The sequence below is a fragment of the Micromonospora sp. PTRAS2 genome, assembly GCF_054052245.1.
Map to the genome: position 1 here is coordinate 224,747 of NZ_JBSWBU010000007.1, position 115,343 is coordinate 340,089.

Consider the following 115,343-nt stretch of genomic DNA (forward strand, 5'->3'; position numbering starts at 1 on the left):
GCCGGTTCGGCCGCAGGTGCAGGTACATCGCGATCACCATGGGGATGAAGACCACGGAGTTGTAGAACAGGTGCAGCTCCACCCGCGGCAGCACGAGCTGCAGGATGCTGGTCGGCACCTTCTGGCCGAAGAACATGGTGCCGGACTGCACCTGCCACAGCAGCAGGAAGTGCTCGATGTGGTGCCAGAACTGGATGGCCAGCGCCACGGTCCACCAGGTGCGGGCGCGGCCGACGAAGCCCCGGCGCAGCGCGAAGAGAAAGACCAGCATCACGATGGCGTAGCCGTAGTGCAGCCACTCGGAGGAGACCAGCCACGGGTAGAACTGCCCGAGCACCCCCCGCGCCTTCGGCCGGGGCATCCCCAGGACCCAGATCTGGTACGCCTGGACCAGGTGCTCGGCCCAGTGCGCCAGCACGACGAAGAGGAAGACGTTGAGGGCGGCCCGGTGGTGGGCTCCGTTGAGCCGGCCGAGCAGCCCCGAGGACGGAGCAGCGGTGGAGAGGGGTTGGGACATCTTTTGCACCTTCCGTAATGACGCGGGAGAGTGGAAACGCGGGAGAATCGCCATACGGCCCGTGTGAAGCGAGACAGCGGCTGCCGCGAAGCTAACCGCCCGACCCGCGCCGCAGTTCCTCCAGATTGCCCAGGTGCTGTCGGAAACCCGTCCGTTCTCCGGGCGTCGGCTCAGGAGCCGATCCAGTTGGCGTGGAATCCGCTGGGCACCCGGCCGGGCAGGTGCACGACGGCCACCGGCTCCCCGGTGAAGTCGCCGGCGTCGAGCACCACCAGGTCGCTGCGGCCGGTGCGCCCGTCGTGGACGTACGTCAACAGCCAGCCGTCGTCCTCGGCCGAGAGCGGCCCGCGCGGGACGAACACGGCCTCCCCGGCCTCCCGGTGCGGCCCGAAGTCGTGCACCGCCACCTCCCGGCGCAGCAGGTCGTGGCGCAGCAGCGCCGAGCCGCCCAGCACCCCCGCGCCGGACTGCATGGCCACCGTGTAGGCGTACCGGTGCCGCATCGTCTTGCGGCGCTCGTCGATGCGGGGGAACTCCTGGGGGATGTCGTCGAGCTGCTCGGCGGCGACGGTGCCCCGGGTCAGGTCCAGCGTCCAGCGCCACAGCGTCGGCGCGGACTCCCCCGGGGCGTGCAGGTCGCGGTCGAAGACCCGGTCGTGGCGCACCACGTCGACCACGCAGGTGTCGTCGACCTCGTAGGCGTTGACGGGGTGGAAGACGTAGCAGGGGTCGACGTCGAACCAGCGCACGTCGGCGCCGCGCCCTTCGCGGGGCAGCAGCCCGAGCCGCGCCGCACGCCCGCGCTGCCACGCGTACGGAAAGCGGGAGCCCGCCCGGGCCAGCGTCGGCGAGAAGGTGACCGGGAGGTCGAACAGCACCGAGTGCCGATCGGTCAGCGCCAGCGAGTGCATCAGCGGCGGCCCGGCGACCTCGATGCGCTCGCTGCGGCGCACCCGCCCCTCGGGGGTCAGCACGAGGTGCTCGACGTAGGGCAGCTCGTGGTAGTAGGCCACGGCGAACAGCTCGCCGGTGACCGGGTCGCACTCGGCGTGGGCGGCGAAGCCGTGCGGCAGGGTGGCGTCGAAGTCGATGCGGGCCACGGAGCCCAGTTCGTCGTCCAGCTCGACCGGCAGCACGCCGGCCTCGCCGAGGGCGAGGGTGCGCCCGCCGTGCCGGATGACGTTGGCGTTGGCGTTGTCGGACAGCCCGTGCCGCGGGCCGGGAAGGGCGAGCTCGCCCAGGGCTCGGGTGGTGCGGTCGGTGCGGATCCACCGGTTGCGGTACCACAGCGCGCGGCCGGAGCGCAGGCGTACGCCGTGCACCATGCCGTCGCCGACGAGGGCGTGGCCGGGCCGGTCGCCGCCCACCGGGTTGGGCCCGATGCGCACGAAGCAGCCGTCCAGCTCGGCGGGCAGCCGCCCGGTGACCGTCAGGTCGAGCTCCGTCGCCTCGGTGGCGACGGGGCGCCGGTTGTCGTTGCGGTAGGGGGTCCTGGGGGCGAGGGCGACGACGCTCATTGCGGCCTCCACGAGCTGGGGCGATCTCTTTGCGTATCGCGGTTACGTAACAGCGTTACTTCATCGAAGGTACGCCGGGCGTGAGATCATGTCAACGTGAGTCCGCGCCGAATCGACCCGACCCTGGCGACCGCCCTGCTGGAGGCCGCGGCCCGGCTGCTGGCCGAGGAGGGCGCCGCCGGCCTCACCACGCGCCGCCTCGCCGCCGCCGTGGGCGCCTCGACCACGGCCGTCTACACGCACTTCGGCGGGATGGACAACCTGGTCCGGGCGATGGTGCACGAGGGCTTCGCCCGGTTGCACCGGCGGATGTCGACCGTGCGGGCCACCTCCGACGCGGTCGCCGATGTGATGGCCCTCGGGTACGCGTACCGGGCCAACTCCCTCGACCACCCGCAGCTCTACCAGGTCATGTTCGGCAGCGCCGCGCTCGGCGGGTTCGCCCTGTCCGAAGGCGACCGGCAGCACGGCAAGTACACGCTCCAGCCGCTGGTCGACGCGGTGGCCCGGGCCACCGAACAGGGCCGGTTCCGGGCCGGGGACCCGCTGCTGGTCGCGCAGAACATGTGGATCGCCCTGCACGGGCTGGTGAGCCTCGAACTCGGCGGCTACCTGATCGACCCGTACGACGCCGACGTCTGCTTCGAGGCGCAGCTGCGCTCGCTGATGGCCGGCGCGGGCGACGACTACGAGGCGACCGCCGCCTCGCTGGCCCGGGCTCGCCGGCGGCGCTCCCCCCGCGCCTGACAGCGCGCCGACGGCGCACGGCAACGGCGGAGAAGCGACGCGCATCCCCCGGTGTGATGCTCAGGACGGGTCCCGAGCACGTCCGCAATGGAAGCGCATCCACTCCTGTCCGCCCACGCCGGCAGGATCGCCCATCCCCCACGCACCGAAGGACGCCGATGATGCACGGAATCGATTATCTGGTGGTCGGATCCGGCTCCGCCGGAGCCGCGCTGGCCGCCCGGCTCAGTGAGGACCCCGCCCGCCGGGTGCTGCTGCTGGAGGCGGGCCCCGACTTCGCGACGGTGGCCGAGACGCCGACCGACCTGATCGACGGCAGCGCCATGTCGATGGACCGCCACGACTGGCACTTCAAGGCCGAGATCACCGACCGGCGGCGGATCATCTTCCCGCGCGGGAAGGTCACCGGCGGCTCCTCCGCCGTCGGCGCGACCATCGCGCTGCGCGGCACCCCGAACAACTTCGACGAGTGGGCCGAGCTGGGCAACCCCGCCTGGGCCTGGGACGAGGTGCTGCCGTTCTACAAGCGGCTCGAGGACGACCAGGACTTCGACAACGAGTACCACGGCAAGGGCGGCCCCATCCCGATCCACCGGTTCACGCCCGACGAGATGACCCCGGTGCAGCACGTGTTCCGCGACGCCTGCGTCAAGGCCGGCTTCCCCGAGGTCGAGGACCACAACCACCCGGAGGCCACCGGCGTCGGTCCCATTCCGTCCAACCGCCAGGGCAGCCACCGGTTCTCCACCGCGATGGGGTACCTGGCCGAGGCACGCGGCCGGGAGAACCTGGAGATCCGCTCCGGGGTCCAGGTCAACCGGGTGCTGTTCACCGGCAACCGGGCGCGCGGCGTCGAGGTCGCCAAGGCCGGCGGCGGCACGGAGGTGATCGAGGCCGGCACCGTCGTGCTGGCCGCCGGGGCGGTCAACTCGCCCGCCATCCTCATGCGCTCGGGCATCGGCCCGGCCGGTGACCTGCGGCGGCTGGGCATCGACGTGGTGCTGGACCGGCCCGGGGTGGGCGCGGACCTGATCGACCACCCGCGTACCGGCGCGTTCATGGTGCCGCAGGAGGGGAGCTTCAGCCCCGAGGACCCGTTCCTGCAGACGATCCTGCGGACCACCGCGCCGGGTTCGACGGAGTTCAACGACCTCCAGTACTACATGATCAACCACTTCGACCTGACGCTCTTCCCCGAGCTGCAGATGCTGGCCGCCGCGAAGACGATCTTCGGGGTGATGGTCGTGCACCAGCGGCCCGAGTCCCGGGGACGGCTCACCCTCACGTCGGCCGATCCCACCGCCCCGCCGGACGTCGTGCTCAACTTCCTCGACACCGAGCGCGACATCCAGACCCTCGTCGACGCCGTGCGCCAGTGCTGGCAGTTCATGCAGACCGCGGGCATCAACGACCAGGGGCAGCGGTTCGTGGTGCTCGGCGAGGACATGGTCGCCGACGACGAGCTGATGCGCCACTACGTCAGGCTCAGCCTCGACAGCGGCTACCACCCCGTCGGCACCGCCCGGATGGGCGCGGCCGGCGACGAGGGCGCGGTGGTCGACGAGCGGCTGCGGGTGCACGGCACCGAGGCCCTCTACGTCTGCGACGCCTCCGTCATGCCGTCGATCGTCAACTGCAACACCAACCTCACCTCCATCATGATCGGTGAGCGGCTCGCCGACTGGCTCCGGCAGTCCTGACCGGTCCCCACCGACACGGGCGCCCCGCGGTGCGAAACCCCGCGGGGCGCCCGTGTCACTGTGGGGCCTACGGTCTCGGGGCCTGGGGTCTCGCGGCCTGAGGCGTTCCAGGAGCGGGCACGGTGGCCGGCGGCGCGACGCGGCGCGTGCCGCCTCCGGCACACTCGCGTGCCGACTAGGGAGCTGAGTCAGCTACGACATCACGTCGGATCACGCCGGCCAGCGCGGTGCCCCGGGGGCCGGGCCGGTGCTGCTCGGCTCGCCGACAGGCACTGCGCTGGCCGGTGATGTCGTAGCTGACTCAGCTGCGTAGGCGCCGGCGGGACCAACCTCTACCGACCGCTGTGGGCGGGACCCCGCGCGCCTTCAGGCCGGCACCGCCGGCAGGCCGGCACCCCAGCCGCCTGAGACAGGCAGCGCCCCGACAGCCGCCGCCCGACGCGACGCGGGCCGCCCGCCGGATGGCGGACGGCCCGAGGCGCGACCACGCGGTGTACGGAGCGCCCAGGGGGGTGTGGGACCGACGCTCCGTACACCGCGGTCGACAGGCGCGCTGGGGGCGCCTAGACCGTGTTCTCGCTGACCTTTCGCGGCACCGGCACCGGCGCGGGCTGCTGCGCCTCGGCCGTGGGCACCGGCTCCTGTCGCTCGGCGGCGGACGACGACGGGCCGGCCGGGACGCCCCGGTCCCGCAGGCCGATCCAGATCAGCGCCACGGACACCAGGATCACCACGATCTGCACCTGCATGGCGAAGTGGACGCCGTCCAGCACGTCCGTGCGGGCGGCCACGAGCGCCCCGAAGATCGGGATGCCGATGGTGACCGCGATCTGCTGGGCCAGGGTGGCCAGGCCGGTCGCCAGGCCCTGCTGCGAGTCGTCCAGGCCGGAGGTGGCGGTCACCGTGTAGGCGACGACGGCCGTGACGTGCCCGAAGTACATCAGGAACAGCGACGGCACGATCAGGGCCAGGCTCGGCGTGGTCGACGTGCCGGTCAGCAGCAGCGGGACGGTGGTCAGGCCCTGCGCCAGCAGGCCGACGGCGAGGACGTTGCGGTAGCCGTACCTGCCGATCATGCGGCCGGCGATGACACCGGCGACGACGGCCACCAGGCCCGGCCCGCCGAACACCAGACCGGTGGTGAACGGGGCCATCTTGAGCACGTCCTGCATGTAGAGGGTGAGGCCGAAGTTGACGCCGCTGGCCATCACGAAGGCGACGATGCCGCCGTAGTTGCCCCACTTGATGTTCGGCCGGTTGAGCAGGGTCAGCGACACCAGGGGCGCCTTGGCCTTCAGCTCGACGAACCAGAAGGCCGCGATGAGCACCGCGCCGATGACGAGGCCGATCCAGCTCTGCATGCTCACGCCGTAGACCAGGGCGAGCAGGCCCGCGGTGACCGTGACGGCGCCCGGCACGTCGAGCTTGATGCCGGCGGGACGGACGCTCTCCTTGATCACCAGCGGGGTCAGCACCATGATGGCGACCGCCACCGGCACGTTGATCCAGAACGCCCAGCGCCAGTCCAGGGCGCTGACCAGGCTGCCGCCGACCAGGGCGCCGACGGTGAAGCCACCGGAGAGCAGCGCGCCGTTGAGGCCGAGCACCCGGGCGCGGGCCCGCTCGTCGGAGACGGTGGTGATCAGCAGCGCCATCGCGGCCGGGATGGCGATCGCGTTGGCGAAGCCCTGCAGCACGCGGGCGCTGAGCAGCATCGTCGCGTTGGTCGCGAAGCCGCCGAGCAGCGAGGCCACGGTGAGCAGCGCGATGCCGGTCAGGAACAGCCGCCGCCGGCCGAACAGGTCGGCGACCCGGCCGAACAGGAGCGTGAAGCCGGCGGCGGGCAGCGCGTACGCGCTGGCCACCCACGGCAGGTCGGCCAGCGAGAGGCCGACGCCCTCCCCCATGCGGGGCAGCGCCACGTTGAGGATCGAGAAGTCGACCGACAGCATGAACTGCGCGCCGAGCAGGACGAATAGGGCAAGTTTCTGCGCGGAGCTGAGCTGCTCCGACGTGCTCTGGTTCTCCGCCATGACCACGAACCCTAGGTAGCCGCGGCCCTGCTACCCATCTCCCTGCCATGCGTACCACTGGCAGTGGCACCCTCGGCACCCGCCGTGCCGGTCCCGTTCCACGCTACCCGCACGGCGCTCTCTTCGAGCTTGCTCTATTTCCCGCCCGCCGTCGAGAGGCACCGGCTGCCCGGGGACCGCGACCCCGGGCAGCCGGCGGGCGATCAGTCGACGAGCACTCCGCATCCGACGGTGGTGATCGAGCCGGTGAGGCCGCTGGACAGGTCCGAGGCGAGGTACACGGCGGTGCCGGCCACGTCGGCCAGGGTCACCGCCCGGCCCAGCAGCGGGTTCGGCATGCCCGGCTTGGCGGCGAGCATGTCCTCCAGCGTCGCCCCGTTGGCCTCGGCCGCGCGCCGCCACGTCTCGCGGACGTACGAGCCGTGCTGCACGCTCTCCGGGATCGCGTCGGGCCGCAGGCAGACCACCCGCACCCCGAACGGGCCCACCTCGCCGGCCAGTTCGCGGGCCAGCGACTCGATGCCGGCGCAGGCCACGCCGAAGCCGCCCGAGGGCATGGGCGCCCGCGCGGCGGACGTCGACAGCACCACGATGGCGCCGCTGCGCTGCTCCACCATCCGCCGCGCCGCCGCCGCAGTGGTGAGGAACTGGGTGCGCACGAAGGTGTTCATCGGCAGCAGGAAGTCGTCCAGGGACAGCTCGCGCAGCGGGACGCCCTGCACGTGGTCCAGGCCGACGGCGTTGAACGACACGTCGATGCTCCCGGCCCGCTCGGCGACCAGCTCCGCGTGGGCGTCGACCGCCTCCGGGTCGAGTGCGTCGACCTGGTGGGCGTACGCCCGGCCGCCGTCGGCGGCGATCTCCTTGGCGAGCATCTCGACCCGGTCCAGGTGGTGGCCGGCCAGGTACACGGTGGCGCCCTCCCGGGCGTAGGCGCGCGACACCGCGCTGCCCAGCGCGCCCGCGGCGCCGTAGACGATCGCCGTCCTGTTCTCCAGCAGCATGTCTGATCCCCTCGTCGTGGGCGGGTCCGGCGGCGCCGGACCGGGTTCGTCAGACCGACGGGCGACCCTCGGGGAAATATACATTTGCTGCCGATTTATTTGGCTTGATCCGCAGAGGTGCCGGTCACCTCCGCCAGGCGGTCCCGCAGGTAGCGGCGCTCGACGTCGTTGCCGGCGAGCCCGAGCGCCCGCCGGTACGCCCCGGCCGCGTCGTCCCGCCGGTCCAGCCGGCGCAGCAGATCGGCGCGGACGGCCGGGACGAGGTGGTGACCGGCCAGCTCGCCGGAGCGCTCCACCTGCTCCAGCAGCTCCAGCCCGCGCAGCGGGCCGTGCGCCATCGCGACCGCCACCGCCCGGTTGAGCAGCACCACGGCCGAGGGCGTCAGCTCGGCCAGCTCGGCGTAGAGCCCGGCGATCTGGGCCCAGTCGGTGCGCGCGGCGTCGGGGGCGCTCGCGTGGCAGGCCGCGATCGCCGCCTGCACCTGGTAGGGGCCCGGCCGCCCGTGGCGCAGCGCCCGCTCCAGCAGGTCCATCCCCTCGGCGATGCGGCCCCGGTCCCACCGTCGGCGGTCCTGCCGCTCCAGCGGCACCAGGTCGCCGTGCGCGTCCGTGCGGGCGTCGCGCCGGGCGTCGTGCAACAGCATCAGCGCGAGCAGCCCGAGGGTCTCCGGGTCGTCGGGCAGCAGCCGGGCCAGCAGGCGGGCCAGCCGCACGGCCTCCGCGCACAGCCCGCGCCGCAGCAGGTCCGCGCCGGCCGTGGCGGCGTACCCCTCGGTGAACAGCAGGTACAGCACCGCGCGCACCGCCGCGGCCCGGCCGGGCAGCTCGGCGGCCGGCGGCAACTCGCCGCGCAGGCCGGCCTCGCGGACGCCACGCCGGGCCCGCACCAGCCGCTGCGCGAGGGTGCCCGGCGTGACCAGGAGGGCGCGGGCGATCTCGGCCGGGCCGAACCCCACGACGGTACGCAGGGTCAGCGCGACCTGCGACGTCAGCGACAGCGCGGGATGGCAGCAGGTGAAGATCAGCCGGAGCTGGGCGTCGCGGATCACCGGCGGCACCGGCGGGGCGTCGTCGTACGCCGACAGGGTGACCGCGGCCTCGCGCAGCCGGGCGGCGGCCATGCTCTCGTGCCGCAGCCGGTCGACGGCCCGGTTGCGCGCCACGGTCGTCAGCCAGGCCCCGGGCCGGCGTGGCACGCCCTCGCCGCGCCAGCGCTGCACCGCGGCGGCGAACGCGTCCTGCACGCAGTCCTCGGCCAGGGCCCGGTCCCCGGTGAGGGCGACCAGTGTGCCGACGAGCTGGCGGTATTCCCGGCGGAACGCCGCGGCCACGGCGGCGTCGACCGTGAAGGTCACCGGCTCCAGACCGGCCTCACCTCGATGACGCCCAGCTCGGCGAACGGGTGCAGGGCGGCCAGCTCCGTCGCCTCGTCGAGGTCGGCGCAGCGCAGCAGGACGAACCCGCCCACCTGCTCCCGGGCCTCGACGAACGGCCCGTCGGAGACCAGCGTGGCACCGGCCCGGGAGCGCACCGTGCGGCCGGCGCGGCCGGGGCGCAGGCGCTGCCCGCCCGCGAACGCCCCGCGCCGGCGCACCTCGTCGAGCCAGGCCCGGTGCCGGGGGTGGTCGTCGATCTCCGCGGGGCTCAGCTCGCCGGCCTCGTCGTGATAGATCACCAGTGCGTACTCCACCCTCGCCCTCCCAGGTCCGCGCATTACAACGAGGCAGCACGCAGGAAGAAGCGGGGGGTGTTCGGCTCGGCCAGTCTTGGTGCAATCCATGCCCGCCGAGGAGGCATCCCATGCGTCAATCACAGGTCACCGTCAACGGTGTCGACATCGCATACCGTGAGTTCGGCGAGGGCCCCCTGGCCCTGCTGGTGCACGGTTTCCCGTTCACCCCCAACTCGTTCCGGCACCTGGTGCCGGTGCTGGTCGACGCCGGCTACCGGGTGGTGACGCCGTGGACCCGCGGCTTCGCCCCCAGCTCCGTCCCGCCGCCGGGCCGCGAGCACATCCGCGACATGGTGGCCGACGTCAACGCGCTGCACGAGGTGCTCGGCGGCGACGAGCGGGCGGTGCTGATCGGGCACGACTTCGGGGCCGCCGTCGCGTGGGCCGCCGTGGTGCAGGCGCCGGAGCGCTGGTCGCGGCTGGTCGCCTGTGACGTGCCGCCGTTCCAGTTCTTCGGCGAGTACCTGCTCGACCCCCGGGGCATCAACGTCCAGGCCCACTTCTGGTTCTTCCAGATGGCCGCCGCCGACGAGCTGGTCGCCGCCAACGACCTGGCCTTCCTGGAGTTCATGCTGCACAAGTACTCCCGCGACGGCTACGACGTCACGCAGGACCTGGCCGACATCCGGGCCGCCCTGGGCAAGCCGGAGAACCTGCACGCCGCCCTGGGCATGTACCGGACCAACTTCCCGCCGGCGACGTTCGGCACCCCCGAGTGGGGGGCCGAGCAGGGGGCGCTGTGGGGCGCCCTGCCGACGCAGCCGACGCTGAACATCTTCGGCGTGCAGGACGTCGCCTTCGCGATGAACGAGGAGAAGCTGGCCCGGATCGTCGAGGCCCTGCCGAAGGGGTCGGCCGGCGCGCTGGTCCCCGACTCGCGGCACGTCCCGCTGACCGAGCAGCCGGAGATCACCAACGCCCACATCCTGCGCTTCCTGACCGAGACGGCCTGACCGTCCGATCAGGACACTAGTCCGGCTCCGGCCGGGTCCGGCGGAGTCCGCCCGCCCGGCCGGAAACCGTTGGTACTCCTACGGTGGGTACCACTGACAGTGTCATGCTCGTCGGTCATACTGAGTCGCATGAATCCGCTGGGCGAGTTCCTCCGATCTCGACGCGGCGTCATCCGCCCGCAGGACGCCGGCCTGACCCGCTACGGCGAGCGCCGACGGGTCTCCGGGCTGCGCCGCGAGGAGCTGGCCCAGCTCGCCGGGGTCAGCGTCTCCTACTACACCCGGCTGGAGCAGGGCCAGGCGCACAACGTGTCCGACGAGGTGCTCGACGCGGTCGCCCGGGCGCTGCAGCTCGACGGCGACGAGCGGGCCCACCTGTTCGTGCTGGCCCGCCCCGGCCGGGCGACGACCGGCCGGGCCGCCCGGTCCCACACCACGCCGCCGGCCCTGCACCAGATGCTCGCGATGATGCCCGACGTGCCGGCGATGGTGCTCGGTGCCGCGACCGACGTGCACGCCTGGAACCCGCTGGGCCACGCGCTGCTCGCCTGGCACCTCGACGAGGCGCCCAACATGAGCAGGTCGGTCTTCCTCGACCCGCGCATGCGCGAGCTGTACGCCGACTGGCCGGGCAAGGCCCGCTCGGTGGTGGCCTACCTGCGGATGGCCGTGGGGCGCTACCGGGGCGACCGCCGGGTCGTCGGGCTGGTCGAGGAGCTGCTGTCGCGCAGCCCCGAGTTCGCCGGCATGTGGGCCGAGCACCCGGTGAGCACCTGCGAGACGATGACCTACGACATGGCCCACCCGGTCGTCGGGGCGCTGACGGTCAACCAGCACACGCTGCGGCTGGAGGACACCCCCGACCTGATGCTGGTCACCTTCACGGTCGAGGCCGGCTCGCCGTCGGCGGCGGCGCTGCGGATGCTCGGCGGCATCCCCCGCCGCGCCCCCGCCCCGGCGCCCCCGCCCCGGCACAGCGTCACCGTCCCCTGAGTCGTCCGCGCACCCGGTGCCGCCCGCACCCGCGGGAATCCACCCCCGCGGTGCCGCCCGCGCACACGGCGGCGGCCGGCTCCCCGGGGACGGCCTGCGCCGCCCGGCCGGGAACCGGCCGCCCCGACGGGTGGAGCGCCGCCGCGCCCCACCACACCGGCGTCACTGCGTCCCGGCCTCCGCCGGCTGCGCGGGCGCGCCGTCCTGGCGCACCCGGAACTTGTTGACCCCGGTCCACCAGTTCTCGCCCGGGTTGACGGCCTCGTCGGAGTCGTAGCGGTCGTGGTGACGCCACCAGTCCCACGGGTGGGCCAGCCCCTCCTCCTGCCGCCCCAGCGGGGTGACGTCGAGGTAGTTGTAGGTGTTGATGAAGACCTCGCCGCCCCGGTCGAACACCGAGCTGGCGTGGTAGATCTTCTCGCCGTCGCGGATGAACGAGCTGACCGCCGGCAGCTCGCCCTTCTCCATCGAGACGTTGAAGTCGTAGTTGAAGTCGCTGCCGAACGACGAGACCCACGGGATGTGGCTCCAGCCCATCCGGGCCTTGAACTGCTCGATCTTCTCGATCGGCGCGCGGGCGATCATCACGAACGAGGTGTCCCGCGCGTGCATGTGCGACAGGTTGCCGACGTTGTCGGCCTGCATCGAGCAGCCGACGCAGCCCTCCTTCGCCTCCGGGGCGAACATGAAGTGCCGCACGATGAGCTGGCGGCGGCCCTGGAACAGGTCGAGCAGCGTCACCCGGCCCGACGGCGAGTCGAACACGTACTCCTTCTCCACCGGCACCACGGGCATGGCCCGACGGGCGGCGCTGAGCTGGTCGCGGGCGCGGGTCAGCGCCTTCTCCTCCTCCAGGAGCTGCTCCCTGGCGGTGGTCCATTCCTCACGCGAGACGATCTGCGGAAAAGCCATCGTTCCTCCCTCAACGGTCGCCGCCGGGCCGGGGGAAGGCCGGGCGACACCTGCGAGCCTGGCACGGGCCCCGCATGCCGACTTCTCCCCTCGTGCCCTTCCGCGTCCGGTCGTCCTGTATGGACGCCGGGCAATCCGGAAGAGGTTGCGGCACGCGGAGTGTGACAGCGTCGAGGGCGCATGGCCGACACGACCCCGGTCGATCCGGTCGCCCCGTTGAGGAGGACACGTGTCCACGACCACCGAAGCACCCACCCGCGAGGAGCTGGTCCGGCGGGCGGCGGGTCTCGTCCCGCTGATCCGCAAGCACGCGGCGTGGCAGGAGGAGAATCGTCGGCTGCACGACGAGACGGTAGCCGCGATCGAGGAGGCGGGGCTGTTCAAGCTCCGCACGCCCCGCCGCTACGGCGGGTACGAGGTGGACACCCGCACACTCGTGGCGGTCGCCACCGAGCTGGGCCGGGGCGACGCCAGCACCGCATGGGTCACCTCGGTGCTGTGGATCCCCACCTGGCTCGCCGGCCTGTTCCCCGACGAGGCCCAGGACGAGGTGTTCGCCGTCCCCCACGCCCGGGTGTGCGGCACCAACAGCGTCGGCGGCACGGCCGTGCCCACCGACGGGGGATTCGTCGTCAACGGCAGCTGGCACTTCATCAGCGGGGCCCACCACGCGCAGTGGCAGGAGATCGCGGTGGTCGTGGTGCGCCCGGACGCGGAGCCGGAGCCGATCATGGCGCTGGTGCCGATCGGCAGCCTGGAGATCGTGGACGACTGGTACACCACCGGCCTGACCGCCACCGGCAGCGTCACCACCGTGGCCCGGGACCTGTTCGTCCCGAGCAGCCACATCATCCCGATGAGCGCGGCGATGATCCCGCAGGGCCTGTCGCAGGGCAACGCCGACTCCCCCGTCTGGCGCACCCCGGCGGCGCTGAACGCGGCGGCGTCGGGCGTGGGCGCGGCCGTAGGCGTGGCCAAGTCCGCCCGCGACGAGTTCTTCGACCGGCTGCCCGGTCGGAAGATCACCTACACGGAGTACGAGAACCAGAGCGAGGCCCCGGTCACCCACCTGAAGGTCGGCACCGCGCTCATGAAGATCGAGCAGGCCGAGTTCCACGCGTACCACGCCGCCGACCTGGTCGACACCAAGGCGGCCACCGGCGCCGAGTGGACCCTCGAGGAACGGGCCCGGGTGCGCGCCGACCACGGCTGGGCGACCCGGCTGGCCAAGGAGGCGGTGGACATCTTCGCCTCCGCCAGCGGCGGCACCTCCATCTACCGGGACGTGCCGATCCAGCGGATCGTCCGGGACGTCAACGCGATGAGCCTGCACGGGCTGATCAACCCCGACACCAACACCGAGCTGTACGGGCGGGTCGTCTGCGGCCTGGGCCCGAACACCCTGTTCGTCTGAGCCGTCCCGCGCGGCTCCCCCAGCCTCGCCGCGCTCTGTCCTGAGCCTTCCCCACACGTGGCGGGCCGCCCGGCGCACCCCCTCGCCGGGCGGCCCGTCGCACCATCAGCGCACCACCGTGACGCGGGCCCGCGGCGGCGTCAGCCCAGCGCGGCGACCCGGGGGCGCAGCCCGTCGATCAGCTCCGGCGGGGCGGCGAGGACCCGGCTGCCGCTCACCTCGACGGCCGCGCCGGCCTCGACGGCGATCACCAGACCGGCCGCCCAGTCCCACCGGAAGGTGCGGTCCTCGACGTACGCGTCGCAGCGGCCCGCCGCGATCCAGGCCAGGGCCAGCGCGGTGGAGCCGAGCATCCGCACCCCGCGCACGTCGCCGGCCAGGTCGGCGACCACGGCCGCCTGCACCCTGCGGTGGGCCACGTCGTAGGCGTACCCGACGGCGAGGATGACCTCGTCGAGCGCGGTGCTGGCGGGCCGGGCCAGCGGGACGTCGTCGCGGAACGCGCCCCGGCCCCGGACGGCGTGGAACAGCTCGTCGTGCACCGGGTCGAGGACCACCCCGACGACCGGCCGCCAGCCGTCCGGCGTCTCCTCCTCGCAGGCCACGCTCACGCACCAGAACGGCATGCCGGCGATGTAGTTGACGGTGCCGTCGAGGGGGTCCAGCACCCAGCGCAGCCCGGAGCTGCCGGTGTGGCCGCTGCCTTCCTCGGCGAGGATGCCGTCGTCGGGCCGGCGGGCGCGCAGCAGCTGGACGATGTGCGCCTCGCTGGCCCGGTCCGCCTCGCTCACCAGGTCGGTGGAGGCCGTCTTGTGGTCGACCCGCCCGTGGTCGCCGAAGCGCCGCAGCAGCTCCCGGCCGCCGAGCCGCGCCGCCTCCTCGGCGACCCGCCGGCAGTCGTCCAGCTCGGCACCGCTGACCATCGTGTTCTCCTCGTGTCGGCCGCAGGGACGGTCGCGATCGTCGCACCGGAAGCGGTCCCGGCACCAGCTCACGCGGATGGCCGACCGCCGCGCCGTCCCTTGGCCGCGTGGGGCACACTGGGGTCGGCGCTCGGGACATCGACGCCCGCCGACCTGCCCCGACACCGCCACGGGGAGGCAGTTCGCCATGGGCACGTTGGGCGCGTCAAGCACGGCAGACCGGCTGTTGGCCCGGATCCGGGACGGGATCGTCGGTGAGGGCGAGGTGCTGGACGGCCCCTACGGGCCGCGCCGGATCACGTACGCCGACTACACCGCCTCGGGGCGGGCCCTGGACTTCGTGGAGGACGCCGTCCGGGACTGGGTGCTGCCCCGCTACGCCAACACCCACACCGAGAGCTCCGCCACCGGCCTGGCGACGGGACAGTTGCGCGAGGACGCCCGGTGGATCGTCCACGACGCCGTCGGCGGCACCGACGAGCACGTCGTCGTCTTCTGCGGTTCGGGGGCCACGGCGGCGGTCGACAAGCTGATCGGGATGCTCGAACTGCGGCTGCCGCACGGGCCGACCCACCGCCACGGCCTGCTCGACCGCGTCCCGCCCGGGCAGCGTCCGGTGGTGTTCGTGGGCCCCTACGAGCACCACTCCAACGAGCTGCCGTGGCGCGAGACGTACGCCGAGGTGGTCGTCATCGGCGCGGACGCCGACGGGCACATCGACCGGGCGGAGCTCGCCGCGCAACTGGCCCGGTACGCGGACCGGCCGCTGCGCATCGGCAGCTTCTCCGCCGCCTCCAACGTCACCGGCATCCTCTCCGACACCGACGCGATCGCCGCGCTGCTGCACGCCCACGGCGCCCTGTCGTGCTGGGACTACGCCGCCGCCGGCCCGTACGTGCCGATCCGGATGGGCGAGTCGGCGCCGGGGGCCGCCGACGGCAAGGACGCGGTCTTCCTGTCGCCGCACAAGTTCGTCGGCGGCCCACAGACGCCCGGCGTCCTGGTGGTGCGCCGGGACCTGGCCCGCAACCGGGTGCCGACGACCCCGGGCGGCGGAACGGTGGCGTTCGTCGACCCGGTCGGGCACCGGTACCTCGACGACCCGGTCGCCCGCGAGGAGGGCGGCACGCCGGCGATCGTCGAGTCGATCCGGGCGGGGCTGGTGTTCGCCCTCAAGCAGGCCGTCGGCACCGAGGTCATCCGGGCCCGCGAGGAGCGGCTGTGGGCGCGGGCGCTGCGCCGCTGGTCGGCGAACCCGGGGATCGAGGTCCTGGGCGGCACCCGGGCCCGGCGACTGCCCATCGTGTCGGTGCAGATCCGCCACGGCGACCGTCACCTGCACCACAACTTCGTCGTCGCGCTGCTCAACGACCTGTTCGGCATCCAGGCGCGCGGGGGCTGCTCCTGCGCGGGGCCCTACGGGCACCGCCTGCTGGCGATCGACGAGGAGCGCTCCCGCGCGTTCCGGGAGGAGATCGCCCTCGGCTGCGAGGGGATCAAGCCCGGCTGGGCGCGGATCACCTTCAATTACTTCATCTCCGACGTGGTCGCCGACTATCTCGTCGACGCGGTCGACCTGATCGCCCGGCACGGGCACCGGCTGCTGACCGACTACCGGTTCGACGTCGGCAGCGGCCTGTGGCGGCACCGCCGCGGCCCGGAGCGGCCGCTGCGCCTGGCCGACCTGGGCCCCCTGCTGACCGGCGGCCCGATGGCCGTCGGCCGGCGGGAACGGGTCGGCGAGGAGGCCCTGGCCGGACACCTGCGCGAGGCGCGGCGGATCCTCGCCGGCCGCGACGACCGCCTCGACGAGGGCCCGACCGGCCTGCCGTCGGGCGTCGAGGCGCTGCGCTGGTTCCACCTTCCGCCGGCCTGCACTGCGCCCCCGGACGCGCCGTCGTCGCCCTGACCGGGCGGCTGGCCCGGGGGTCGCGCCCGTTGCCCCTCGCGGCGCGGCCGCCCCGCCCGGTCGGCCACACGCGCCGGCCCCGCCACACCGTGGGGCGCGGACGGGGCCGACGGTCCGGAGTCAGTTGATGGTCACCGAGTAGGTGCTGGTGGTGACCTGGCCGTTGCCGGTGAAGATCTCCGGCCCCGCCTGGACGCTGGTCAGGTACTTGGAGCTGCTCATCCAGCCCCGGGCGACCAGGTCGTTGGTGAAGTCGCGGATGTTCAGGTTCGCGTTGGTGGTGTTGCTGGTCCGCACGTACGAGTAGACGTTCCAGGTGCCGACGTAGCCGCGCCAGATCTCCCAGGTCGTGCCGGCGATGGTGACCGTGCCTTGGCGGCTGCCGGCGGGGGACGCGTTGGAGCGGTAGAGCCAGATCATCAGCTCGTCCGAGGGCTGGTCGGCGGAGCCCGGGTTGGCCATCGGGTGCAGCCAGCAGTCGTAGGCGACGTTCTGGTTGACGGTGCCGTTCTGCGTGACGGTGAACTGCCAGCTGGTGTTGACGTTGCGGTTGGCGGACAGCTGCACGGGCAGCCCGGTGTTCTGCCGCCGCCAGCCCCAGTGCCAGCCGAGGATCGCTGCCGCGAACGACTTGACGGTGCCGGCCTGGCCGCTCCAGTTGTAGCTGGTGCCCCACGAGATGCGGTCACCGGAGCCGCCGCTGGTCCAGATGCACTGACTGCCCGAGCCGGTGCCGGCGCCCCACTGGTTGTTGGGGATCCAGTACTTGCCGATGTCGATCACGTCGGTGCTGTTGCACAGCCGGCCCGACGGCGGGTAGTCGCCGATCGGCGGCGGCGTGGTGGGCGGCGCAGTGGTGGTGGGCGGCGGGGTCGTCGGGGTCGTCGGGCCGTTGCAGGTCACCCCGTTGACCGCGAAGTTGGTGGGCACCGGATTCGCGCCGCTCCACGAGCCGGTGAAGCCGAACCCGACGGTGCCGTTGGTGGCGACCGCGCCGTTGTACGCGACGTTCGTCGCGGTCACCTGTGCGCCGCTCTGGGTCACGGTGGCGTTCCACGCCTGGGTCGCCTGCTGGCCCGCGGCGTAGGTCCAGGTGAGCCGCCAGGAGGTCAGCGGGTCACCGAGGTTGGTGACGGTGACGTCGGCGTTGAAGCCGCCCGACCACTGCGACGACACCGCGTAGCGTACGGCGCACCCGGCCGCCGCCGCCTGCGCCACGGCCACCCCGGCGGCCGCGACGGTGACGGTCGCGGCCGTGCTGACGGCCAGCAGGGCCAGCCGCTTTCGATTCCCCATGACTTCTCTCCTTCGATCCGGCCACCCGGTGCCCCTCTCCGCTTCCGCCTCACCTCCGCCACGCCCGCCCGCCCGCCGATCTTGCACTTGCGGCCCCGACAAATAGCGCCGAACGCCCATGCGAGGGGCCCAAACTGCAAGATCGGCGAGCGTGGAGATGGGTGGAGATGGGTGGAGCGGGGTGGCGGCGGGCGGGGTGGGGAGGGGCAAGCGGGGTGGGTGATGTTAGCGTTCACAGTCGCTGGCGGGCCGGTGGTTTCCCGTGGACCTGGCTGCTGACGGACGCGGCGACCCGGATGGCGAATTGCCCGGAACCGCCAGATGGATGCGGCGTCCGGCCCGGACGACCCCACCGTTCATCGACGCACGTCGATACGACGTTACGGCAGTCGGCAGCCACCCGTCAACGCCGCCGACCCGCGTCCTGGCGCACCCCGACCCCGCGCCCGCGCCCGCATCACCACCCTGGTCAGGGCAACGAGCGCGAGAACGGCCGCGCCGGACCCGACCGGGATCGGGTCCGGCGCGGCAGCGGCGTCACACCCGGCTCGGGGCCGCCGAGAAGTCGCCGGTGGCGGTGCCCGCGCGCACGCGCCGGGAGACGACGACACCGAAGACGGCGGCGGTGAAGAACATGACGAAGCCGTACGTCACCGACGGCATCGCCATCGTCGAGTTGTCGAGCAGCGTCGGGCTCATCCCGATGGTGATGGCCAGGCTGGCGTTGTGCAGGCCGATCTCGAAGGCCGAGGCGATCGACTCCCGCTCGCCGACGCGCAGCAGCCGGGGGCCGAAGTAGCCGAGACCCATGCTGATCAGGTTGAACGCCACCACGGCGAGGATGATCTCGCCGAGGATGTCGAACACCTCCGAGCCGAGGCCGGCGATCACACTGGAGATCATCAGGATCAGCACCACCACCGACAGGACCTTGACGGCGCGCTCCAACCGCAGGGCGGCGTCGGTGAACCTCGCGCGGATCGCCATGCCGATCGCGATCGGGATCAGCACCAGGGCGAACACCTGGATCACCTTGTCGAACTGGAGGCCGATCGAGCTGTCCGAGCCGACGAAGCCCGCGACCGACAGGTTCACGATGATCGGCAGGGTGAACAGCGCGAGCACCGAGTTGACGGCGGTCAGCGAGATGTTGAGCGCCAGGTCGCCCTTGAACAGGTGGCTGTAGAGGCTGGCCGTGCTGCCGCCCGGCGAGGCGGCGAGCAGCATCATGCCGACCGCCAGCTCGGGTCGCAGGTCGAACGCGACGACCAGGCCCAGGCAGATCGCCGGCAGGATCAGCATCTGGGAGACCAGGCAGACGACCATCGCCTTGGGGTATCGCACCACGCGACGGAAGTCGTCGAGGGTCAGCGTGAGGCCGAGCCCGAGCATGACGATGCCGACAGCGATGGGAAAAAGTATGAGCACGGTGTCGTTACTCATGATGACTCCGCCTTCCGGGAGTAAGAGATCCATGAGTTTCACACCGCCGGCCACCGCCCCGGTTCTCGAATGTTGCCCTATGCGCAGCCCTTGTCGGCGTCAGTTGCACAGTGACGCAAGACGTCCTCGGTCAGGCCGAAGGTGGGGGCCGGGTAAGGGGCGCGGGGCGAGGAGCCAGGAGCCCGGATCAGGCTCGGTCAGCCCCCGACAGGTAATGCTGGAGCCGGGCGTGGCGGAACTGGTAGACGGCTCCGACCTGACGCAGCACACCCCGATCTCGCGCGTCCGACAGGAAGGCGAACGTGCGCCACGGCAGGCGGCCCCGCAGGGGCAGCCAGAGCCGTATCAGGACCAACCATTGCCCCCACGCGCTCGTGAGTGCCCACATGAGCCCGGTCGCGAGCCCGACCACGACGCCATACACCGGCCCGGAGATGAACGACGCGAACACGGACACCGCGCAGCCCAGTTGGAGGAGGGTCAGAATCGTGTGCCTCCGATCACCGGACAGGGCACTCGCGGGGCTGACCTCCGTGTCGATGTCGATCCAGCTGTGCGATGCGGCCGTGACCGCCATCGACAACCCGAGGGCCAATCCGAATGCGATCACGAAGGAGGACCCGATCGGGGGCCCGATCAGCCAGGCGAGAATGCTGCCGGCCGTCAGCCCAGCCATGAGCCCGAGCCCGAGCATGCTCACCAGGTGCGGGAGGCGATGGCGGAAGTCGAAACGCGTGCGGGCGGGATCGGGCCCCTCCGCGGGCACGCAGGTGACGTTGGCCAGCACCTGCGCCACGAAGCCCCCCATCAGTGGCCCCACGAAGGAAACCGGCTCGAGATGAAGCGCCCGCGACAACCCGAATCCGCCGAACGTCGCTGCGGGATAGAACGCGACGAGGAACGCCCAGAAGCGGTGCACCTTGGGTATGCCGTTCCGTAGGCGCCACCAGGCGATGTCGCGGCTGTCGGACTGGTCGAGGTGCGAGGCGAGGTGGGCCAACCAACGGTGGGCGCGCTCGGGCGGCCAGTGGCGCCCGTTCTTGTCAGCGTGGTCGTACACGGCGGGCAGGTAGGCGGCGACGAGGTGTCGTTCGATGGTCTCGCAGTCGGGAAACCGGGCCGTGTCCAGCAGCTCAAGCGGATCGTGCTCGGGCGTGTCCCCGTAGACGGTGCGGGCCAGGGAGAGCATGAGCGGCGTGGACAACGCCTGCCGTACCGCGCTGTTGGCCGGGTGCGCCGGCTGCAAACGGAGCCTGTCCAGGACCGGATCCCACACTCCGCAGTGGCCACCGTCGCGGAGGACCTCCCGACGAGTGGAGCGGGATAGGTAATCCTCGATGTCGGGCAGATCGAGTGCGGCCAGTTCGATGCCGGCCGCCCCACTGAGAACACGTCCCCTGCCGATGGCAGCGGTGTATTCGGTGGGCCTGCTGGTGAGGACCAGAGGCATTCTCGGGACGTCGTTGAGCCGCTTCAGCGCCCGGTTGCGCAGACCCCTGGGGATCTCGTCGAATCCGTCGAGGATCGGCAGGATCAGGTGGGCCTTGAGCAGTTCGGCGGCCAGGTTCGGGAGCCCGGACCGCGCTGGGGCCAACCCTGGATAGTCGCGTGCCAGCTTCGCGGTCAACCAACCGGCCAGGTCCGTGGTGGTCGGGTCCCAGGCGGCGACGCTGACGATGACCGGCACCCGTTCCCCGGGCTGGCGCACCTGCAGCAGATCCAGCGCCAACCGGGCCGCCAGGACCGTCTTCCCCGACCCGTCGGAACCCAGGACGACCAGCCGCCTGGACGGAATGCTCAGGTACACCTGCGCGATCTCGCTGAGCCGCCCGTTCAACTGGATCGGGCGGCCTTGTGCGCGTGCCGGAGACCGGCCGATGTTCTTCTTGTGGTCGAAGAACGCGTCGACGGCCTTCCAGCGCAGGGACAGGGCGACCGGATCATGGACGCGGCGGCGCTCTTCCTCCCCTTCCCACTGATGCTGCACCGCCTGGCCGAGTTGTTCGGCCACATCGGCCACCGAAGGCACGCTCACGGACGCCGAACGGGACGCCTGCCGGTGCTGCGACCAGACCGCGATCGTGGACACCATCAGGCTCACCATGGCGACCCAGAGAGAGGCCACGCTGCTCATCTGGTCACGGGTGGGCAGGTCCGCGTCGAGGTACTCCCCGACGATCGGCCCCGCCAGGTACCACACCAACGCCAGCATGCCGACGCCGGCGAGCGCCCAGGGCCACCGTCGTGCCGCCGTCCGGCGTGGACCTTCCGACAGGTTCATCGACGCCTCCTCCCCGACCGCGATGGAGATCACGACGAACCATTGGGGGCACGGCAGCCTGAGCAGGCCTACGAACAGGTCGGTCCAGACATCCCGTCCTCCGCTGGGGCCCGGGCCGCCGGGCTCCGGTGCGACAACAAGTTTATCCCTTGTGGACGAGCCGGTGTGGCCGCTGTTTGCGGAACGGTCGAAATCCTGATCGACCAGGGATCATGGCCACGTTCTTGACCGCTCAACTTTTCGACGTTAATTTGACGTAAGTCAATGAATTTCGGGAGGAATGCCGTGCTGTTGAGATCCCTTGCCCTTGCCATATCCGCCGCCGGCCTGCTGGCCACCGCGCCCGCCGCGTCGGCGACACCTTCCCAGGCGTCCGAAGCGTGGCCGCCTGGGAACTGCGCGCAGGGCACGTTCTGCGTCTGGCCCAACTGGGCGCACCCGAACCCCGCCCCCGTGGAGACTCCGTCCCTCGTGAGCGCCGGCGAGTGGTCCGGCAGCGCCCCCGCGAAGACCTACTACAACTACACGCCCCGCAACGTCGACATGAAATACTCCTACACCTGGCCGGACGGGTCGACGAGCCACTACGCGCTCTGCACGCCCCCCGGCGGCAACATCTTCTATCTTCCGGTGACGGTGACGCAGCTCAGCTGGCACGAGGGCTCCTGCTGACACCCGCACCTCCTGCCCACGTCGCCGGGAAGCGCGACTACGTTGACCAGTCGTGCACCCCGTACCCGATCACGACCTGGCCCTGCGCGACTGGGCCGTCGCCCTGGCCGGCGCGGTCGCGCTGCTGGGCGCCTCCTGGGCGCTGCTGATCCTGCTCGCGCGCCGGCTCCCGCCCGGCCTGCTGCGGGACCTCGCCGCCTTCGTCCCGGACTGCGTCACCATGGTCCGGCGGCTGCGCCGGGATCCCCGGGTGCCCCGCCGGGCGAAGCTCGCCATCCTGCTCGCCGGCCTGTGGGTGGCCAGCCCCGTCGACCTGATCCCCGAGTTCCTGCCCGTCATCGGCCCCCTCGACGACATCGTCTTGGTGGCGCTCGCCCTGCGCTACGCCGGCCGGCAGGTGCCCCGGGACGTCCTGCTGGCCGCCTGGCGGGGCGAGACCCGGCTCATCGAGCGGCTGCTCGGCGCACCCTCGGCCGGTCAGGGCACCGTCTGACACCGCCGGGCGGCACCGCTGCGCTGGCGTGCCGACTCGTAGAGCACGACGGTCGCGGCGGCCGCCGCGTTCAGGGAGCTGGCGGCCCCGGTCATCGGGATCCGGACGAGCTGGTCGCAGGCCGCCCGCCAGCCGGCGCTGAGACCGGTGGTCTCGTTGCCGATCAGGAGCAGCGTGGGCTGCGTGAAGTCGTACTCGGCGGCCTCCAGTGGGCCGTGCTCGTCGGTGCCCACCACGCCGACGCCGATTCCGTCGGCGCGAAGGCCGGCGACCCAGGACAGGACGGCCTGGGGTGCGGACGCCCGGACCACGGGCAGCGCGAAGAGCGAGCCGGTGCTCGCCCGCACCGCCTTCGGGTCGTACACGTCGGCGGCGTGGCCGGTGACGATCACGCCGGACGCACCGAAGGCGTCTGCGGACCGGATGAGGGTGCCGATGTTGCCGGGGCTGGTGGGCCGGTCGAACACGACGGTGAGCGTGGTCGGCCCGGCCGGGATGCGGGACAGGTCGTCCTCCGGCAGCGCGACCACGGCCAGCAGTTCGGGAACCGCGTCCGCCTTACCGCCCAGCTCGTGCATCAGCTCACCGGAAACGGCGAACCTCTCGGCCCGGACCGTGTCCAGCGTCTCGCGTGCCCAGCCGGACAGCTGGACGTCGGCGTCGTAGAGCAGCTCCCGGATCTGCCAGCCGTGCTCGATGGCCACGGCGATCGGGCGTACGCCCTGCACGAGGAACTCGCCGCGGCGCTGCCGCTTGGTCCGGTTGCGCAGGAGAGCCTCCCACTGCTGGAACCGCGCGTTGCGGCCAGTCACCCGCAGACCCACCGTTGTCCCGCCTCCCTCGTCTTCGTCAGCCGCCTATGCCCACCCGAGGCCCTGGCGGATCGCGATCTCCACGGGAGAGTACGCGCCGTCGGCCCGCTCCAGCTCGTACGGCGCGGCCGGCATCAGGGGCGGCTGGGCCATGAGGCGGGGCCTCGTCCCGTGGTGGGGTTGCGCCGCGTGCACCAGGAACGGGTGGCACAGGAACACGTCGCCCGGGGAGCCGGTGGCCAGGGCGAGGGGCCGGTGGTCGGAGGCGGCCACCAGGTCGGGCGCGATGTCCAGCCCGCTCGCCCCGTCCTCGCCGTACTTCTCGAGCACCTTCGGCACGTCGAGGTGCGAGCCGACGCGGATGCGGGTCGGTGCGTCCTCCTCGCCTACCTCGCTGAACAGGAACAGCATCAGCAGCGCCCGGCCATGGGAGCGCAGGTTCGTGAAGTACCAGTTCGCCCCCTCCGGCAGGTAGCTGCCCTCGATGTGCCAGCCGGCGTCGTTCGGCTCGTCGGGGTGCGGGAAACGCAGCGGGAACGTGCCCAGCGAGTAACGCGGCTCCCAGCGTCCCGGCCCGACGAGCAGGTCGTACGCGTGGTGGAGGAACGGCGAGTTGGGTGCGGCGGCGAACGGCCCCTGCGCCAGGCCGGGCACCCAGTGCACGGGCTTCGTCCACGTGGCCGGGTCGTCCGGGTCGCAGCCCGTCTCCCGCCACAGCAGCCGGGCGCAGTCCGCGGCGACGCGCGGTGCGACGGCGCCCGGCAGCTTCACGAAGCCGTCGCGAAGGAACCGGGATACCAGGGTCGTGTCGTCCATGCCCCCATCGTGCGGCGACACCGGTGCCGGGCACCCGACACTTCGCGTGCCACTTCTGTCGGGTGTGGGCACGACAGCGCCGGTCAGTCGGCCTCTGATCGGCCGGTCATCGCCGGATCTGTTCCGGCGGCGGGATAACCTGCCTGCGGTGCCTCGAACCGCATGACCGAAGGAGCCGGCTGGGATGACGGCAGGGCGAGCGATGCCGACGCAGGACGACGTGCTCGGGTATTTCAACCTGCTGTCGAACTGGGGACGGTGGGGCGACGAAGACCAGCTCGGCACCCTGAACCACATCACCGACGACGTCCGGCTGGCGGCGGCGCGGGCCGTGCGCCACGGTAGGAGCGTGTCGTGCGCGTGGGAGGTTGCCGCACCGGAGGAGATGGAACGGGCGACGACGTCGTGCCCGTGCGCCGCCGATATGCCGGGTGCCGAGAACATGCCCGTGCCCGGCTTCCACGCCGACCGGCGCTGGGGCTTCTCGTCCGAGCGGATCGGCATCACGTTTCACGGCAACACGCTCACCCACGTCGACTCGCCGTGCCACGTCTTCTGGGACGGCACGATGTACAACGGGCGGTCGCACTCGTTGGTCGACCCGGCAACGGGATCGGCGTGGGCAGCAGTCACGGCGGCGGCGAACGGGATCATCACGCGTGGCGTCCTGTTGGACGTCGCGAGGGCCCGCGGTGTGCCGTGGCTGGAACCGGGGCAGGGTGTGTCTCCCGATGATCTCGAGGCGGCCGAGCGCCGACAGGGTGTGCAGGTGCGCTCCGGTGATGCGGTGCTCCTACGGACCGGCTATGGCCGCGCCCGGCACGAGGCCGGCGAGTCCATCGGTTTCACGCAGGCCGGCTGGCACGCGTCCTGCCTGCCGTGGCTGCATGAACGCGGCGTCGCGCTGATCGGTGCCGACACCCCGCAGGATGTTCAGCCGTCGGGATACGACGACGTGTTGATGCCGGTTCATGCCGTGGGTCTCGTCGCGATGGGTCTGTGGCTGCTCGACAACTGCGACCTGGAGGCGTGCGCGGCGACGGCCGCCGAGCTCGGCCAGTGGGACTTCCACCTCACGGTCGCGCCGGTCCGCTTCGCTGGCACGTCCGGCAGCCCGGTCAACCCGATTGCCACGTTCTGACCGCAGTCCACCTGCCGGCCGTCGGCCATCGTCATCGGGACGTCGGAGGCGATGCCGGCCTCGACCGCCCCGAAGGGGGCCAGCACCTCGTACACCTCGATGGCCGACGCCGGTCGGTCCTGCGGGTCCTTCGCGAGCAGCCGCGCGACGAGCCGGACCAGGTCGTCGGGCACGCCGGCCCGGTGGTCGGCGACCGACGGGACGGGGTCGGTTGTCGGTGCTGCTAGGACTTGCCGCCGTACAGGTCGTTCAGCTCGCGGTAGGCCGTCAACACGGCCGTCGTCTCGTCGGCAAGCTGCTCACCGGCGTAGGCCCCGGCGTGGGAGCCGTCGAGCGACAGCTTGTCGAGGGCCGCCCCCGTGCGCTGCAACGTGTCATCAAGATCCTGGTCGCGGACGAACCTCTCCCCCGCCGCTGCGGTCGCCATCAGATGGGACGTCAGCCTCGCGAGGTCCGCATTGACCTCTTCCCACAGGTCGCCGGCCCGCTGCTGCTGACTCTGAAGGTCGAGGCGGGCACGGTTCGTCTCGACGGTGCCGTCCGACGCGTGCCGGCCCAGTTCGTCGCGCACCTCGCGGATCTCCTGCCTGCGCGCCAGAACCGCCGCGCCCTCCCAGAGGCTCTCCGCCACCAACTCGGCGGCGTCGCTCGGGTCGACCAGACTGTCCAGAGCGGGGAGGGTCCTGCCGATCCGCTCCGCCAGGGCCTGCAGATCCCGGAACGACAGCCGTTCCTCGTGCGTGGCGAGCAGGCGGTGGATGCCTGGGTAGAGGTCGATGTCGGGGGCGACCACGGTGCTCCGCCTGGCCGCCTTGAACCCGGCGGCAACCGCCAGCAGAACGAGGGCCAGGTCCACGGCCAGGAGCAACCACCAGTAGGCGGCGGACGCCAGGCCGCAGACGTACAGGGAGACGATGGCCACCACGATGAGCTGGATGGTGACGCGCTTGCTCGCCGCGCTCCCGGTGATCTGTTTGCCGGGGGTCACCTCCGTGATGCTGCCCCACTCACGCACGTTCGCCCTGCCGCTCATCCGCATCTCGGTCAGGGCGACAGCGGTCACCTGCGCGTCGCGGGCGATCCAGAGGTGGAAGGGGTGGTCGGACGGGGACAACCGTCCTCCTCTCCGAGAGTATGAAGTTAGGCGATGCCCTTGCGGCGGCGGATCATCTGGTACGCCGCTTGCGGGCGAACTGGTTGCCTGCGGACAAAGGATTATGTCCGCCGCTCCACGTCGGGCAAGCTCGTCGACCAGCGGGATGCTGGTCCGTTTCGTCGACGGCGATGGACTTTCGGGCCGTTGTCGGCCAGTTCGTTCGGTGCTGCCCGGCTGGTCAGGGCAAACAACGCCGCTGGCCAGGCCGCCGACGGCCAATTTCACCAGCTCTGCCCCAGCTCGACGGACCTGTCGGATTGCCGACTCGAAAGCGCCGAGCCGCCGGAACGCCTTCCCCAGCGCTCGCCCGCGCTGGGTCGGCGTGGGCACCGGCATGCCGCTCCGCCACCGATCGGAGACAAGGAGGAATGCTGTGAACGATCGCCCGCTCGACCCCACCGCGCCCCTTACAGGCTCGACCGCCCCCGACCGCCGCGCCTCACCTCGACTCTTTCCGCGAGGCAGGGCGAGGCCAGCAGCCGATGACGTTCCGTGACTAGTTCCGGCGGGCGCTTCCCCGTGCCGGTCGGCGTGACTCTGCGTCATGTCCCGTCGACCTCGCAGGGCATCCCGCATCCCCTTTGCTCTGCACCTATATCCGCAACACCGCCGTCTACCTGTGCACATGCGAGATCGCGGATGGCCGAGGGCCACGTCGGGCCGTCGCGCTGCGTGGAGCGTTGCGTCCGTGGGTGCAGAGCAAAGGGCCCATGGTCGGGGGTGGTACTGCCGGGGCGGACGGTCGCGTTGTGTCACGTACAACGGGCGGGTTCACGCGCGGGACGCGGCGGCCCGGCCTGGCGGCGGACCCGGCGGGGGCAGCCGGGCCCCCCGGCCAGGGCCGTCGCGGCCGGGCCGCGACACCGGGCCCGGACGGGGTGGGGTGTGCGGCGGGAGGCGACGCCGGTAACGTTGCGCCCCATCACGCCCGGCGGCCGCACCGCCGGCTCTCGGATAGGTCCGACTCTACGGAGGATGCCGGATGTCCCACGGCGGGGAAACCTTCGCGGTACGCAACGAGCCGAACGGGCGGCCGAGCTTCGAGCAGGCGTTGCGCGGCTACGACAAGCGCCAGGTCGACCGGTACGTCGAGCAGGTCGAGGCCGCGGCCTCGGCACTGACCGCCGACCGGGACCGGGCGCAGCACCAGCTGCGCAACCTGACCCTCCAGTTCCAGGCGCTGCAGGCGGAGGTGTCCGAGCTGCGCCAGCGGCCGGCGCAGGTGGACAAGGCGTCGTTCCGGGACCTGGGGCCGATGGTCGACCAGATCCTCGCGCTCGCCGAGAAGCAGGCCGCGGCGATCACGGACACCGCCGCGCAGCGGGCCGGCGACCTGCAGGCCGAGGCGGAGCGGATCCTGGTCGAGGCGCGGGAGCACGCCGCCCAGGCGCTGCACGACCTGGAGGCGGAGCTGACGGCGCGGCGCGCCGAGCAGGAGAAGGCGTACGAGGAGCGGCGTTCGGCGGCGGAGGCTCAGCTCGCGGACGTGCAGGAGCTGGTGGAGCAGCTCCGGACCGACGGTGAGGCCGCGCACGAGCAGGCCCAGCAGGAGGCGAAGCGGATCAACGAGCTGACCGCCCAGCAGGTGGAGCAGGCGCGGGCGGCGGCCGAGGCGCTGACCAAGGCGGCCCGCACCCAGATCCAGCAGGAGGTCCAGGCGGCGCGCGCGCAGAGCCAGCAGGAGCTGGCGCAGTGGCGGGTCAACGTGGAGCGGGAGATCAACGAGCGGCGGGCGGCGGCCGAGCAGGAGCTGGCCGAGCACCGGGCGGCGGCCGAGCGGGACGTGGCCGGTCAGCTCACCGCCGCCGAGGAGAAGATCGCCACCTTGATCGCCGAGGCGCAGCAGTACTCGACGGAGGTGCGCAAGCGCGCCGACGAGCAGGCGACCGCGCACCAGGAGCAGCTCACCGCCGTGCAGCAGGAGGTGGGCAGCCAGCGGCAGGCGTTGACGCAGCTGCACACCGAGCTGGACACCGCACAGCAGCAGCTCGCGCAGATCCGCCGGGAGGGCGGGGCGCTGGAGAACGAGGTCAACCAGTTGCAGCACCGCCTGGCCGAGGTCCGTCAGGAGCTCACGGCGGAGGCGAACCGGCTGGAGGAGGCGCGCACCGCCGCCGACTCGGCCGAGCGGCACGCCAAGGACGTGCGGGCCCGGGTGCAGCGGGAGGCGAAGCGGGTGGCCGACCTGGCCGCCGCGGCCGTGATGGCCGCCGCGGCCGGTGGCGGGGAAACCGCCGAGTTCCCGACGGTGAAGCCGCGGCAGCAGGTCGGCGCGGACCGCCTCGCCGCCGAGATCGGCGAGCTGAGCGAGCTGGCCGGGGCCGCCGAGCAGCCCGCCGAGGCCGCCGCGGCGGCGGCCCCGGAGTCGGCCGTCAGGTGAGGTGCCCGGCGGCGCGGGCGTCGTAGCCGGACAGCCGCCGCCCGGCGGGACGTCGTGCCGGGCGGCGGCTGTCGGCGTACGAGGTCAGCAGCCGCAGGTGTAGTACAGGATGTCCCAGTGGTTGCCTTCCTTGGTGTACAGGTTCCCGGAGGCGGACCGGTACTGGTAGCCGAAGCCGGCGATGTAGCCGACGTAGGCGAAGTGCGCCGAGATGTAGTTCTGCACGCAGGTGGTCAGGCCGATGTCGAGCTTGTAGCCGGTCCAGTGGCTGTAGGGGCCGTCGGCGTGGCCGACCTCGGTGCCGGCGGTGATGGTGATCGCGCAGCCGCTGACCCGCTTGAACGTGATGATCCCGTCGATGGTGGCCTGCCGGATGCCGTCGAACGACGTGCAGGTGGCGGTGTAGCGGTCGCTGCAGTTGCCGCTGGAGGTCCAGGAGATGCCGGCGGCCGACAACTGGGACGCGGCGCTGGAGTGGGTGATCGCCAGGGCGGGGCTGGCGAAGCCGAGCGTGACGCCGAGGGCCGCGAGCGCGGCGACGAGCAGGGTCACCGCTCGGCGGCGCAGCGTGGGGCGGGTCGTGGACATGGTTCTCCCGTATCGCCGTGGGGGTTGGATTCTTGCGATTCAGGGGGCCGGCCTTGCAGGATTTCTACCAGACATCGACGCTCATGACTAGATATGGCCCTCGGCGGGCCGGTCGGTGATCAGCTTGTCGGTACGGCCTGTTACGGTCGCGCCGCCGCTGCACCAGTCGAGCCGGAGGTTGGCGTGATCCGCTCCCACTTGTCGTCGTTCGCCGGGCTGCCCGTGCTGCCCTTCACCCCGGGGATGAAACTGCCCGACGATCCGTCGGCCGTCGCCTGGCGGCTGGAGGTCGAGGACTTCGAGGCCGAGCCCGAGGAGTTCGCGGCCCTGGTCACGGCCCTGCGCGACGAGGTGCCCGCCGACGCGGTGCGGGCGGTCGTGATCGGCGAGTGGGGCTCGGCGTACGAGCGGGCGCTGCCCGTGGAGCTGCTGATCGACGCAGCGCAGCGGTGGACGTCGCTGCGGGCGGTCTTCCTCGCCGACCTCGTCAGCGAGCAGTGCGAGATCTCCTGGCTCACGCACGGTGACGTCACCGGGCTGCTGACGGCGTACCCGTCGCTGGAGGTGCTGTGGGTGCGCGGGGCCAACGAGCTGCACCTGACCCCGGTGCGCCACACCGGCCTGCGGGAGCTGGTCTTCCAGACCGGCGGGCTGCCCGGTGCGGTGGTCCGCGCGGCCGGCGGCTGCGACCTGCCCGCGCTGGAACGCCTGGAACTGTGGCTCGGCCGGTCCGACTACGGCGGCGACACGACCACCGACGACCTCGCCGAGATCCTCGCCGGCACCCGGCTGCCGGCGCTGCGCCACCTCGCGGTCTGCAACGCCGAGGGTGCCGACCGGGTCGCCGGGGCCGTCGCCGCCGCGCCGGTGGTCGACCGGCTGGCGGTGCTCGACCTGTCCAAGGGGGTGCTCACCGACGCCGGAGCCGAGGCGCTGCTCGCCGGCCGGCCGCTGACCCACCTGCGCCGCCTCGACCTGCACCACCACTTCCTGTCCGAGGCCGCCGCCGAGCGCGTCGTCGCCGCCCTGCCCGGCGTCGAGGTCGACCTGTCGGAGCCGCAGAAGGCCGACGTCTACAACGGCCGCGAATACCGCTTCACCGCGGTCGGGGAGTGAGCCTGCGATGAGCGTCCTGTCGCACGCCGAGTCCTTCGCCGGCCTCCGGGTCGTCCAGGTCCCCGCCGACGGCCCGCTGCCCGCCGTCGACGGGCCCGTCGCCTGGCGCATCGACCACGCCGACTGGGGCGACACCAACGAACACGAGCCCTGCCCCCGCTTCCGGGACGCGTTCGACCGGTTCGTCGACGCCGTCGGCGAGTCGGTGCAGGCCCTCGTCGTCGGCAGCTGGGGGTATGCGGCGGTCAACCCCGCCCCGCTCGACCAGCTCTGCGCCGCCGCGCCGCGCCTGCCGAACCTGACGGCGCTGTTCCTCGGCGACATCGTCAGCGAGGAGTGCGAGATCTCCTGGATGCGGGTCGGCGACGTCAGCCGGCTGCTGACCGCGTACCCGAAGCTGGAGGTGCTGCGGGTGCGCGGCGGCGAGGACTTCCGGTTCTCGCCGGTGCGCCACGGGCGGCTGCGCCGCCTCGAGGTCGAGAGCGGCGGCCTGAGCGGCGACTTCGTCCGCGCGGTGCTCGACTCCGAGCTGCCCGCGCTGACCGACCTGGAGCTGTGGCTCGGCGTCGAGTACTACGGCGGCGACACGACCGTCGCCGATCTGGCCCCGCTGCTGGCCGGGCAGCGGTTCCCCGCGCTGCGCCGGCTCGGGCTGTGCAACGCCGAGCACGCCGACGAGATCGCCGAGGCCCTGGCCGCCGCGCCGGTGGCGCGGCGGCTGGAGCTGCTGGACCTGTCGCTGGGCACGCTGTCCGACCGGGGCGCGCTCGCCCTGGCCGGCGGGCAGCCGCTGACCCACCTCACGAAGCTGGACCTGAGCCACCACTACGTCTCCGACGAGGTCGTCGCGGCGGTCCGGGCCGCCGTGCCCGGCGTGACGGTGGACCTGTCCGACCCGCAGGAGCCCGACATCGACGACGACGAGGAGCACCGGTACACGGCGGTGTCGGAGTGACATGCGCCTGACCGTCGTCGGCAACCCCGACAACCGTCGCGTCGGCCTGTTCACCGCCGCCGTGCTCGCCGCCGGGCTGCCCCGCCCTGCGGTGCTGCCCTGGGCCGACGTGCTCACCGGGGCGGCCCCGCCGCCGGCCGGCGCGCTGGTGCGCGTCGACTCCCCCGGCGAGGACCCGCAGGTGGACCGGCTGCTGCGGCGGGCGGCCGCCCCGGCGCGGCACGGCGAGCTGCTCGGCCTCGCCGACGCGTACGCCGGATTGGTCGACGGCCTGGCCCGGGTCGCCGCCGGCGGCGCGGAGCTGCTCAACGACCCCGGCGACGTGGCGGCGCTGTGCGACAAGCGCCGCTGCCACGCGCGGCTGTCCGCCGCCGGGGTCGCGGTCCCGGCGGCGCTGCCTCCCATCGACGGGTACGCGTCCCTGCGGGCCGCGATGGCCGCCGCCGGGTGGGCGCGGGTGTTCGTCAAGCCGGCGCACGGCTCGTCGGCGGCCGGGGTGCTGGCCCTGGCCGTCGGCCCGCGCGGCGTGCGGGCGGTCACCCCGATCGAGGTCGCCCCGGACGGGCTGTTCAACTCGCTGCGGGTGCGCACCTACGACGACGAGGCGACCGTGGCCGCGCTCGTCGACCGGCTCGCCGCCGAGGGGCTGCACGTGGAGCGGTGGCTGCCCAAGGCGGGTCTCGGCGACCGGGTCGTCGACGTGCGGGTGGTGGTCGTCGCCGGGCGGCCCACCCACGCGGTGGTGCGGGCCGCCGCCGGGCCGCTGACCAACCTGCACCTGGGCAACGCGCGCGGCGACCTGGCCGAGCTGCGGGCCGCCGCCGGCCCGGCGGCGTGGTCGGCGGCGATGGAGACCTGCGTACGGGCCGCCGCGTGCTTCCCGCGCAGCCTGCACGTCGGGGTGGACCTGATGTTCCTGCTCGGCTGGCGGCGGCACGCGGTGGCGGAGGTCAACGCGTTCGGGGACCTGCTGCCCGGGGTGCTGGCCGACGGCCGGGACACCTACGCCGAGCAGGTGCACGCGCTGACCAGCGGCCGGTGGGAACGCTGGCGGGCCACCGCCACGGCAGCGACGGCCACCGGCATGCGCGCGGCGGAGGTGGTGGCGTGCGGGAGCTGATCGGAAGTCACGACGTCTGCCTGGTCACCCTGGACACGCTGCGCTTCGACGTGGCCGACGACCTGGCCGCCGCCGGGCGTACCCCCGCCCTCGCCCGGGTGCTGCCTGGCGGCCGGTGGGAGCGGCGGCACTCCCCCGCCAGCTTCACCTACGCCGCGCACCACGCGTTCTTCGCCGGTTTCCTGCCCACCCCGGCCGCGCCGGGGCGGCACGAGCGGCTGTACGCGGCGGCGTTCCCCGGCAGCGAGACCTCCGGCGAGCGCACCTGGGTGTTCGACGCGGCGGACCTGCCGACCGCCCTCGCGCGGGAGGGCTACCACACGCTCTGCCTGGGCGGGGTCGGCTTCTTCAACCGGCGCGGGGCGCTCGGGTCGGTGCTGCCCGGCCTGTTCGCCGAGGCGCACTGGGAGCCGGAGTTCGGCGTCACCGCCCCCGGCTGCCTGGACGCGCAGCTCGACCGGCTCGCCGAGACGCTGCACCGGGTCCCGGCGCGGCAGCCGCTGTTCACGTTCCTCAACGTCGCGGCGCTGCACCAGCCCAACCGGCACTACCTGCCCGGCGCCGACGCCGACGACCTGGCCAGCCACGCCGCCGCCCTGGAGTACGTCGACAGCCGCGTCGGACGGCTGTTCGCCCTGCTCACCGGGCGGGGGCGACCGGTGTTCACGATCGTGTGCTCCGACCACGGCACCGCGTACGGGGAGGACGGCCACACCGGCCACCGGGTCGGCCACGACGTGGTGTGGACCGTCCCGTACGCCCACTTCACCCTGCGACCGGGAGAATGGTGACCAGCAACCTCGCGGGCCTCGACGGCTCGCCGTACCAGCAGTACCTGTACGCGTACCCGCACAAGACGTCGTACCGGGCGCTGCGGCCCCGGCCGCTGCTCGCCGACGTGTGGCGGGCCGAGCCCCGCGACGCGCTGTTCCTCTACGCGCACGTGCCGTTCTGCGAGATGCGCTGCGGCTTCTGCAACCTGTTCACCCGCACCGGCGCGCCCGCCGAGCAGGTCACGGCATACCTGCGGCAGTTGCGCCGGCAGGCCGAGCGGGTCGCCGACGCCCTCGGCGGCGACGCCGGCTACGCCCGCGTGGCGTTCGGCGGCGGCACGCCGACGTACCTGACGGCCGGCGAGCTGACCGAGCTGTTCGACATCGCCACGTCGACGCTGGGCGCGCGGCTGCCCGGCGTACCGCTGTCGGTGGAGACGTCGCCGGCCACCGCGACGCCGGAGCGGCTCGCGGTGCTGGCCGCGCACGGCACGACGCGGGTGAGCATCGGCGTGCAGAGCTTCCTCGACGCCGAGGCCCGCGCCGCCGGCCGGCCGCAGCGGCGGGCGGAGGTGGAGGCGGCGCTCGGCGCGATCCGCGACGCGGCGATCCCGCTGCTCAACGTCGACCTGATCTACGGCATCGACGGGCAGACCGCCGACACGTGGCAACAGAGCCTGGAGGCGGCCCTGGCCTGGCGGCCGGAGGAGCTGTACCTCTACCCGCTGTACGTGCGCCCGCTGACCGGGCTGGGCCGGCGGGCGCACGCCCGCGCCGACTGGGACGCCCAGCGCCTCGCCCTGTACGCGCAGGCGGTGGAGGTGCTCGGCGCGGCCGGGTACCGGCAGGAGTCGATGCGGCAGTTCCGCCGCGCCGACGTGCCCGCGCCGGACGGGCCGGACTACTGCTGCCAGGACGACGGCATGGTGGGGCTGGGCTGCGGCGCGCGGTCGTACACGACGGGCCTGCACTACTCGTTCGACTACGCGGTCAGCGTGTCCGAGGTGCGGGCGGTGCTGGACGACTACCTGGCGCGCCCGGCCGGCGACTTCGCGTACGCCGAGTTCGGCTTCGCCCTCGACGGCACGGAGCAGCGCCGCCGGTGGCTGCTGAAGTCGCTGCTGCGCGCCGAGGGCGTCGACGCGGCCGCCTACGCGGCCCGGTTCGGCGCCGCGCCGGGCGAGGACTTCCCCGAGCTGGGGCGGCTGGTCGAGCGGGGCTGGGCCACCGACGGCGGGCTGCGGCTCACCCCGGCCGGGCTGGCCCGCTCCGACGCCGTCGGGCCGTGGCTGACCTCCGCCCGGGTGCGCCGCGCGATGACCGGGTACGTGCCCCGGTGAGCACGGCCGACCGGTGCGGCGCAGGCAGCGGCAGCGGGGCCAGCGGCAGCGGCCTGGCGATCCTCTACCGGGGCCCCCTGGCCAGCTGCAACTACGACTGCCCGTACTGCCCGTTCGCGAAGCGGCGCGACCCGCCGGACGTGCTGGCCGCCGACCGGGCGGCCCTGGAGCGGTTCACCGGCTGGGTGGCCGCGACCACCGACGTGCGGCTGTCGGTGCTGTTCACCCCGTGGGGCGAGGGGCTGACCCGCCGCTGGTACCGGGAGGCGATGGTGGCGCTGTCGCACCTGCCGCACGTCGACCGGGTGGTCATCCAGACCAACCTGGCCGCCCGGGTGGACTGGCTGGCCGACGCCGACCCGGCCCGGGCCGCGCTGTGGACGACGTACCACCCGGGGCAGGTCACCCGGGAGCGGTTCCTGGCCCGCTGCGCCCGCCTGGTCGAGCTGGGGGTGCGGTTCTCCGTCGGGGTGGTGGGGCTGCCGGAGCACCTCGACGAGGCGCGGGCGCTGCGCGCGGCGCTCCCGCCGCACGTCTACCTGTGGGTCAACGCCGCCGACGGCCACCGCTACGACGCCGCGCAGGAGGCGGCCTGGACGGCGCTGGACCCGCTGTTCGGCTACAGCGTGCGCCCGCACCTGTCGCTGGACCGGCCCTGCCACGCCGGGGAGACGGCGATCTCCGTGCGGGGCGACGGGACGGTGCGCCGCTGCCACTTCGTCGACGAGCCCATCGGCAACCTGTACGACGGCTCGTGGCGGGCCGCGCTGCGGCCCCGCACCTGCGTGAACGGGGCCTGCGACTGCCACATCGGGTACGTCCACCTCAAGCCGCTCGGGCTGCGCGACGTGTTCGCCGGTGGGCTGCTGGAACGCATCCCCGCCGGCTGGCCGCCCGGCTGAACGTCCCCGGCCGGGGCCGGTTCGGCCCGGCCGGGCCGGCGGTCAGGCCCGCAGGGTGTGGCTGGGTGGCCGGCCGTAGGCCCGCCGGTACGCCTCGGCGAAGCGGCCCGGGTTGCCCCAGCCCCACCGGCGGGCGATCGCCGCGACCGACGCGCCCCCGGTCGGGTCGGCGTCGACGAGGTCCCGGTGTGCGCGGTCCAGCCGGACCCGGCGCAGGTGGGTCGTGGGGCTGACGCCGAGGTGCCGCGCGAACGCGGCCTGGAGCCCGCGCGGGCCGACCCCGCAGACCTGCGCGATCTGCGCCAGGGTGATCGGCTCGGCGGCGTGGGCCTCGATGTAGGCCACGGCCCGCCGGACCACGGCCGGCTCCACCCGGCGCGGCCCCGGCACGTAACCGGCCGTCATGGTGGTGTTGGGGAACACGGCCAGCGCGGTGGTCGCCACGTGCTCGGCGAGGCTGGCCCGGATGAGCGGGTGCGCCAGCGTCTCGTCCGCCGCCGCGGCTTGCGCGTCGAGGAACGCCGACAGCCCCACCCAGGCGCGCGCCATGGCGGCGGAGACGGGGGCCATCCCCTCGAACCGGAAGTCGGCCACGGCGACGTCGGTGCGGGTGGCGGCGACGCGGGCGACGTGCGCGGTCGACAGCCGCACCACGCTGGCGGTGACGTCGCTCCACTGCATGATCATGGGCGAGTTGTGGAACCGGCCCACCGCGCCCGGCGGCAGGGCCAGCTCGTCGCGGCCGACCCGCCAGTGGTACCACCCGCGCCGCACGTGCACCGCCAGGAAGCCCGAGTAGGGCTCCGTCCACGACCGGGCGTCCATCGAGTGCACGATCTGGTCGACACCGAGCTCTCCCGCCTGGGTGGTGGCGAGCCGGAACCGGAAGCCGAGGGCGCTGCCGGCGAACCGGGGGCGGTGGGCGGAGTACTGCGCGGCGATGGTGTGGTGGGCGAGGTCGGGATCCCGGGTCGTGACCTCGTCGTGGACCACCGGTGCCGAACCCCCCGCATCCACGCCGTCACCTGCACGCACGTCGCCTCCCCATCGCCGCGTTCCACGTCCACAACGCACCGGATCCGAGCGGCGTTACGGGTGGCCGGGCGTCGATATCGGAAGACGTGAGATCCGTCCACCGGCCGGGACGGCGACCCGCCGCCGGCCGGCGCCGCAGGCAGGCCGGCTAGCTTGGGCGGCCGGTGCGGACGCCGGCCGGCGCCGCCGGGGGCCGGCAGGTCGGGAAGGGGTACGGCACGTGCGAGACGACTTCCCGCGCCACCTGGCCAAGGAGCTGGACGCCGCGGACCCCCTCGCGGACCTGCGTGACCGGTTCGTGATCGCCGACGACGACCTGATCTACCTCGACGGCAACTCCCTGGGCCGGCTGCCGGCGGCCACCCCGGCGCACCTGGACCGGCTGGTCCGCCAGGGCTGGGGCGACGGGCTCGTCCGGTCCTGGCCCACCTGGATCGAGTGGGGCCGGCGCATCGGCGACCGGCTCGCCGCGCACGCCCTCGGCGCGCGTCCCGGCGAGGTGGTCGTCTCCGACTCCACGTCGGTGAACCTCTACAAGCTCGCCGCCGCCGCGCTGGACGCCGCTGGCGACCGCCGCACGGTGCTGGTGGACGCCGAGGACTTCCCCACCGACCGGTACGTCCTGGAGGGGCTGGCCGCCGCGCGCGGGCTGACGCTGCGGCTGCTCCCCTCCGACCTCGACGAGGGGCTGCGGCTCGACGAGCTGCGCGCCGCGCTCGACGGGGACGTCGCGCTGGTGGTGCTGTCGGCGGTGGCCTACCGGTCGGGGGCGCTGCTGGACATGGCGGCCGTCAACGCCGCCGCCCGGCAGGTCGGCGCGACGGTGCTGTGGGACCTGTCGCACGCCGTCGGGTCGGTGCCGATCGAGCTGGCCGCCACCGGCGCGGACCTCGCGGTCGGCTGCACGTACAAGTACCTCAACGGCGGCCCGGGCGCGCCGGCCTTCCTGTACGTGCGCCGCGAGCTGCAGTCCCGGCTGCGCCAGCCGATCCAGGGCTGGTTCGGCCGGCGCGACCAGTTCGGCATGGGTCCCGGCTACGACCCGGCCCCCGACCTGGACCGGTTCCTGGTCGGCACCCCGTCGATCCTCGCCCTCGCGCCGCTCGACCCGGCGCTGGACGTGCTCGCCGAGGCCGGCATCGACCGGGTCCGCGCCAAGGGCCGCCGCCTCGGCGAGCTGATCGTGACGCTGGCCGAGGCGTGGCTGACCCCGTACGGCTTCCGGGTGGCCTCCCCGCGCGAGGCCGACCGGCGCGGCAGCCACGTCTGCCTGCACCACCCGGAGGCGCTGCGGATCTCCCGCGCCCTGGCCGAGGCGGGCGTGGTGGGCGACTACCGGGCCCCCGACCGGCTGCGGCTGGGGCCCGCGCCCCTCTACACCCGCTATGTCGACGTGTGGGACGCCCTGGACCGGCTGCGGGGCCTGGCCGAGCGGCGCGGCTGGGAACGGGTGCCGGGCGGGCCGTCGCGGGTCACCTGAGCGTGTCGGCGGCGCGGGGCAGGGCGAACCAGACCTCGGTCCCGCCGCCCGGCGGGGACTCGATGCCGACCCTCCCGCCGTGGGCGGCGACGATGCCGGCGACGATGGCCAGGCCCAGCCCGCTGCCGCCGCCGCGCCCCGGCTCGGCCTGGGTGAACCGGTCGAACGCCCGCTCGGCGAGCGCGGCGTCGACGCCCGGCCCGCCGTCGGTGACCCGGACCGTGACGCCGTCGGCGTCGGGCTCGACGGCGACGGTGACGGGGGCGTCGGCCGGGGTGTGGGCGCGCACGTTGGCCAGCAGGTTGGCCAGCACCTGCCGCAGGGCGTGCTCGTCGCCGGTGACCGGCACGGGCGTGGGCGCCAGCAGCCGGGCGGGCCGGCCGGGCTGGGCGGCGAGCAGGTCGGCGACGGAGTCGCGGGCCAGCACCGCCAGGTCCACCCGGTCGTGCCGCAGCTGCGGCTCGGCGTCGAGGCGGGCCAGGTAGAACAGGTCGTCGAGGATGCGGCCCATCCGGACGGCCTCGTCCTCGCTGCGGGCCAGCACCTCCGCCCGACGGCCGGGCTCGACCATGTCGTGCCGCAGGATCTGCAGGTAGCCGCGGATCGAGGTCAGCGGGGTGCGCAGCTCGTGGGAGGCGTCGGCGGCGAAGTCCCGCAGCCGCTGCTCCGAGCGGGTGCGGGCGGCGATCGCCGCCTGGAGCCGGGTGAGCATGCCGTTGACCGCGAGGGTGAGCCGGTCCACCTCCGTGCGCGGATCGGCGACCCGCACGCCGTCCAGGGGGACCCGGCGGTCGAGGTCGCCGTCGGAGATGGCGGTCGCGGTGGCGGTGATCCGGTCCAGCGGGCGCAGCCCCCGCACCAGCAGCAGCCGCGCGGAGCCGGCCAGCAGGAGCAGCACCGCCGCGCCGCCGGCCAGCTCGACCAGCACCAGCCGGCGCACGGTCTGCGTCACCGGGGCCAGCGGCAGCGCGATGAGCACGACGGCCTCGCCGGCGCGTACGGTGACCACCCGCCACCGGCCGTCCAGGGTGACCGGCGCCGACGGGCCGTCGGCGGGCGGCGCCGGCGACAGGTCGAGCAGCGGGGTGGCCGGCGGGGTCGCCGCCGAGAACCGGGTGAGCGTGCCGCGGTGGCGGATCTCCACCAGGTAGTCCGACGGCGCGACGGCGGCCCGGACCGTGCCGGGGGGCTGGCCGGCGAGCTGCTTCACCCGGGTGGCGACGACGGCGGCGGCGGAGCGCAGCTGGTCGTCGGTGCGCTGCATCAGGTACGCCTGCAGCGCCAGCGCGCTGACCAGCCCGGCGGACACCAGCGCGGTCGCGGTGAGCCCGACCAGGCCGAGCAGCAGGCTGCGGCGCAGTGGCAGCCGGTTCACCCGGGCGCACGCAGGGCGTAGCCGAAGCCGCGCCGGGTCTCGATCAGGGGCGGCCCGAGCGGGTCCAGCTTGCGCCGCAGGTAGCCGATGTAGGTGTCGACGACGTTCGACGCGCCGTCGAAGTCGTAGCGCCACACGGCGTCGAGGATCTGGGCGCGGGAGAGCACCCGGCCGGGGTTGAGCATGAGGTGGCGCAGCAGCTTGAACTCCGTCGGCGACAGCGACAGCAGCCGGCCGCCCCGGCGGACCTCGCAGGTCTCCTCGTCGAGTTCGAGGTCGGCGTAGCGGAGCACGCCGGTGGCGGGCACGGGGGCGGAGCCGATGCGGCGCAGCACCGCCCGCACCCGCGCGACCAGTTCCTCGACCGAGAACGGCTTGGTGACGTAGTCGTCTCCGCCGTAGGTGAGGCCGGCGATCCGGTCGCGCGGGGCGTCGCGGGCGGTGAGGAAGACGATGCCGATCTCGTGGCCGGCGGCCCGCAGCGACCGGCACACCTCGAACCCGTCGCCGTCGGGCAGCAGCACGTCGAGGACGACGAGCCGGGGGCGGCTCTCCCCGGCGCGGCGCAGCGCCTCGGCCGCGGTGGTCGCGGTCACCACGTCGAAGCCGTGGAACCGCAGCACGGTGGCGAGCATGTCGACGATGTTGGGCTGGTCGTCGACGACCAGGACCCGGACGGCGGCGGCGTTCATCTCGACGGATCAGACCACGGGCGGCTGGGAATTCGATGAGAGTCCGGCGAGAGCCTGCGCCTTGTCCGGCTCGGGGGCGGGCCGGCGCCGGCGGCCCGGGTGCCACCAGTTGGCCCGGCCGAGCAGCGCCATCGTCGCCGGCACCAGCAGCCCCCGGACCACGGTGGCGTCCACCGCCACGGCGACCGCCATGCCGAGGCCGAACATCTTGATCACCGGGTCGGTGTGCAGGACGAAGCCCGCGAAGACGGTCACCATGATCAGCGCGGCGGAGGTGATCACGCGGCCCGTGCCGGCGAGCCCGTCGCGGACGGCGACCCGGTTGTCGCCGGTCGCCCGCCACGCCTCCTGCACGGCGCTGAGCAGGAACACCTCGTAGTCCATGGAGAGGCCGAACAGCAGCGCGAACAGCATCATCGGCACGTAGCTCTCCACGGGCACCGGCCCGGACAGGCCGGTCAGCTCCACCCCCCAGCCCCAGGAGAAGACGGCCGTCAGCACCCCGTACGCGGCGCCGATCGAGACCAGGTTCATCACGGCGGCCTTGACCGCCACCACGGGGGCGCGGAACGCCACGTACAGCAGGACGGTGGACAGCCCGACGACCACGGCGATCACCCACGGCATCCGGTCCCGGACGCGGTCGGCCAGGTCGGCGCGGGTGGCGGTGGCCCCGCCGACGTGCACCTGCACGCCGTCGACCCGCACGTCGCGCAGGTCGGCGACCAGGGCGGCGGTGGCGGGGTCGCTGGGGCCGGTGTCCGGCTGCACGCTGGCCGTGGCGACCCGGCCGCCGTCGGCGAGGCGCACCGGGGCCACCGACGCGACGCCGGGCGTGGCGGCCAGCTCGCGGGTCAGCTCGACGAGCCGGGGGTCGGCGGTGCCGGCGGCCGGCGGGTCGACGGCGGCGACCACGTTGAGCGGGCCGTTGACGCCGGGGCCGAAGCCCTCGGCGAGCAGGTCGAAGCTGGTGCGGGTGGCGCTGCCCGGCGGGTCGTCGCCGGCGTCGAGCTGGCCGAGGGTGAGCGTGGCGGCGGGTGCGGCGAGCACGGCGAGCAGCGCGGCGGCGAGCAGGGCCCACCGCCAGGGGCGGCGGGTCACCCGCTCGGCCTGCCGGGCCCAGCCGGAGCCGCCGTCGGCGGCGCGGCGGCGCAGGCGCAGCGGCAGCGCGTCGAGGCGGGGGCCGAGCACGGCCAGCAGGGCCGGCAGGAGGGTCACCGCGCCGAGCACGGCCACCACGACCACCAGGCCGGCGGTCCAGCCCAGCGTGCCGAGGATGGGCACGCCGGCCACGGCGAGGCCGCCGAGGGCGATGACCACCGTGCCGCCGGCGAACACGACCGCCGCGCCGGCGGTGCCCATGGCGGCGACCAGCGCCTCGTCGGCCGGCGTGCCGGCGGCCCGCAGCGCCCGGTAGCGGGTGATCAGGAACAGGGCGTAGTCGATGCCGACGCCCAGCCCGATCATCGTGGCCAGGTTGCCGGCCACCGACGGCACGGACACCAGGTGGCCGGCGAGGCCGACCGTGGCGAGCGCGCACCCCAGGGTGAACAGCGCGGTGACCAGCGGGACGGCTGCGGCGACCAGGCCTCCGAAGGCGAACAGCAGCACCACGGCGGCGACGAGCAGCCCGACGGCCTCGGCGGTGTGCGAGCCGCCCCGCTCGGCCGCCGTGGCGAGCACCCCGCCCGGCACCGTCTCGACGCCCGCGTCGCGGGCCGGCTGCGCCGCGTCCAGCACCGCTCCGCTGAGCGCCTTGTCCACCTCGCGGGCGGGCACGTCGAGGCGCACGGTGAGGTAGCCGGTGCGGCCGTCGGGGCTGAGGGTGCCGGCGCGGGCGTCGACGCCGTCGACCCGGGTCACGTGCTCCACGGCGGCGAGCGCGGCGGCGCTGCGCTCCAGCGCCGCCCGGCGGTCCGGCTCGTCGAGGCGGCCGGTGTCGACGTGCACCACGACCTGGCCGCTGCTGGCGGGGCCGCCGCCGCGTTCACTCAGGTCGCGGGCGAGCTGGGCGTCGCTGCCGGGCAGGGCCACATCGTTGTCGACCGGCCGGCCGAAGGCGGCGACGCCGCCGACCAGCGCGACCGCGAGCAGCAGCCAGGCGGCGAGGACCCGCCACGGCCGGCGTACGCACCAGCCGCCCAGCCGCTTGAGCGTCCGGTGGGTCCAACCGTCGGTACGGGCGTGCATCAGTTTCCTCCGCAGGTGCCGGCGCGGCGGCCGTCGCCGCCCCCGGGCAGGGTCAGGTCGTGTCCGGTCAGGCGCAGCCGCAGGCCGTCGTCGGCGACGTCGACGCCCTGCCAGCTCAGGCCGGCGGGCAGCGCGGGCAGCGGCCGGGACAGGTCGCGGCCACCGGTGAGCCGCTCCACCAGCTTGGCACCGGCGGGCCGCCGCATGCCCAACACCTCGATCTCGGTGGGGGTGACGGTCAGCCGGCCGGCGTCGATCGCGGGCCGGGCGAGCACGGTGACCGGAAGCTGCTGCCCGGCCATCGGCGCGGTGGTCTCGACGGCGAGCAGCCCGCCGACGCCCCGGTACTGCACCGGGCGCTCGCCGACCGTGCCGGGCAGCGCGTCGAAGCCGACGCGGATCCGCAGGTCCAGCGCGCCGACGCGGGCCGGCTGCTCGCCGGGCAGCCGCACCTGGGACAGCTCGGCGTCCACCTCGGCGGCCCGCACGTCGCCGCGCGTGACGTCGGCGGCCCGCACGCTCACCCGGCCGAGCTCACCGGTGAGCACGCCGGGCAGCACGGGGAACCCGCCGAGGTCGACCGTGGGCGACCGGTCGAGGCCGGCGGCGCAGGCCAGCCGGTCGGACAGCCGCTGCGCCGCCGTCCGCGCGACCCACCGGTCGGCCACCACCGCGACCGTCGCAAGGACCGCCACGCAGGCGGCGGCCAGCAGGGCGGCTCGTCGCCGCCGGATGATTCGCAATCGCACCGGTAGAGCAGAACAGGCCGGTCTGGACCCACCACCCGAGGACGATGAGAGAAACGTGGGAGTTCGGGGTGGCCCACCTGCGGGGCCGCCCCCGACGGGGGCTGGCCGCCGCGGGGGTGGGGAGGCTACCAGTCGAGGCCGAGGGTGGCGACGTAGTCGCCGAGCCGGTCGGCGATGAGCCGGTCGTCGGCGACCGAGTAGTGCCAGTGGCAGCCCAGGAGGTCCAGGCCGGCGTCGTCGAGGTGCCAGTAGCGGACCTTGGCGTCGCCGGCGGCGTTGCGGTCACCGACGACCTGCCGGGCCTTGTCCCCGAAGAGGCTCGTGCCGACGACCACGATCGTCGTGCCCGCGCCGTAGCGGGCCCGCAGCTTCTCCAGGAACGCCACGTACGTGGCGCGGTAGGCGGCGGCCAGGCTCGCGTCCGTCCACGGCTCGCCGCTGTTGATCGGGGTGGAGAAGTCGTTGGTGCCGAGGTCGACCACGACGAGCTGCGGACGCCACGTGGCGGGCCGGTCCCAGACGTCGCCGTCGACGTGCAGCAGCGCCCGGTCGTAGTAGGTGCCGTAGCCGACGCCCGGCGAGCCGCCGTTGTAGTTGCGCACCATGCCGATGCCGGAGTAGGCGTTGACCTGGTAGTCGGCGTTCAGCTCGCGGGCGGTCAGCGCGCCGAAGCTGAGGTCGGTGTTGGTGGTGCGGGTGACCTGGTCGCCGGTGCAGTCGCGGGTGCCGGAGGTGTTGCCGTAGCCGACGGTCAGCGAGTCGCCGATGAACTCGACCTGCCGGGTGCGGGCGGCGGGCCGGTCGAGGATGGCCCCGCCTGCGGCGGCGACGAGGCCGCCGAACGCGCTGGCGCTCCACGGGCTCTCGGTGCGCTTGACGAGCCGTACGCTGTGCTCGCCGGCGGCGAGCCCGTCGATCCAGCGGGTGGTCGTGCCGGGCTTGACCAGGGTGGCGACGACCTTGCCGTCGACCGCGACGTCGTAGTCGTTGGCGGCGTCGTCGAAGACGAGCCCGACGCCGGTGCCCCGGAAGCGGCCCTCGAAGTAGATGCCGGGCCAGCTGTACTGCACGGTCTGCCCGGCGGTCACGACCCGGCCGGCGGTGTGGGTCTGCGCCAGCACGCCGGACGGCCCACCCGGGTCGCCGGGGTCGCCCGGGTCGTCGCCGCCGCAGGTGGTGCCGTTGAGGGCGAAGCCGGTCGGGGCCGGGTTGGCCGCGCCGAACGAGCCCATCACCCCGAAGGTGGTGCCGCCGCCGGTGGCCAGGCCGCCGTTCCACGCCGCGTTGCGGGCCGTCACCTGCGTGCCGGCCTGGGTGACGGTGGCGTTCCACGCCTGCGTCACCCGCTGGCCCGAGGGGTAGGACCAGGTCAGCGTCCAGGCGGTGACCGGGGCGCCCAGATTGGTGACGGTGACGTCGGCGGTGAAACCCCCGGACCACTGCCCGCCGACGCGGTAGGTGACGGCGCAGCCGGCCGCCGCGGCCTGTGCGGGCACGGCGGCGGTGACGGCGGCGGTCGCGCCGAGCATCAACGCGGTCAGCACCGCGGTCGCTCCCCTGGTTCCCACGCGTTTCCCCTCGCTGGTCCGACGGCGGTCGAGTCGACCGTTAGTCTGATATCCAAACAAACTAATCGACGGTCGTGAGTACGCGCAAGGATGCCGACGGTCAGCGGGCGGCGGGGGCCTCCCGGACCACGGCGACGCCACCGGCGGGCACCTCCACTGCGGTGTCGACGAGCGCGCCGGTGAGCAGCTCCACGCCGGCGGCCGGCACCCGGTGCGCCCGGTCGGTGTGGTTGAGCAGGAACAGCCAGCTCGCCGCCGCACCCCGGCGGCGCACCGCCTCCACCCCGGCCGGCGCGGCGGGGCAGGTCGGCGCCGCGCCGGCGGCGAGGGCCGCGTCGGTCAGCAGCCGCCGGTACGTCTCGTCGTCGGGCCGGGTGGAGACGTACCAGGCGGTGCCCGCGCCGTGCCGGTGGCGGGTCACCGCCGGCTGCCCGGCGAGCACCCCGCCGGCGTACGCGCGGACGGTCTCGGCCCCGGCGAGCCCGACGGTCTCGGCCCAGATCCGCCCGGTGCCGCCCCCGCCCAGGGGGACCTCGTCGCCGTCGGCGAGCGGGTGGAACTCCTCCACCCGGACGCCGAGCACGTCGCGGAACGCGCCGGGGTAGCCGCCGGTGCGCACCCGGGCGTGCTCGTCGGCGACGCCGCTGAGCCAGGTCACCACGAGGTGGCCGCCGCCGGCGACGTAGGCGCGGGCCCACGCGGCGGCGGCGTCGGAGGCGAGGTAGAGCGCCGGGAGCACCAGCAGCGCGTACCCGTCGACGGGGTCGCCGGGCAGCACCACGTCGCAGCCGAAGCCGGCCCGCCACAGCGCCCGGTGCGCCGCCGCGACCTCCTCGTGGTGGTTGACGCGCTGCGAGGGCAGGCCGGGGTGCTGCAGGGCCCACCCGCTGGCGGCGTCCCAGCCGATCGCCACGGACGCCTCGACCCCCGCGCCGTCGGTCTCGGCGATCCGGTCCAGGATCGCGCCCAGCTCCACCGTCTCGCGGAAGACCCGGCTGTCGGGGCCGGCGTGCGGCACGAGCGCGGAGTGGAAGCGTTCCGCCCCGCCGACGGGGGCGCGCCACTGGAAGTACATCGCGCCGCGCGAGCCCCGGGCGACGTGGGCCAGGCTGTGCCGGGCCATCCGGCCGGGCTCCTTGGTGTGCATCCGTCCGGCCGTGTAGATCAGGTTCGGGGCGCTCTCCATGAGCAGCCACGCGCCGCCGTCGGCGGCGTCGCCGGGCACCGGCCGCCGTCCGTCGCCGTCGGCGGGGGCGCGGGGGTCAGGGGCGGTCGCCGCCGGGGCAGCGGCCCGGGCGCGCGCGCCGTGGCGGGCCCAGCCCCGGGCCAGGTCCGCGGCGAGCGCCGTCTGTTCCTCGGCCCCGCCGTCGACGGCCGACGGGTAGTGGTCGACGGCCACCAGGTCGACCTCGGCGGCCCAGCGGGCGTGGTCGACGGGCACCCAGTCTCCGAGAACGTAGTTGGTGGTGACGGGCACCGCCGGGTTCGCCGCCCGCAGCAGGTCCCGCTGCTCGGCGTACGCGGCGAGCAGGGTGTCGGACCAGAACCGGCGGAAGTCGAGCAGCTGGCCGGGGTTGGCCAGGTACTGCGTCGCCCGGGGGGTGCTGATCTGCGCCCAGTCGGAGTAGTGCTGGCTCCAGAAGCTGGTGGTCCAGGCGTCGTTGAGGGCGTCCAGGCTGCCGTGCCGCCCGGCCAGCCACGCCCGGAACGCCACCGCCGCGTGCTCGCAGTGGCAGACGGTGCCGTACTCGTTGTGCACGTGCCACAGCGCCACCGCCGGATGGTGCGCGTAGCGGTCGGCGAGGACCCCGGCGATCCGCCGGGCGGCGGCCCGGTACGCCGGCGCGGCGGCGCAGTAGGTGTCCCGGCTGCCGTGGTGCAGCCGTACCCCGTCGGCGGTCACCGGCAGCGCGCCCGGGTGGGCCAGGGAGAACCAGGGCGGCGGCGACGCGGTCGGGGTGGCCAGGGCCGCGCCGACGCCGTTGTCGGCGAGCAGGTCCAGCACCCGGTCGAGCCAGCCGAAGTCGTACCGGCCGGGCGCGGGTTCGAGGCGGGACCAGGCGAACACGCCGACGGTGACGAGGTTGACCCGCGCCCGGCGCATCAGGGCCACGTCCTCGGCCCAGACCCCCTCGGGCCACTGCTCGGGGTTCCAGTCGCCGCCGAAGCGGAGCCGGGCCTCGTCCCACATGCCGCACCGTCCGTTCGTCGAGGTGGTGGTGTCCGGGTACGCCGGCCGGCGTCCCGCGCGGAGTCGGCTCCGCGCGGGGACGCCTCGATGTCAGCCCTTCACCGCGCCGGTGATGACGCCCTTGGTGAAGTGCCGCTGCACGAACGGGTAGACGATGATCGCCGGGACGACGGTCACCACCACCACGGCCATCTTCACCGCCAGCGTCGGCGGGTACGCGGTGATCCCGGGCAGGCTGACCGCGGCGCCGGAGACGTTCGGCGACTGGCCCGCCAGGATGTAGCTCTGCAGCACCCGCTGGATGGGGAACTTGTCGTTGTCGTCGATGTAGAGCACCGAGTTGAAGTAGGCGTTCCAGTAGCCGACTGCGTAGAACAGGCCGACCACCGCGATCACCGCCTTCGACAGCGGCAGCATGATCCGGGTGAGGATGCGGAACTCGCCCGCCCCGTCGATGCGGGCGCTGTCGAGCAGCTCACCGGGCACGCCCATGAAGAACGCCCGGATGACCACGAGGTTGAACACGCTGATCGCGCTGGGCAGGATCAGCGACCAGATGCTGTCCTTGAGCCCCAGCCCGGTGACCACGAGGTAGCTGGGCACCAGCCCCGGGAAGATCAGGAAGGTCAGCAGGAAGAAGAACAGCAGGCCCCGGTGCCCCACCGAGCCGGGCCGGGACAGCCCGTACGCGGCCAGCACGGTGAGCACCAGGCTCACCGTCGTGCCGAGGACGGTGACCAGGGTGCTGATCCAGACGGCCCGGGTGATCTGCCCGCCGTTGAAAATCGTGATGTACGCCGACGGGTCGAACTCCCGGGGCACCATCACCATGCCGCCGGCCGCGTCGATCGTCTCCCGGGAGGCGAGGCTGGTCACCAGCACCGCCCACAGGGGCACGAGCACCGCCGCCACGAGCAGGACGAGCACGACGCCCTTGCCGAACAGGCCGACCGGTGAGGGCGGCTCCTCCCACGGGGGCCGGGCACTGCCGCGCCGCCGCCGGTTGGGCTTGCCGCCGGTAGCGGGCGCGGCCGGCACCGGTGAAATGCCACTGAGCTGCGCTGTCATGACTTGGAGTACACCCCCTGCTCGCCGAGCCGGTGCGCGAGCTTGTTGGCCGCGAGGATGAGGATCAGGCCCACCACCGCCTTGAACAGCCCGGCCGCCGCGCCCAGGCCCCACTGCTGGGTGGCGATGGCCTGGTAGTAGACGAAGGTGTCGAGGACCTCGGCGGCGTCGCGGCCGACCGCCTCCCGTTGCAGGATGAACTGCTCGAAGCCGACCGACAGCGCGTCGCCGAGCCGCATGATGAGCAGCAGCACGATCACGGGCCGCAGCCCGGGCAGCGTGATGTGCCACATGCGCCGCCACCGCCCGGCGCCGTCGGCCGCCGCCGCCTCGTACAGGTTGGGGTCGATCGCGGCGAGCGCGGCCAGGAAGACGATCGCGCCCCAGCCGATGTCCTTCCACACCGCCTCGGCCGTGACCAGCACGATGAACGTGTCCGGGTTGGTCATGATGTTCCACGGCTGCATCCCGGCCTCGCGCATCTCCTGGGCGAGCAGTCCGGCCCCGCCGAGCATCTGCACGAAGAACGTGACCACCAGCACCCAGCTGAAGAAGTGCGGCAGGTAGACGACGCTCTGCACGAAGCCGCGCACCCGCCCGGAGACCAGGCTGTTGAGCAGGATCGCCAGCAGGATCGGCAGGGGGAAGAAGAACACCAGCTGGAACGCGGTGATGGTGAGGGTGTTGCGCACCGCGTCCCAGAACAGGGGGTCGGCGAAGAGCGCCTCGAAGTTGCCGAAGCCGATCCACTCGCTGTAGAGGAACGCCTCCACCGGATCGTCGCCGACGAAGGGGTTGTAGTCCTGGAAGGCGATGACGTTGCCGAGGGTCGGCAGGTAGTGGAAGACCAGCAGCAGCGCGGCGGCCGGCGCGGTCATCGCCAGCAGCGGCCAGTCCCGGCGCAGCCGCGCGCCCAGGCTGGCCCGGTGCCGGCGCCGGCCGGTGCCCCGGGGCTTGCGGGTCGGCGGCGGGGCCTGCCCGGCCGCCGCCGGCGCGTCCACCGCGCCGGCGGTGCCCGGGCCGCTCATCGGCCGTTGTCGGCGAGCGCCTTCTCGTGGAAGGCGCGCCCCTCTTCGCCGCCGGAGGCCATGAACTCCTTCGTCACCTGGTCGAGGTCGCTGACGGGGCGGCGGCCGCGCAGGATGTCGCGGATCTTGTCGTCGGTCGGCTGGATGATCTTCGACCAGTTGGCGGGCAGCTCCAGCTTGATCCCGGCGAACAGGTCCTTCTCCAGCAGGGCGACGTTCTTCTTGAGGTAGTCCAGGTACTGCTGGACGTAGTCCGGGGTGTCGCCACTCTTGACCTTCACCGCGACCCGGCAGAAGTTGTACTGGCCGCCCAGCTCCTTGCGGCCCAGCTCGGTCGGGATCGGGCTGCCGTCGGCCGCGCGGGTGAAGTGCTTGCCCTCCACGCCGTACTCGCGCAGCTCGAACTCGCGGCTGCCGAACGGCGCGGCGCACCAGTTGAGCACCCGCAGGATCTCGTCGACCCGGTCGGCGCCGAGGCCCTTCTTGACGAACGTGAAGAAGATCGGCTTCTCGCTGCCCCAGATGACCGGCTGCGCGCCGGCCGCGCCGAACACGGGCAGCGGCTGCATGTTGAAGCTCGCCAGCACCTTGGACTGCTCGCCCTGCAGGCCCTGCCACGCGCCGAGCCCGTCCTGGAACATCAGGATCTTGCCGGCCTTGAACAGCTGCTTCTCGTCGGCGCCCTTGCTGGACACCGTGTCCGGGTGGACCAGCCCCTCCTTGAACAGCTTCGCCGTGAACTCCAGGGCCGCCTTGAAGGCGGGGTTCTCGAACTTGTGCTCCAGGCCGCCGCCGGGCTTCTTGCGCCAGGTCTGCTGGCAGCCGTAGAACTGCTGCACCATGTCGAAGACGGTGCCGAAGGCCCACACGCCCTTGGCCGGGTCGGTCGCCTTCTTGCCCAGCTCGTAGAGCTCCTCGGGCGAGGTCGGCGCGGCCAGGCCGGCCTTGTCGAACAGGTCCTTGCGGTGGAACAGGGCCCACGCGAAGGGACCGTCGGTGGGGTACGGCACGGCGGCCAGCCGCCCGCCCCAGACCGAGTACTCCCAGGACCCGGTGGGCAGCGCGGCCAGGTACGGGTACTTCGCGGCGGCGTCGCCCTTGAGGTGGTCGGTGAGGTCCTCGAAGAGCGCCTTGACCGCGTCGGAGAACCGGGCGACCTTGTCGACCTCCCAGTTGGGCGCCATGAGCAGGTCGGGCACGTCGCGGGCGCCGAGCATGGCGTTGAGCTTGTCGGCGAACGTGGTGCCGTCCTGGAGGCTGGGGTTGATCTCGACGCCCAGCTTGGTGTTGATCGCGGTGAGGTAGGAGTTGCTGCCCAGCGTCGGCGGGGTCGGCCCCCACCAGGGGCTCATGGTGCGGATCGCCGCGCCGCCCTTGCCGGGCTGTTCGGTGACCGCGTCGACGAGGTCCTTGGGGTAGCTGAGGTAGCCGTCCGGGATCGGCCCCTCCCCCGGGATGTCCGGCTTGAGGACCTCGGCCGGCTTGTGGTTGGGCAGGACGGCCCGGACCGCGTCGGCCTGGGTGGCGCTGCCCTTGCTTCCGGCCTCCTTGCTGCAGCCGGCGAGGGTGGCGCCACCCATCGTCGCGGCGGCGCCGAGACCGGCGAGACGCAGCAGGGTCCGGCGATCGGTGGATACGCCTGGCAGGGACGGCTTCACGGCGTTCCCTTCATCTGACACGCGGGGCTTGCGGAGCACGCGCGCCCGGCTAGGATTAGTTGGGTTACTAGCCGAATAAACTAATCGACGGTGATCCGACCCACAAGGGAGCGGCGACCGCGAGGCGACGTGCCGCGCGCGGTGGTCCGCTGGGGTGCCGCGGTGCGCGATGATGGACGCGCGGACCGACCGGGGATCGCGCACCGGCAGCGCAGGGAGCGGGCACATCTTGATCAGCATGCAGAACGACCCGCAGCCGACGGACCTCGGCGACGTGCGGGTCGCCAACCGGGCCGTGGTGCTGCGGCACGTCCGGGTGCACGCCCCCTGCTCCCGGGCCGACATCGCGGCCCGCACCGGGCTCAACAAGGCCACCGTCTCCAGCCTCGTCGGCGAGCTGATCGAGCGCCGACTGGTGCGCGAGACCGGGCTGACCGAGAACCGGATCGGCCGCCCCGCCACCATGCTCGTCCTCGACGGCGAGCCGTACGCCGCCCTCGGCCTCCAGGTCGGCGCCGACGAGCTCGCGGCGGTGGCGGTCGACCTCGGCGGCAACCGGCTGCTCACCTGGCGGCGCGCCTTCGCCGCGCCGGCCGCGACCCCGGCCGAGACGGTCCGCGCCCTCGCCGCGCTGGCCCGTCGGGCCACCGCCCGCGTCGCCGGCGAGGGGCGGGCCGTGCTCGGCCTGACCGTCGGGGTGCCGGGCCTGGTCGACGCGGCCGGCTGCGTGCCCCTGTCCCCCGCGCTCGGCTGGCGCGACGTGCCCCTCGCCGACCAGTTGCGCGCCGCGCTGCGCGACCCGGACTTCACCGTCGCCGTGGACAACGAGGCCAACCTCGCCGCCCTGGCCGAGCAGCGGCACGGCGCCCAGGCCGGGGCCACCGACCTGGTCCACCTCACCGGCGGCGCGGGGATCGGCGCCGGGGCGATCGTCGACGGCCGGCTGCTGCGCGGCAGCCGGGGCTTCGCCGGCGAGATCGGGCACCTGTGCCTCGACCCGACCGGCCCCGCCTGCGCCTGCGGGCGCTCCGGCTGCCTGGAGGCGCTGGTCGGCCTGCCGGCCGTGGTACGTCGGCTGCTGCCCGACACCGCCGAGGACGGTCCCGTCACCGACTTCCTGCCCGAGCTCGACCGGCTGAAGGCCCTGGCCGGGCAGGACGACCCGACCGTACGCGCCGGGCTGGCCGAGACCGGCCGCCACCTCGGCCACGCGGTCGCCGTGCTGGCCGACCTGCTCAACCCCGAGGCGGTGCTGGTCGGGGGCCATCTCGCGACGCTGGGGCCGTGGCTGCTGCCGGCGGCCCGGGCCGAGCTGGCCGCCCGCACGCTCGCCCCGGAGGCCGGCGGGTGCCGGCTGGAGGCGTCCACACTGGGGGGCACCGCCGCCGCGCTCGGCGGCGCCACCGCCGCCCTGGCCACCGTCGAGAGTGGCCGCCTGCCCGTCCGCTGACGCCGGAACCCGTCACCGTCAGGCCTTGACCACATCGGCCCGGTGGTGCCAACCTCGGAGCAGCCGTCCCGTCCGGGCAGACGAGGCGGCCTGGTTCCTCGTCGGTTGTCGAAGCGCTTCACCGCGTCCGGGTCGACATCCGCACACCACCACCCCGCGATGCCACCCGTCACGACGGTCGTCGAAGCGCTTCGACCTGCCGCCCGGGCATCGCTAGCCCATGGAAGGTAACCGATCCACCATGACCGACAGCACCGGCCGGACGCCCGGCCCGTCCCCCGCCGCCCGCGTCGACGACCTGCTGGCCCGCCTCACCCTCACCGAGAAGATCGGGCTGCTGCACCAGTGGCAGGCCCCGGTCGACCGGCTCGGGCTGCCGCCGTTCCGCACCGGCACCGAGGCGCTGCACGGGGTGGCCTGGCTCGGCACGGCCACGGTCTTCCCGCAGGTGATCGGGCTGGCCAGCAGCTGGAACGCCGAGCTGGTGCGGTCGGTGGGTGCCGCCGTCGGCGCCGAGGTGCGCGCCAAGCACCACGCCGACCCCGAACGGGTCGGGCTGAACGTGTGGGCGCCGGTGGTCAACCCGCTGCGTGACCCCCGCTGGGGGCGCAACGAGGAGGGCTGGTCCGAGGACCCGTGGCTCACCGGGCACCTCGCCACCGCGTACGCCCGGGGGCTGCGCGGCGACCACCCCGACCGGCTGCGGACCGCGCCGACGCTCAAGCACTTCCTGGGCTACAACAACGAGACCGACCGCGCCACCACCTCCAGCGACCTGCCCCCACGGGTGCTGCACGAGTACGAGCTGCCGGCGTTCCGGGCGCCCCTGGCCGCCGGGGCGGCGGTGGCCGTCATGGCCTCGTACAACCTGGTCAACGGCGTTCCGGCGCACCTGAGCCCGCTGATCGAGGGCGAGCTGCGCCCGATGGCCGCCGACGAGATCATGGTCGTCGGCGACGCCGGGGCGGCCACCAACATCGCCGGGGTGCAGGGCCGCGAGCCCGACCACGTCCACGGCTTCGCCGCCGCGCTGCGCGCCGGCATCGACAGCTTCACCGAGGACGACACGAACAGCGCCCTGACCACCGGCCGGATCACCGAGGCGCTGGAGCGGGGCCTGATCACCACCGCCCACGTGGACCGGGCGGTCCGGCGGATCCTCGGCGTCCGGCTGCGCCTCGGCGACCTCGACCCGGCGCACGAGGACCCGTGGGCCGGGGTGGCACCCGACGTCGTCGACTGCCCCGCGCACCGGGAGCTGGCCCGCGAGGCCGCCCGGCAGTGCGTCGTGCTGCTGCGCAACGACGGCCTGCTGCCGCTGACCGCGCGCCCGGGGCTGCGGGTCGCCGTGCTCGGCCCGCTCGCCGACGCGGTGCACACCGACTGGTACAGCGGCACGTTGCCGTACGCGGTCAGCACCCTCGACGCCCTGGCCGCACGGGTCGGCACCGTCACCAGCCACAGCGGCGCCGACCGGATCGCGCTGCGCGCCGGGGACCGGTACGTGCGCTGCGCGACCGACGCCGATGGTGGCCCGCTCACCCTCGACGCCACCGCCGCCACCGAGGCGACCTGGTTCGACGTGTTCGACTGGGGCGGGGACGCGGTGGCGCTGCGCGCCGTCGCCAACGGCCGGCACGTCGGGGGCGACGACGACGCCGGCCTGGTCAACGACCGCACCGGGCCCGGCGGGTGGATCGTCCGGGAGACCTTCCGGTTCCGGTCCGGCCCCGACGGCACGGTGCTGCTGCACCACCTCGCCACCGGCCGGTACGTCGCCGTCGGCCCCGACGGGCGGCTGCGCGCCGACGCCGCCGAGCCGGGTGCGGGCACCCCGTTCGCCGTGGAGCTGGTCGCCGACGGCGCCGCCGAGGCCGCCGCCCTGGCAGCCGACGCCGACGTGGTGGTGGTGGCCCTCGGCAACCACCCGATGGTCAACGGGCGGGAGACCGAGGACCGGGTGGACCTGGCGCTGCCGGCCGGGCAGGAGGCGCTGCTGCGCGCCGCGTACGCCGCCAACCCCCGCACCGTCCTCGCGCTGACCAGCAGCTACCCGTACGCGATCGGGTGGGCCGACGCCCACCTGCCGGCGGTGCTGTGGTCGGCGCACGGCGGCCAGGAGCACGGCGCGGCGCTGGCCGCGGTGCTGTTCGGCGACGCCGAGCCGGGCGGCCGGCTCACCCAGACCTGGTACGCCGATGCCGCCGAGCTGCCCGACCTGCTCGACTACGACATCATCGACGCCGACGCCACCTACCTCTACCACCGGGGTGACCCCCTGTACCCGCTCGGCCACGGGCTCGGCTACACCCGCTTCGACTACGCTGACCTGCGACTCAGCGCGGCGTCGGTGGCCGCCGACGGGGAGGTCGAGGTGCGCGTCGAGGTCACCAACAGCGGCGACCGGCCGGGCGAGGAGGTCGTGCAGCTCTACACCCGGCAGCGGCGCTCCCGGGTCAAGCAGCCCCTGCGCCAGCTGCGGGGCTTCGCGCGGGTCGCCCTCGCCCCCGGCGAGCGCCGGGTGGTCCGGCTGCGGCTGCGCGCCGCCGACCTGGGCTGGTGGGACGAGATCCGGGGCGCCCGGGTCGTGGAGGACGCCGCGCACACCGTGCTGGTCGGCCGGTCCGCCACCGACATCCGGCTCGTCGGCACGCTCCGCGTCCGGGCGGCGTCCGCCGCCGACGCCCCTTCGCGGGAGGCCACGGGTGCCGGCCGGTCCCGGTGACCACGGCCCGCGCCTGCCCACGGCGGCGCGGCCGGCGAAGTCACCCGACCTGGTCACCATCTCCGACGTCGCCCGGCACGCCGGGGTCGCCGTCAGCACCGTGTCGTACGTGCTCAGCGGCAAGCGGGCGATCTCCGAGGTGACCCGCAACCGGGTGCTGGCCAGCATCCGGATGCTCGGCTACCACCCGAACGCCGGCGCACGCGCCCTGGCCAGCCGGCGGGCCAACGTCGTCGCGCTGGTGCTGCCGCTGCGCTCCGGGATGCAGGTGCCGGTGGTGATGCAGTTCGCGATGGCGGTGGTGACCACCGCCCGCACCGTCGAGCACGACGTGCTGCTGGTCACCTCCGACGAGGGGCCGGCGGGGCTGCGTCGCATCGCGGCCAGCGCCATGGTGGACGGTCTGCTGCTGATGGACGTGGAGATGCACGACTCGCGGGTGCCGCTGCTGCGGGAGCTGGGGCGGCCCAGCGTGCTGATCGGCTTCCCGGCCGACCCCACCGGCCTGACCTGCGTCGACCTGGACTTCCACCGGGCCGGCGCGGTCTGCGTCGAGCACCTGGCCGGGTTGGGCCACCGGCGGATCGCCCTGCTCGGCGCCCCGGCCGCCGTCTACGACCGGGGCACCGGCTTCGCGCACCGCACCCGCAACGGCATCCTCGACGCCGCCGCGCGGCTCGGCGTCGACACCGTGGTCCGGCCCTGCGAGGAGGGCACGGCGGCCGTACGCCGGGAGCTGGTGGAGCTGTTCGAGCGGTGGCCGGACCTGTCGGGGCTGATCGTGCAGAACGAGTCGGCCGTCGGGCCCGTGCTGGCGACGCTGCCCACCCTCGGCCGGCGCGTGCCGGAGGACGTGTCGGTGGTCGGCATCTGCCCCGACCAGTTCGCCGAGCAGGCCAGTCCCCGGCTCACGTCGGTGCCCCTGCCGGCCGAGGAGGTCGGCCAGCAGGCGGTGTCGCTGCTCATGCGCAAGGTGCACGGCGAGCCGGTGCCCGACGCGACGCTGCTCGAACCCCGGTTGACGATCCGGGACAGCACGGCCGCCGCCCCCCGCTGACCGCACCGCCGCCCGCTGACCACCCCGCCCCTCGCCAGAGAGGACCGTCGATGACGGCTGCCCTGCCCGCGTCCGCCCACGGGATCTGGGACGACGCCCCCGCCGCCGGCTGGGAGGACGCCTTCCTGTCCGGCAACGGCGAGTACGGGATCATGGTGCTCGGTGATCCCCACGCCGAGCGGGTCGTCGTCAACCACCACCGGTTCGTGCTGCCCAACGGCACCCACGACGCCCGGCCGCCCCGGCTGGCCCACCTGCTGCCCCGGGTCCGCGAGCTGGCGCTCGCCGGCCGGCGGGCGGAGGCGAGCCGGCTGCTCGGCGGCGGCCGGGAGCTGCGCTGGACCCAGTCGTTCCACCCGGGCTTCGCGCTGACGATCGACGCGGCGGGGCCGGGCGGAGCAGTGGAGCCGGGCGGAGCGGCGGGGCCGGGCGCGGCGGCGCTGCCGGCCGGGTACCGGCGGAGCACCGACTTCCGCACCGGGGAGGTCGTCGTGGAGTGGGCCGGCGGCGAGCGGCGCGGCTTCGTCTCCCGCGCCGACGGCCTGGTGGTGCTGCGGCTGGAGGCGGGCGACTGCGTGGTGGGGCTCACCGGCGACCTGCCCGGCCGCCCGGCGGACGTCCGCTACGAGACCGCGGCGTACCAGCGCGGACAGGATGTCTTCCTGCGCATCCGCGGCCACTACCCGCCGGTGGGCGGCGCGTACGGCTTCGAGGGCCTGGCCCTGCTCACCGGCGACGTGCGGGTGCTCGGCGACCGGGTGGCGGTGCGCGGGCCGGCACTGCTCACCATGGTGCTCGACCGGCCCGGCACGCCGCCGTGGCGCACCGCCGAGCTGGAGGAGACGCTGCGCGTCCGCTCCCCCGCCGGGTACGCCGGCCTCCTCGCCCGGCACGCCGCCCGGCACTCCCCCGCCTACGACCGGGCGAGCCTGGACCTGGCCGTGCCGGCCGCCGAGCGGGAGCTGCCCGTCGGCGAGCTGCTCGCCCGGCAGGCCGCCGACCCGCAGCGGCCCTACCCGGCGCTGGTGGAGCGGCTGTTCCACGCGGGGCGGTACCTGCTGCTGAGCGCCAGCGGCGTCCTGCCGCCCCGGCTGACCGGGCTGTGGCTCGGCTCGTGGGACGCGGCCTGGGCGGGCGACTTCACCACTGACGCCAACCTCAACCTGCAACTGGCGGGGGCCAACATCGGGGCCCTGCCCGAGGTGAGCGAGGCGTACGCGCGGCTGATCGGGTCGCAGGTCGACGACTGGCGGCGCAACGCCGAGGCGATCTACGGCGCGCGGGGCCTGCTCGCGCCCAGCCGCACCGACGGGGAGCACGGGCACCTGTTCCACATGCACGACGACTGGCCGTTCGCCGCGTGGCTCCCCGGCGCGGACTGGCTGCTCTTCCCCCTGTACGAGCACCACCTGGTGACCGGGGAGCCGCTCGGCGAGCTGGCCGGCTGGCTGACGGAGGCCGCCGAGTTCTTCGCCGACGTGCTCACCGTCTCCGCCGCCGACGGCACGGTGGTCGTGGTGCCGTCGTACTCGGCCGAGACCGGCCCGCTGGACGACGACGGCCGGCCGGTGCACCTGGCGGTCAACGCCACGATGGACATCGCCGCCGCCCGGCACACCCTGGCCACCGCCGACGCCGTCACCGGCACCGACCGGTGGGCGGCACTGCGGGGGCGGCTGCCCGCGTACCGGGTCGATGAGCGCGGCGCGCTGGCGGAGTGGGCCTGGCCGGGCTACCGCAGCGACGAGGACCACCGGCACGTCAGCCACCTCTACCCCGTGTGGCCGTTGGACGAGATCAACCCGGACGACACCCCCGAGCTGGCCGCCGCCGCGCGCCGCGCGCTGGTCCTGCGCGGCGACGAGAACCTCTCCGCCCACGGCAGCCTGCACCGGGCGCTCGTCGCGACACGCCTGCGCGACGGCGCGCTGGCCGGGGAGAACGTGGCCAAGATCCTCGGCAACGACATGTTCTTCCGGTCGCTGATGAGCTCGCACAACCCGGGCCGGGAGACCTACAACGCCGACGCCGCACACGCCCTGCCCGGCGTGTTGATCGAGTCGCTGGTGCATTCCCGGCCCGGCCGCGTACGGCTGCTCCCGGCCCCGCTGCCCGGCCTGGACCGGGGGGTGCTGCGCGGGGCGACCTGCCGGGGCCGGGTCACCGTCGAGGAGCTGGCCTGGGACGCCTCGTCGGTGCGGGCACGGCTGCGCTCCCCCGTCGGCCAGCGACTCACGGTGTCCAGCCCGTACGGGGACGTGGCGGTCGAGCTGCGCGCCGGCCGACCGGTGGAGCTGGTCTTCGGTCCCCGCAGCGACGGCAGGTAACGCAACGCGGTTGCGCCGGGCCTGCCCCCACCACTTCCACCGCCTCCTTTGCTCTGCACCCACGGACGCAACGCTTCACGCAGCGCAACCCGATGCCGCACCCCGGCCCCGCTCTGCCCCCGGCAGGAGCAGCTCGGGCGGGGTGTTGCGCGGGTGGGTGCAGAGCAAAGGGCCGACAAGCGGTGGGCCGGGGTCGGCAGTTCGTCACCGAGAGCGACAGCGGCCGTCCCTCCCGGCCAACCTCTGCCACCGTCACGGAACGCGATCGACCGCGACGGCGCAGGCCTGAGCACCGACCCCTGGGGCACGACGTGCGGCTCGCTGCGGGAGCCACCGGACGCGACAGCGGCGGCCCGCTCCCGGCGTGCGAGCATGGGGCGGTGACCGCAGTTCCTCGGGAAGACCCGCCGGTGGAGGGCCTTGCCTTCGGGCCGCTGCTGCGCACGCTGCGGATCGCCGCGGACCTGACCCTGGAGCAGCTCGCGGAACGGTCGGGCGTCAGCGACCGGGCGATCAGCGACATGGAGCGCGGCGTCAGCCAGGGCCCGCAGGCCCGCACCGTCACGGCGATCGCCGCCGCCCTGGCCCTCAGTCCCGAGCAGCACGCGGCGCTGACCGGCGCGGCCCGGGCCGGGCGACGCCGCGGGCAGCCGGCCGCCCAGGGGCGGTGCCCGCTGCCCCGGCGGGTCGCGGACTTCACCGGCCGCCGCGCGGAGCTCGACAGCGTCCGGGTCCTCGTCGAGGCGGCCCGCGCCGGGCTGCCGGCCCCGGTGGTGCTGGTCAGCGGGGCGCCCGGGCTCGGCAAGACGTCCCTGGCCGTGCAGGCCGCCGCCCAGACCGCCGATGCCTTCCCCGACGGCCAGTTCTTCCTCGACCTGCGAGGGCTCGACGCCCGGCCGCTGACCCCCACGGCCGTGCTCGACCGGCTCGTGCACGCCGTCGAGCCGGGCGCCGGGCCGACCCCCCGGGACGTCGACGACGCCGCGGCGCTGTGGCGTACCGTCGTCGGGAGGCGGCGGATCCTGGTGCTGCTGGACAACGCCGCGCACGAGGGGCAGGTGCGCCCGGCCCTGCCGGCGGAGGGACCGGCGGCGGTCGTGGTGACCAGCCGTCGCACCCTCGGCGGCCTGGAGGGCGTGCACCGGCTGTCGCTGGAGCCGCTGCCGGAGGCCGCCTCCGTCGCGCTGCTCGCCGGGATCGTCACGCACCGGACCGCCGACGCCGATGGGCTGCGGCAGCTCGCCCGCCTGTGCGCCCACGTGCCGCTGGCGTTGCGGATCGCCGGCAACCGGCTGGCCAGCCGCCCCGCCTGGACGGCCGGCGACCTGGTCATCCGGCTGTCCGCGCACGAGCACCGGCTCGACGCGCTCGCCGTCGGCGACCTCCAGGTGAAGGCGGCGTTCGCGCTGTCGTACCAGCAGCTTTCGGGCATCGGCCGCCGGCTGTTCCGGCGGCTCGCGGCCGTGCCCGGCCCCAGCACGGCGGTGGAGCTGGCCGCCGTGCTGGTGGAGGAGACGCCGACGCGCACCGAGGACGCGCTCGACGAGCTGATCGACCTGGGCCTGCTCCAGCAGGGCGGCGACGGGCGGTTCTTCCTGCACGACCTGCTGCGCCTCTACGCCCAGGGAGAACTAGAGCGGGAGGAGTCCGCCCAGGACCGGGCGAACGCGGACCGGCGCGCGGCGGACTGGCTGCTCGACACGACGATCGTCGCCGGCCGGTGGTTCGAGCCCGCATACGGCGCTCCCGCGCCCGGCGCGACCCGGTACGTCGAGCTGGACTCGGCCGACACCGCCCGCGAGTGGCTCCAGGCCGAGGGCGACAACTGGCTGCCCGCCCTGCGCCGGGCCGCCGCCGAGGGCGCCCACCAGCGGGTCGTTGACGTCGCCGAGTCCCTGCACTGGTTCTCCGACCTGTGGGCGCACTGGGAGCACTGGGCGGAGGTGTTCGCGCTGTCCAGCGCCGCCGCCGACGGGCTCGGCGACGACCACCTGCGGGCGGTGCACCGGGGCTACCTGGCCTGGGCGTACATCTACCCGCGCAGCGAGCCGGAGGAGGGGCTGCGCCAGGCCGAGCTGGCGTACGAGCACGCCCGCCGGGCCGGCGACGAGGACCAGCAGGGCTGGGCGCGCTTCTACTGCTCGTACGCGAACGCCCGGCTGGGCCGGTTCGACGTCGCGATGCGGCACGCGCAGGAGTCGGTCGCCCTGTTCCGGTCGGTGCGGGACTGGCAGGGCCTGCCGCAGTCGCTGGTGATACTCGGCCGGACGCTGCGCGACGCCGGCCGGTACGAGGAGGCCCTCGCCGCGTACGCCGAGGTGATCGAGATCGTCACCACGCCGGAGACCGCCCTGCCCCGGCACATCGTGCTGATCAGCCAGCTGTCGGCGATGCAGGCGATGATCGAGCTGCACGGCGGGCTGGACCAGTGGCAACGCATGGTCGAGCTGGCCGACGAGGCGCTGCGCCTCAACGAGGAGCTGCGGCACCAGAAGTTCACCGTCGCCGTCCTGCGGTTGCGGGCCACCGCCCACGAGGGGCTGGGCGACCGGCCGGCTGCGGCGGCCGACCTGCGCGCGACGATGCGGTTGCAGCGGGAGCTCGGCGACGAGGCGGGCCAGCGGGAGACGGTGCAGCAGCTCGACGCGCTGGGCGCTTCGGCACCATAGCGACACCCCGCGGCCCACCGACGGCGGGTCGCGGGGCCCGGACCAGGTCAGACGATGTACCCGTTGATCTCCACCCACTTGAGCCAGCTGATCAGCCCGGCGAGGGTGGTGATGACGATCCGTCCGTAGAGCACGATCATCTGACCGGACGGGTTCATCAGCACCCGGTGGACGAACGCGGACACCGTGCCCCAGTGCGTCGTCAGCCAGACGTTGTCGTCGTTGAGCGGCAGGGACTGCAGGCGGTTGGCGTAACGGATGTTGTACCGGATGGTGTCCAGGATCGGGGAGTACCGCGCCGCCTCGGAGGTCATCGTGATCGCCTGGACCAGCGCCGCGCTGACGTCGTTGTTGAGCGTGGTGGTCCGCCCGAGGATGCGCAGGCTGTCGTACATCCGCTGCGGGTTCGTCACCAGCGTGCTGCGGGAGTTGCCCCCCACCAGCTCGTTGTAGTTGCCGTCCATGTTGTATACCGTGACCCGGCTGATGTCGAGGCCGAGGAGGCTGACGACGTTCTGCCACCGGCCGCCCTGGTTGAACAGGTAGTGCCGGTTGTTCGTCGGGGAGTACCACGCCGCCAGGTACAGGTTGTCGGCCCAGAAGTAGAGCGAGACCAGGTGGGCGTTGTTGGTGTCGAGCACCCGCACCTGGATCATGCCGCGGTAGTTGCCGTTGGTCTGCATCACCTCGTTGGCGATGTAGTTGCCGCTGTAGGTGTGGATGGCGGCGATCATGTTGAAGTAACGGCTCTCGTGGACGTCGCCGCCGTCGGTGATCCTGGAGATGTTCCAGTCGATGATCGACAGACTGTCGCCGGGTTGGGCGTGGGCGGGCGACTGCGGCACCGTGGCGATGCCGAGCATCATGACGAAGGCGACGAACAGGGCGCTGATCCGCCGTCCGCTTCCTCTGCACGCATGGAGCAGTGACACGAATCTGGTCCTTTCGGGGTGCGGTCGGCGGCCGACGCCGCGACGCTGTCTGGCGGGCAACGTCGATCCAACCGGCGCGCCGGGCGGGGCACCACGCAGAAGACACGCAGAACTCGACGACAGTGACCGTCCACACTCCGCCGTCCACATGCGACGGCCAGCGGGGCCGACAGTCAGCGGGTCGCGGTCAGCGCGGCGTAGTCTGCGGGGGTCAGCGGCTGCGCCGACAGCGAGCCGTCCGCGCGCGGCACCCCGAGGGGGCGGCCGTCACGCAGGAACGCCACGGCGTCGACGTCGTCGCGGGCGGCCAGCGTGCAGACGATCTGACCGAACGCGAGCACCTCGTCGCTGCGGCCGGTGTCGTCGCCGGTCCCGTCGACCCGTACGCGTGCCTGGCCGTCGGCGACGCCCACCACGCCGGCGCCGATCGCCCCCGGCAACGCGCTGGTCAGACCGCTGTCCCGCTCGACGGCGCTGGGTCCGGCGAGCAGGTCCCGCAGCTGGTCCTCGGCGTCGAGGGGGCGGCCCACCCGCCGGTCCACCGGGACCAGCCGATCGTCCCGCACGAAGCACAGCGTCACGGTGACCGGTCCGACCGTCGCGGGGCCGTCGACGGTCGCGGGGGACGGGAACGGCCCGGGTGGGGCCTCGACGGCCCGGGGCGTGTCCTCGGCCGGCACCCCGCAGGCCGCCACCGTGCAGGCCACCACGAGGGCCGACAGCAGCGCCCGCGCCGCACGGCGGCTCACGCGAGGCTCCCCGGCAGGGCCACCCGGAACCGCGCTCCCCCGCCGGGGCGGTCGTCGACGCCGGCCGTGCCGCCGTGGGCGGCGGCGTGCTGGGCGACCAGCGCCAGACCGAGGCCGGTTCCGTCGCCGGTGCCCCGGGCGTGGGCGGCCCGGCCCCGGACGAAGCGGTCGAAGATGACGGCCCGGTCCTCGACCGGCACGCCGGGGCCGTCGTCGTCCACCTCGATGATGCCGATGTCGCCGTCGCGTGACAGCCGCACCGCCACCGGGCCCGCACCGTAGCGCACCGCGTTGTCGAGCAGGTTGGCCAGCACCTGCGCGACGCGACGCCGCTCCACCCGCCAGGTGGCCGGGGTGCCGGCCGCGAGGCGGACCAGCGTGGGCGGCAGGTCGTGGCCGGCGCAGGCGCGCCGGGCCAGGTCGGCCACGTCGACCGGGGCACGGTGGGCGGGCTGGTCGCTGCGTGCCAGGTCGATGAGGTCGTTGACCAGCCGCTGGAACCGGTCGATCTCGTCGGCGACGAGGCCGGCGGCCACGGCGGTGCGCTCGTCGTGGTGTTCCCGCCGCCGCTGCAGGACGCTGGCCGCCGCGGCGAGGGTCTGCAGCGGCGAGCGCAGCTCGTGGCTGACGTCGGCGGCGAAGCGGCGGTCCCGCTCGATCCGGCGGGCCAACTGGTCGACCATGTGGTTGAACGAGGTGGACAGCCGGGTCAGGTCCGGGTCGGTGGCCGGGTCGAGGCGGGCGGTGACGTCACCGGCGGCGATCTTCTCCGCGGCGTCCGCGACCGCCGTGAGAGGGCGCAGCCCGTGCCGCGTCGCATACCAGCCCAGGGCCGCCCCGGAGCCGGCCACGAGGATGGCCACCGCCGTCAGGGCCAGGGCCAGCGCCTGGAAGGTCCGTTCCAGCTCCCACAGCGAGTTGACCTCGTAGTACGTCGCCGAGCCGGACAGCGGCACCCCGACCAGCAGGGCGGTCTGTCCGTCGACGCGGACCCGCTGCACGGCCGGCTGCCCCGAGCCGACGAGCTGTTGCAGCTCCGGCGGGACGGCGGCGGTGAGGCCCGAGTCGGCGATACGGGCGTGCCACCTGCCGTCCAGGTGCAGCAGGGCCCGCCTGCTGCTGCCGGTGTCCAGCGACCGCAGCACCTCCACCACGTCGGGGGCGTCGGTGTCCAGGCCGCTGCGCACCACGGCCGCGTCGAAGTACGCGGCCCGCACGGCGGTGCGTTCCCGCTCGTCGATCAGCGACTGGCGGGTCAGCTCGTAGGAGATCAGGGCCATCGACGCGGCCAGCAGCAGCGCGCCCAGGGCGAACGCGGCCATGACCCGGGCGCGCAGGCCGAGGCGGAGCCGGGGCGGGCGGCGCAGCGGGCTCATCGGCGCAGCTTGTAGCCGAGCCCGCGCAGGGTCACCAGGTGTTCGGGGTTGGCCGGATCCGACTCTATCTTCTGCCGCAGCCGTCCGACGTGCACGTCGACCAGCCGCTCGTCGCCGGTGTCGTAGCCCCAGACCCGTTGCAGCAGTTGCTGGCGCGACAGCACCCGGCCGGCGTGCTCGGCCAGCTCGCACAGCAGCCGGAACTCGGTGCGGGTCACCGGCACCCGCTGCCCGGCGCGGCGTACCTCGCCCGCCTCGGGGCTGACCTCCAGGTCGCCGAACGCCAGGACCGGCACCGGCTCGGCGGCGACCGGGGCGGCGGCGCGGGCGCGGCGGCGCAGGGCCCGCAGCCGGGCGGTGAGTTCCTTGATCGCCACCGGTTTGACGAGGTAGTCGTCCGCGCCGGCCTCCAGGGCGGCGACGATGTCGTGGGTGTCGTCGCGGGCGCTCACCACCACGATCGGCACGTCGTCGTCGCGGCGCAACTGGCGGATGCACTCGAAGCCGTCGAGGCCGGGCAGCATCAGGTCGACCAGGACGTAGTCGGCCGGGTCGCGGCGCTGGGCGCGCAGCCCCTCCTCGGCGGTCGCCGCGCCCCGGGCGTCGTAACCCTCGTCCTCCAGCGCGAGCAGCAGCGCCAGCCGGATGCGGTCGTCGTCCTCGATCACCAGTACGGCCGTCATGACGGCATCATCCCCAAGGCCGTCGCCCGGCGGCCAACCGTGTCCCGCGTACGACGGATTTGTCACGCAACTGTCACACGTCCGCGCGGTGCCCGCCAACCCCGGCCGGCACGGTGGCGGGGACCGGTCGGGCGAGAGGAAGGGGTACGGCCGTGACGACGCCGCTGGCACGCCCGGAGTGCACGATCCCCCTGGTCGAGGTGGCCGTGACCGAGTTCGACCTGGCCTGCCTGCCGGAGACCGGCGCCGTGTTCGACCGGCTGCTCGCGCTGCGTCCCGCCCAGATCGTGGTGGACCTGTCCGCCTGCCGGCACATCGACGCCGCCGCCATCGGGTTCCTGCTGGACGTGCACCGGCGGCTGACCCGCGCCGACGGGGTGCTCACCGTCCGCGAACCGAATCCCCGGATCCGGCGCATCCTGCAGTCGGCCCGGCTGGACCAGGTGCTGCCGGTCGTCGTCGGCGACGCGGCGACCGGGTCCCCCGAACGGCCCGGCCCGGTGGCACCGCCGGTCGGCCGGGCGGTCGTGCCGGGCGGCGGGGGTGGCAGCCGTCGCCCGGCACCGGCCGGCCAGGGGCGCACCCGCCGGTCGGCGGAGTGGGCGTGACCGTCGCCGCGCTGGTCAGCGCCGTCGTCGTCGGGCTCGTCGTGGGGGCGCTCGGCCGGCTCGCCGTGCCGGGCCGACCGACCGCGCCGCTGTGGCTCACCCTCGTCGTCGGTGTGGTCGCCGCCCTGGCCGGCAGCGTCGTCGCCCGTCTCGCCGGCGCGAACGGGCAGGGGTTCCGCCTGGTCGACGTGGTCGTGCAGGCGGGGATGGCCGGGGTCGGCGTCGTCCTCGTCGCGGCCACCGCCGGCCGCTCCGACTCCGTCTGACGGGTCGGCCCGCATCGGCCCGGGCCGGGAAACGATCACGGCCGCGGGCCGGTCACGGGGCCGACCCCGGTCTCCGACGGGTGCAGCAGCGCCCGGGTCAGCGGGTGCCGGGCGGCGGTGAGCAGGGCGGACGCGGGCCCGGCCTCGACGACCTGCCCCGCGTCCAGGACGACGACGTGGTCGGCGAGGCGGGCGACGACGTCGCGGTCGTGGCTGATCACCACGAGGGCCAGCCCGTGGGCGCGGCGCAGCCGGTCGACGAGGGCCACGATCCGGTCCCGGCTGACCGTGTCCAGTCCTGAGGTGATCTCGTCGCAGATCACCACGCGGGGCTCGGCCAGCAGAGCCCGGGCCAGGGCGGCGCGTTGCAGCTCGCCGCCGGAGAGCCGGTCGGGGCGGCGCGCGACGACGTCCGCCGCGAGGCCGACCTCGCCGAGGGCGCGGCGCGCGGCGTCGCGGGCCCGGGTCGGCGGCAGGGCGCGCAGCCGCACGGCGGCCCTCGACACCTGCTCCAGGACCGACCGGTGGGGGTGGAAGCTGGCCCGGGCGTCCTGGAAGACGTACTGGACGGCGGCGAGGTCCGCGCGGGTTCGCCGGTCCAGGGTCCCGGCCAGCGGCCGGCCGTCGAGGCCCACGGTTCCACCGCGCGGCGGGTGCAGCCCGGCGACGCAGCGAGCGAGCGTCGTCTTGCCGCTGCCGGAGCGGCCGACCACGGCGAGGCATCCGCCGGGGGCGACGGCGGCGGTGACGCCGCGCAGCACGGTACGGCGGCGGGCGCCGGCACGGTGGGCGGCGACCAGGTCGCCCACGCGCAGCGCCGGTGCTGCGGCGGCAGAGGCGGCGGCGAGCGGCGCGGCCGGGGCGGCGGCGAGCAGGCGGCGCGTGCGCTCGTCCCGGGGCGCGGCGAGCACGTCGGCCGCCGGGCCGGCCTCGACGACCGCGCCGGCGTCCAGGACGACCAGCCGGTCGGCCACGGCGCGCACCAGGTGCAGGTCGTGGCTGAGCAGCACCACCGCCATCCCGGCGTCGGCGAGGGTCCGCAGCTCGTGAGCGACGTCGCGGCGGGTGAGGCTGTCCTGCCCGGTGGTCGGTTCGTCGGCGACCAGGACGCGCGCCCTGGCCAGCAGCGCGTGGGCGACGACGAGGCGCTGCTGCTGGCCGCCGGAGAGCTGGTGCGGGAAGCGCCGCAGGAACTCCCGGTCGGCGGGCAGGTCGACGCGGGCCAGCACGTCGGCCACCGCCCGGCGCACCGCCGACCGCCGGGTCACCGTCGCGCGGGCCGCCGCGTCGCCCAAAGGGCCGCCGGGTGTCCGCCGCTCCGGCCGGGTGTGGCGCAGCGCGACCTCGCGCAGCACCGCGCCGATCCGGCGGACGGGGTTGAGCGCCGCCGACGGCTGCTGCGGGACGTAGCCGACGACGCCCGGGGGCGGTGGGGTCGCCGGGGACACGGCACGGCCGGCCACCTCCACCCGGCCGGCGAGCCGCACGCCGGGGCCGGCCTCCCCCAGCAGCGCCCGGCCGGCGGTGGTCTTGCCGCTGCCGGAGCGGCCGACGAGCGCCAGCACCTCGCCCGCCGCCACCGTGAACGAGACCCCGGCGAGCAGGCGACGCCCGGCGACCTCGGCGTCGAGGCCGACCACCCGGACCGCGCAGGCGTCCACCGGCGGCGTCGGCGGGCCGGCGGCGACGGCCGGGCCGGCGGCCCCGTCGTCGAGCGGCGCCCGGGCGGCGGGGACACGTGCCCCGGGCGCGTCCCGGTGGGCGGCCCCGTGCCGGGATCCCGCGTCCCGGGCGGCCCCCTCGCCGGCCGCCGCGTCGCGGTCGGCGAGCAGCCGGTCGGCGACGAGGTTGACGCCGACGGCGAGGGCGACGAGGAGCGCGGCGGGCACCAGCACCGACCAGGGTTGCAGCAGCAGGCCGGCGCGGTTGCGGTCCACCATGACCGCCCAGTCGGCGGCGTCGGGGGCGACGCCGACGCCGAGGAAGCTGGCCGTGGCGACGAGGTACAGCGCGCCGATGAACCGCACGCCCGCGTCGGCGAGCAGCACCCGGCGGCTGCCGGTCACGACGTGGCCGACGGCGCGCCGCCACCACGTCTCCCGGTACAGCCGCATCGCCTCCATGGCGGGGCCGTGCGCCAGCGGAAGCGCCGCGGCGCGGCTGATCCGGGCGACCTCGGGCAGGCCGATCACCGCGACGATGCCGACGAGGGTGGCCGGCCCGCGCGGCGCGGTGGCCGCCAGCAGGATCAGCAGGATCAGCGACGGCACGGCGAGCAGCAGGTCCAGCGGGCGCATGACCAGCTCGTCGAGCCACCGGCGGCGGGTCAGCGCGGCGAGCAGCCCCAGCGGCACCCCCACCAGGTACGCCAGGGCGGTCGCGGCGAGCGCCACGCCGACCACGGAGCGCCCGCCGAGCAGCACCTGGCGCAGCACGTCGCGCCCGACGAAGTCGGTGCCGAACGCGCCGCCCGGGTCGAACGGCCGTCCGCGCGGCGCCGCGTCGCCGGCCAGGGCCGGCCCCACCACGGCGACCAGCAGGGGTACGGCGAGCAGCGCGACGCCGACGGCCAGGCGCAGCCGGGCCGGGGTGCGGTGGCGGCGACCGGGTGGGCTCACGCGGCGGCCCCGACGCGCGGGGCGAGCCGGAACGCCACCAGGTCGGCGGCGAGGTTCACCGTCACCGTGGTCACGGCGACCAGCACGCACAGCCCCTGCACGGTGGGCACGTCGCGGGCGGTCACCGCGTCGACCAGCGCGGTGCCCAGGCCGGGGACGACGAACACCGCCTCGACGACGATCACCCCGCCGAGCAGCCAGTCGGTGGTGCGGGCGAGCTGCTGGGCGACGGGCGCGAGGGCGTTGGGCAGCGCGTGGACCAGCCGCAGCCGGCGCTCGGGCACGCCGAGTCGCCGGGCGTGCGCGACGTGTTCCGCCCGCATCGCCTCGATCATGCCGGCGCGGGTCAGCCGGCTCAGCGAGCAGAACGGCCGGGCCAGCAGCACCACCAGGGGCAGCACCAGCACGGCGGGCCGGGACAGCAGGTCGCCGCCGGTGCCCACGGCGGTGGGCGGGAGCCAGGCCAGCCGGATGCCGAACACCGCGACGAGCAGCAGGGCCAGGGCGAACTCGGGCACCGCGTACAGGCCGACGGCGGTGGCGGACAGCGCCCGGTCGAGGCGGCCACCCTCCCGCCGGGCCGCGAGCATCCCCAGCCCGACGGAGAGCGGGACGAGCAGCAGCAGGGTGACGGCGGCGAGCAGCACGGTGGGCGCGGCCCCGGCGGCGAGGACCCCGGCGACCGGCCGCTGGGAGACCAGCGAGACGCCGAGGTCGCCGCCGGCGAGGTCGGCGAGCCAGTCGAGGTAGCGCTGCCAGGCGGGCCGGTCCAGGTCGAGCTGGTCGCGCAGGAGGGCGATGCGCGCGGGGTCGGGCTGGTCGCCGGCGATCACCACGGCGGCGTCCCCGGGCAGCGCCTCGGTCAGGACGAACACGACGGTGGCGACGCCGACGACCTGCCCGGCCCCGACGAGGGCCCGCCGGGCGGCGTAGCGGGGCAGGCTCAACCCAGCCAGACCTTGTCGAAGCGCGCCCAGTCGAGGGTGTTGGCCGGCGCGGCGGCGGACACCCCGCCGACGCGGGGGCTGGTCGCGACGAGGAAGTCGGCGAAGCCCCAGACCAGGAAGCCGCCCTCGGCGTGCAGGACGCGCTGCATGTCGCCGTACGCCTGCCGGCGGGTCTGCTCGTCGGTGCTGGACACGGCGCGGGCGTAGAGCGCGTCGAAGTCGGGCCGCCGCCACCGGGTGGCGTTGGTGGTGGACGTGCTCAGCAGCCGCTGAGATATATGAGTCTCGATGGGCATGGCTCCCGAACGGTAGCAGGCGAGCACCCCGCCCGTCAGGATGTCCTTCCAGTAGGTGTCCTTGTTGCCGCTGCGCGCCTCGACGGTCAGCCCGACCTGCCGGGCCTGCTCGGCGAAGACGCTCGCGGTCTCCACGAAGCCGCTGGCCACGGGGGCGGTGTCCAGCGGGATGCGCAGCCCCCGGGCGCCGGCCCGCTCGACGAGGAAGCGGGCCCGGTCGAGGTCGGGCACGCGCTGGGCGATGTCGTCGGCGTAGTGCTGGTAGCCCTTGCCGAACAGGTCGTTGCCGACCTGGCCGGCGCCGGACAGCACGGTGTCGACGAGCTGCTGGCGGTCGGTGAGCAGGAACATCGCCTCCCGCAGGTCCCGGTTGTCGAACGGCGGCCGGTCGACCTTCATGGCGAGGGCCTGCATGGTGCTGTTGGCCATCCGGGTGATCCGCACCCGCGCGTCGCCCGCGTAGGTGCGGGCGGTGGTGGGCGTGACGTCGTGGGCGTAGTCGGCCTGCCCGCCGAGCAGCGCGTTGATCCGGGCGGACTCCTCGTTGGCCACGAGATATTCCAGCTCGTCCAGGTGCGGCGCGCCGTCCCAGTGGTCGGCGTACCGCTTGAGCAGCAGGGACCGGCCCGGCTGGAACGCGCCGAAGGCGAACGGGCCGGAGCCGACGGGCCGGTCGAAGGCGTCGGCGCCCTCGGGCACCACGTACGCGCCGAAGGCCGCCAGGACGTTGGGGAACTCGGCGAACGGCCGGCGCAGCGCGAGTTCGACGGTCCGGTCGTCGACCGCCCGGCTGCCGCGCAGGTCGATCAGCTCCAGGCTGGCCCTGGCCCGGAAGGCGCGCTTCGGGTCGGTGATCCGGGCGTAGCTGTACAGCACGTCGGCGGCGCGCACGGGGCGGCCGTCGTGGAAGGTGGCCTCGCGCAGGGTGATCCGCCACCGGGTGAGGCCGGCGTCGGGCTCCCACCCGCTGGCCAGGCGGGGCCGGATCGACACGTCAGGGCCGTAGTCGGCGAGCTTGTCGAACATGGCCTTGGCCCGGGACGCCTCGTTGAACAGGTTCGCCAGGTGCGGGTCGAGGGTCTCCTGCGCGCCGCCGCCGGCGAACACGGCCCGCAGCCGGCCGCCCCGGCGCGGCCGGTCGGAGGCGGTGCCGGTGGGGCTGTCGCCGCACCCGGCGAGCAGGGTGGCCGACGCGGCGGCGGCTGCGCCGCCGAGCAGGCCGCGCCGGGTCAGCCGGGCGGCGGGCATAGGGATGACGGATGTCACGGGGGGTCCCTCCAGGGAAGCGGGTCGGTCGGGGTGCGGCCGGTCCGGCGGCGACGCCGGACAACGGGTGGGGTCGGGCCGGGCCCGAGCTGCGCAGGTCGGGCCGGGTCGGATCTGTGCAGCTCGGGCCGGGTCGGATCTGTGCAGGTCAGGCCGGATCGGGGCGGCGGCGGGCCAGCAGGTGCAGCCGGTCGCCGCGCAGGGCGGTGGACAGTGCCGCGCCGGGCCGCCACGGCGGCGTGGTACGCGGACCCGGCCCATCGAACAACGTCAACACGTCGAAGCCGGCGGTGTCGAGCAGGTGCCGCAGTTCCTGGGGGAACAGCAGTCGCCAGGCCGAGGTCTGCACCAGCGGCTCGGGCGCGCCCGGCCAGCTCCAGGCGCGTTCCCGGCGCAGCAGCTGCTCCGCGTGGTCGATCCACAGCCGGGTCCGCGACGTGTACGCGACGCCCCGCCACGGCACGGTGCGCACCGACGTGCCGTCGAGCAGCTCGGTGTTGCCGAGGAAGAACGCGCCGTTGCGCATCTCGGCCAGCAGCAGCCCGCCCGGCGCCAGGTGCGCGCGGCACCGGGCCAGGAACGCGGTGAGGTCGGCGTTGGTGTGGCAGTAGAGCATGGCGCTGTCCAGGCAGGTCACCGCGTCGAACCGGTCGGCGAGGTCGAAGCCGCGCATGTCGGCGGCCACGAACCGGACGTGCGGGTGCCGGCGGCGGGCATGGGCGAGCATCGCCGCCGACGTGTCGATGCCCGTGGCGGCCCAGCCGAGCTGCGCGAGCCGCCCGGCGTCGCGGCCGGTGCCGCAGCCGACGTCGAGCAGCCGGCGGCCGGGAGGCCCGTGGCGGCGCAGCAGGTCGTCGACGAAGCCGGCGGCGGCGTGCTGCGGGTCGGGGAACTGCGCCTCGTACAGCTCGGGGTTGTCGGTGAGCAGGTTGGCCCCGGCGGCGGCCGGTCCGGCGCCGTCGGCTCCCCCGCTCATGCGGGCACCGCCGACGGGGCGGGCGCGGGCGTCGGGTCGAGCGCGCCCCGGCGGTGCAGCATCCCCACGGCCGCCGCGGAGGCCAGCCCGAGCGCGGCGCAGAGCAGCCACGCCACCGCCGGCACCCCGGAGCCGGACCCGTCGTCCATGGCGCGGCCGACGGCGGTCGTGCCGGCCGCCGCGACCACCCCGGAGACCAGGTAGAACAGTCCGAAGTAGGTGCCGGTGAGCCCGTCGCGGGCGAACGCCGGGATCAGCTCCAGCACGAACGGCTGGGCGACCAGCACCCCGACGGCGAGCAGCACGGCCGCGCCGAGCACCGGCGCGAGCCGGACGGGGCCGGCGGGGCCGCCGAGCGGCGCGAGCGGCAGCACGAAGCCCCCGCCCATCACCGCCAGCCCGAGCGCGATGGCCGGGCCGCGGGCGAGGCGGCGGTGCAGCCAGCGGGTCACCGGCACCTGCCACGCGAGGGTCACCACCGTGGACACGACGAACAGCGACGCCACGGCCAGCGGATGCCCGCCGGCCCGCTCCGCCTGCACGGGCAGCACCAGGTAGAGCTGGTTCTGCAGGGCGAACATCGCGCTGAGCGCGAGGGTGAAGGCGAGGAAGCGGCGGTCGGTCACGGCCTCGCGCCAGTCCCCCAGCACGCCCTGCCCGCTGCTGCGGGCCGGCTGCGTCGGCAGCACCAGGGCCTGGGCCACGGTCAGCGCCGCGAACACGCCGGCCGCGGCGAGGGCGGCGGCCCGGAAGTCGACCAGCAGCAGCGCGCTGCCGATCAGCGGCCCGAGCAGGGACCCGGCGCTGGCGAACACGTTGAACAGCGCGAACGCCTCGGCCCGCCGGTCCGGGGCGGCCTGCGCGAGGTAGGCCCGCACCGCCGGGTTGAACAGCGCGCCGGCCAGGCCGGAGAGCACGGAGGCGGCCAGCAGCGCCGGCAGCGACACCCCGACGGCGAAGACGCCGAAGCCTACGGCGCGCAGCGCGCACCCGACGATGATCACCCCGCGCGCACCGAGCCGGTCGGAGGCGGAGCCGCCGAGCAGGAACAGGCCCTGCTGGCTGAGGTTGCGTACGCCCAGGACCAGGCCGATCACGGCGGCGGACAGCCCGAGGTCGTCGGCGAGATAGCCGGCGAGGTAGGGCAGCAGCATGTAGAAGCCGACGTTGACGCCGAGCTGGTTGACCACCAGCAGCCGGATCGCCGGGGGGAAGCCGCGCAGCGTCGTCCAGGTCGCGGTCATCGGGCCACCGCCTGCCGGTCGGCCCGCGCCGGGCGCACGCCGAGGCCGGGCCCGCCGGGCGTACGCAGGGTGCCGTCGGCGCCGCCGATGCCGGTCCACGGATCGTCGGCGAGCAGCAGGTGCCCGTCGAGGTCGACCCAGCGGGCGTGCCCGGCCAGGTGCAGCGCCGGGGCGACGCCGAGCGTGCTGGCGACCAGGCAGCCGAGCATGACGTCCATGCCGTGCCCGGTCGCGGTGTCGATCAGCTGGCGCGCGGCGTCGATCCCGCCGCAGCGGGCGAGCTTGACGTTGATGCCGGCGACGGCCCCGGCGAGGCGGTGCACGTCGGCGACGGTGGCGACGTCCTCGTCGGCGACGACGGGCACCGCGACCCGCGCGCCGATCCAGGCCAGCGCGTCCGGGTCGCCGGGCGGGACGGGCTGCTCGACGGCGTCCACGGCGCAGGCGGCGACGGCGTCGAGGACCCGGACGGTCCGCTCGGGCGTCCACGCCCCGTTGGGGTCGAGCAGCAGCCGGGCCGCCGGGGCGGCGGTCCGCACGGCGGCGACCCGGGCGACGTCGTCGTCCGCCCCGGCCTTGACCTTCAGCACCGTGAAGCCGGCCGCCACGAGCCGCCGCGCGGTGGCGGCGGCGTCGGCGGGCGGCACCAGCCCGATCGTGTACGCGGTCGAGACCGCCTCCCGCGCGGGGGCGTCGATGAGCCGCCACACGGGCACCCCGGCGCGCCGCCCGGCGAGGTCGTGCACGGCGGCGTCGAGCGCGCCCAGCACCCCCGGCGCGTCGGCCAGGTCGGCGGCCAGGGCCGGGAGGTCGGCGCGCAGCGCCTCCGGGTCGGCGTACCCGGTGACCCGGGGACGCAGGGCGGTCAGCAGCGCGTCGATGCGGCCCAGGTCGAGGCGCTGGTACGCGCTGGTGACGACCTCGCCGTGGCCGGTGCCGCCGTCGTGGGTCAGCCGCACGGCCACCGCGTCGCGGCGGGCCATGACCGACCGGGAGATGCGTAGCGGCTCGGCGAGGGGCAGCGGGTAGGCCCGCCAGTCGAGGTTCACGCCGGCACCCGCTGTCCTCGGGCCGGCTCGGCGGGCCGGCGGCGGGGGTCGACGACGGTGCGGCACCGGCTCCACCGGGTGACCTCCACCGCCCGGGGGTGGGGGATCTCGACGGGGTGGCCCCGGGTGGGGCCGAGCAGCCCCCGCCGGGCGCAGTAGTCGTCGTCGAAGATGGAGTCGAGGTAGCGGTGCGGCCCGTCGGGGAACACGGCGAGGACCCGGTCCCCGGGTCGGGTCCTCGCCGCCCAGGCGGCGACCCGGGCGGTCGCGCCGGTGCTCCACCCGCCGGTGACGAACGCGTGCCGGGCCAGCCGCCGGCAGGTCTGCACGGCCTCGGCCGGGCCGACCCAGTGCACCTCGTCGAAGGCGGCGTAGTCGACGTTGCGGGGGTGGATGCTGCTGCCGAGGCCGCGCATCAGCCGGGCGCAGGCGGGCTGACCGAAGATGGTGGAGCCGACGGTGTCCACCCCGACCAGGCGCAGCCGGGGCCAGTGCCGGCGCAGCGCGCGGGCCAGGCCGGCGCTGTGCCCGCCGGTGCCGACGCTGCACACCAGCGTGTCCACGACGTCGGCCTGGGCGACGATCTCGTCGGCGAGCCCGGCGTAGCCGGCCGCGTTGTCGGGGTTGCGGTACTGGTCGGGCCAGTACGCCCCGGACAGCGCGGCCCGCACACGGAGCAGCCGGTCGAGGCGGGCCTGCTGCCAGCCGCCGACGGGGTGCGGGGCGTCCACCACCTCCAGCCGGGCCCCGTGGGCGCGCAGCAGCGCCCGCATGGACGGCTCCAGCTCCCGGTCGACGACCAGCACCACCGGGTGGCCGAGGGCCTGCCCGGCGAAGGCGAGGCCGACGCCCATGGTGCCGCTGGTCGACTCCACCACCGGGGCCCCCGGGGCCAGCTCGCCGCGCGAGCGCGCGCCGGCCAGCATGGACACCGCCGCGCGGGCCTTCATCCCGCCGGGGCTCAGGCACTCCACCTTGGCGAGAAAGCCGGGGTGCGGGTGCGGCAGCGGGGCGTCCACGAGCACCACCGGCGTGCGCCCGACGAGGTCGAGCAGCTGCGGCGCGGTCATCGGCCCTCCCGGTCGGCGCGGTAGCGGTAGAGCGGCGTGGGGCCGCCGTCGAGCCAGAAGAACGGGTAGGGCTCCGCCGACACGGCGGTCAGCCCGGCGCCGAGGAAGCACGGCAGGACCGCGCTGCCGGACTGGGCGAACGCCACCAGCGGGACCCCGGTGGCCCGGGCGTGGCGCAGCAGCGGCGCGAAGGTGCCGTTGCCGAGGGTCATGCCGGAGGCCAGGATCGCGTCGCAGCGGTCGAGTAGCGCCGCCGCCTCGGGCAGGCACGGCTCGTCCCACTCGGTGCGCCCGCCGGCCAGGTCGCACGGCAGGTAGCGCAGGCCGCGCCGGCGCAGCTGGTCGAGCAGGGAGTTGACCACGCCGACGACGAGCACGGTCCGCCCGGGTTCGGCGGGGAGCAGGTCGACCACGGCGGCGGCGCGGGCGGCCGACTTGACCAGCGACGTGCCGGCGGGCACGGTCACCACGTCCGCCCCCGCGCCCGCGTGCGGGCGCACCCCCATCAGGTACGCGTCGAGCGCGGCGACGCGCACCGGCAGGTTCGGGTGGGCCAGCAGCTCCGCCACGGTGGCGCCCACACAGTCGTACGCGACGTCGTCGGGCAGCTCGTCGGGCTCGACGGCGCAGGAGCCGACGGCGACGCCGACCCGAAGGCTGAGCACGTGGTTGCGGTAGCCCCGGGCGCGACCGGGGTGGCGGGCGCCCTGCCGGGTGACGAACCCGACGCTGACCCGCTCCCCCGCCGGGTCGGGACCGAGGCGGCCGGCGAGCACCGCCGCCATCAGGTCGTCGAGGCTGTCGTGGGGTGCTGCGGTGACGGTGGGGCCGGCGGCCGGGGCGGTCACGCGGCGGCCCCGGCGAGCTGGTCGGCGTACCGGACGTCGAGGGCGGCGACGTGCGCCTCGGCGCGGGCCCGCGCGCCCGGCCCGTCGGTGTCGACGGTCATGACGTGGCCGAGGTAGCTGTTGTTGCTGCTGGCGTCGCCGGTGCGGTGCCCGGCGGGCCTGACCGCCCAGTCCACGACGCCACGGTCGTCGACGAGCCGGTCGGTGCCGGTGATCGTGTCGACGGTGCCGGCCCGGGGCGGCAGCAGGAACGCGATGGCGGCGCTGCGTACCCCGGTGTCGACCGGCGTGGTGTCGGGGCGCTCGCCGAGGGCGAGGCGCGCGTACGCCATCGGCAGGTCGATGCCGGTGACCCGGCGCACGAGTTCGGTGATCTGGTTGCCGGCGGGCCGCGGGTTGACCTCGACCACCCGGGGCCCGGCCGGGGTCAGGCGCAGCTCGGTGTGGGCGACGCCGTGGGTGAGGCCGACGGCGGCGAGCGCGGCGACGGCCGCGTCGGCGGCGGCGCGGGCGTCGGTGGCGGGCAGGTCGGCGGGGAACATGTGTCCGCTCTCGACGAACGCGGGCGCGCCGGCGAGGCTCTTGTCGGTGACCCCGACGACCGTGGTGACGCCGTCGCAGGTGACCGTCTCGACGCTCACCTCCGGGCCGGTGAGCAGCTCCTCCAGCAGCACCAGCGGCACCCGGGGCTGCCGGCGGGCGTTGACGCCGAAGCCGGCCAGCGCGTCGTACGCCGAGCGCAGCTGCGTCGGGTCGGCGACGGCGCGCACGTACATGCCGGCGCACAGGTCGACGGGCTTGGCCACCAGCGGGAAGCCGAGCCGCTCGGCGGCGGCGAGGGTGTCCGCCCAGCCGTCGGTGACCGCGAACGCCGGCCCGGGCAGGCCCGCCCGGCGCATCGCCTCGCGGGCCAGGTCCTTGCGGTACGCGCGGCGCACCGCCGCCGGGTCAGGGCCGGGCAGCCCGAGGTGGGCGGCGACCTCGGCGGCGGTGTGCAGGTAGTAGTCGCAGGAGGTGAGCACCCCGTCGAAGCGCAGAACGGCGTGCAGCCGGGCGACGTGTGCGGCGAGCGCCGCCGGGTCGTTGGTCTCGGCGGTGACCACGTTGTCGGCGGCGAGCAGCGGGTGGACCTCGCCGGGCGGCGTCGCCCGCAGGTAGTGGTGCAGGTCGCGGGTGAGGAACGTGAACCGGTGGCCGTCCTCCCGGATCGCCCTCGGCAGCAGGGCGCTCATCGCGCCCACCCAGCTCTCGATGACCAGCAGGTGACCCATCAACGACTCCCGTCCTGTTGCGGTGGCGTCCCGCGTACATCTTGTTGGAAACGGTTTTCGTTGTAAAGTCCGCCGCGCCGCGGCCCGCCGCCCGCACGTCCGTCGCCGCGCATCCGTCGCCGCGCGGACAGCCGGGAGCCCGCAAGAATGAGAAACTCCGGAGCAGGTTTCCCCCGTCACGCGCCGTCGCCGACGGCGGGGAACGTGCCCGATCGGCCCGCGCACCAGGACAGGAGTCGCCCCTCACCATGTCGGAGAACGACAACGGCACCCCGGGCACCGGCCGGCGGAACCGGCCGCCGTGGGAGTGGATCGCCGCGGCGGTCAGCGTCACCGCTCTGCTCGTCTCGGTCGGGGCCTGGCTGATGCCGGACTCGGGCGACTGGATCTGCGACAAGACGGACCGGCGGTTCGTCCGCTGCAACGACGTCCCCGCCGACTTCCTCGGCACCTGGACCGGCGAGGAGACCTGTTCGGGCACGATCCTGGCCACGTGCGTGCACCCGAAACACACGCTCACCCTGACGATCAGGCGCGCGAAGCAGGGCCAACAGGCCGTCGAGACGTCATCGGAGCTGGACGGCCGACTCCTGTGCCGATCCTCGTGGACCCTCACCGAGGTCGGCGACGGCGAGCTCTACCTCCACAAACACCACACCATCGACGAGGGGCAGGGGGCCAACGGCGAGCCGATCACCTGCTCGGAAGGCTTGACCGCCACGGTGACGGCGACGGGCCCGAACGCCCTGCGCGTCGCCACGAAGGGCACCGCGATCACGGACACCGGCGTCCACTTCGACGCCGACCTGAAGCGGGAGTAGCAGCACGCACCGATCAACGTGAATCTTGGTAACTTTCGGCCCTCAGAGGGGCCGTTCCGCACCAAGATCTCTCGGCGTCGCGCCGAGGCCGGGCGTCAGCCCGCGTACACGCGGACCTCGCCCCGCACCGTCGCCGTCGCCGATGCCGGCGTCGCGGCGCCGGCCCGGGTGGCGGCCCGGCGGTTGCCGCACGTCGCGCGGTCGTGGGACCAGGCGGCGACGCGCGACGCCCGGCAGGCGGTGACCGCCGCACGGTTGCCGCACGCGCGCGTCGGCCGGGCGCCGCTGCTCGACGGGGCCGTTCAGGCCACGGCGGCCCGGTCGGCCGGGTCGACGCCGGCGTAGCCGCCTCGGTGGTAGAGCAGTGGCGAGCCGACGTCGGCGTGCCGCAGCAGCTCGGGTTCGGCGAGCACGATCGCGTGGTCGCCGACGACCACCCGGTCCACCACGCGGCAGAGCAGCCACGCCGGCGCGTCGTCGAGGATCGGCACCGCCTCGGGGCCGACCCGCCACCGGGTCGGGTGGGCGAAGCGGTCGATCCCGGTGGCGGCGAACGTGCGGGCCAGGTCCCGTTGGTGCTGGGCGAGCAGGTGCACCGCGACGTGCCGGGCGCGCGCCACCGTGGGCCACGCCGACGAGGCGAGACCGAGGCAGAAGGACACCACGGGCGGCTCCAGCGACACCGACGTGAACGACGTCGCGGTGAAGCCGACCGGCGTGGCCCCGGGGGCCGTCACCACGGTGACGGTGCTGGCCTGCTGGCGCAGGACGCTCCGCAGCGAGGCCGTGTCGGCATCGACGATGGGTCCCTGCTGCGGGTCGGCGGTCATCGGAGGCTCCCAGGATCGCACGGTGCAGCCCGGGGTGGGCCGCCCCGGATCGGCCGGGACGCACATCGATGCGGCGTCCGGTGCCTCCGACGCTAACCGACCACCCCCACCACCCGCAAACCCTACTTGAAAAGTAGGGATTTCGGCACCGCCGCGTCGACGCCGGCCAGGACGCCCCCGAGCCAGCCGGATCGCCCGGCCACGGGCCGCCGCGCGCCGGCTCCGGAGCGGACCCCGCGCAGGCAGTCGATCAGGCCGGGCCGGTCGGCACCCGGGCGGGCACGGGCCGGCCGGCGAGCCGACGCAGCGCGAGGTACGCCTCGCAGCCGAGGCAGAAGTCGAACGCCGCGTTGAGGAAGGCCGCGGCCAGGGCCGCCGCCGTGGCGGTCAGGGCGAGCGCCGGCAGGCCGGCGAGGTGCCCGACGGCCGCCAGCAGCATGAACGCCAACCCGACGAGTTGGGCGAACCGCACCGGGGCGGCCGGCTCCCGCTCGGCGGGCGGGTCGAGCCGGGGCGCGACCAGCGCCCGGTAGGCCAGGGCGTACGGGCCGAGGCGCGGGCTCGCCGCCGTGACGGCGAAGACCACCGCCTGGGTGAGCACCAGGGCGAGTGAGCCGGTGATCAGCGCGGCGGCGAGGACGACGGTGGTGACGGCGGCGGCGAACCGGGGGCCGCGAGGGTCGAGCAGCATGGCGTGAGGGTCCGTTCGGCGAGGGGGCGCGCCGTGGCGCGCGGGGGCGACTGTCAGGCGGCGTGGCACGCCGGACAGAGGCTCGCCGCGAGCCGCCCGTGGTCCACCGCTCGCCGTCGGGTCAGTCGCACCCCGCGCGCAGAACCGGCCCCCGACGGCGGCATGGACCCTGACGGCGGCACGGACCCCGAGGGCGGCCCGGACGACCGGCGCGCGGACGACCGCGTGATCGTCACCGGTCGGCTCCGGCCAGCAGCGGCGCGACGGCCGCGACCAGTTCGTCCCGCACGGGCACCCCGGACGCCCGGAGCACCACGCGCCCGGCCGGGTCGACCACCAGCACCGTCGGCGTCCGCCAGACGTCCAGCTCACGGACGGCGTCGAGGTGCTGCTCGGCGTCGACCTCGACCAGCACGACGCCCGGGACGGCCGCCTCGACCTGCTCGAGGACCCGGCGGGCCGCACGGCACGGTGCGCACACCGCCGAGGAGAACTGAACCAGCGTCACCGCGCCGGAGCGCGCGCCCAGCCGCGCGAGCAGGGCCCGGTGCGCGTCCTGCGGCGTGCCGGGGCCGGTGCCAGCCCCGGGGGCGGGGGCGGGGGCGGGGGCGACCGACCTGAGGCGGCCGTCGCGGCGGCGTCGCCACCAGCCGAAGCAGGTGGCGAGGCCGAGCACGCCGACGACCAGCAGCACGCCGGTCAGGGTCTGGTCCCGCACCGGTCCAGGGTGCCACAGGCCCAGGTCAGCGCCCATCGGCGGTCCGGATGGCGGAACGCCGGCGCCGCCGCCCGGCCCGTTCCGCCGCCGCGTCGGCCACTGCGGGCTCAGCAGGGGCAGCCACGATCACTCTGTGTGACGCCCACCAGACCCCGCCTGACGCCTCGCATCCCCTTTGCTCTGCACCCATCCGCGCAACACCCAGCGTGAGCTGCGCCTACGCGAGGAACGAAGGGGTGGCGAGGCCGACGCGCGGCTGCGCTGCGTGAAGCGTTGCGCCCTTGGGTGCAGAGCAAAGGGGTGGGCGGATGCCGGCCCCACCCGACCAGAGCCGCCCCCCCACCCCCCCCCCGCCCGGCCAGAGCCGCCCCACCCGACCAGAGCCGGCTAGAGCCGACCCCGCCCGACCGGAGCCGGCCGGATGGCGCATCGCCCCCGCCGGGCGCCGAACCACCGCCGGCCGTCCTCTGATTCTTGGACAGTTCCGGTCCGTCGCGGACGGGAACTGTCCAAGATTCGCACGCCGCCCGGAGCGACGGTGCGGCCGAAGGCGAGTTCCGGGGTGGCGTCAAGCGCCCGCAGCTCAGAATTCCGTCAGCGTTTGCTGTCAGCAACCTGTCATTCGCGGTGGCGACCCGCTTTTCCGCCGCGAGACCTATGACCCAATCGAACAGCTATTTATGATTCTCGATGCCATGGCGCATTCACCGGCCGTTCACCTACCGAACAGCCGGCGTTCAGGACCGCATCCACCTGCCCTCGAAGAACGGGATCACCATGACCTCGACCACCCGCAGAACCGCCGTCCTCGCCGGGCTCACGGCCACCCTGCTGGCCGGCCCGCTCGCCGGTGCCGCCATCGCCGCCCCGACCGCCACGATCACCCTCAACGGATCCGGCGCGAGCGTATCGGGCAGCAACGTCACCGTCTCCGGCAGCGCCATCACCATCACGGCCCCCGGCTCGTACCAGATCAGCGGCACGCTGAACAACGGCTACGTCAAGGTGGACACCGCCGCCGCCGGAACGGTCGAGATCATTCTCAGCGGCGCCTCGATCACGAACTCGACGTCCTCGCCCCTGTACGTGACCAACGCCGACGCCGTCACCGTCACGTTGGCCGCCGGGACCACCAACAGGCTCACCGACGCGACCACCTACACCACCACCGGCGAGCCGGACGCCGCGCTGTTCAGCGCCGCCGACCTGACCATCGGCGGCACCGGGGCGCTGACCGTGCAGGCCCGCTACCAGGACGGCATCGTCAGCAAGGACGACCTGGTCATCCAGTCCGGCACGATCACCGTGAACGCGGTGGACGACGCCATCCGGGGCAAGGACTCGCTCACCGTCAACGGCGGCGCCATCACCGTCACCTCGACCGCCGGCGACGGGCTCAAGTCCAACGACACGGAAGCCGGAAAGGGCGTCGTCAACATCACCAACGGCACGATCTCGGTCTCCGTCGCCGACGACGGCATCAAGGGCGAGAACGCACTGAACATCTCCGGCGGCACGATCAACGTGACCCGGTCGTACGAGGCGCTGGAGGCGCTGAAGCTCACCATCAGCGGCGGCAACTCCACCGTCGTGGCCAGCGACGACGCCGTCAACGCCGCCGAGGAGGGCCTCGGCCACATGGAGCCCTCCCCGAACGCGTTCATCCGGGTCACCGGGGGCACGGTCGTGGCCACCGGCGGCACCGACGGGTTCGACTCCAACGGCGAACTCACCTTCGCCGGCGGCACGGTGGTCGCCAACGGCTCCAGCACCCGGGGCGGCGGCGAGGGCGCGCTCGACACCGACGCGACGCTCACCTTCACCGGCGGCACGGTGGTGGGCGCCGGCCTGACCTCGATGGCCGTGTTCAAGGCGGTGCCGAACACCGGCCAGGGCTGGGTGGCCCCCCGGTTCAGCACCACCTACGCCGCCAACACGATCGTGCACGTCGTCTCCGGCAGCACCGTGCTGGCCTCGTTCCGTGCGTCGAAGAGCTTCCGGGAGGTCGTCATCTCGTCGAACCGCATCACCAACGGCCAGCGGTACGACGTCTACACCGGCGGCAGCGTCAGCGGCACGAACGTCGGCGGCCTGTACACCGGCGGCAGCATCTCGGGCGCGACCCGGGTGTTGACCGGGGTGACCGCCGGCCAGTACAGCGGCGGCATGATCCGCTCCTGATCCCCGGTGCGCCCGGCCAGGACCGCGCGGTCCTGGCCGGGCGGCCCTGGCCCGCCCTCGCCGCACCCCTCCCCACCTCGTCCCGCACCGATCCGCAGCCCGCGCGCCGACCCCGCACACCGCGGCGCCGGGTAAACCTCAGAGGAGCATCAATGTCACGGTTGGTCCTGACCGGGATGAACCTGGTCGCCGTGGGCCTGCTCGTCTTCGCCCTGTACTTCCCCCGTCATCGGCGGCGGGACCTGGTGGTCGCCTACCTCGGCGTCAACGTCGGCGTCTTCGCCGTGGCCAGCTCGCTCAGCAGCGGCACCGTCGGGGCCGGCCTCGGGCTGGGCCTGTTCGGCGTACTCTCGATCATCCGGCTCCGCTCGACCGAGCTCGACCAGCACGAGGTGGCGTACTATTTCTCCGCCCTCGCGCTCGGCATCCTCGGCCCGCTCTCCGGCACCTCGATCTGGACGGTCGCCGGCCTGACGGGGCTGATCCTCGCGGTCATGTACGTCGGCGACCACCCCCGGCTGCTGCGCCGCTACCGGCGGCACGTCATGGTGCTCGACACCGTGCTGACCGACCCGGTCGCCCTCACCGCCCACCTCGAACAACAGCTCGGCGCGCGGGTGCACGCCGCCAACGTGGAACGGATCGACCTGGTCAACGACACCACCGTCGTCGACGTCCGCTACTCCCGGCCGAAGGCCACCACGGGTGCCGCCCGGCGACCGGTCGAGACGGGCGCGACGCGATGATCCCCCTCGCCACGCCCACCACGGTGCTGGCCGACCTCGCGCCGATCGACCTCGCGGAGCTGACCGGACGCGCCGCCCTGCAGACCCGGTTCGACCGCAAGTACCTGCTCCCGACCGCCGAGGTGCCGGGCCTGCTCGCCGGACTCGACCCCGGCACGCAGGTGCTGGAGATCGACGGCCGGCGGTCGTTCCGGTACGAGTCGGTGTACTTCGACACCCCCGACCTCGTCAGCTACCGGCTCACCGCCCACCGACGCCGCCGCCGTTTCAAGATCAGAACCCGGACGTACGTCGATTCGGGCCTGTGCTGGCTGGAGGTGAAGACCGAGGGCACGCGCGGCGGCACGGTCAAGCACCGGCTGCCCTACCACCCCGGCGACAGCGGCACCCTGTCGCCCGGCCGGACGTTCGTCGACGGGATCCTCGCGACGCTCGGCACCGGCGGCGGGACCGGCCTCGCGTTGGCCTCGACGCTCACCACCAGATACCTGCGCAGCACGCTGTTCCTGCCGACGACCGCGAGCCGGGCGACCATCGACCTCGGACTGTGCTGGGAAGGCGGCCACGGCGCGCGGCTGGAGCTGCCCGGGCTGGCCATCGTCGAAACGAAGACCGGGTCGACCGCCTCGCACGTCGACCGCCTGCTGTGGAGCCACGGCCACCGCCCGGTTGCCGTCTCCAAGTACGCGACCGGACTGGCGGCCCTGCGCCCCGAACTGCCCTGCGCCCGCTGGCGACGCACCCTGCGGCGGCACTTCACGCCGGATGCCGGCACGGAGGCACCGCCGTCGTCGTCGCCGCCGTCGGTCTGAGTCCCCGCGACGTCCGGCGGCGCGGCTGCCGGGCCGCCGGACGGGTGCCGTGCACATACCGGTGGACGTCAACGACGATCGAACGCCACGGCGGCGTCCTCGACGACGTGCGGGTCACCGAGCTGGGCCCCGTGCGACGGTACTGGGTAGCGCTGTAGCACCGCCGCACGGAGCCTCGCGACGTCAGAGGGAAGACGTCAGAGGGTACGGGCCAGCCGGTCGGCGAGGACGCGGGTGAACCGGGAGGGGTCGGCCAGTTCCCCGCCCTCGGCCAGCAGCGCCATGCCGTACAGCAGCTCGGCCGTGTCGGCGAGCCCGTCGGCGGCGGCGTCCTGCTCGTGGGCCTTGCGCAGCCCCTCCACCAGCGGGTGCCCCGGGTTGAGCTCCAGGATCCGCTTGACCTGCGGCACCTCGTGCCCCATCGCCCGGTACATCTTCTCCAGCGTCGGGGTGATGTCGTGGGCGTCGCCGACGACGCACGCCGGGGAGGTGGTCAGGCGGGTGGAGAGCCGGACCTCCTTGACGCTGTCGGCGAGCTTGCCGGACATCCAGGTCAGCAGGTCGGCGTACTCCTGGCGCTGCTGCTCGCGGGCGGACTCGGCCTCCTTCTTCTCCTCCTCGGTGTCCAGGTCGACCTGGCCCTTGGCGATGGACCGCAGCGGCTTGCCGTCGAACTGGCCGACCCGCTCGACCCAGACCTCGTCGACCGGGTCGGTGAGGATCAGCACCTCGTAGCCCTTGGCGCGGAACGCCTCCATGTGCGGCGAGTTCTCGATCATCGACCGGGACTCGCCGGTCATGTAGTAGATGTCGGACTGGCCGTCCTTCATCCGCTCCACGTAGTCGCGCAGGCCGGTCAGCTCGGCCGGGTCGTGGGTGGAGGCGACCGAGACGACGTCGAGGATCGCGTCGGTGTTGTCCGGGTCGTCGAGCAGGCCCTCCTTCAGCGCCGGGCCGAACTCCGACCAGAAGGTGCGGTACTTCTCGGCCTCGTTGGCCTTCAGCTCCTTGACGGTGGCGAGGATCTTCTTCACCAGCCGCCGGCGCACCGCCTGGATCTGGCGGTCCTGCTGGAGGATCTCCCGGGAGATGTTGAGCGACAGGTCGTGCGCGTCGACGACGCCCTTGACGAAGCGCAGGTAGTTGGGCATCAGCGCTTCGCAGTCGTCCATGATGAACACGCGCTTGACGTAGAGCTGCACGCCCCGGCGGGCCTGCGGGGCGAACAGGTCCACGGGCGCGTGCGACGGCAGGAACAGCAGCGCCTCGTACTCGAAGGTGCCCTCGCCCCGCATGTGGATGGTCTCCAGCGGGTCGGCCCAGTCGTGGCTGACGTGCTTGTAGAACTCCTTGTACTCGGCCTCGTCGACCTCGCTGCGCGGCCGGGCCCACAGCGCCTTCATCGAGTTGACGGTCTGCACCTCGCGGGTGGTCTCGTCGCCCTCGCCCTTGCGCTCGACCGTCATCCGGATCGGCCAGGCGATGAAGTCGGAGTATCGCTTGACGATCTCGCGGATCTTCCATTCGGCGGTGTAGTCGTAGAGGTGGTCGTCGCTGTCCTCGGGCTTGAGGTGCACGGTGACGGCGGTGCCCTGCGGCGCGTCGTCGACGGTCTCCACGCTGTAGGTGCCCTCGCCGGTCGACTCCCAGCGGGTGCCCTCGCTCTCCCCGGCGCGGCGGGTGAGCAGGGTGACCCGGTCGGCCACCATGAACGTGGCGTAGAACCCGACGCCGAACTGCCCGATCAGGTCCGCCGACGCCGCCGAGTCCTTCGACTCGCGCAGCTTCGCCAGCAGCTCGGCGGTGCCCGACTTGGCGATCGTGCCGATCAGGCGGACGACGTCCTCGCGGGACATGCCGATGCCGTTGTCCCGGACGGTGAGGGTGCGCGCGTCGCGGTCGACCTCGATCTCGATGTGCAGGTCGGAGACGTCGGCTGCGAGATCCTTGTCGACCAGGGACTCCAGGCGGAGCTTGTCCAACGCGTCGGAGGCGTTGGAGATCAACTCCCGCAGGAAGACGTCCTTGTTCGAGTAGATCGAATGGACCATCAGCTGGAGCAGTTGGCGCGCCTCCGCCTGGAACTCCAGCGTCTCGATCCGGTTGCTCACACCGACCCCCTTCAGTGACTTCACATGCCTTCGCGGTGCCTTCGCGCACAGGATACGAGCCGTCGCTGCCCGTCGCGACACCCGCCCGCTCACGTGACCCCGAGGGCGAGCGCGAGCTGCACGATCGTGGCCGGGGCGTGCGGGTCGCGTACCACCTGGGCCAGCACCGACCGGGCGGCCGGGCGGTGGCGCACCTCGGCCGGTGCCGTGCGATCGGCGTCGACCAGGGTCCGGCCGGCACTGGCCGGGTCGTCGGCCTGGAGGTAGGCGCGGGCGGCGTCGAGCAGGTGCGCGGCCCGGTGCTCGGCGGGCAGCCACCGCCAGGCGTCCCGCCGGGTCGTCCGCTCGTGCCAGGTCACGGCCGCGCGGGCCGCGCCCAGCTCCACGGCCGCCGCGACCCGTGCCGAGCCGACCGTCGTCGGCCCGAACCCCGTCCGGTGGTGGTCGTGCCCCTCCCCCACCCGGTCCGCCATCGCGGCGGCCTCGCCGAGCAGTTCGGTGGCGGAAGCCTCGTCACCGTGGCGGGCGGCGGCCAGGGCCGCCTGGACCAGCAGCGCCCCGCACAGCGACAGCTCCTGCGGCGCACCGTCGTCGGGGTCGGCCGGGGCGATCCGGTACGCGGCGGCCAGCGCCGCCGACCTCGCCGCCCGCGCCCGGCCGGACGCGCGCAGCGCCTGGCCGAGTTGCACCACGGCGGCGGCCACCAGCGCCCGGTCGCCGGTCGCGGCGGCCACCGCCCGATCGGCGGCCAGCCAGGCCAGGTCGGCCTCGCCGACCTTGACCAGCAGTGCGGCGGTGATCCGGTACGCCTCGACCAGCGGCTCGCGCAGCGCCGCGGGATCGCGGGCGTGGGTGCGCTGCGCGTCGGCCAGCAGCGGCGGGAGCAGGTCGACGAGCTGCGGGTACCGGGCATGCTGGTAGGTGATCCACCCGTGTCCGACCTGCCGCGCCAGCCGGTCGGCGGGCACGGCGGGCCGCTGGGTGGCGCGGCCGAGCGTGATCTCGTACGCCGACAGGGCCGCCCGGATCCGCTCGACGCCTGCGGCGCGTTCGGTCGCCTCGGCGGGCCGGGTGTCGCGGCCGAGCAGCACCGCCGCGTCGATGCGCAGCACGGCGGCGATGTCGTGCAGGATGGAGACCCGGTCGAGGGCGCGGACGCCTCGCTCGACCTTGTCGACCCAGCTCTTGGACTTGCCCAGCCGGTCGGCCAGCATCTGCTGCGACAGTCGCCGCCGTCCCCGCCAGTACGCGACCCGCCGGCCGACGGGCAGGAGGTCACCGCTGTCCACGCCGCCACCGCCGGTCCGGCACCGCCCGGGTCGTCTCCTCGGCCGGTATCCGCTCCGCCTCGGCCTGTGCGAGCAGCCGCTGCCGGGCCGCCTCCCGCTCCGCCTGTTGGATCTGCTCGCCCCGACCCTCGACCGGCCCGTCGTCGCTCATCGTCCCGCCTCCGTTGCCAGGGGCGCGGCGCAGCGGCCCAGGGAAGGACCGCCACCGCCGCACCCGGTGGAAGGGAGCGGCTCGTACCCGAACCGGTGCTGGTTCAGCAGCCGCACACCCTGATCACAGCCTGTGATGGAACGACTGCGCGATCCAGGCGAACGGCGTCCGCTACTGTCCGCCCGGCCCCACCGAACCGGCGACGGACAGGTCCGTGGACAGGTCAACGAACTCCCGCGCCGCCACCGAGTTCGCGGCGACCTCCACCAGGAGCCTCCGTAGCTCGGCGACCCGCCGCATCGCCCGCTGCGACTGCGCTCGCCGCGCCAGCTCCAGCGCCCGTCCCGCCACGTCCGCCGCCCGCTCGACCTCCCCGGCCTGGAGCAGGGCCTCGGCCAGCCAGGTGAGGTACAGCGACGACTCCCGGGGCACCTCAGAGCCGTAGCCGGCGACCACCCGTTCGAGGATCGGCACCGCGCGCAGCGGCCGGCGCAGTTCCGTCCACACCCGGCCCGCCATGATGTCCACCTCGTCCGCGCTCAGCCAGTACGCCCACGGCGGCGCGGCGCTCGGGTCGCGCCTGGCGTACGCCTCCTCCACCATGCCCAGCGCCCGCTCCGCCTGGCTCGCCTCGCCAGCACGGGCGTGCGCCCACGCGACCCGCTCCAGCAGCAGCGCCCGACCCGTCGCCTCCGCCGCCTGCCGGCCCCCGGCGTACGCGGACCTGGCCAGCGTGACCGCCAACCGCCGGTCCCCGGTGCCCGCCTCCAGGTAACTCAACGTGCTCAGACAGTTGGCCGCGCTGGCGGTGTCCCCCGCGGCGTGCGCGGCTCGCATTCCGGCCAGGTAGTACCGCCGCGCGTCTGCGGTCCGGCCGGCGTCCTCGGCGACGAATCCGGCAAGCTGGCACAGGTCCGCCGCTGCGGCGAGCAGTCGCCGACCGACCACCTCGGAGTGGGTGCCCGCGCGCAGCAGGCCGGCGGTGGCCTCCAGTTCGGCGAACACCATCGCGTACGTCTGCGCCCCGCCGACGTGGTCGTCCAAGCGGCGGAGCTGCCCCACCCGGCGCTCGACGCGAGCCACGGTCTCGGTGCCCACCTGCCGGCCCGCGCTCAGCTCATAGCGCTGCGGAGGATCAGCTATCAACCACTGGTGCGCCAACTCGGCCGCGTTGTCCGGGCCAGGGACCGTGGTGACCAGCAGGTCGGCGAGCTGTTCGGCGTCGCAGTGCCGCCACAGGGCAGCGCAGTCGATCTCCCATCTCCCGTCGCGGAGAACCCCCGCGAGACAGACCAGTTCGCCGCCGGCAGCGAGAGCGTCGTCCAGCCGAGCCGCCACCTCGGGCGTCGGCGGCTTGCGACCGTGAGCGAGGTCGTGCAGGTAGCTCTTGCCGTAGTAGGTGCGGGCGGCGAGGGCCCGGAAACTGACGCCACGCTCCCGGAGCAGTTCTCGTAGACGCACGGCGAAGCGCGACGACACGGACATGGCGGAGACTCCCGAATGAGGTCTGGACGGCAGCGCCTCCGGTCCTACCTGGACAGGCACCTCCTTCGGACCATAGCCGACGAGCACGTTAAGTAGTGCGACGCTCACGTGATCGACGGTGATGGCGTAGGTGACTCAGCTCCCTATGCGCCGCCGCCCATCATCGGGCGTCGCCGAAGCCGAACCAGGCCACCGTTGGTCGTCCCGGCCGACGCCGCTCAGCCGGCCGGCGACACCGGGGCGAACCGGTCGAGCGCGGCGCGCAGGTGCCCACGCAGGGTCTCGCTGCCGGTGTGCCCGGAGTCGTCGACCACGATCAGCTCCGCGTCGGGCCAGGCGCGGGCCAGCGACCACGGCGTCTCCAGCGGCGCGCCGAGGTCGAAACGCCCGTGCACGAGCACGCCGGGGATGCCGGCGAGCCGGTGGGCGTCGCGCAGCAGCGCGTCGTCGGCGAGCCACATGCCGTGGGAGAAGTAGTGCGCGCAGAGCCGGGCGAACGCGACCTGGTCGTCCGGCGGCTGGTCGCGGTAGACGTCGGGCGTGCCGTTCGGTTCGAGGGAGACGACGGCGTCCTCCCAGGTGAGCCAGGCGATCGCGGCCCGCTGGCGGACCTGGGTGTCCGGGTGCTCCAGCAGCCGGGCGTACGCGGCGAGCAGCTCGGCGGCCGAGCCCCGGCCCGGTGCGATCGCCGGGCGGTCGGCGGCCGGCACGGCGTCGACGAACCGCCGCCACTGCTCGGGGAAGAACCGGCCGACGCCCCGGTACAGCCAGTCGATCTCCGACCGGCGGCTCATCGTGACCCCGACGAGGACGATCGCGCTGACCCGCTGCGGGTGGCGCTGGGCGTACGCGAGGCCGAGGGTGGAGCCCCACGAGTTGCCGAACAGCAGCCACCGGTCGATGCCGAGGTGCTCGCGCAGCCGCTCCATGTCGGCCAGCAGGTGTCCGGTGGTGTTGTGCCGCAGGTCGGCGGTCGGGTCGCTGGCGTGCGGGGTGCTGCGCCCGCAGCCGCGCTGGTCGAACTGGACGAGCCGGTAGCGGGCCGGGTCGAACAGGCGGCGCGTGCCGGGCGACGAGCTGCCGCCGGGGCCGCCGTGCACGGCCACGGCCGGCATGCCGTCCGGGTTTCCGGACACCTCCCAGTAGACGAGGTGCCCGTCGCCCACGTCGAGCATTCCCTGGTCGTACGGCTCCACCAGGGGATGCCCCATCAGGCCGCCCGTCCGGTCACGGCGTCGAGGGCGCGGGTGAAGTCGGCGAGCAGGTCGGCGGTGTCCTCGATGCCGGTGGAGACCCGCACGAGGCCCTCCCCGATGCCGGTGGCGGCAAGCTGCGCGGTGTCGACGATCCCCGCCCACATGGAACGCGGGTGCACCACGAGGGTGCTGACGCTGCCGAGGCTGGCGGCCCGCTTGGCCAGCCGCAGCTCGGCGAGGAGGGTGGCCGCCGCCGGCTGGCCGCCGGCCAGGTCGAGGCTGAACACGCCGCCGTACCCGCTCATCTGCCTGGTGGCCAGGTCGTGCTGGGGGTGGCTGGGCAGCCCCGGGTAGCGGACCCGGGCGACCGCCGGGTGCGCCTCAAGCTCCCGGGCCAGGGCGAGGGCGTTGTCGTTGTGCCGGGCCATCCGCAGCGGCAGCGTGCGGATGCCGCGCAGCAGCAGCCAGGAGTCGATCGGGCCCAGCGTCGCGCCGGTGACGATGGCGGTCTGCCAGACCCGGTCGACCAGCTCGGCGGAGCCGACGACCACCCCGGCGGTGACGTCGGAGTGGCCGCCGAGGAACTTCGTGGCGCTGTGCCAGACCAGGTCCGCGCCGAGGGCCGCCGGCCGCTGGTTGACCGGGGTGGCGAACGTGTTGTCCACGACGGCGTACGCGCCGTGGGCGTGGGCCAGCTCGATCACGGCGGTCAGGTCGGTCAGCTCCAGCAGCGGGTTGCTGGGGGTCTCCACGAGCAGCAGCCGGGTGCGCGGGGTCAGGGCGCGGGCGAACGCGTCGACGTCGGTCTGGTCGACCTGGGTGCAGGTCACCCCGAACCGGGTGAGCAGGCCGGTGGCCAGCGAGGTGGTGCCGCCGTACGTGCTGCGCTGCACGATCACGTGGTCCCCGGCGCTGAGCAGGGCCAGCGCCATGGTGGTGACCGCGCCCATGCCGGAGGCGGTGACCAGGCCCGTCTCGACGCCCTCCAGCTCGGCGACCACGGCGGCCACCTGGGCGTGGTTGGGGTTGCCGTAGCGGGTGTAGAAGGCGTCGGGGCGCACCTGCGTGGCGACCTCGGTGAACCGCTCGTCGCTCTCGGCGCCGAACGTGGCGCTCTGCACGATCGGGGGCGACACCGCGCCCGTGGGGTACAGGCCGTCGTCGCCGTGGATCGCGGTCGTGCCGATGCCGGTCACCGGTGCTCCTCATGCTGGTCGGATCGTTGCCCGGGGTCGGGCGGGGGGATGACGACGGGGCTCGGCGCGGGCGCGGGGGCGGCCCGGTCGCGCAGCATCCGCTGGCTGTCGCGCTGGCGGCGCAGCACCGCGTCGTCGAGGTCGGCGACGGCGAGCCCGGCGGCGGTGCCGGCGGCGGCCAGGGCCCGGCCGTCGGGGCCGTACACGGCGCTGTGGCCGGCGAAGCGCCAGCCGCCGTGCGCGCCGGCGTAGTTGGCGAACAGCACGTAGCTGGTGTTCTCCAGGGCGCGGGCCGGGAAGTAGACGCCGCGCCGGTGGTCGGAGTCGCCGACGGTGAACGCGCCGGGCACCAGGTAGGCGTCCGCGCCGGCCAGGGCCAGGCCCCGGGCATGCTCGGGGAAGCTCGCGTCATAGCAGACGCCGAGGCCGAGCCGCCAGCCGTCGAGCTGCACCATCGTGTCGGTGTGGCCGGCGACGAACACCGCGCGCTCGTCGGCGTCGAGGTGCCGCTTGTGGTAGGTGGCGGCCACCGCGCCGTCGGGGCCGACGACGAACGCGGCGATGGCCCAGCCGTCGGCGCGTCGGGCGCAGCCGCCGACCACGGCGGTCACCCGGTGCGCCCGGCAGGCCCCGCCCACCGTCCGCAGGACCGCGTCGCCCACCTCGACCTCGCAGCGGGCGACGTCGGCGGCGAGCAGCGGGTAGTCGTACCCGCACAGCGACAGCTCGGGAAAGACGACCACGCGGGCGCCGAGGGCGGCGGCCTCGGCGACGGCCGCGACGTGGGCCGCCGCGTTGCCGGCCAGGTCGCCGCCGACCGCCTCGATCTGCGCGGCGGCGACCCGCAGCGGCTCCCGCACCGGGTCGTCGTCGCCCGTCACATCGCCCCCAACCACCACCGCAGCCCGAAGAAGACCGCCAGCCCGACCGTCCACACGATCATGAACCGTTCGACGAACAGGCCGGTCACCAGGGTGACCAACCCGGCCACCAGGTAGGGGATCGTGACCACGGTGATCTCGACCCGGTTGTCGACCGGGGCGAGCACGGACGGCACGGCGATGGCGGCGAGCAGGGCCGCCGGCAGGTAGCCGAGGAACGTCTTGACGTCGGCGGGCAGCTCCCGGTCGCGGAAGACCAGCAGCGGGACGTACCGGGGGGCGAAGGTCGCCAGCCCCATGCCGAGGATGAGCAGCAGCATGGACATCGTGGTCACCTTCCGTCGCCGTCGGCGGCGGGCGCGACCGCCGGTTCGTCGTCGCGCGCCGGCTCCTCGGCGGGCGGCGGTTCCTGCGGCTTGGGCGGGAACCAGCGGCGTTCGATCCGCTCGCAGGCCATCCCCACGCACGCGCCGCCGAGGGCGGCCACGATCAACCCCAGGTTGTACGGCAGCCCGAGGAACAGCATCGCCAGCGCGCCGGCCGACACGGCGGCGCTCCAGATCTTCCAGCCGGCCAGCGCCCCGGCGAGCACGACGAGGAAGACGGCGGTCATCGGGAAGTCGAGGCCGGCGCGCCACCGCTCGGGCAGCAGGTGCCCGGCGACCATGCCGACGACGGTGGCGACGGCCCAGTTGACGTACATGACGGCGGACGCGCCGAAGTAGAACATGCTCTTGCGGCGGGCCGGCTCGCCGCCCTTCATCCGGTCGAACGCGACGAAGAAGACCGCGTCGATCAGCCCGAAGCCGAGCAGCAGCCGCCACCGTTGCGGCAGCTCCCGCACGTGCGGGGCGAGCAGCGTGGAATAGATCAGCATGCGCAGGCTGAGGATGAGGGTGGTCAGGACGATCACCGGCCACGCCGCGCCCTCGGCGATCAGCTTGAAGCCGATGAACTGGGCGGTGCCGGAGTTGACCACCATGGCCAGCCCGAACGTCTCCAGGTAGGACAGCCCGCTGGCCAGGCCGAGTGTCCCGCCGATCACGCCGAGGGGGAACGCGGACAGCAGGAACGGCACCATCGAGCGGGCCCCGGCGACGAACTCGCCGCGCGGCGTGGCGGGGCGCTCGGGGGCGCTGGTGGGCGTGCGGTCAGACATGGTCCTCCCCGGGGCGGCTGTCGCGCGGCATGGCCGGGCCGGCGCCGGCGACGAGGTCGGCCACCTCCCCGGCGCGGGTACGGCAGAAGTAGTGTCCCCCACCGTCGATCTCCGCGAGGGTCACGTCGGCGGCGATGCGCCGCCACGCGGCGGGCGCGTCGCCCGGCGCGGCGGTGAGCGGGTCGTCGGCGGCGAGCACCACCGTCACCGGCACGGTCAACGGGCGGTCGGCCAGCGGGTCGAGCCGGTCCCGCAGGTAGGTGTGCGAGCCGAGGGCGTCGTGCCGGAACGCGGCGACCAGCGCCGAGGTGTGCCCGGCGTCGAGGCCGTCGAGGTCGGTGAAGCCGGTCTGCCCGACGAGCCAGTCCACGACCCCGGCCTCGTCGAGGGCGCGTACCTCGGCGATGCTGGCGTCGATGTCGGCGGCGTCGCGCAGCAGCTTGCCGCCGAGGAACAGCCGCGCGGGCGGGGACCCGGCGGCGGCGAGCAGCCGGGTGACCTCCACAGCGAGGGCCGCGCCGACGCAGTGCCCCCACAGCAGCACCTCGCCCCCGGCGGCGGTGCGCAGCTCGACGACGACCCGGCCAGCCACCTCGTCGAGGTCGGCCAAGGGCTCGGGGCGACCGGGGTCGTGCCCCGGCAGGGCGACCGCGAACACGGCCACGCCGCGTGCGGCGAGCGCCTCGGCCAAAGGCCGGAAGGCAAGCGGGTTGCCGGCGGCGTACGGGAAGCAGACCAGGACCCGGTCGGCGGCGACGCCGGGCGGCGACAGCGGCTGCAGCAGCGGCGCGGCGGTGTCGGTGCCGGCGGCGGCCGGGGTGGCGGCGGCGTCGACGGCGCGGGCCAGCGGGCCCAGGTCGGAATGGGTCATGAGCTGTCGGAGGGTGACCAGCGGGCGCAGCGCGGCGACGACCCGCATCGCGGCCAGGGAGTTCCCGCCGAGGTCGAAGAAGTTGTCCTCCTCGGCGATGTCGGCCACCGGCACGTCGAGGGTGTCGGCCCACGCGCGGGCGACGCGGCGGGCCGTGTCCGTGCCGGGCGGGGTGCGCCCGGCCGGGGCGGCGGGCGCGGCCGGCGCGGGGCGGGCGAACGCCCGGCGGGCCGGGACGAGGCGGGCCGGCGGCAGGCCCGGATCGTAGCCGCCGTGCGGGGCGTCCGGGTCGTCGGCCAGGGCCACCAGGGCCCGCCGGTACGCCGCGCCGAGGCCGGCGGCCTGCTCGGCGGTGAACTCGGCGCTGTGGTAGTGCAGGCTGAGCCGGACCTGGTCGGTGAAGAAGTCCCGCATGAACTCGGCGCGCAGCGCGAACTCGGTCTCCGTGCTGACCCGCACGTCGAGCAGGTCGAAGCCGGGCAGCTCACGCAGCTGCTTGAGCAGGTAGAAGTGGGTGTAGTTGAAGACCGTCTCGAACAGCGTGTCGGTGGTGGCGGCGTCGGCCTTCATCTGCGCCATCGGGTAGCGGCGGTGCGGCAGCAGGTCCGCCTCGGCCCGGTAGACCCCGCCCACCAGGTCGGCCCAGCTCCCGTCGCCGGTGTCGACGCGCAGCGGCACGGTGTTGAGGAACAGGCCCAGCGCGGCGGTGGCGCCCTCGGCCTCGGGCCGGCCGCTCTGCTCGTACCCGGTGATCACGGCCGGGTCGGCGGCCAGCGCGCCGACCACCTTGACGTGCGCGGCCAGCAGCAGGGTCTTCAGCGGCACGGCCAGCCGGTCGGCCAGCCGCAGCAGCCGCTCGGACAGCGCGGCGGGGATGTCCACCTCGTGGAACACCACGGGGTGCGCGGCGGGCTCGGCGGGCGGCTCCCAGCGGGGCAGCTCGGTGACCCCGCCGGCGGCCAGGACGTCGCGCCAGAACTCCCGGTCCCCGGCCGAGGCGACGGCCCGCCGTTCCAGGCCGATGTAGTCGCGGAAGTGGTTGCCGGCCGGCGGCTCGGGCAGCGGGCGGCCGGCGCGCAGCCGGTGGTACGTGTCGAACAGCCGGGTGTGCAGCAGGGTGATGCTCCACCCGTCGAGGGCGGAGTTGTGCTGGCTGAGGCTGTAGCGGTAGAGGTCGTCGGCGAGCACGTGCACGTGGATGCGGACCAGCCCCGGCTCCTGCCAGACGAACCGGTACGACTGCTCCCGGTCGTGCCAGTCGGCGTACCGGCGCTCCTGCTCGGCGGGGGTGAGCCCGCGCAGGTCGGTCACCCACAGCGGGGTGGGCGCGTCGGCGTGCACGAGCTGGAGCTGCTCCGAGTAGCCGGTGAGGTGGTAGCTGGTGCGGAAGATCGGGTGGTCGGCGACCAGCCGGCGCACGGCCGCCGCGAACGCGGCCTCGTCGAACGGGGCGCTGATCAGGAAGCTGATGATGTCGTGGTACTGGGCCGCGCCCCGGGCCAGCTCGTTCTGGAAGATCAGCCCGGCCTGGAGCTGGCCCAGCGGGTACGCGTCGACCACCGTGTCGGGCAGCAGCGCCCGGTCGGCCGGCGACACCAGGTCGAACGGCGCGTACGCCGGGGGCCGCTGCCCGTCGGCGGGGGCCGCGGCGAGCGCGGCGATCGTGGGGTGCCGGAACATCTGCTGGAAGCTGAGGTCCAGGCCGGCGGCGTGCGCCCGGGCCAGGACGGTGACGAAGTGGATGGAGTTGCCGCCGAGGGCGAACAGGTTGTCCTCCACCCCCACCCGGTCGACCCCGAGCACGTCGGCCCACACCTGGGCGAGGATCCGCTCGGCGTCGGTGCGCGGTGGCACGTACGGCCGGTCGTCGGCGGGCGGGTCGGGCAGCGCCCGCCGGTCCAGCTTGCCGTTGGCCGACAGCGGGAACTCGGCCAGCTCCACCACCCGGGCGGGCACCAGGTAGGCGGGCAGCACCCCGGCCAGGTGGTCGGTGAGCGCCCGTTCGGCCACCGGGGAGGCGGTACGCACGTAGCCGAGCAGGTTGCCGTCGCGGGCGACGACCACGGCGTCCTTGACGGCCGGGTGGCCGCGCAGCGCCTCCTCCACCTCGCCCAGCTCGACCCGGTAGCCGCGCACCTTCACCTGGTGGTCGAGGCGGCCCAGGTAGTCGATGGTGCCGTCGGGCAGCACCCGGGCGAGGTCGCCGGTGCGGTAGACGCGGTCCTCCCCGACGGCGGGGGCGGCGACGAACCGGTCCCGGGTCAGCTCGGGCCGGTTGAGGTAGCCCCGGGCCAGCTGCACCCCGGCGATGCACAGCTCGCCGGGCACGCCGACGGGCTGCGCCCGCAGCCGCCCGTCGAGCACGTGCAGCCGGGTGTTGTCCACCGGGCGGCCGATCGGCACCCGCGCCGCGCCGGGGACGCACGGGTGGTGGCTGACGTCGACGGTGGCCTCGGTCGGCCCGTACAGGTTGACCAGCTCGACGTGGGGCAGCAGCGCGGCGAGCCGGTCGACGTGGTGCGCGCCGAGGGCCTCGCCGCTGGCGAAGATCCGCCGCAGCCCGGCCAGTCCGGCGGTGTCGGCGGTGGCCAGCCAGTCGAGGAACGCGCCCAGCATCGACGGCACGAAGTGCAGGACGGTCACGCGGTGGGCGGCGACGGCGGCGACGATGGCGCGCGGGTCGCGTTCCGCGCCCGGCGGCAGCAGGCACACCGACGCGCCCTCGCGGGCCCACCAGAACAGCTCCCACACCGACACGTCGAACGTGGTGGGGGTCTTGTGCAGCACGACGTCGTCCGGGCCGATCGGGTAGTGCCGCTGCATCCAGGCGAGCCGGTTGGCCAGGGCCCGGTGCGCGATCATCGCCCCCTTCGGCTCGCCGGTGGAGCCGGAGGTGTAGATGACGTAGGCGAGGTCGTCGCCGTCGCCGGGCGGGGCGGGTTCGCCGGCCGGGGTCGCCGCCGGCCCGCCGGTCGGCAAGGGGTCGGCGGTCGGCGCGGGGTCGGCGGTCGGCGCGGGGTCGGCGTCGGCCGGGGGCAGCGCGACCACCGGCACGCCGTCGGGCACCGCCGTGGCGTCGGCGGCCACCACCAGGGCCGCGCCGCTGTCGCGCAGCAGGTAGCCGACGCGGGCCGGCGGGTAGCCGGGGTCCACCGGCAGGTAGGCCGCGCCGGCCCGGTGCACGGCCAGGATCGCCGCGAGCTGCGCGGGCGACCGCGCGGCCAGGACCGCGACGACCGTCTCCGGGCCCGCGCCGGCCGCGCGCAGGTCCGCCGCCAGCGCCGCGACCCGCCGCTCCAGCTCCGCCCAGGTCCAGGCGCCCTCGTCGGTACGCACGGCGACGCCCTCGGGCGTGTCGGCGGCCCGCCGGGCAACCCACGCGTCGGGGCGCGGGCCGGCGGCGACGTCCACGGTCGTGTCGTTCATGGCGGCGAGCACCGCCCGGTCGGCCGGGGTCACCAGGTCGACGTCGTCGACGGGGCCGTCCGGGGCGGCGAGCGCGGCGGCGAGCAGGAGCAGCAGGTGGGCGGCGATCCGCTCGGCGGTGCCCCGGTCGTGACGGGCGGCGTCGTGGTGGACGGTCAGGTCGGCGTCGGCGACGGCCACGGTGATCCCGACGCGGGGGTCGACGGCCGCGTCGGCGGTGTGCACGGCGACGTCGAGGAACGGGTGGCGGCCCTGTTCGGCGTGCGGGGCGAGGTCCTCGGCGAGCAGCTCGACGGGGTAGTCGGCGTACCGTTCGGCCTCGGGCAGCGCGGCGCGCACCTGCCCGACGAGGTCCCGGTAGCTGCGGTCCGGGCCGGCGGCCACCCGCAGCGGCAGCAGCCCGGCCAGCGCGTCGCCGTCGGCGGGGCGGCCGACCAGCACCTCGGTCGCGCCGGTCCAGCGGCGCAGCAGGGCCGCCACGGCGGCGGCGACCAGCACGAACCGGGCCGCCTCGGCGCCCCGGCTGGCGGCGGCGAGCCGATCGGCCAGCGCGTCGCCCAGCGGCACGGTGACCGCCTCCGGGCGCGGCGGGGCGCCCGGTGCGGCGGCGTGGTCTTCGGGGAAGCCCACCCGCTCCGCCCCGGCGGCGAGCACGCCGTGCCAGTGCCGGGCGTGGTCGGGCCGCCGCGCGGCGGCGATCCTGAGCTGGCCCCGGGTCATCAGCGACTGCATGAGCTCTCCCGGCTACAGGTCGATGTCGATGGTGGTCGGGGCGGCGGCCACGGGGGCCGCCGCGCCGGTCAGCTCGCCGACCGGGCGGCCCGGGTCGGCCAGCACGGCGTCGAGCAGGTCGAGGTACAGGTCGGCGAACGCGCGCACGGTCTGCGGCAGGAACAGCCCGGCGTGGTACGCCCAGTGCACGGTGAGCCCGTCGGGCCGCTCGTAGACCTGCATGTCCAGGTCGAACATGGCCTGCCCGGTCGGGGCGACGGCCAGCTCCACCGGCCGGCCGAGGAACTCGACCCGGGCCACCTCGGCGTGCTGCATCGCGAACAGGGTGTCGAACAGCGGGTGCCGGTGCGGGTCGCGCACCGGCAGCACCGCCTCGACCAGGCTGTCGAACGGGAAGTCCTGGTGGGCGAAGGCGTCCACCGCGTCCCGGGCCACCTCGGCCAGCAGCGCCCGGAACGGCACGTCGGGGCGGACCCGGTGGCGTAGGCAGACGGTGTTGACGAACATGCCCATGGTGGCGTCCAGCCCGGGTGCGCCCCGGCCGGCCACCGGCGTGCCGACGGTCACGTCGACGCCGTCGGCCCCGCCGGGGCCGCCCGTGGCGGCGGCGAGGAACGTCGCGTAGCCGGCGAGCAGCAGGTGGAACAGGGTGACGCCCTCGCGGCGGGCCAGCGCGCGCAGCGCGGCGGTGCGGGCGGCGTCCACGGCGAACTCCACGACACCGGCGGCGGCGGTCGACGGGTCGCCCGCGTCGGGCCCCGTGCCGCGGTCGGCGTCGGTGGGCAGGCGCGGCGGCGCGGGCGGGTCGGCGAACCGGGCCAGCCACCAGTCGCGCCCCGGCGGCTCCTGGGCGTGCGTCCACACCGCGTAGTCGGCGTACTGGGCGGGCACGGGCGGCAGGTCGCGGCCGGCGTAGCGGGCGTCGACCTCGCGCAGCAGCAGGGCCAGGGAGAGCCCGTCGGTGACGATGTGGTGCAGCTCCAGGGCCAGCGCCGCCCCGGTCGGGGTGCGCCGCAGCTCGGCGCGCAGCAGCGGCGGGGCGGCCAGGTCGAACGGGGTCACCGCGACCGGCTCGTCGGCGGCGCGGGCCACCTCGGGCAGCTCACACACCACGCCGGGCAGCACCCGCTGCACCGGCCGGCCCGCCTCGGTGCCGAACGCGGTGCGCAGGATGTCGTGCCGGGCCACCACGTGCCGCAGCGCCTGGCCCAGCCGGGCGGCGTCGGTGTCGGCGGGCACCGGCAGCAGCAGCGGCAGGTGGTAGGCCACCGAGGCGGGGTCGCGGGACTGGGCCAGGAACACCCGCCGCTGCTGCGGCGACAGCGGGTACGCCCGCGCGGCGGCGGCCCGGGGCAGCGGCGTGGCGGCGCGGGCCTGGCGTACCTCGGCGGCGAGGGCGGCCACGGTCGGGTGGCGCAGCACGGCGGCCGGCGACAGGGCCGTGCCGAAGACCCGCTGGGCCTCCACGGCCAGCGCGACAGCGGCCAGGGAGTCCCCGCCAGCGGCGTAGAAGTCGTCGAGCACGCCAAGCTTGGGCAGCCCCAGCACCCCCTCCCACACCCGCACGAGCTGCCGTTCGGTGTCGTCGCGCGGCGGCTGGTACGCCCCGTACCGGTCGTCGGGGGCGATCAGGTCGGCCGGGTCGAGCGAGTCGACCTGGACGATGTGCCGGGGCAGCTCCCCGTCGGGCAGTTCCCGCGCGAGCTGCCCGCGCAGCGCCAGCGGGTCGAGGTGGTCGTCGGCGACGACGTACACGCAGCCGTCCTTGACGGCGACCCGGTCGACCTGCGGCCAGAGCCGGGCGAGGGTGTCCACGTCGGGGGTCATCGGGCGGCTCCGATCGCCTCGGCCAGCCCGCGCACGGTCTGGTGCACGTACAGGTGGCGGGGGGTGAGGTCGGCGAGGCCCTGGTCGCGCAGCTCGTTGAGCAGCCGCAGGGCCAGCAGCGAGTTGCCGCCCAGGTCGAAGAAGTTGTCCTCCGGCCCGACCTCGGCGCCGAGGACCCGCTGCCACACCGCCCGGATCCGCTCGTCCAACGCCGCGTCGGCGGCGGGCGCGGGGGCCGACGCGGGCGGCTCGGCCGGGGCGGGCAGCCGGGCGGTGTCGAGCTTGCCGTTGCCGGTCAGCGGCAGGGCGGGCAGCGCGGTAACCGTCGCCGGGACCATGTAGTCGGGCAGCATCCGGGCCGCGCGGCGGCGCACCTCGGCGAGCACGACGGTGGCGGCACGGGCCCCGACGGCGGTGGCGGTCCCGGCGGCGGTTTCGGCGTCGGCGGTTTCGGCGTCGGCGGCGGGGTCGGCGAGCACGACGTAGGCGTGCAGCCGGGTGTCGGCCGACTCCGCGCCGGTCTGCACCACCACGGCCACGGCCAGCACCCCCGGGTCGTCCAGCAGCACCTGGCGGATCTCGTCCAGCTCGATGCGGTAGCCGCGCACCTTCACCTGGTCGTCGAGCCGGCCCAGGTGCTCCAGCCGCCCGTCGGGCAGCAGCCGGCCCCGGTCGCCGCTGCGGTACATCCGTCCGCCCGCCCACGGGTCGGGCCGGAACCGCTGCGCGGTCAGCTCGGGGCGGTGCAGGTAGCCGTCGGCCACCCCCGCGCCGCCCACGTGGATCTCTCCCGCCGCGCCGGGCGGCAGCAGCCGGCCGTCCGGGTCGAGCACGTACACCCGCCAGCCAGGCAGGGCACGCCCCACCGACCGGCTGCCGGCCAGCGCCAGCCCCCGGTCGAGGGTCTGTGCGGTGACGTGCACCGTGGTCTCGGTGATGCCGAACATGTTCACCACCCGGCACTCCCGCTCCGGGTGCCGGTCGAACCAGCCGGTGAGCATCCGGGCGTCCAGCGGCTCGCCGCCGAACACGACCAGCCGCACGGCGAGCCGGTCGGCGGCGCGCCGGTCGACGTCGAGGAGCTGCGCGAACGCCGACGGGGTCTGGTTGAGCACGGTCACCCGCTCGGCGGCCAGCAGGGCGTGGAACTCCTGCGGGGACCGGGTGACCAGGTGCGGGACGACCACCAGGTGCCCGCCGGTGAGCAGGCAGCCCCAGATCTCCCACACGGAGAAGTCGAAGGCGCTGGAGTGGAACATCGTCCACACGTCGGCCGGGCCGAGCCCGAAGTCCCCGGCGGTGGCGTCCACGAGGGCGAGCACGTTGCGGTGCGGGACGCACACCCCCTTGGGCCGGCCCGTGGAGCCGGAGGTGTAGATGACGTACGCGGTGTCGTCGGGCCCGCCCGCCGCCGGCTCCTCCCCCGCCGCGTCGTCCGGCCCGGCGGTCAACCCGGCCGGGTCGATCCCGCCACCGCCGACGAGCAGGGCGACGCCGGAGTCCTCGACGGTGTAGCGGATCCGCTCGGCCGGGTACGCCGGGTCGACCGGCACGTACGCGGCCCCCGCCCGCAGCACGCCGAGCAGCACCGCGATCAGGTCGACCGACCGGTCCAGGCAGACGCCCACCCGGTCGCCGGGGGCCACCCCGTGCGCGGCGAGGGCGCGGGCCACCCGGGCGGCGGCGGCGTCCAGTTGCGCGTACGTCAGCCGTCGGCCGGCGCAGGACACGGCCGGCGCGTCGGGTCGCCGCCTGGCGTGCCGGGCGACGCGGCCGGCGATGGTGTCGACCGCCGGGGGCGGCCCGCCGGGGCCCCGGCCGAGGGCGACGATCGCGGCCCGCTCGGCGTCGTCGAACAGGTCGTGACCGGCCAGCGGTCGGTCCGGGTCGGCGAGGACCTGCCCGAGCACCCGCACGACCTGGCGGGCGAACGCCGCGACCAGGTCGCCGGACCACCCGGCGGTGCGGTGGTGGCAGGTCAGCGTGGTGCCGGCCAGCGCCAGGGTCAGCGGCCACAGCGGGGCCAGGCAGGGCCGGTACGCGTCGGCGGGGCTGGTCGCGTCGAGCACGCCGACCTCGACGTCGAGGAGCCCGGCGGGCGGCGCGCCGCCGGCGACCGGCCAGGGCGACCCGGTCGCGGCGGCGGTGGCGAGCAGGTCACGGGCGCCGCCGTCGACCGGCACCCCGACGACGGCCAGCCGCTCGTCGACGACCGCGCCGACCCGGGCCCGGCGCACGCCCCGGTACCGGGCCAGCACCGCGCCGACCGCCGCGACGAGGGCGGCCAGGTCGGTCCCCGCCGGCACGGCGACGGTGTGCGCGGCGGCGCGGTCCGGCCCGGGGTCGCCGCGCAGCCAACCGGTGTCCCCGGCGTCCACGTCGGCAACGTCGCCGGAGCCGGAGCCGGAGGCGTCGGCAACGTCGTCGGAGCCGGCGGCGGCGTCTGCGGCGGCAGCGTTCGGTGCGGCGTCGGCGTCCGACCCGGCGCTCCCGGCGGCGGCCGGGTGGGCGGCGGTGGTGGAGGGCACGGGCCGACCCGGCACGACGAGCCGACCCGGGACGACGACCGGGACCGCCGGGGCGGCCGGGTCGGTCAGCTCGGCCAGCAGGGTGCCGAGGCGGTGCCGGTCCACGGCGTGCCGGCGGGCGACCAGCACCAGGTCGGCCCCGTCCTCGTGGCGCAGCAGCACCGCCCGCAGGTCCGGGCCGCCGACCGGCAGCGGCCGGGCCAGTTCGGCGTCGCGGCGGCGCACGGCCAGCCCGGCCGGCACCCGCTCCACCCACAGCCGCCCGCCGGCCAGGCCGTGCCGCCGGGTGAGCACGGCGTACGCCTCGGCGAGGCCGTCGGCGTCGGCGTCGGGGGCGACCCGGGCGCTCGCGGCGTGACAGAACCGGGCAGCGTCGGTCGAGTGGGGGGTGTGCGGGGCGCTCATCGGGTGGTGAACCCTCCGTCGACGGTGATGACCGAGCCGGTGACCTGCGCGGACTCGTCCGAGGCGAGCCAGAGCGCCGCCTGGGCCACCGCGCCGGGCTCGATCAGCGCGTTCATCGGCTGGGCCTGCACGAACGTCTCCTCGTGCTCGGCGACCGGCACCTCCAGCGACCGGGCGATCTCGGCGAGCATCCGGCCCTCGACGTGCGGGTCGTCGCGCACCGAGCCGGGGCACAGCGCGTTGACCCGCACCCGCAGCGGGGCGTAGTCGAGCGCGGCGGCCCGGGTCAGCCCGACCAGGCCGTGCTTGGCCGCCACGTAGCCGGCGAAGTGCCGGTAGCCGACCAGCCCGGCGGTGGACGCGACGTTGACGATGCTGCCGGCGCGCTGGCGGCACATCACCTCGCCGACCGCGCTGATCATCCGCCACGGCCCGGACAGGTCGACGTCCAGCATGAGCTGCCACTCGGCCTCGGTAATCTCGTGCGTCGGCTTGCCCGACGGCGCGGCGATGCCGGCGTTGTTGACCAGCACGTCGACCCGACCGAAGCGCGCCACCGCCAGCGCGACGGCGGCCCGGACGGCGGCCAGGTCCCGCACGTCGGCCTCGACCGGGTACGCGGCCACCCCGTACCCGGCGCACAGGTCGGCGGTGTGCGCGAGCTGGCTCGCCGAGCCCAGCGGGTACGGCACGCCGGGCAGGTCCCCGGCCAGGTCGACGAGGACCACGTCGGCCCCCTGGGCGGCGAACGTCACCGCGCAGGACCGGCCCAGCCCCCGGGCGGCACCGGTGACGATGGCGGTCTTGCCGGCCAGCCGGTCGCCGGTGACCACCGGTGCGGGGCGGGTCGGCGCGTCGGTCATCGCGCCAGCTCCGCGCCGACCAGGTCGAGCACGGCCGCCGGGGCGTCGGTCAGGTACATGTGGCCGCCGGGCAGCCGCCGCACGGCGAAGGTGGCCGAGGTGACCCGCCCCCAGCCGGCGAGCGCCTCGTCGGCGACGAGCGTGTCGTCCGCCCCGCGCAGGGCGGTGACCGGCACGTCGACGCGCTTCTCCCCCGCCGGCCGGTACGCCTCGTGCAGCTCCACGTCGGCGCGCAGCACCGGCAGCAGCAGCTCCCGCATGTCGGGGTCGGCCAGCGCCGGGTGGGTGTACCCGGCGAACTCCTCCACCCGGGCGACGAACTCGTCGTCGGGCAGCCCGGCGGCGGTGCGCTCGCGCCCGGACCACGGGTCCGGGGAACCGCTGACGAACAGGTGGGACACGGCCACCCCGGCGGCCCCGGTGAGCCGGCGGGTCATCTCGTAGGCGAGCACCGCGCCCATGCTGTGCCCGAACAGGGCCACCCGGTCGCGGCCCGCGACCAGTTCGAGGACCTCGTCGAGCAGCCCGTCGACGGCCTGCTCCAGGCGGCGGTACGGCTCCTCGACGAACCGCTTCTCCCGCCCCGGCAGCGACACCGGGACGACGTCCAGCTCGGGCGGGGCGACGCGCCGCCACGGTTGGTACACCGACGGGCCCGCGCCGGCGTACGGGAAGCAGAGCAGTGTCGTGCGGGTCAAGACGGCTCCTTGCCGGTCAGGGCGGTCCGGACGGCGCGCAGCAGCCCGGCGTCGGCCCGGGCGAGCAGGTCGTGCCCGCCGGGAACGGTCAGCGTGGTGCAGCCGGCGGTGGTCAGGTCGGCCCAGGCCGCCGCGTCCACCGCCGACACGTGCGGGTCGGCGTCGCCGACGACGACGGTGACCGGGGTGGCCACCGGGTCGGCGTCGCGCAGCCGGTAGCTGCGGCCCAGCTCGAAGTCGGCGCGGGCCGCCGGCAAAGCCGCCGCGGCCAGGTCCGGGTGCCCGGCCACCGCCGGGGGCAGGGTGCCCAGCGCGACCAGCTCGGCGAGGAACGCCGCGTCGTCCAGGGTGGAGTAGTCCGGTTCGACGCCGCTGCGGTGCGGCGGCACCGCCGAGGAGACCACCAGCGCGTCGGCGGGCCGGTGGCCGCGCCGGGCCAACCGCCGGACCAGCTCGAACGCCACGTACGCGCCGAGGCAGTCGCCGTAGACGGCGTACGGGCGGTCGAGGTGGGGCGCGAGCGCCGCCTCCAGGGCCTGCACCAGCGGGGTCATCCGGCGCGGGGCGGCCTCGGCGGCGCGTTCCCGCCGGCCCGGGTACTGCACGGCGTTGACCTCGACCGACCGGGGCAGCCCGGTGCGCCAGCTCTCGAACGCGCCCGCGTTGCCGCCGGCGTAGGGCAGGCAGAACAGCCGCAGCGCGGGGCGGGGCACCGGCGCGCGGACCACCAGCCACGGGTCGCGGTCAGCCATCGCGGGCCACCCGCTCCACCAGCGCCCCGAAGTCGGCCAGTTCGGCGAACTCGGCCAGGGTCAGCCCGGTGCCGTACCGCTGGCGCAGCGTGCGGACCAGGCGCAGCGCCCGCAGCGAGTCCCCGCCGGCGGCGGCGAACGTGGTGGCGGCCGAACGCGGCGTCACCCCGAGGACGTCCCGCCACGCCCCGGCGACCCGCGCCGACCAGCGGGAGCGGGCGTCGGTGGGCGCGTGGGCCGGCGGCCCGGCGGGCGGCAGCGCCGCGGTCGGCTCGGTGGCCAGCAGCCGGGTGAAGGTCGCGGCGAGCCGGTCGGCCCAGTCCGCGTCGAAGCGGCGGCCGTCGTACTGCAGGGCGAGGACGAGCCGGCCGGTGTCGGGGACCACCGCCACGTCGACGGCGAGGCTGAACCCGACGTCGACCGTGGTCACCCGGCTGACCACGACGCGGGGGCCGGCACGGTCGTCGGCGTGGAAGTGGGTGTAGTTGAAGAAGCTGTCGAAGCGGGGCCCCGCCCCGCCGGCCCGGACGATCTCGGCCAGCGGGAACCGGTGGTGGCCCATCAGGGACCGCTCGGCGTGCCAGGCGTCCCCGGCCAGCTCGGCCAGCGGCCGACCGCGCAGGGTCGCCGTGACCGGCAGGGTGTTGAGGAACAGCCCGAGGGTGGCGTCGCTGCCCGCGCCCTCGGGCCGACCGCCGACGACCAGGCCGGAGACCACGTCGTCGCGGCCGGCGGTCTCGCCGAGCGCCCGCAGGTGCACCGCCAACAGATACGACTTCACCGGCACCCCGGCCGCGCGGGCCGCCTCGGCGACCCGGTCGGTGACGTCGTCGTCGAGCGGCACCGGCCGGGTGACGGTGATCCGGGGGCCGGGCCCGCCGAGCAGCAGCGGCGACGCGGCACCGGGCCCGTCGAGCCAGAACCGGCGGGTGGCCGGGTCGGCGAGGGCGGCCCGCTCGGCGGCGACGTGGTGGTACGGCGGCAGGGCCGCCGGGGCGGGCGGGGCGGGCCGGCCCGTTCGCCGCCGCTCGTGGTCGGCCAGCAGGGCGCGCAGGAACAGGTCCAGGCTCCAGCCGTCGAGGACGGCGTGGTGCTCGGCGACGACGAGGGTGAACCCGTCCGCGCCCTCGTCGACGGCGTGCAGCCGGACCAGCGGCGGGCGTTCCCAGTCGAACGGGCGGGCCCGCTCGGCGGCGATCAGCGCGTCGACGTGGGCCGCGCGGGCGGCCGGGTCGGCGTCGGCCAGCGCGTCGACCGGCACGTCGGCGGGCGCGTCGGCGTGCACCAGCTGCAGCGGCTCGGCGTACCCGTCGAGAGCGAAGCCGGTGCGCAGCACCGGGTGCGCGGCCACCAGCGCGGCGAACGCGGCGCGCAGCGCGGCCGGGTCCAGCGGCGCGTCGACGCGGTGCGCGGTGACGTTGTGGTACATCGCCGGGTCGCCGGTCAGCTCGCAGTGGTAGACCATGCCCTGTTGCAGGGCGGTCATCGGGTACGCGTCGACCGCCGACGCGGGCAGCCGGTCCCGGTCGGCGGCGGCCAGAAGCGTGTCCGCGCCCCGCTCGGGCCGAGCGGCGGCGGGCCCGGCGGACCGGTCGCCGTCGACCGGCCGCGCCCCGTCGACCGGCACCGCCCCGGCGGTCGGCTCGTCGGCGTCCGGGTCGGCGAGGGTGATCTCGCCGTGGCTGACCAGCTCCCGGATCGACTGGTGGGCGAAGATGTCGCGCAGCCGGAACGACAGGCCCCGCCGGGCGGCGGCGACCTGCATCTGGATGCTGCGGATCGAGTCGCCGCCGAGGGCGAAGAAGCTGTCGGTCACGCCGACGGTCTCCAGGCCGAGCACCTCCCGCCACGCCTCGGCGAGGATCTCCTCGGCCCGGTTGGCGGGGGCGACGCCCGGGCCGGCGGCGCGGCGGCCCCGCTCGGGGGCGGGCAGGGCGGCGCGGTCCAGTTTGCCGTTGCCGGTCAGCGGCAGCGCGTCGAGCACCACCACGGCCCCGGGGACCAGGTGCGCCGGCAGCCGCTCGGGCAGCCAGGCGGCGAGGCGGGCGTCCAGCGGCTCGCCGTCGGCCGGGGCGGCGGTCACCGCGGGGCGGGGGTCGTCGGCGTACTCGGGGCGCACGGCGTGCAGGGTGTACCGGTCGGTGCCCTCGAGCAGGTCGTCCTGGCGGGTGAGGACGGTGAAGCCGCGGTCCTCGAAGAACGCGATCAGCTCGTCGAGGCGGCCCTCGGTGGCGGTGCCGACGCCGTCGTGCACCTCCATCGCCACCTGCGCGACCAGCGGCCAGTGGCCCTCCCGGATGCCGGCGAGGACGTCGGCCTCGGCCCGCTGCACGTCGATCTTGAGCAGGTCGATGCGCTCGGGGGCCACCTCGTCGATGACGTCGGACAGCGGCCGGACGGCCACGCTGAGCCGGTCCGGCGCGAAGCGCTCCGTCAGCAGCTCGTCGACCCGGTCGAGCAGGGCGTCCCGGTCGGCCTCGCCCCGGTCCCGCTCGTTGGTCAGGAAGCGGCGGATGACGGCCTGTTCGGCGGCCGGGTCGGCGTACTCGGCGTGGCCGGACATCATGGCGTAGCCGGGATAGTAGGTGAAATCCACCTCGCCGGGTGCCGCCGCGAGCCCGTGCGGGTGCACGGTGGCGGGCACCCCGAAGGTGGCCACGTTGCGGCGCAACGCCTCGACCACCGACGGCACCGGCTCGAACGCGTGGATCGTGGCGTCCGGGCACACGGCGTGCACGAACAGCGAGAACATGCCGATGTTCGCGCCGACGTCGAACACCGTCGCCCCGGCCCGCAGCACCACCCCGTCGCGCAGGTAGACCTGCTGGCGGAAGATCTCGTCGTACAGGTAGCGGGTCTCGTGGGGGTTGATGCCCACGATCCGGTCCACGTCGACCGCCGGCGGGCCCCCGGCGGGCGTCACGTACGCGACGAGCCGCGCGCCGTGCCCGTCGTCGTCGCGGGCCACCACCGCCGCGTCGGCCACCCCGGGGTGCTCGCGCAGGACGGCGGCGACCTCCCCCGGCTCGATCCGGAAGCCGTTGACCTTGACCTGGTCGTCGAGCCGGCCCAGGTAGGTCAGCCGCCCCCGCGCGTCGAAGCGCACCCGGTCGCCGGTGCGGTACACCCGCTCGACGCGGCCCGACGGCAGCGCCGCGGGCACGAACCGGCGGGCGGTGGCCTCCGGGTCGCCGAGGTAGCCGTCGGCGAGCTGGGGGCCGGTCAGGCACAGCTCCCCGGCCACCCCGGGCGGCACCGGGCGGAGCTGGCCGTCGAGCACCCACGCCCCCGTCCCCGGCAGCGGCCGGCCGATCGTCGGCGGGTCACCGGCGGTGATCTCGGCGCTGGTGGCGTCCACGGTGGCCTCGGTCGGGCCGTACAGGTTGACCGCGCGCACCCCGGGCAGGGCCGCCACGGCGTCCCACAGGTCCGCCGGCACCGGCTCGCCGCCGAGCAGCAGCACCCCCGGCAGCCGGGCCCCGCCGGCGGCCACCCCGTCGGCGGCGAGCAGGATGCGCAGCTGCGACGGGGTCAGGTCCAGCACGTCGACGCGGTGCGCGGCGAGCAGGCCGGCCAGCTCGACGCCGTCGCGGCGGGCCTCCTCCGGCACCAGGTAGAGGCTGCGGCCGTGCCCGAGCTGGACGAGCTGCTTGACGGAGGCGTCGAAGGTCAGCGGGGCGTTGACCGCCACCCGCGCCCCGGCCGGGGCGTTCGAATAGACGACGCGCTCCAAGGCGTGCGCCAGGTGCGCGGCGCTGCCGTGCGAGACCAGCACCGGGCGCGGCGTGCCGGTGGACCCCGAGGTGAAGATCACGTACGCCGGGTCGGTCGGCCGCGTCTCGGGCAGCGCGGCGGTGGCGGCGGTGGCGGCCAGCTCGGCGACGCCCGCGTGCGGCACGCCCGCCACGGGCCGGTCCCCGAGGACCAGGCCGGCGTCGACCGCGCGGGCCAGCTCGGCGAGGCGACGCGGGGGCGCGGCCGGGTCCAGCGGCACGAACACCGCGCCGGCGCGCAGCACGCCGAGGAACGCCACCACCGTGTCCCGGGAGCGGGTGGCCAGCACCCCGACCCGCCGGCCGCCGTGCAGGCCGCGCTCGACCAGGCCGGCGGCCACCCCGTCGGCGAGCCGGCACAGCTCGCCGAAGGTGTACGTCCCGTCGGCCGCGACGACCGCCTCGGCGCCCGGGTCGGCGGCGGCCAGCCCTCCGTGGAGCAGTTCGGCGAGGGTACGCGTCGGCGCGTCGGACGCCGGCCCGGCGGCCTCGACCAGCCAGCGCGTCTCCGCCGCGCCGAGCAGGGCCAGCGGGGCCCCGTCGGTCAGCGCGGCGGGCAGGGTGCCGAGCACGGCGAGCAGCCCCTCGCGCAGCTGCCGCCCGCCGGTGACCCGCAGGGTCGCCGTGCCCGCGTCGAGCACGGCGCTCAGGTGCGGCCCGCCCACCGGCGGCGGGGCGCTCACCCGCACGTCGGTGGCCCCGAGGGCGGCCAGGGTCGCCGGGGCGACGGCCGGCACGGCGGCGAAGCCGGCCACCGCCGCGGAGTCGACGCCCACCGGCTCCAGCAGGTGGAACGTCTCCTCGGTGGGGCGCTCCGCGCCGCGTACCTCGTCGAGGAGCTGTTTCGGCGCGGCCGGCAGCGGCAGGCGCAGCCGCAGCGGCGCGTAGCCGCCCAGCGGCCCGACCACGGCGGCGGTGCCGTCGGCATGCCGGCCGTCGCTCCAGCGGGCCAGCACCAGCTCGGCGTCGTCGGCCCCGGCGGGCGGCTCGGCCCGGCGGGACAGGGTCAGCGCCCAGGCGGCCAGCAGCAGGCTGGGCACCGTCACCCCGGCCGCGTCGGCGGCGGCGGTCAGCGGGCCCAGCGGCACCTCGGCCACCGACTCCTCGGCCGCATCGTCGCCGTGCGGGGTGACCAGCCGGGCGGCCGGGACGTCGGGGGCCGCCGGCAGGCCCGCCTGCTGCCGCTCGTCGAACTGCCACTCCGAGACGTCGAGGAACTGCAGGGCGTCCGGGTCGTCGGCGAGGGACCCGCCGGCGTACGCGGTCGCCAGGTCGGCCAGCACCAGCCGCAGGCTCGCCGGGTCGGCGATCAGCGGGGCGGCGGCCAGCTCCAGGGCGTCGTCGGTGAGGGTCACGGACATCTCGCCGGCCGCGCCGACGGTCACCGAGCGGGCGTCGTCGACGTCCTGCAGCGGCACCCGCAGGCCGGCGTGGTGCACCAGGGTCAGCCGCAGCGCCTCGTGCCGGGCGACCACCGCGTCGACGGCGGCCTGGAGGCGGGCGGCGTCCAGCGGACGGTCGAGCCGGACCCGGGCCCGCACGAGTTCCCGCGCCCCGGTGTAGGCGAGCCGCTGGACCGGGGAGAGTCGGTAGCCGTTCACACCACGCTCCGGTTGACGTAGAGGTCGGACATGGCGACGAGGATCTGCCGGTCGCCGGAGAAGGGCTCCCGCCCGTGGGTGGCGAGGAAGTTGTCCACCACCAGCACGTCGCCGCGCTGCCACGGCACCGACACGGCGTGCTCCCGGTAGAGGTCCCGGATGCCGGCGACCACCTCGTCGTCGATCGGGCTGCCGTCGCCGTGGTACGCGTTGCGCGGCAGCCCCTCGGGGCCGTACTCGCGCAGCAGCGCGGCGGACACCTCGGCCGGCATGTTGGAGCTGTGGAACAGGTGGGCGTGGTTGAACCAGAACGTCTCGCCGGTGCGCGGGTGGGTGGCCACGGCCTGCCGCCGGGCCCGGGTGCGCAGCCCGTCTCCGCCGAGCCAGGTGAACTCGGTCGCCGACGCCGCGCAGTAGGCCTCCACCTCCGCCCGGTCGGTCGTCTGGAACGCCTCCTGCCACGGCAGGTCCAGGTGCGGGCCGTAGTTGCGCACGTAGCACACCCCGTCGCGGGTGAACCGCTCGCGCACCTGCGCCGGGATCCGGGGCGTCACCACCCGCTCGCTGGCCAGCGGAGTGGCCCCGCCGCTGCCGGTGGCCGGCTGGGCGCACCAGAAGTAGAGGTGGGTCGGCCAGTTGTGCGAGTACGACATCTCGTGGTGCAGCGGGATCCACTGCTCGGCGTTGAACTCGGTGGAGGTGAACACCCGGTCGGCGACCTCGGTGCGCGGCGCGGCCCGCTCCAGGTACCCGAGCAGGTCCGGGGTGACCGCGCGGGCCGCCCGGCTGAAGTCGTCGGCGGTGGCCACCTCGAAGCCGCGGAACAGCACCGCGCCGTGGGCGTCCAGGTCGCGCAGCAGCTCGTCGCGGCGGCCGACGAGCCAGCCGGCGAGGTCGAGGTCGGCCACCGCGGCCTCGACCAGCAGCACGAAGGAGTCGTCGACCAGCACCCGGCGGGTGACCGGCGCGGCGGCCGGCGCGGCCCCGCGCCGACGCGGCCCCGGCCCGCTCACGACCGGCCCCCGGCGGTCGCCGCCAGCTCGGGCGCGCTGACCGGGTCGGACATGGCGGTGAGGATGCGCCGGGGCGGGGTGAACGGCTCCCGGGCGTGCGCGGCCAGCATGTTCTCCACCAGCAGCACGTCGCCGCGCCGCCACGGGAACGACCGGGTCTCCGCCGCGTACGCGGCCCGCAGCTCGGCGAGCACGTCCGCGCCGATGGGCGTGCCGTCGCCGTACGCGGTCTGGTAGGGCAGGTCCTCCTCGGCCAGTGCCCGGCGCAGCCCCGCGCTGACCTCGTCGGGCAGGGAGGTGACGTGGAAGAACAGCGCGTGGTTGAACCAGGTGCGCTCCCCCGTCACCGGGTGCTCGCGCACGGCGGGCCGGACCTGCCGGGTGCGCAGCTGCTCCTCGCCCACCCACTGCGCCTCGATGCGGGCGCGGGCGCAGTATGCCTCGACCTCGGCGCGGCTGTCGGTCTGGAACGCCGTCTGCCAGGACAGGCTGATCCCGGGCAGGTAGTTGCGCTGGTAGCACACGCCGCCACGGCGTTCGAACCCGGCGACGGTCTCGGGGCGCAGCCGGGCCAGCACCCGCCGGCTGTCGGCCAGCGGCGTCCGCCCGCCCGCGGCGGGCTCGGTCTCGCAGAAGAACACGATCCGCAGCGGCCAGTTCAGCGTGTACGACTGCTCGTTGTGCAGCACGATCGGCTGGTCGGCGGGGTGTTCGGTGGAGGTGTAGACGCCCTCGGTGACCTCGCTGCGCGGCGAGGACCGCTCGCCGTAGCTGAGCACGTCGTCGGAGAGGGCGGCCATCGCGGCCCGGAAGTCGGCGGGACCGGCCACGGCGAAGCCCCGCAGCAGCACGGCGGCGTGCCGGCGGGCCAGCTCGTCGACGGTGTCCCGGTTGCCGGCCAGCCAGGCCGCCAGGTCCAGGTCGGGCACGGTGGCCTCGACCAGGGCGGGCAGCGGACCGCCCGGCCAGTCGGGGCGTACGTCGACCAGGGAGCGGTCCCGTCGGCGGCGTCCGATGGCCGGCGCCACCCGGCTCTGCTCAGTCATCTCTCGTCCCCCAGGAATCGTCGACACACTCGGCGAGGCTGCGCGCGGGGTCGGCCGCCGCCCGGCGGAGGACCCCGACGAAGTCGTGGTGCCACGCCCGCGCGCGTGGACCGTCGAACAGGTCGGTGCGGTAGGTCCAGAGCGCCTCCAGGCCACCCCGGCGCTCGTCGAGCCAGCAGGTGAGGTCGAGCCGGGCGGCGTCCGGCGCGAGTTCCACCCCCGCGAGGTCCAGCCCCTGGGCCCCCCGCCAGGTCGCCGCCGGGGCGTTCTGCACGCCGAAGGCGACCTGCACCAGCGGGCTGCGGTGCGGGTGGCGGGCCGGACGCAGCCGCTCCACCACCGCGTCGAACGGCACGCCCTGCCGTTCGCCGGCGAACAGCGCGGCGGCGCGGGCCTCGGCGAGCAGGTCGGCGAAGCCGCGCCGCGGCGCGGGGCGCAGCCGCAGCGGCATCGTGTTGACGAAGCAGCCGACGCTCTCCTCGGCCGCGACGCTGGTGCGCCCGGCGAACGCGGTGCCGACGAGCAGGTCGGTGCGCCCCGTACGGGCGCCGAGCAGGGCGGCGAACGCGGCCAGCCCGACCATGTAGAGGCTGGCCCGGTGGGCGCGGGCGAGCCGCCGCACAGCCTCGGCGTCGGCGGCGTCCACGGTCGCCCGCAGGCTGGCCCCCTGCGGGCGGTCGGCGGCGCGCGGGGCACGCGCGGGCGAGCCGGCGGGACCGGGCGGAGGCGATGCGGGGGCGGGCGCGGCCAGATCGAGCAGGGTGGGCGCGTCACGCAGCCCGGCGACCACCTCGTCCAGGGCGCGGCGGCCGGCGGGGCCGGCCAGCCACTCCCGCTGGGCCAGCGCGAACGCCGCCGGCCCCGGCACGGGCCGCGCCGGCCACGGCGGGCGGGGCCGGGTGACCCGCACGGCGGCCTCCCGTTCGCTGTCGTAGCAGCGGCCGAGGTCGCGCACGAGCACGCTGAACGACCAGTCGTCGCAGACGATGTGGTGGGCCACCAGCAACAGCGCGTAGCGCCGGCGGTCGTCGGCGACGAGGTGCGCGCGCAGCAGCGGCCCGGCGGCCAGGTCCATCGGGGTACGGGCACTCGCGGCGGCCACCCGGGCGACCCGCTCCGCCAGCGGCATCCCCGGCACGGGCCGCTCCAGGACCAGCTCGACCTGCGGGTCGTCGTGCACCCGCTGGACCGGGCCGGCGTCGGAGCTGGGGAACACGGTGCGCAGCGCGGGGTGCCGGGCGACGACCCGGCGCAGCGCCCGGGCCAGCGCCGCCCGGTCCACGGCACCGTCCAGCTCGACCACGTAGGACACCAGGTAGGAGGTGTCGGTCGGGTCGAGCTGGTGCAGGAACCACAGCCGGCGCTGCGCCGCCGACAGCGGCGCGGCCCCGTCGGCGACGGCGGGCGGGGCGGCGTCGGCGCGGGAGGGGCCGGCGGCGGGAGGGGCGGTGCGGAAGGCGCCGGGGGCGGGCGGGGCGGCGGGCGGGGCCGGTGGGGCGGCGACCGCGGCGGCCCGCAGGTGGGCGGCGAGGGTGGCCACGGTGGGATGGTCGAACAGCGCGGCCGGCGGCACGGGCACACCGGTGGCCGCCGCGAGCCGGGCCGCGCAGCGCAGGGCGAGCAAAGAGTCGCCGCCGAGGTCGAAGAAGTCGGCCTGCGGCCCGGCGACCGGCACGCCCAGCACGTCCCGCCAGACCGCGGCGACCTCCCGGGCGAGCCCGGCGTCGGCGGGGTCGAACGCGTCGGCGGCCGGTGCGGCACCGGCAGCGGGAGGGGCGTCGGCGGTCGGGTACGGCGCGTCGGCCACCTCCCACTCGGGGTCCGGCAGGGCCGCCCGATCCACCTTGCCGCTCGGGGTGGTCGGCATCCGGTCCAGCCACACCACCGTCGCCGGCACCAGCGGGGCGGGCAGCCGCTCGCGCAGCCGGGCCGGCACGTCGTCCCGGCGCGCGCCGACCAGGTAGCCGACCAGGAGCGGGTCGCCGCTGGGCCCGGTACGCACGGCGGCGGCGGCCTCCCGCACGCCGGGCAGGTCGGCCAGGGCCGCCGCGACCTCGCCCAGCTCGATGCGGTGGCCGCGCAGCTTCACCTGGTCGTCGAGGCGGCCCAGGAACTCCAGTTGACCGTCGGGGCGCAGCCGGACCCGGTCCCCGGTGCGGTACATCCGCTCGCCGGGGCGGAACGGGTCGCGCAGGAACCGGGCGGCGGTCTCCTCCGGCCGGTCGAGGTAGCCCCGGGCCAGGCCCGCGCCCGCCAGGTACAGCTCCCCCGGGGTGCCGGGCGGCACCGGCATGCCGTCGGCGGCCAGCACGTACGCCCGGGTGTGCGGCAGCGGCCGGCCGATCGGCGGTACGCCCCCGTCGGCGGTGATCTCCGCCCAGGTCGAGTAGGTGGTGTCCTCGGACGGGCCGTAGAGGTTGAGCAGCCGGCGCACCCCGGGGC

Annotated in this window: 88 protein-coding genes (2 of these 88 running past the window's edge); 28 read left to right on the plus strand and 60 right to left on the minus strand. The window is 75.0% G+C overall.

Annotated features, from left to right (window positions below; all coding sequences use genetic code 11):
• Together ACVMYR_RS22430 and ACVMYR_RS22435 are read right to left on the minus strand one after the other, a co-directional pair.
• A protein-coding gene (locus ACVMYR_RS22430) for a hypothetical protein (protein ID WP_043969043.1) crosses the window boundary here: on the minus strand, positions 1-517 show its 5' portion. Its footprint begins 77 nt before the window's first position; the window shows 517 of its 594 coding nt (coding positions 1-517); the start codon lies at positions 515-517; its stop codon lies off the left edge, out of view.
• Positions 518-687: 170 nt separating this feature from the next.
• Complete coding sequence (locus ACVMYR_RS22435; protein WP_043969041.1) at positions 688-2,034, minus strand: carotenoid oxygenase family protein; 1,347 nt, start codon at positions 2,032-2,034, stop codon at positions 688-690.
• 96 nt (positions 2,035-2,130) lie between these two features.
• Between ACVMYR_RS22435 and ACVMYR_RS22440 the strand changes: the two genes are divergently transcribed.
• Entirely contained in the window at positions 2,131-2,781 is a 651-nt protein-coding gene (locus ACVMYR_RS22440; RefSeq protein WP_077940239.1) for a TetR-like C-terminal domain-containing protein, read from the plus strand.
• A gap of 161 nt (positions 2,782-2,942) precedes the next feature.
• A complete protein-coding gene (locus ACVMYR_RS22445; protein ID WP_457122642.1) occupies positions 2,943-4,481 on the plus strand; it encodes a GMC family oxidoreductase in 1,539 nt (512 codons plus the stop codon).
• Positions 4,482-5,044: 563 nt separating this feature from the next.
• Here the strand turns inward: ACVMYR_RS22445 and ACVMYR_RS22450 are convergent.
• The 4 genes from ACVMYR_RS22450 to ACVMYR_RS22465 form a co-directional block, all read right to left on the minus strand.
• Positions 5,045-6,514 carry an MFS transporter gene (locus ACVMYR_RS22450; protein ID WP_077940238.1) on the minus strand — a complete coding sequence of 490 codons (1,470 nt, stop codon included), beginning with the start codon at positions 6,512-6,514 and terminating at the stop codon, positions 5,045-5,047.
• A gap of 203 nt (positions 6,515-6,717) precedes the next feature.
• Positions 6,718-7,518, minus strand: a complete 801-nt coding sequence (locus ACVMYR_RS22455) for an SDR family NAD(P)-dependent oxidoreductase (protein ID WP_176734410.1) — start codon at positions 7,516-7,518, stop codon at positions 6,718-6,720.
• Positions 7,519-7,613: 95 nt separating this feature from the next.
• Positions 7,614-8,873: an RNA polymerase sigma factor gene (locus ACVMYR_RS22460; RefSeq protein ID WP_457122643.1), complete on the minus strand. Its 1,260-nt coding sequence runs from the start codon at positions 8,871-8,873 to the stop codon at positions 7,614-7,616.
• Positions 8,870-9,208: a YciI family protein gene (locus ACVMYR_RS22465; RefSeq protein ID WP_091285302.1), complete on the minus strand. Its 339-nt coding sequence runs from the start codon at positions 9,206-9,208 to the stop codon at positions 8,870-8,872. Before ACVMYR_RS22465 ends, ACVMYR_RS22460 begins: the two co-directional genes overlap by 4 nt.
• Before the next feature lie 110 nt (positions 9,209-9,318).
• On the opposite strand from ACVMYR_RS22465, the gene ACVMYR_RS22470 reads away from it, so the two are divergent.
• A complete protein-coding gene (locus ACVMYR_RS22470) occupies positions 9,319-10,203 on the plus strand; it encodes an alpha/beta fold hydrolase (protein ID WP_077940234.1) in 885 nt (294 codons plus the stop codon).
• Between the two features lie 129 nt (positions 10,204-10,332).
• Entirely contained in the window at positions 10,333-11,196 is an 864-nt protein-coding gene (locus ACVMYR_RS22475) for a helix-turn-helix transcriptional regulator (protein WP_043969033.1), read from the plus strand.
• A 162-nt stretch (positions 11,197-11,358) separates the two neighbouring features.
• Here the strand turns inward: ACVMYR_RS22475 and ACVMYR_RS22480 are convergent, their stop codons facing one another.
• Entirely contained in the window at positions 11,359-12,108 is a 750-nt protein-coding gene (locus ACVMYR_RS22480) for a DUF899 domain-containing protein (RefSeq protein ID WP_043969032.1), read from the minus strand.
• A gap of 229 nt (positions 12,109-12,337) precedes the next feature.
• Here ACVMYR_RS22480 and ACVMYR_RS22485 point away from each other — a divergent pair, with 229 nt between their 5' ends.
• Positions 12,338-13,522 carry an acyl-CoA dehydrogenase family protein gene (locus tag ACVMYR_RS22485; RefSeq protein WP_077940233.1) on the plus strand — a complete coding sequence of 395 codons (1,185 nt, stop codon included), beginning with the start codon at positions 12,338-12,340 and terminating at the stop codon, positions 13,520-13,522.
• A 140-nt stretch (positions 13,523-13,662) separates the two neighbouring features.
• Here ACVMYR_RS22485 and ACVMYR_RS22490 read toward each other — a convergent pair whose 3' ends face one another.
• Positions 13,663-14,445: an inositol monophosphatase family protein gene (locus ACVMYR_RS22490; protein ID WP_457122644.1), complete on the minus strand. Its 783-nt coding sequence runs from the start codon at positions 14,443-14,445 to the stop codon at positions 13,663-13,665.
• Between the two features lie 187 nt (positions 14,446-14,632).
• Here ACVMYR_RS22490 and ACVMYR_RS22495 point away from each other — a divergent pair, with 187 nt between their 5' ends.
• Positions 14,633-16,354, plus strand: coding sequence for an aminotransferase class V-fold PLP-dependent enzyme (locus tag ACVMYR_RS22495; RefSeq protein WP_457122645.1), 1,722 nt, complete (start codon positions 14,633-14,635; stop codon positions 16,352-16,354).
• A 120-nt stretch (positions 16,355-16,474) separates the two neighbouring features.
• Here the strand turns inward: ACVMYR_RS22495 and ACVMYR_RS22500 are convergent, their stop codons facing one another.
• The 3 genes from ACVMYR_RS22500 to ACVMYR_RS22510 all read right to left on the minus strand — a co-directional run bounded on the left by ACVMYR_RS22500 (position 16,475) and on the right by ACVMYR_RS22510 (position 21,407).
• Complete coding sequence (locus ACVMYR_RS22500) at positions 16,475-17,650, minus strand: GH12 family glycosyl hydrolase domain-containing protein (protein WP_431896840.1); 1,176 nt, start codon at positions 17,648-17,650, stop codon at positions 16,475-16,477.
• Between the two features lie 537 nt (positions 17,651-18,187).
• Positions 18,188-19,093 (minus strand): bile acid:sodium symporter family protein, encoded by a 906-nt coding sequence (locus ACVMYR_RS22505; RefSeq protein WP_077940222.1) that lies wholly within the window; start codon positions 19,091-19,093, stop codon positions 18,188-18,190.
• A 187-nt stretch (positions 19,094-19,280) separates the two neighbouring features.
• Positions 19,281-21,407 carry an NACHT domain-containing protein gene (locus ACVMYR_RS22510; RefSeq protein WP_457122646.1) on the minus strand — a complete coding sequence of 709 codons (2,127 nt, stop codon included), beginning with the start codon at positions 21,405-21,407 and terminating at the stop codon, positions 19,281-19,283.
• 420 nt (positions 21,408-21,827) lie between these two features.
• On the opposite strand from ACVMYR_RS22510, the gene ACVMYR_RS22515 reads away from it, so the two are divergent.
• Both ACVMYR_RS22515 and ACVMYR_RS22520 read left to right on the plus strand, forming a co-directional pair.
• Positions 21,828-22,046 (plus strand): hypothetical protein, encoded by a 219-nt coding sequence (locus tag ACVMYR_RS22515; protein WP_457122647.1) that lies wholly within the window; start codon positions 21,828-21,830, stop codon positions 22,044-22,046.
• Positions 22,047-22,128: 82 nt separating this feature from the next.
• Entirely contained in the window at positions 22,129-22,539 is a 411-nt protein-coding gene (locus ACVMYR_RS22520) for a YkvA family protein (RefSeq protein ID WP_457122693.1), read from the plus strand.
• Here ACVMYR_RS22520 and ACVMYR_RS22525 read toward each other — a convergent pair.
• Together ACVMYR_RS22525 and ACVMYR_RS22530 are read right to left on the minus strand one after the other, a co-directional pair.
• Positions 22,524-23,357, minus strand: a complete 834-nt coding sequence (locus ACVMYR_RS22525; protein WP_228986270.1) for a TrmH family RNA methyltransferase — start codon at positions 23,355-23,357, stop codon at positions 22,524-22,526. The genes ACVMYR_RS22520 and ACVMYR_RS22525 overlap by 16 nt on opposite strands.
• 39 nt (positions 23,358-23,396) lie before the next feature.
• Positions 23,397-24,167, minus strand: a complete 771-nt coding sequence (locus ACVMYR_RS22530) for a phytanoyl-CoA dioxygenase family protein (protein ID WP_457122648.1) — start codon at positions 24,165-24,167, stop codon at positions 23,397-23,399.
• A 202-nt stretch (positions 24,168-24,369) separates the two neighbouring features.
• Between ACVMYR_RS22530 and ACVMYR_RS22535 the strand changes: the two genes are divergently transcribed.
• Complete coding sequence (locus ACVMYR_RS22535; RefSeq protein WP_077940217.1) at positions 24,370-25,308, plus strand: cyclase family protein; 939 nt, start codon at positions 24,370-24,372, stop codon at positions 25,306-25,308.
• Positions 25,309-25,531: 223 nt separating this feature from the next.
• Here ACVMYR_RS22535 and ACVMYR_RS22540 read toward each other — a convergent pair whose 3' ends face one another.
• Positions 25,532-26,422, minus strand: coding sequence for a hypothetical protein (locus ACVMYR_RS22540; RefSeq protein ID WP_457122649.1), 891 nt, complete (start codon positions 26,420-26,422; stop codon positions 25,532-25,534).
• Between the two features lie 1,024 nt (positions 26,423-27,446).
• On the opposite strand from ACVMYR_RS22540, the gene ACVMYR_RS22545 reads away from it, so the two are divergent.
• On the plus strand, positions 27,447-28,844 hold the full coding sequence (locus ACVMYR_RS22545; protein ID WP_431895048.1) for a hypothetical protein: 1,398 nt from the start codon (positions 27,447-27,449) through the stop codon (positions 28,842-28,844).
• 84 nt (positions 28,845-28,928) lie between these two features.
• On the opposite strand, the gene ACVMYR_RS22550 is transcribed toward ACVMYR_RS22545, so the two are convergent.
• Positions 28,929-29,432: a hypothetical protein gene (locus tag ACVMYR_RS22550; RefSeq protein WP_077940213.1), complete on the minus strand. Its 504-nt coding sequence runs from the start codon at positions 29,430-29,432 to the stop codon at positions 28,929-28,931.
• A gap of 183 nt (positions 29,433-29,615) precedes the next feature.
• Between ACVMYR_RS22550 and ACVMYR_RS22555 the strand changes: the two genes are divergently transcribed.
• The 6 genes from ACVMYR_RS22555 to ACVMYR_RS22580 are packed head-to-tail and all read left to right on the plus strand — an operon-like array spanning position 29,616 to position 35,638.
• Positions 29,616-30,548, plus strand: coding sequence for an STM4015 family protein (locus ACVMYR_RS22555; RefSeq protein WP_431895050.1), 933 nt, complete (start codon positions 29,616-29,618; stop codon positions 30,546-30,548).
• Between the two features lie 7 nt (positions 30,549-30,555).
• On the plus strand, positions 30,556-31,503 hold the full coding sequence (locus tag ACVMYR_RS22560; protein WP_431895052.1) for an STM4015 family protein: 948 nt from the start codon (positions 30,556-30,558) through the stop codon (positions 31,501-31,503).
• Position 31,504: 1 nt separating this feature from the next.
• Complete coding sequence (locus ACVMYR_RS22565) at positions 31,505-32,623, plus strand: STM4014 family protein (protein ID WP_431895054.1); 1,119 nt, start codon at positions 31,505-31,507, stop codon at positions 32,621-32,623.
• Complete coding sequence (locus tag ACVMYR_RS22570) at positions 32,611-33,414, plus strand: STM4013/SEN3800 family hydrolase (RefSeq protein WP_457122650.1); 804 nt, start codon at positions 32,611-32,613, stop codon at positions 33,412-33,414. Before ACVMYR_RS22565 ends, ACVMYR_RS22570 begins: the two co-directional genes overlap by 13 nt.
• On the plus strand, positions 33,411-34,736 hold the full coding sequence (locus ACVMYR_RS22575) for an STM4012 family radical SAM protein (protein WP_457122651.1): 1,326 nt from the start codon (positions 33,411-33,413) through the stop codon (positions 34,734-34,736). The genes ACVMYR_RS22570 and ACVMYR_RS22575 overlap by 4 nt, the downstream gene beginning before the upstream one ends.
• The gene (locus ACVMYR_RS22580; protein ID WP_077940207.1) at positions 34,733-35,638 is read left to right on the plus strand and encodes an STM4011 family radical SAM protein; all 906 of its coding nucleotides are present in this window, start codon (positions 34,733-34,735) and stop codon (positions 35,636-35,638) included. The genes ACVMYR_RS22575 and ACVMYR_RS22580 overlap by 4 nt, the downstream gene beginning before the upstream one ends.
• 42 nt (positions 35,639-35,680) lie before the next feature.
• Here ACVMYR_RS22580 and ACVMYR_RS22585 read toward each other — a convergent pair whose 3' ends face one another.
• Positions 35,681-36,673, minus strand: a complete 993-nt coding sequence (locus ACVMYR_RS22585) for a helix-turn-helix transcriptional regulator (protein ID WP_457122652.1) — start codon at positions 36,671-36,673, stop codon at positions 35,681-35,683.
• A gap of 220 nt (positions 36,674-36,893) precedes the next feature.
• Between ACVMYR_RS22585 and kynU the strand changes: the two genes are divergently transcribed.
• Positions 36,894-38,153, plus strand: coding sequence for a kynureninase (gene kynU, locus ACVMYR_RS22590; protein WP_431895061.1), 1,260 nt, complete (start codon positions 36,894-36,896; stop codon positions 38,151-38,153).
• On the opposite strand, the gene ACVMYR_RS22595 is transcribed toward kynU, so the two are convergent.
• From ACVMYR_RS22595 to ACVMYR_RS22635, 9 genes are all read right to left on the minus strand, one after another.
• Entirely contained in the window at positions 38,146-39,528 is a 1,383-nt protein-coding gene (locus ACVMYR_RS22595) for a sensor histidine kinase (protein ID WP_198956774.1), read from the minus strand. The genes kynU and ACVMYR_RS22595 overlap by 8 nt on opposite strands.
• On the minus strand, positions 39,525-40,220 hold the full coding sequence (locus tag ACVMYR_RS22600) for a response regulator transcription factor (protein ID WP_043969013.1): 696 nt from the start codon (positions 40,218-40,220) through the stop codon (positions 39,525-39,527). The genes ACVMYR_RS22595 and ACVMYR_RS22600 overlap by 4 nt, the downstream gene beginning before the upstream one ends.
• Positions 40,221-40,229: 9 nt before the next feature.
• Positions 40,230-42,410 (minus strand): MMPL family transporter, encoded by a 2,181-nt coding sequence (locus ACVMYR_RS22605; RefSeq protein WP_457122653.1) that lies wholly within the window; start codon positions 42,408-42,410, stop codon positions 40,230-40,232.
• The gene (locus ACVMYR_RS22610) at positions 42,410-43,159 is read right to left on the minus strand and encodes an LmeA family phospholipid-binding protein (RefSeq protein ID WP_457122654.1); all 750 of its coding nucleotides are present in this window, start codon (positions 43,157-43,159) and stop codon (positions 42,410-42,412) included. Before ACVMYR_RS22610 ends, ACVMYR_RS22605 begins: the two co-directional genes overlap by 1 nt.
• Before the next feature lie 125 nt (positions 43,160-43,284).
• Positions 43,285-44,727, minus strand: a complete 1,443-nt coding sequence (locus ACVMYR_RS22615; RefSeq protein WP_457122655.1) for a cellulose binding domain-containing protein — start codon at positions 44,725-44,727, stop codon at positions 43,285-43,287.
• 100 nt (positions 44,728-44,827) lie between these two features.
• A complete protein-coding gene (locus ACVMYR_RS22620; protein ID WP_077940202.1) occupies positions 44,828-46,918 on the minus strand; it encodes a beta-galactosidase in 2,091 nt (696 codons plus the stop codon).
• A 90-nt stretch (positions 46,919-47,008) separates the two neighbouring features.
• Positions 47,009-47,986 carry a carbohydrate ABC transporter permease gene (locus ACVMYR_RS22625; RefSeq protein ID WP_228986228.1) on the minus strand — a complete coding sequence of 326 codons (978 nt, stop codon included), beginning with the start codon at positions 47,984-47,986 and terminating at the stop codon, positions 47,009-47,011.
• Positions 47,983-49,014 (minus strand): ABC transporter permease, encoded by a 1,032-nt coding sequence (locus ACVMYR_RS22630; protein WP_077940200.1) that lies wholly within the window; start codon positions 49,012-49,014, stop codon positions 47,983-47,985. The genes ACVMYR_RS22625 and ACVMYR_RS22630 overlap by 4 nt, the downstream gene beginning before the upstream one ends.
• Positions 49,011-50,672, minus strand: a complete 1,662-nt coding sequence (locus ACVMYR_RS22635) for an extracellular solute-binding protein (RefSeq protein ID WP_077940199.1) — start codon at positions 50,670-50,672, stop codon at positions 49,011-49,013. The genes ACVMYR_RS22630 and ACVMYR_RS22635 overlap by 4 nt, the downstream gene beginning before the upstream one ends.
• Before the next feature lie 238 nt (positions 50,673-50,910).
• Between ACVMYR_RS22635 and ACVMYR_RS22640 the strand changes: the two genes are divergently transcribed.
• From ACVMYR_RS22640 to ACVMYR_RS22660, 5 genes are all read left to right on the plus strand, one after another.
• Complete coding sequence (locus ACVMYR_RS22640; protein ID WP_353902431.1) at positions 50,911-52,122, plus strand: ROK family transcriptional regulator; 1,212 nt, start codon at positions 50,911-50,913, stop codon at positions 52,120-52,122.
• Between the two features lie 241 nt (positions 52,123-52,363).
• Positions 52,364-54,847, plus strand: a complete 2,484-nt coding sequence (locus ACVMYR_RS22645; RefSeq protein WP_457122656.1) for a glycoside hydrolase family 3 C-terminal domain-containing protein — start codon at positions 52,364-52,366, stop codon at positions 54,845-54,847.
• A 49-nt stretch (positions 54,848-54,896) separates the two neighbouring features.
• Complete coding sequence (locus ACVMYR_RS22650) at positions 54,897-55,904, plus strand: LacI family DNA-binding transcriptional regulator (protein ID WP_077940226.1); 1,008 nt, start codon at positions 54,897-54,899, stop codon at positions 55,902-55,904.
• A gap of 50 nt (positions 55,905-55,954) precedes the next feature.
• Positions 55,955-58,231: a glycosyl hydrolase family 95 catalytic domain-containing protein gene (locus ACVMYR_RS22655; protein ID WP_457122657.1), complete on the plus strand. Its 2,277-nt coding sequence runs from the start codon at positions 55,955-55,957 to the stop codon at positions 58,229-58,231.
• A 380-nt stretch (positions 58,232-58,611) separates the two neighbouring features.
• Positions 58,612-60,900 carry an ATP-binding protein gene (locus tag ACVMYR_RS22660; RefSeq protein WP_457122658.1) on the plus strand — a complete coding sequence of 763 codons (2,289 nt, stop codon included), beginning with the start codon at positions 58,612-58,614 and terminating at the stop codon, positions 60,898-60,900.
• A gap of 47 nt (positions 60,901-60,947) precedes the next feature.
• On the opposite strand, the gene ACVMYR_RS22665 is transcribed toward ACVMYR_RS22660, so the two are convergent.
• The 4 genes from ACVMYR_RS22665 to ACVMYR_RS22680 all read right to left on the minus strand — a co-directional run bounded on the left by ACVMYR_RS22665 (position 60,948) and on the right by ACVMYR_RS22680 (position 64,640).
• Positions 60,948-61,832 carry a ribosome-inactivating family protein gene (locus ACVMYR_RS22665; protein WP_158229511.1) on the minus strand — a complete coding sequence of 295 codons (885 nt, stop codon included), beginning with the start codon at positions 61,830-61,832 and terminating at the stop codon, positions 60,948-60,950.
• 173 nt (positions 61,833-62,005) lie between these two features.
• Positions 62,006-62,581 (minus strand): GerMN domain-containing protein, encoded by a 576-nt coding sequence (locus ACVMYR_RS22670; RefSeq protein ID WP_077940194.1) that lies wholly within the window; start codon positions 62,579-62,581, stop codon positions 62,006-62,008.
• The gene (locus ACVMYR_RS22675; protein ID WP_457122659.1) at positions 62,578-63,957 is read right to left on the minus strand and encodes a sensor histidine kinase; all 1,380 of its coding nucleotides are present in this window, start codon (positions 63,955-63,957) and stop codon (positions 62,578-62,580) included. The genes ACVMYR_RS22670 and ACVMYR_RS22675 overlap by 4 nt, the downstream gene beginning before the upstream one ends.
• Positions 63,954-64,640 carry a response regulator transcription factor gene (locus ACVMYR_RS22680; RefSeq protein ID WP_077940192.1) on the minus strand — a complete coding sequence of 229 codons (687 nt, stop codon included), beginning with the start codon at positions 64,638-64,640 and terminating at the stop codon, positions 63,954-63,956. Before ACVMYR_RS22680 ends, ACVMYR_RS22675 begins: the two co-directional genes overlap by 4 nt.
• 152 nt (positions 64,641-64,792) lie before the next feature.
• On the opposite strand from ACVMYR_RS22680, the gene ACVMYR_RS22685 reads away from it, so the two are divergent.
• Together ACVMYR_RS22685 and ACVMYR_RS22690 are read left to right on the plus strand one after the other, a co-directional pair.
• Positions 64,793-65,248 (plus strand): STAS domain-containing protein, encoded by a 456-nt coding sequence (locus ACVMYR_RS22685; RefSeq protein ID WP_077940191.1) that lies wholly within the window; start codon positions 64,793-64,795, stop codon positions 65,246-65,248.
• Positions 65,245-65,514 carry a GlsB/YeaQ/YmgE family stress response membrane protein gene (locus ACVMYR_RS22690; RefSeq protein WP_396791821.1) on the plus strand — a complete coding sequence of 90 codons (270 nt, stop codon included), beginning with the start codon at positions 65,245-65,247 and terminating at the stop codon, positions 65,512-65,514. The genes ACVMYR_RS22685 and ACVMYR_RS22690 overlap by 4 nt, the downstream gene beginning before the upstream one ends.
• 35 nt (positions 65,515-65,549) lie before the next feature.
• Here the strand turns inward: ACVMYR_RS22690 and ACVMYR_RS22695 are convergent, their stop codons facing one another.
• From ACVMYR_RS22695 to ACVMYR_RS22735, 9 genes are all read right to left on the minus strand, one after another.
• Positions 65,550-68,132, minus strand: coding sequence for an ABC transporter ATP-binding protein/permease (locus ACVMYR_RS22695; RefSeq protein WP_457122660.1), 2,583 nt, complete (start codon positions 68,130-68,132; stop codon positions 65,550-65,552).
• Positions 68,129-69,079, minus strand: coding sequence for an ABC transporter permease (locus tag ACVMYR_RS22700; protein ID WP_396791825.1), 951 nt, complete (start codon positions 69,077-69,079; stop codon positions 68,129-68,131). Before ACVMYR_RS22700 ends, ACVMYR_RS22695 begins: the two co-directional genes overlap by 4 nt.
• Positions 69,076-70,641, minus strand: a complete 1,566-nt coding sequence (locus ACVMYR_RS22705; protein WP_396791827.1) for an ABC transporter substrate-binding protein — start codon at positions 70,639-70,641, stop codon at positions 69,076-69,078. Before ACVMYR_RS22705 ends, ACVMYR_RS22700 begins: the two co-directional genes overlap by 4 nt.
• A 148-nt stretch (positions 70,642-70,789) precedes the next feature.
• Positions 70,790-71,617, minus strand: a complete 828-nt coding sequence (locus ACVMYR_RS22710; protein WP_457122661.1) for a methyltransferase domain-containing protein — start codon at positions 71,615-71,617, stop codon at positions 70,790-70,792.
• Positions 71,614-72,861: an MFS transporter gene (locus ACVMYR_RS22715; RefSeq protein WP_457122662.1), complete on the minus strand. Its 1,248-nt coding sequence runs from the start codon at positions 72,859-72,861 to the stop codon at positions 71,614-71,616. Before ACVMYR_RS22715 ends, ACVMYR_RS22710 begins: the two co-directional genes overlap by 4 nt.
• Positions 72,858-73,910, minus strand: coding sequence for a mandelate racemase/muconate lactonizing enzyme family protein (locus ACVMYR_RS22720; RefSeq protein WP_457122663.1), 1,053 nt, complete (start codon positions 73,908-73,910; stop codon positions 72,858-72,860). Before ACVMYR_RS22720 ends, ACVMYR_RS22715 begins: the two co-directional genes overlap by 4 nt.
• Complete coding sequence (locus ACVMYR_RS22725) at positions 73,907-74,980, minus strand: PLP-dependent cysteine synthase family protein (RefSeq protein WP_457122664.1); 1,074 nt, start codon at positions 74,978-74,980, stop codon at positions 73,907-73,909. The genes ACVMYR_RS22720 and ACVMYR_RS22725 overlap by 4 nt, the downstream gene beginning before the upstream one ends.
• On the minus strand, positions 74,977-75,828 hold the full coding sequence (locus ACVMYR_RS22730) for a Rossmann-like domain-containing protein (protein ID WP_457122665.1): 852 nt from the start codon (positions 75,826-75,828) through the stop codon (positions 74,977-74,979). The genes ACVMYR_RS22725 and ACVMYR_RS22730 overlap by 4 nt, the downstream gene beginning before the upstream one ends.
• Positions 75,825-77,099, minus strand: a complete 1,275-nt coding sequence (locus tag ACVMYR_RS22735; protein WP_457122666.1) for an ATP-grasp domain-containing protein — start codon at positions 77,097-77,099, stop codon at positions 75,825-75,827. Before ACVMYR_RS22735 ends, ACVMYR_RS22730 begins: the two co-directional genes overlap by 4 nt.
• 248 nt (positions 77,100-77,347) lie before the next feature.
• Between ACVMYR_RS22735 and ACVMYR_RS22740 the strand changes: the two genes are divergently transcribed.
• On the plus strand, positions 77,348-77,920 hold the full coding sequence (locus ACVMYR_RS22740) for a hypothetical protein (RefSeq protein WP_457122667.1): 573 nt from the start codon (positions 77,348-77,350) through the stop codon (positions 77,918-77,920).
• Positions 77,921-78,222: 302 nt separating this feature from the next.
• Here ACVMYR_RS22740 and ACVMYR_RS22745 read toward each other — a convergent pair whose 3' ends face one another.
• The 3 genes from ACVMYR_RS22745 to ACVMYR_RS22755 form a co-directional block, all read right to left on the minus strand.
• On the minus strand, positions 78,223-78,750 hold the full coding sequence (locus ACVMYR_RS22745) for a flavin reductase family protein (RefSeq protein ID WP_077940182.1): 528 nt from the start codon (positions 78,748-78,750) through the stop codon (positions 78,223-78,225).
• A 250-nt stretch (positions 78,751-79,000) separates the two neighbouring features.
• Entirely contained in the window at positions 79,001-79,441 is a 441-nt protein-coding gene (locus ACVMYR_RS22750; protein WP_457122668.1) for a DUF4395 domain-containing protein, read from the minus strand.
• Positions 79,442-79,673: 232 nt separating this feature from the next.
• Positions 79,674-80,159 (minus strand): TlpA family protein disulfide reductase, encoded by a 486-nt coding sequence (locus tag ACVMYR_RS22755; RefSeq protein ID WP_457122669.1) that lies wholly within the window; start codon positions 80,157-80,159, stop codon positions 79,674-79,676.
• A gap of 690 nt (positions 80,160-80,849) precedes the next feature.
• Between ACVMYR_RS22755 and ACVMYR_RS22760 the strand changes: the two genes are divergently transcribed.
• The 3 genes from ACVMYR_RS22760 to ACVMYR_RS22770 all read left to right on the plus strand — a co-directional run bounded on the left by ACVMYR_RS22760 (position 80,850) and on the right by ACVMYR_RS22770 (position 83,898).
• A complete protein-coding gene (locus ACVMYR_RS22760) occupies positions 80,850-82,340 on the plus strand; it encodes a carbohydrate-binding domain-containing protein (protein WP_396791845.1) in 1,491 nt (496 codons plus the stop codon).
• A gap of 152 nt (positions 82,341-82,492) precedes the next feature.
• Positions 82,493-83,086 carry a DUF4956 domain-containing protein gene (locus tag ACVMYR_RS22765; RefSeq protein ID WP_229405447.1) on the plus strand — a complete coding sequence of 198 codons (594 nt, stop codon included), beginning with the start codon at positions 82,493-82,495 and terminating at the stop codon, positions 83,084-83,086.
• A complete protein-coding gene (locus tag ACVMYR_RS22770; protein ID WP_457122670.1) occupies positions 83,083-83,898 on the plus strand; it encodes a polyphosphate polymerase domain-containing protein in 816 nt (271 codons plus the stop codon). The genes ACVMYR_RS22765 and ACVMYR_RS22770 overlap by 4 nt, the downstream gene beginning before the upstream one ends.
• Before the next feature lie 197 nt (positions 83,899-84,095).
• Here ACVMYR_RS22770 and htpG read toward each other — a convergent pair whose 3' ends face one another.
• From htpG to ACVMYR_RS22865, 19 genes are all read right to left on the minus strand, one after another.
• Entirely contained in the window at positions 84,096-86,009 is a 1,914-nt protein-coding gene (gene htpG / locus ACVMYR_RS22775) for a molecular chaperone HtpG (RefSeq protein WP_353901934.1), read from the minus strand.
• 89 nt (positions 86,010-86,098) lie between these two features.
• On the minus strand, positions 86,099-87,298 hold the full coding sequence (locus tag ACVMYR_RS22780) for a helix-turn-helix domain-containing protein (RefSeq protein WP_457122671.1): 1,200 nt from the start codon (positions 87,296-87,298) through the stop codon (positions 86,099-86,101).
• On the minus strand, positions 87,285-87,449 hold the full coding sequence (locus tag ACVMYR_RS22785) for a hypothetical protein (protein ID WP_176734358.1): 165 nt from the start codon (positions 87,447-87,449) through the stop codon (positions 87,285-87,287). Before ACVMYR_RS22785 ends, ACVMYR_RS22780 begins: the two co-directional genes overlap by 14 nt.
• Positions 87,450-87,620: 171 nt before the next feature.
• On the minus strand, positions 87,621-88,934 hold the full coding sequence (locus ACVMYR_RS22790) for a helix-turn-helix domain-containing protein (protein ID WP_457122672.1): 1,314 nt from the start codon (positions 88,932-88,934) through the stop codon (positions 87,621-87,623).
• 218 nt (positions 88,935-89,152) lie between these two features.
• A complete protein-coding gene (gene pip, locus ACVMYR_RS22795) occupies positions 89,153-90,145 on the minus strand; it encodes a prolyl aminopeptidase (protein WP_457122673.1) in 993 nt (330 codons plus the stop codon).
• The gene (locus tag ACVMYR_RS22800; protein WP_457122674.1) at positions 90,145-91,326 is read right to left on the minus strand and encodes a trans-sulfuration enzyme family protein; all 1,182 of its coding nucleotides are present in this window, start codon (positions 91,324-91,326) and stop codon (positions 90,145-90,147) included. Before ACVMYR_RS22800 ends, pip begins: the two co-directional genes overlap by 1 nt.
• On the minus strand, positions 91,323-92,207 hold the full coding sequence (locus ACVMYR_RS22805) for a carbon-nitrogen hydrolase family protein (RefSeq protein ID WP_228986223.1): 885 nt from the start codon (positions 92,205-92,207) through the stop codon (positions 91,323-91,325). Before ACVMYR_RS22805 ends, ACVMYR_RS22800 begins: the two co-directional genes overlap by 4 nt.
• Positions 92,204-92,533 (minus strand): AzlD domain-containing protein, encoded by a 330-nt coding sequence (locus ACVMYR_RS22810; protein WP_141722304.1) that lies wholly within the window; start codon positions 92,531-92,533, stop codon positions 92,204-92,206. The genes ACVMYR_RS22805 and ACVMYR_RS22810 overlap by 4 nt, the downstream gene beginning before the upstream one ends.
• Positions 92,534-92,538: 5 nt before the next feature.
• Positions 92,539-93,366: an AzlC family ABC transporter permease gene (locus ACVMYR_RS22815; RefSeq protein WP_457122675.1), complete on the minus strand. Its 828-nt coding sequence runs from the start codon at positions 93,364-93,366 to the stop codon at positions 92,539-92,541.
• Entirely contained in the window at positions 93,359-98,395 is a 5,037-nt protein-coding gene (locus ACVMYR_RS22820; protein ID WP_457122676.1) for an amino acid adenylation domain-containing protein, read from the minus strand. The genes ACVMYR_RS22815 and ACVMYR_RS22820 overlap by 8 nt, the downstream gene beginning before the upstream one ends.
• A gap of 12 nt (positions 98,396-98,407) precedes the next feature.
• Positions 98,408-100,222, minus strand: a complete 1,815-nt coding sequence (locus ACVMYR_RS22825) for a condensation domain-containing protein (protein ID WP_457122677.1) — start codon at positions 100,220-100,222, stop codon at positions 98,408-98,410.
• Positions 100,219-103,155, minus strand: a complete 2,937-nt coding sequence (locus ACVMYR_RS22830) for a non-ribosomal peptide synthetase (protein WP_457122678.1) — start codon at positions 103,153-103,155, stop codon at positions 100,219-100,221. Before ACVMYR_RS22830 ends, ACVMYR_RS22825 begins: the two co-directional genes overlap by 4 nt.
• Entirely contained in the window at positions 103,152-104,018 is an 867-nt protein-coding gene (locus ACVMYR_RS22835) for an SDR family oxidoreductase (protein ID WP_091283873.1), read from the minus strand. Before ACVMYR_RS22835 ends, ACVMYR_RS22830 begins: the two co-directional genes overlap by 4 nt.
• Positions 104,015-104,716 carry a thioesterase II family protein gene (locus ACVMYR_RS22840; RefSeq protein ID WP_457122679.1) on the minus strand — a complete coding sequence of 234 codons (702 nt, stop codon included), beginning with the start codon at positions 104,714-104,716 and terminating at the stop codon, positions 104,015-104,017. Before ACVMYR_RS22840 ends, ACVMYR_RS22835 begins: the two co-directional genes overlap by 4 nt.
• The gene (locus tag ACVMYR_RS22845) at positions 104,713-105,468 is read right to left on the minus strand and encodes a thioesterase II family protein (RefSeq protein ID WP_077940165.1); all 756 of its coding nucleotides are present in this window, start codon (positions 105,466-105,468) and stop codon (positions 104,713-104,715) included. Before ACVMYR_RS22845 ends, ACVMYR_RS22840 begins: the two co-directional genes overlap by 4 nt.
• Positions 105,461-110,842, minus strand: coding sequence for an amino acid adenylation domain-containing protein (locus tag ACVMYR_RS22850; protein ID WP_457122680.1), 5,382 nt, complete (start codon positions 110,840-110,842; stop codon positions 105,461-105,463). The genes ACVMYR_RS22845 and ACVMYR_RS22850 overlap by 8 nt, the downstream gene beginning before the upstream one ends.
• The gene (locus ACVMYR_RS22855) at positions 110,839-111,855 is read right to left on the minus strand and encodes a TauD/TfdA family dioxygenase (protein ID WP_457122681.1); all 1,017 of its coding nucleotides are present in this window, start codon (positions 111,853-111,855) and stop codon (positions 110,839-110,841) included. The genes ACVMYR_RS22850 and ACVMYR_RS22855 overlap by 4 nt, the downstream gene beginning before the upstream one ends.
• Positions 111,852-112,901: a TauD/TfdA family dioxygenase gene (locus ACVMYR_RS22860; protein ID WP_077940162.1), complete on the minus strand. Its 1,050-nt coding sequence runs from the start codon at positions 112,899-112,901 to the stop codon at positions 111,852-111,854. Before ACVMYR_RS22860 ends, ACVMYR_RS22855 begins: the two co-directional genes overlap by 4 nt.
• Positions 112,894-115,343, minus strand: the 3' portion of a protein-coding gene (locus ACVMYR_RS22865) for an amino acid adenylation domain-containing protein (RefSeq protein WP_457122682.1). It continues 889 nt past the right edge of the window; only the last 2,450 of its 3,339 coding nucleotides appear in the window; its start codon lies off the right edge, out of view; it ends in the stop codon at positions 112,894-112,896. Before ACVMYR_RS22865 ends, ACVMYR_RS22860 begins: the two co-directional genes overlap by 8 nt.

Bases quoted from the DNA above. Each gene is read 5' to 3' on its own strand.
- ACVMYR_RS22435 (WP_043969041.1), bottom strand. From the start codon at position 2,034: ATGAGCGTCGTCGCCCTCGCCCCCAGGACCCCCTACCGCAACGACAAC.
- ACVMYR_RS22445 (WP_457122642.1), top strand. From the start codon at position 2,943: ATGCACGGAATCGATTATCTGGTGGTCGGATCCGGCTCCGCCGGAGCC.
- ACVMYR_RS22450 (WP_077940238.1), bottom strand. From the start codon at position 6,514: ATGGCGGAGAACCAGAGCACGTCGGAGCAGCTCAGCTCCGCGCAGAAA.
- ACVMYR_RS22455 (WP_176734410.1), bottom strand. From the start codon at position 7,518: ATGCTGCTGGAGAACAGGACGGCGATCGTCTACGGCGCCGCGGGCGCG.
- ACVMYR_RS22470 (WP_077940234.1), top strand. From the start codon at position 9,319: ATGCGTCAATCACAGGTCACCGTCAACGGTGTCGACATCGCATACCGT.
- ACVMYR_RS22475 (WP_043969033.1), top strand. From the start codon at position 10,333: ATGAATCCGCTGGGCGAGTTCCTCCGATCTCGACGCGGCGTCATCCGC.
- ACVMYR_RS22480 (WP_043969032.1), bottom strand. From the start codon at position 12,108: ATGGCTTTTCCGCAGATCGTCTCGCGTGAGGAATGGACCACCGCCAGG.
- ACVMYR_RS22490 (WP_457122644.1), bottom strand. From the start codon at position 14,445: ATGGTCAGCGGTGCCGAGCTGGACGACTGCCGGCGGGTCGCCGAGGAG.
- ACVMYR_RS22495 (WP_457122645.1), top strand. From the start codon at position 14,633: ATGGGCACGTTGGGCGCGTCAAGCACGGCAGACCGGCTGTTGGCCCGG.
- ACVMYR_RS22500 (WP_431896840.1), bottom strand. From the start codon at position 17,650: ATGGGGAATCGAAAGCGGCTGGCCCTGCTGGCCGTCAGCACGGCCGCG.
- ACVMYR_RS22505 (WP_077940222.1), bottom strand. From the start codon at position 19,093: ATGAGTAACGACACCGTGCTCATACTTTTTCCCATCGCTGTCGGCATC.
- ACVMYR_RS22530 (WP_457122648.1), bottom strand. From the start codon at position 24,167: ATGGACGACACGACCCTGGTATCCCGGTTCCTTCGCGACGGCTTCGTG.
- ACVMYR_RS22535 (WP_077940217.1), top strand. From the start codon at position 24,370: ATGCCGACGCAGGACGACGTGCTCGGGTATTTCAACCTGCTGTCGAAC.
- ACVMYR_RS22545 (WP_431895048.1), top strand. From the start codon at position 27,447: ATGTCCCACGGCGGGGAAACCTTCGCGGTACGCAACGAGCCGAACGGG.
- ACVMYR_RS22550 (WP_077940213.1), bottom strand. From the start codon at position 29,432: ATGTCCACGACCCGCCCCACGCTGCGCCGCCGAGCGGTGACCCTGCTC.
- ACVMYR_RS22560 (WP_431895052.1), top strand. From the start codon at position 30,556: ATGAGCGTCCTGTCGCACGCCGAGTCCTTCGCCGGCCTCCGGGTCGTC.
- ACVMYR_RS22565 (WP_431895054.1), top strand. From the start codon at position 31,505: ATGCGCCTGACCGTCGTCGGCAACCCCGACAACCGTCGCGTCGGCCTG.
- ACVMYR_RS22600 (WP_043969013.1), bottom strand. From the start codon at position 40,220: ATGAACGCCGCCGCCGTCCGGGTCCTGGTCGTCGACGACCAGCCCAAC.
- ACVMYR_RS22605 (WP_457122653.1), bottom strand. From the start codon at position 42,410: ATGCACGCCCGTACCGACGGTTGGACCCACCGGACGCTCAAGCGGCTG.
- ACVMYR_RS22620 (WP_077940202.1), bottom strand. From the start codon at position 46,918: ATGTGGGACGAGGCCCGGCTCCGCTTCGGCGGCGACTGGAACCCCGAG.
- ACVMYR_RS22625 (WP_228986228.1), bottom strand. From the start codon at position 47,986: ATGACAGCGCAGCTCAGTGGCATTTCACCGGTGCCGGCCGCGCCCGCT.
- ACVMYR_RS22630 (WP_077940200.1), bottom strand. From the start codon at position 49,014: ATGAGCGGCCCGGGCACCGCCGGCGCGGTGGACGCGCCGGCGGCGGCC.
- ACVMYR_RS22640 (WP_353902431.1), top strand. From the start codon at position 50,911: ATGCAGAACGACCCGCAGCCGACGGACCTCGGCGACGTGCGGGTCGCC.
- ACVMYR_RS22645 (WP_457122656.1), top strand. From the start codon at position 52,364: ATGACCGACAGCACCGGCCGGACGCCCGGCCCGTCCCCCGCCGCCCGC.
- ACVMYR_RS22655 (WP_457122657.1), top strand. From the start codon at position 55,955: ATGACGGCTGCCCTGCCCGCGTCCGCCCACGGGATCTGGGACGACGCC.
- ACVMYR_RS22675 (WP_457122659.1), bottom strand. From the start codon at position 63,957: ATGAGCCCGCTGCGCCGCCCGCCCCGGCTCCGCCTCGGCCTGCGCGCC.
- ACVMYR_RS22680 (WP_077940192.1), bottom strand. From the start codon at position 64,640: ATGACGGCCGTACTGGTGATCGAGGACGACGACCGCATCCGGCTGGCG.
- ACVMYR_RS22710 (WP_457122661.1), bottom strand. From the start codon at position 71,617: ATGAGCGGGGGAGCCGACGGCGCCGGACCGGCCGCCGCCGGGGCCAAC.
- ACVMYR_RS22715 (WP_457122662.1), bottom strand. From the start codon at position 72,861: ATGACCGCGACCTGGACGACGCTGCGCGGCTTCCCCCCGGCGATCCGG.
- ACVMYR_RS22725 (WP_457122664.1), bottom strand. From the start codon at position 74,980: ATGACCGCGCCGCAGCTGCTCGACCTCGTCGGGCGCACGCCGGTGGTG.
- ACVMYR_RS22735 (WP_457122666.1), bottom strand. From the start codon at position 77,099: ATGGGTCACCTGCTGGTCATCGAGAGCTGGGTGGGCGCGATGAGCGCC.
- ACVMYR_RS22740 (WP_457122667.1), top strand. From the start codon at position 77,348: ATGTCGGAGAACGACAACGGCACCCCGGGCACCGGCCGGCGGAACCGG.
- ACVMYR_RS22745 (WP_077940182.1), bottom strand. From the start codon at position 78,750: ATGACCGCCGACCCGCAGCAGGGACCCATCGTCGATGCCGACACGGCC.
- ACVMYR_RS22750 (WP_457122668.1), bottom strand. From the start codon at position 79,441: ATGCTGCTCGACCCTCGCGGCCCCCGGTTCGCCGCCGCCGTCACCACC.
- ACVMYR_RS22760 (WP_396791845.1), top strand. From the start codon at position 80,850: ATGCCATGGCGCATTCACCGGCCGTTCACCTACCGAACAGCCGGCGTT.
- ACVMYR_RS22765 (WP_229405447.1), top strand. From the start codon at position 82,493: ATGTCACGGTTGGTCCTGACCGGGATGAACCTGGTCGCCGTGGGCCTG.
- ACVMYR_RS22770 (WP_457122670.1), top strand. From the start codon at position 83,083: ATGATCCCCCTCGCCACGCCCACCACGGTGCTGGCCGACCTCGCGCCG.
- ACVMYR_RS22785 (WP_176734358.1), bottom strand. From the start codon at position 87,449: ATGAGCGACGACGGGCCGGTCGAGGGTCGGGGCGAGCAGATCCAACAG.
- ACVMYR_RS22790 (WP_457122672.1), bottom strand. From the start codon at position 88,934: ATGTCCGTGTCGTCGCGCTTCGCCGTGCGTCTACGAGAACTGCTCCGG.
- pip (WP_457122673.1), bottom strand. From the start codon at position 90,145: ATGGGGCATCCCCTGGTGGAGCCGTACGACCAGGGAATGCTCGACGTG.
- ACVMYR_RS22810 (WP_141722304.1), bottom strand. From the start codon at position 92,533: ATGTCCATGCTGCTGCTCATCCTCGGCATGGGGCTGGCGACCTTCGCC.
- ACVMYR_RS22815 (WP_457122675.1), bottom strand. From the start codon at position 93,366: ATGTCTGACCGCACGCCCACCAGCGCCCCCGAGCGCCCCGCCACGCCG.
- ACVMYR_RS22820 (WP_457122676.1), bottom strand. From the start codon at position 98,395: ATGCAGTCGCTGATGACCCGGGGCCAGCTCAGGATCGCCGCCGCGCGG.
- ACVMYR_RS22825 (WP_457122677.1), bottom strand. From the start codon at position 100,222: ATGACCCCCGACGTGGACACCCTCGCCCGGCTCTGGCCGCAGGTCGAC.
- ACVMYR_RS22830 (WP_457122678.1), bottom strand. From the start codon at position 103,155: ATGAGCGCCCCGCACACCCCCCACTCGACCGACGCTGCCCGGTTCTGT.
- ACVMYR_RS22835 (WP_091283873.1), bottom strand. From the start codon at position 104,018: ATGACCGACGCGCCGACCCGCCCCGCACCGGTGGTCACCGGCGACCGG.
- ACVMYR_RS22845 (WP_077940165.1), bottom strand. From the start codon at position 105,468: ATGGCTGACCGCGACCCGTGGCTGGTGGTCCGCGCGCCGGTGCCCCGC.
- ACVMYR_RS22860 (WP_077940162.1), bottom strand. From the start codon at position 112,901: ATGACTGAGCAGAGCCGGGTGGCGCCGGCCATCGGACGCCGCCGACGG.